Annotated in this window: 63 protein-coding genes and 71 pseudogenes (1 of these 134 only partly in view); 76 read left to right on the forward strand and 58 right to left on the reverse strand. The window is 73.0% G+C overall.

What is annotated here, in order from left to right; translation table 11 throughout:
- Together UK94_RS44925 and UK94_RS08720 are read left to right on the forward strand one after the other, a co-directional pair.
- A pseudogene (locus UK94_RS44925) lies at positions 1–115 on the forward strand (polyphosphate kinase 2) (its annotated part extends 406 nt beyond the left edge of the window); the annotation flags it as partial.
- A 380-nt stretch (positions 116–495) separates the two neighbouring features.
- Positions 496–1,152, forward strand: a complete 657-nt coding sequence (locus UK94_RS08720) for a nucleoside monophosphate kinase (RefSeq protein ID WP_011607242.1) — start codon at positions 496–498, stop codon at positions 1,150–1,152.
- Positions 1,153–1,176: 24 nt separating this feature from the next.
- Here the strand turns inward: UK94_RS08720 and UK94_RS08725 are convergent, their stop codons facing one another.
- The gene (locus tag UK94_RS08725) at positions 1,177–1,773 is read right to left on the reverse strand and encodes a hypothetical protein (RefSeq protein WP_011607241.1); all 597 of its coding nucleotides are present in this window, start codon (positions 1,771–1,773) and stop codon (positions 1,177–1,179) included.
- Positions 1,774–2,773: 1,000 nt separating this feature from the next.
- On the opposite strand from UK94_RS08725, the gene UK94_RS44930 reads away from it, so the two are divergent.
- Positions 2,774–3,136 (forward strand): NUDIX domain-containing protein, encoded by a 363-nt coding sequence (locus tag UK94_RS44930; RefSeq protein WP_235487149.1) that lies wholly within the window; start codon positions 2,774–2,776, stop codon positions 3,134–3,136.
- On the opposite strand, the gene UK94_RS73170 is transcribed toward UK94_RS44930, so the two are convergent.
- The 17 genes and pseudogenes from UK94_RS73170 to UK94_RS08780 all read right to left on the reverse strand — a co-directional run bounded on the left by UK94_RS73170 (position 3,099) and on the right by UK94_RS08780 (position 15,004).
- Entirely contained in the window at positions 3,099–4,760 is a 1,662-nt protein-coding gene (locus UK94_RS73170; RefSeq protein ID WP_268761252.1) for a serine/threonine-protein kinase, read from the reverse strand. The two genes, UK94_RS44930 and UK94_RS73170, sit on opposite strands and share 38 nt — an antisense overlap.
- 1,154 nt (positions 4,761–5,914) lie before the next feature.
- Positions 5,915–6,421, reverse strand: coding sequence for a flavin reductase family protein (locus UK94_RS08745; RefSeq protein ID WP_231861367.1), 507 nt, complete (start codon positions 6,419–6,421; stop codon positions 5,915–5,917).
- A gap of 24 nt (positions 6,422–6,445) precedes the next feature.
- Positions 6,446–7,651, reverse strand: a 1,206-nt coding sequence (locus UK94_RS08750; protein WP_235487094.1) for an NtaA/DmoA family FMN-dependent monooxygenase, incomplete at its 5' end; no start/stop codon positions are given.
- Positions 7,652–7,666: 15 nt separating this feature from the next.
- Positions 7,667–7,735, reverse strand: a pseudogene (locus UK94_RS73175) (hypothetical protein); the annotation flags it as partial.
- Between the two features lie 96 nt (positions 7,736–7,831).
- A pseudogene (locus UK94_RS08755) lies at positions 7,832–8,751 on the reverse strand (NtaA/DmoA family FMN-dependent monooxygenase); the annotation flags it as partial.
- Between the two features lies 1 nt (position 8,752).
- A pseudogene (locus UK94_RS44940) lies at positions 8,753–9,132 on the reverse strand (LLM class flavin-dependent oxidoreductase); the annotation flags it as partial.
- A gap of 236 nt (positions 9,133–9,368) precedes the next feature.
- Positions 9,369–9,551, reverse strand: a pseudogene (locus UK94_RS44945) (ABC transporter substrate-binding protein); the annotation flags it as partial.
- A gap of 5 nt (positions 9,552–9,556) precedes the next feature.
- Positions 9,557–9,730, reverse strand: a pseudogene (locus UK94_RS44950) (ABC transporter substrate-binding protein); the annotation flags it as partial.
- 1 nt (position 9,731) lies between these two features.
- Positions 9,732–10,289: pseudogene (locus UK94_RS44955) on the reverse strand (ABC transporter substrate-binding protein); the annotation flags it as partial.
- Position 10,290: 1 nt separating this feature from the next.
- Positions 10,291–10,379, reverse strand: a pseudogene (locus UK94_RS44960) (hypothetical protein); the annotation flags it as partial.
- Between the two features lie 18 nt (positions 10,380–10,397).
- Positions 10,398–10,505 (reverse strand): annotated as a pseudogene (locus UK94_RS44970) (hypothetical protein); the annotation flags it as partial.
- 1 nt (position 10,506) lies between these two features.
- Positions 10,507–10,709 (reverse strand): annotated as a pseudogene (locus UK94_RS44975) (ABC transporter substrate-binding protein); the annotation flags it as partial.
- A 494-nt stretch (positions 10,710–11,203) separates the two neighbouring features.
- Positions 11,204–11,362, reverse strand: a pseudogene (locus UK94_RS44980) (ABC transporter permease); the annotation flags it as partial.
- A 1-nt stretch (position 11,363) separates the two neighbouring features.
- Positions 11,364–12,151: pseudogene (locus tag UK94_RS75905) on the reverse strand (ABC transporter permease); the annotation flags it as partial.
- Complete coding sequence (locus tag UK94_RS08770) at positions 12,148–13,191, reverse strand: ABC transporter permease (RefSeq protein WP_055749404.1); 1,044 nt, start codon at positions 13,189–13,191, stop codon at positions 12,148–12,150. The gene UK94_RS08770 and the pseudogene UK94_RS75905, both read right to left, overlap by 4 nt.
- The gene (locus tag UK94_RS08775) at positions 13,191–13,988 is read right to left on the reverse strand and encodes an ABC transporter ATP-binding protein (RefSeq protein WP_011607230.1); all 798 of its coding nucleotides are present in this window, start codon (positions 13,986–13,988) and stop codon (positions 13,191–13,193) included. The genes UK94_RS08770 and UK94_RS08775 overlap by 1 nt, the downstream gene beginning before the upstream one ends.
- Positions 13,988–15,004 carry an ABC transporter ATP-binding protein gene (locus UK94_RS08780; protein WP_235487096.1) on the reverse strand — a complete coding sequence of 339 codons (1,017 nt, stop codon included), beginning with the start codon at positions 15,002–15,004 and terminating at the stop codon, positions 13,988–13,990. Before UK94_RS08780 ends, UK94_RS08775 begins: the two co-directional genes overlap by 1 nt.
- Positions 15,005–15,470: 466 nt before the next feature.
- On the opposite strand from UK94_RS08780, the gene UK94_RS08785 reads away from it, so the two are divergent.
- Entirely contained in the window at positions 15,471–16,076 is a 606-nt protein-coding gene (locus tag UK94_RS08785) for a TetR/AcrR family transcriptional regulator (RefSeq protein ID WP_041939841.1), read from the forward strand.
- Between the two features lie 489 nt (positions 16,077–16,565).
- On the opposite strand, the gene UK94_RS08790 is transcribed toward UK94_RS08785, so the two are convergent.
- The 4 genes and pseudogenes from UK94_RS08790 to UK94_RS45000 all read right to left on the reverse strand — a co-directional run.
- The coding region (locus tag UK94_RS08790; protein WP_235487097.1) for a Bcr/CflA family efflux MFS transporter at positions 16,566–17,646 on the reverse strand (1,081 nt) is incomplete at its 5' end.
- A gap of 1 nt (position 17,647) precedes the next feature.
- Positions 17,648–17,735 (reverse strand): annotated as a pseudogene (locus UK94_RS73180) (hypothetical protein); the annotation flags it as partial.
- Positions 17,736–17,872: 137 nt separating this feature from the next.
- The coding region (locus tag UK94_RS44995) for a UTRA domain-containing protein (RefSeq protein WP_235487100.1) at positions 17,873–18,335 on the reverse strand (463 nt) is incomplete at its 5' end.
- A gap of 1 nt (position 18,336) precedes the next feature.
- Positions 18,337–18,646, reverse strand: a pseudogene (locus UK94_RS45000) (GntR family transcriptional regulator); the annotation flags it as partial.
- 583 nt (positions 18,647–19,229) lie between these two features.
- Here UK94_RS45000 and UK94_RS08800 point away from each other — a divergent pair.
- Both UK94_RS08800 and UK94_RS08805 read left to right on the forward strand, forming a co-directional pair.
- Positions 19,230–19,607, forward strand: coding sequence for a VOC family protein (locus tag UK94_RS08800; protein ID WP_268761260.1), 378 nt, complete (start codon positions 19,230–19,232; stop codon positions 19,605–19,607).
- Positions 19,601–20,971 carry an amidase gene (locus UK94_RS08805; protein ID WP_055749408.1) on the forward strand — a complete coding sequence of 457 codons (1,371 nt, stop codon included), beginning with the start codon at positions 19,601–19,603 and terminating at the stop codon, positions 20,969–20,971. The genes UK94_RS08800 and UK94_RS08805 overlap by 7 nt, the downstream gene beginning before the upstream one ends.
- 47 nt (positions 20,972–21,018) lie before the next feature.
- Here UK94_RS08805 and UK94_RS08810 read toward each other — a convergent pair.
- A partial coding sequence (locus UK94_RS08810) for a GntR family transcriptional regulator (RefSeq protein ID WP_268761253.1) occupies positions 21,019–21,653 on the reverse strand: 635 nt, incomplete at its 5' end.
- Between the two features lie 156 nt (positions 21,654–21,809).
- On the opposite strand from UK94_RS08810, the gene UK94_RS45005 reads away from it, so the two are divergent.
- The 24 genes and pseudogenes from UK94_RS45005 to UK94_RS45080 all read left to right on the forward strand — a co-directional run.
- Positions 21,810–22,210 (forward strand): LLM class flavin-dependent oxidoreductase (locus tag UK94_RS45005; RefSeq protein ID WP_235487101.1); only part of this gene is annotated, 401 nt, incomplete at its 3' end.
- 1 nt (position 22,211) lies between these two features.
- Positions 22,212–22,269: pseudogene (locus UK94_RS45010) on the forward strand (hypothetical protein); the annotation flags it as partial.
- A 1-nt stretch (position 22,270) separates the two neighbouring features.
- A pseudogene (locus UK94_RS45015) lies at positions 22,271–22,529 on the forward strand (LLM class flavin-dependent oxidoreductase); the annotation flags it as partial.
- A 1-nt stretch (position 22,530) separates the two neighbouring features.
- Positions 22,531–22,955 (forward strand): annotated as a pseudogene (locus UK94_RS45020) (flavin-dependent oxidoreductase); the annotation flags it as partial.
- A gap of 151 nt (positions 22,956–23,106) precedes the next feature.
- Positions 23,107–23,937 carry a fumarylacetoacetate hydrolase family protein gene (locus UK94_RS08820; RefSeq protein ID WP_011607220.1) on the forward strand — a complete coding sequence of 277 codons (831 nt, stop codon included), beginning with the start codon at positions 23,107–23,109 and terminating at the stop codon, positions 23,935–23,937.
- Between the two features lie 235 nt (positions 23,938–24,172).
- The gene (locus tag UK94_RS08825) at positions 24,173–25,291 is read left to right on the forward strand and encodes a hypothetical protein (RefSeq protein WP_011607219.1); all 1,119 of its coding nucleotides are present in this window, start codon (positions 24,173–24,175) and stop codon (positions 25,289–25,291) included.
- Positions 25,292–26,055: 764 nt separating this feature from the next.
- Positions 26,056–26,156, forward strand: a pseudogene (locus UK94_RS73185) (hypothetical protein); the annotation flags it as partial.
- A 1-nt stretch (position 26,157) separates the two neighbouring features.
- Positions 26,158–26,698: pseudogene (locus UK94_RS45030) on the forward strand (Rieske 2Fe-2S domain-containing protein); the annotation flags it as partial.
- A 77-nt stretch (positions 26,699–26,775) separates the two neighbouring features.
- Positions 26,776–27,201, forward strand: a complete 426-nt coding sequence (locus UK94_RS45040; protein ID WP_235487157.1) for a hypothetical protein — start codon at positions 26,776–26,778, stop codon at positions 27,199–27,201.
- Positions 27,198–28,085: an SDR family oxidoreductase gene (locus tag UK94_RS08840; RefSeq protein ID WP_055749411.1), complete on the forward strand. Its 888-nt coding sequence runs from the start codon at positions 27,198–27,200 to the stop codon at positions 28,083–28,085. Before UK94_RS45040 ends, UK94_RS08840 begins: the two co-directional genes overlap by 4 nt.
- A 126-nt stretch (positions 28,086–28,211) precedes the next feature.
- A partial coding sequence (locus UK94_RS45045) for a VOC family protein (protein ID WP_268761261.1) occupies positions 28,212–28,520 on the forward strand: 309 nt, incomplete at its 3' end.
- Positions 28,521–28,674: 154 nt separating this feature from the next.
- Positions 28,675–28,770 (forward strand): annotated as a pseudogene (locus UK94_RS73190) (carbamoylsarcosine amidase); the annotation flags it as partial.
- 1 nt (position 28,771) lies between these two features.
- A pseudogene (locus UK94_RS45050) lies at positions 28,772–29,087 on the forward strand (isochorismatase family protein); the annotation flags it as partial.
- A gap of 1 nt (position 29,088) precedes the next feature.
- Positions 29,089–29,268, forward strand: a complete 180-nt coding sequence (locus UK94_RS45055; protein ID WP_235487103.1) for a hypothetical protein — start codon at positions 29,089–29,091, stop codon at positions 29,266–29,268.
- Positions 29,265–30,065, forward strand: a complete 801-nt coding sequence (locus UK94_RS08855; protein WP_011607213.1) for a class II aldolase/adducin family protein — start codon at positions 29,265–29,267, stop codon at positions 30,063–30,065. The genes UK94_RS45055 and UK94_RS08855 overlap by 4 nt, the downstream gene beginning before the upstream one ends.
- 131 nt (positions 30,066–30,196) lie before the next feature.
- Positions 30,197–30,800, forward strand: a 604-nt coding sequence (locus UK94_RS08860; RefSeq protein ID WP_313949468.1) for an FAD binding domain-containing protein, incomplete at its 3' end; no start/stop codon positions are given.
- Position 30,801: 1 nt separating this feature from the next.
- A pseudogene (locus UK94_RS45060) lies at positions 30,802–31,060 on the forward strand (carbon monoxide dehydrogenase); the annotation flags it as partial.
- A partial coding sequence (locus tag UK94_RS45065; RefSeq protein ID WP_235487107.1) for a xanthine dehydrogenase family protein occupies positions 31,060–32,166 on the forward strand: 1,107 nt, incomplete at its 3' end. The pseudogene UK94_RS45060 and the gene UK94_RS45065, both read left to right, overlap by 1 nt.
- Position 32,167: 1 nt before the next feature.
- Positions 32,168–33,456: pseudogene (locus UK94_RS45070) on the forward strand (molybdopterin cofactor-binding domain-containing protein); the annotation flags it as partial.
- A complete protein-coding gene (locus tag UK94_RS08870) occupies positions 33,453–34,067 on the forward strand; it encodes a (2Fe-2S)-binding protein (protein WP_011607210.1) in 615 nt (204 codons plus the stop codon). The pseudogene UK94_RS45070 and the gene UK94_RS08870, both read left to right, overlap by 4 nt.
- A complete protein-coding gene (locus tag UK94_RS08875; RefSeq protein WP_235487110.1) occupies positions 34,064–36,559 on the forward strand; it encodes a xanthine dehydrogenase family protein molybdopterin-binding subunit in 2,496 nt (831 codons plus the stop codon). The genes UK94_RS08870 and UK94_RS08875 overlap by 4 nt, the downstream gene beginning before the upstream one ends.
- 7 nt (positions 36,560–36,566) lie before the next feature.
- Positions 36,567–36,806, forward strand: a complete 240-nt coding sequence (locus tag UK94_RS08880; RefSeq protein WP_308203089.1) for an SDR family oxidoreductase — start codon at positions 36,567–36,569, stop codon at positions 36,804–36,806.
- 125 nt (positions 36,807–36,931) lie between these two features.
- Positions 36,932–37,229, forward strand: a pseudogene (locus tag UK94_RS45075) (nucleoside/nucleotide kinase family protein); the annotation flags it as partial.
- Between the two features lies 1 nt (position 37,230).
- A pseudogene (locus tag UK94_RS45080) lies at positions 37,231–37,597 on the forward strand (nucleoside/nucleotide kinase family protein); the annotation flags it as partial.
- Positions 37,598–37,672: 75 nt separating this feature from the next.
- Here UK94_RS45080 and UK94_RS73195 read toward each other — a convergent pair.
- From UK94_RS73195 to UK94_RS45090, 3 genes and pseudogenes are all read right to left on the reverse strand, one after another.
- A partial coding sequence (locus UK94_RS73195) for a hypothetical protein (protein ID WP_268761262.1) occupies positions 37,673–37,751 on the reverse strand: 79 nt, incomplete at its 5' end.
- A gap of 1 nt (position 37,752) precedes the next feature.
- A pseudogene (locus tag UK94_RS73200) lies at positions 37,753–38,098 on the reverse strand (PfkB family carbohydrate kinase); the annotation flags it as partial.
- A 50-nt stretch (positions 38,099–38,148) separates the two neighbouring features.
- A pseudogene (locus tag UK94_RS45090) lies at positions 38,149–38,710 on the reverse strand (PfkB family carbohydrate kinase); the annotation flags it as partial.
- Positions 38,711–39,083: 373 nt separating this feature from the next.
- Here UK94_RS45090 and UK94_RS08895 point away from each other — a divergent pair.
- Positions 39,084–40,163 carry a serine hydrolase gene (locus UK94_RS08895; protein WP_235487112.1) on the forward strand — a complete coding sequence of 360 codons (1,080 nt, stop codon included), beginning with the start codon at positions 39,084–39,086 and terminating at the stop codon, positions 40,161–40,163.
- 139 nt (positions 40,164–40,302) lie between these two features.
- Here the strand turns inward: UK94_RS08895 and sthA are convergent.
- From sthA to UK94_RS45125, 10 genes and pseudogenes are all read right to left on the reverse strand, one after another.
- On the reverse strand, positions 40,303–41,311 hold a 1,009-nt coding region (sthA, locus tag UK94_RS08900), incomplete at its 5' end, for a Si-specific NAD(P)(+) transhydrogenase (RefSeq protein ID WP_235487114.1).
- Between the two features lies 1 nt (position 41,312).
- Positions 41,313–41,712: pseudogene (locus UK94_RS45095) on the reverse strand (FAD-dependent oxidoreductase); the annotation flags it as partial.
- 605 nt (positions 41,713–42,317) lie between these two features.
- Positions 42,318–42,562: pseudogene (gene aspA / locus UK94_RS45100) on the reverse strand (aspartate ammonia-lyase); the annotation flags it as partial.
- 1 nt (position 42,563) lies between these two features.
- A pseudogene (gene aspA, locus UK94_RS45105) lies at positions 42,564–42,707 on the reverse strand (aspartate ammonia-lyase); the annotation flags it as partial.
- Between the two features lies 1 nt (position 42,708).
- Positions 42,709–43,636, reverse strand: a pseudogene (locus UK94_RS08905) (lyase family protein); the annotation flags it as partial.
- Position 43,637: 1 nt separating this feature from the next.
- Positions 43,638–43,760: pseudogene (locus tag UK94_RS75910) on the reverse strand (hypothetical protein); the annotation flags it as partial.
- 462 nt (positions 43,761–44,222) lie between these two features.
- A pseudogene (locus tag UK94_RS45110) lies at positions 44,223–44,336 on the reverse strand (4-hydroxy-3-methylbut-2-enyl diphosphate reductase); the annotation flags it as partial.
- 1 nt (position 44,337) lies between these two features.
- Positions 44,338–44,554 (reverse strand): annotated as a pseudogene (locus tag UK94_RS45115) (4-hydroxy-3-methylbut-2-enyl diphosphate reductase); the annotation flags it as partial.
- 1 nt (position 44,555) lies between these two features.
- Positions 44,556–44,922, reverse strand: a pseudogene (locus UK94_RS45120) (4-hydroxy-3-methylbut-2-enyl diphosphate reductase); the annotation flags it as partial.
- A gap of 1 nt (position 44,923) precedes the next feature.
- Positions 44,924–45,156: pseudogene (locus UK94_RS45125) on the reverse strand (4-hydroxy-3-methylbut-2-enyl diphosphate reductase); the annotation flags it as partial.
- A gap of 142 nt (positions 45,157–45,298) precedes the next feature.
- Between UK94_RS45125 and UK94_RS45130 the strand changes: the two are divergent.
- From UK94_RS45130 to xseA, 3 genes and pseudogenes are all read left to right on the forward strand, one after another.
- A partial coding sequence (locus UK94_RS45130) for an exodeoxyribonuclease VII large subunit (protein ID WP_235487116.1) occupies positions 45,299–45,585 on the forward strand: 287 nt, incomplete at its 3' end.
- Position 45,586: 1 nt separating this feature from the next.
- Positions 45,587–45,751, forward strand: a pseudogene (locus tag UK94_RS45135) (exodeoxyribonuclease VII large subunit); the annotation flags it as partial.
- A 1-nt stretch (position 45,752) separates the two neighbouring features.
- A pseudogene (gene xseA / locus UK94_RS45140) lies at positions 45,753–46,513 on the forward strand (exodeoxyribonuclease VII large subunit); the annotation flags it as partial.
- Between the two features lie 88 nt (positions 46,514–46,601).
- Here xseA and UK94_RS08920 read toward each other — a convergent pair.
- The 3 genes and pseudogenes from UK94_RS08920 to UK94_RS45150 form a co-directional block, all read right to left on the reverse strand.
- Entirely contained in the window at positions 46,602–46,886 is a 285-nt protein-coding gene (locus UK94_RS08920; RefSeq protein ID WP_095212619.1) for an exodeoxyribonuclease VII small subunit, read from the reverse strand.
- 1,325 nt (positions 46,887–48,211) lie between these two features.
- A partial coding sequence (locus tag UK94_RS45145; RefSeq protein ID WP_235487118.1) for a DUF4245 family protein occupies positions 48,212–48,560 on the reverse strand: 349 nt, incomplete at its 5' end.
- A 1-nt stretch (position 48,561) separates the two neighbouring features.
- Positions 48,562–48,802, reverse strand: a pseudogene (locus UK94_RS45150) (DUF4245 family protein); the annotation flags it as partial.
- Positions 48,803–49,183: 381 nt separating this feature from the next.
- Here UK94_RS45150 and UK94_RS45155 point away from each other — a divergent pair.
- The 4 genes and pseudogenes from UK94_RS45155 to UK94_RS45170 all read left to right on the forward strand — a co-directional run.
- A partial coding sequence (locus UK94_RS45155) for a fructose-bisphosphatase class II family protein (protein ID WP_268761254.1) occupies positions 49,184–49,863 on the forward strand: 680 nt, incomplete at its 3' end.
- Between the two features lies 1 nt (position 49,864).
- Positions 49,865–50,239: pseudogene (locus UK94_RS45160) on the forward strand (fructose-bisphosphatase class II); the annotation flags it as partial.
- Between the two features lie 23 nt (positions 50,240–50,262).
- Positions 50,263–50,525, forward strand: a pseudogene (locus UK94_RS45165) (fatty acid hydroxylase family protein); the annotation flags it as partial.
- Position 50,526: 1 nt separating this feature from the next.
- Positions 50,527–50,961 (forward strand): annotated as a pseudogene (locus tag UK94_RS45170) (sterol desaturase family protein); the annotation flags it as partial.
- A 93-nt stretch (positions 50,962–51,054) separates the two neighbouring features.
- On the opposite strand, the pseudogene UK94_RS34610 reads toward UK94_RS45170, so the two are convergent.
- The 3 genes and pseudogenes from UK94_RS34610 to UK94_RS08955 all read right to left on the reverse strand — a co-directional run.
- Positions 51,055–52,327, reverse strand: a pseudogene (locus tag UK94_RS34610) (polysaccharide deacetylase family protein); the annotation flags it as partial.
- 1,161 nt (positions 52,328–53,488) lie between these two features.
- Positions 53,489–54,118 (reverse strand): hypothetical protein, encoded by a 630-nt coding sequence (locus tag UK94_RS08950; protein ID WP_173402709.1) that lies wholly within the window; start codon positions 54,116–54,118, stop codon positions 53,489–53,491.
- The gene (locus tag UK94_RS08955; RefSeq protein WP_011607191.1) at positions 54,118–55,653 is read right to left on the reverse strand and encodes a DNA recombination protein RmuC; all 1,536 of its coding nucleotides are present in this window, start codon (positions 55,651–55,653) and stop codon (positions 54,118–54,120) included. Before UK94_RS08955 ends, UK94_RS08950 begins: the two co-directional genes overlap by 1 nt.
- Before the next feature lie 230 nt (positions 55,654–55,883).
- Between UK94_RS08955 and UK94_RS45175 the strand changes: the two genes are divergently transcribed.
- From UK94_RS45175 to UK94_RS08965, 3 genes and pseudogenes are all read left to right on the forward strand, one after another.
- Positions 55,884–56,381, forward strand: a 498-nt coding sequence (locus tag UK94_RS45175) for a GTPase (RefSeq protein ID WP_235487120.1), incomplete at its 3' end; no start/stop codon positions are given.
- 1 nt (position 56,382) lies between these two features.
- Positions 56,383–56,960 (forward strand): annotated as a pseudogene (locus tag UK94_RS45180) (DUF933 domain-containing protein); the annotation flags it as partial.
- Positions 56,961–57,359: 399 nt separating this feature from the next.
- Complete coding sequence (locus tag UK94_RS08965; RefSeq protein ID WP_055749472.1) at positions 57,360–57,752, forward strand: DUF952 domain-containing protein; 393 nt, start codon at positions 57,360–57,362, stop codon at positions 57,750–57,752.
- Here UK94_RS08965 and UK94_RS08970 read toward each other — a convergent pair.
- Positions 57,727–58,788: a hypothetical protein gene (locus UK94_RS08970; RefSeq protein WP_055749427.1), complete on the reverse strand. Its 1,062-nt coding sequence runs from the start codon at positions 58,786–58,788 to the stop codon at positions 57,727–57,729. The genes UK94_RS08965 and UK94_RS08970 overlap by 26 nt on opposite strands.
- A gap of 56 nt (positions 58,789–58,844) precedes the next feature.
- Complete coding sequence (locus UK94_RS08975) at positions 58,845–59,144, reverse strand: 4a-hydroxytetrahydrobiopterin dehydratase (RefSeq protein ID WP_011607186.1); 300 nt, start codon at positions 59,142–59,144, stop codon at positions 58,845–58,847.
- Positions 59,145–59,515: 371 nt separating this feature from the next.
- On the opposite strand from UK94_RS08975, the gene UK94_RS08980 reads away from it, so the two are divergent.
- From UK94_RS08980 to UK94_RS45230, 13 genes and pseudogenes are all read left to right on the forward strand, one after another.
- Entirely contained in the window at positions 59,516–59,941 is a 426-nt protein-coding gene (locus UK94_RS08980) for a (deoxy)nucleoside triphosphate pyrophosphohydrolase (protein ID WP_308203088.1), read from the forward strand.
- 480 nt (positions 59,942–60,421) lie between these two features.
- On the forward strand, positions 60,422–61,139 hold a 718-nt coding region (locus UK94_RS45185), incomplete at its 3' end, for a GTP-binding protein (protein WP_235487122.1).
- Between the two features lie 4 nt (positions 61,140–61,143).
- Positions 61,144–61,231 (forward strand): annotated as a pseudogene (locus UK94_RS45190) (hypothetical protein); the annotation flags it as partial.
- Positions 61,232–61,249: 18 nt separating this feature from the next.
- Positions 61,250–62,098: pseudogene (locus UK94_RS45200) on the forward strand (translational GTPase TypA); the annotation flags it as partial.
- Between the two features lies 1 nt (position 62,099).
- A pseudogene (locus UK94_RS45205) lies at positions 62,100–62,257 on the forward strand (hypothetical protein); the annotation flags it as partial.
- Positions 62,258–62,469: 212 nt separating this feature from the next.
- Positions 62,470–63,201 (forward strand): N-acetyl-1-D-myo-inositol-2-amino-2-deoxy-alpha-D-glucopyranoside deacetylase (gene mshB / locus UK94_RS08990; protein WP_235487161.1); only part of this gene is annotated, 732 nt, incomplete at its 3' end.
- A 1-nt stretch (position 63,202) separates the two neighbouring features.
- A pseudogene (locus UK94_RS45210) lies at positions 63,203–63,273 on the forward strand (hypothetical protein); the annotation flags it as partial.
- A 1-nt stretch (position 63,274) separates the two neighbouring features.
- A pseudogene (locus UK94_RS73210) lies at positions 63,275–63,351 on the forward strand (hypothetical protein); the annotation flags it as partial.
- Positions 63,352–63,537: 186 nt separating this feature from the next.
- Positions 63,538–64,515 (forward strand): trypsin-like peptidase domain-containing protein, encoded by a 978-nt coding sequence (locus UK94_RS08995; protein ID WP_083866936.1) that lies wholly within the window; start codon positions 63,538–63,540, stop codon positions 64,513–64,515.
- Between the two features lie 437 nt (positions 64,516–64,952).
- A pseudogene (locus UK94_RS45215) lies at positions 64,953–65,181 on the forward strand (hypothetical protein); the annotation flags it as partial.
- A 14-nt stretch (positions 65,182–65,195) separates the two neighbouring features.
- Positions 65,196–65,417 carry a DUF6113 family protein gene (locus tag UK94_RS45220; RefSeq protein WP_313949469.1) on the forward strand — a complete coding sequence of 74 codons (222 nt, stop codon included), beginning with the start codon at positions 65,196–65,198 and terminating at the stop codon, positions 65,415–65,417.
- A 227-nt stretch (positions 65,418–65,644) separates the two neighbouring features.
- A pseudogene (locus tag UK94_RS45225) lies at positions 65,645–66,008 on the forward strand (flavin reductase family protein); the annotation flags it as partial.
- 1 nt (position 66,009) lies between these two features.
- Positions 66,010–66,154 (forward strand): annotated as a pseudogene (locus UK94_RS45230) (flavin reductase); the annotation flags it as partial.
- 48 nt (positions 66,155–66,202) lie between these two features.
- Here the strand turns inward: UK94_RS45230 and UK94_RS09010 are convergent.
- Entirely contained in the window at positions 66,203–67,159 is a 957-nt protein-coding gene (locus UK94_RS09010) for a transglutaminase-like domain-containing protein (RefSeq protein ID WP_011607178.1), read from the reverse strand.
- A gap of 551 nt (positions 67,160–67,710) precedes the next feature.
- On the opposite strand from UK94_RS09010, the pseudogene UK94_RS45235 reads away from it, so the two are divergent.
- The 6 genes and pseudogenes from UK94_RS45235 to dapE form a co-directional block, all read left to right on the forward strand.
- Positions 67,711–67,772, forward strand: a pseudogene (locus UK94_RS45235) (ferredoxin); the annotation flags it as partial.
- Between the two features lies 1 nt (position 67,773).
- A pseudogene (locus UK94_RS45240) lies at positions 67,774–67,921 on the forward strand (ferredoxin family protein); the annotation flags it as partial.
- A 32-nt stretch (positions 67,922–67,953) separates the two neighbouring features.
- Positions 67,954–68,034: pseudogene (locus UK94_RS45245) on the forward strand (ferredoxin); the annotation flags it as partial.
- A 59-nt stretch (positions 68,035–68,093) separates the two neighbouring features.
- The gene (dapC, locus tag UK94_RS09025) at positions 68,094–69,872 is read left to right on the forward strand and encodes a succinyldiaminopimelate transaminase (RefSeq protein ID WP_055749434.1); all 1,779 of its coding nucleotides are present in this window, start codon (positions 68,094–68,096) and stop codon (positions 69,870–69,872) included.
- Between the two features lie 167 nt (positions 69,873–70,039).
- Positions 70,040–70,882, forward strand: coding sequence for a 2,3,4,5-tetrahydropyridine-2,6-dicarboxylate N-succinyltransferase (locus UK94_RS09030; RefSeq protein ID WP_011607175.1), 843 nt, complete (start codon positions 70,040–70,042; stop codon positions 70,880–70,882).
- An 86-nt stretch (positions 70,883–70,968) separates the two neighbouring features.
- Complete coding sequence (gene dapE, locus UK94_RS09035) at positions 70,969–72,060, forward strand: succinyl-diaminopimelate desuccinylase (RefSeq protein ID WP_011607174.1); 1,092 nt, start codon at positions 70,969–70,971, stop codon at positions 72,058–72,060.
- A 1,659-nt stretch (positions 72,061–73,719) separates the two neighbouring features.
- Here the strand turns inward: dapE and UK94_RS45250 are convergent.
- The 6 pseudogenes from UK94_RS45250 to UK94_RS73215 all read right to left on the reverse strand — a co-directional run.
- Positions 73,720–74,043, reverse strand: a pseudogene (locus UK94_RS45250) (glycosyltransferase family 2 protein); the annotation flags it as partial.
- A gap of 1 nt (position 74,044) precedes the next feature.
- A pseudogene (locus UK94_RS45255) lies at positions 74,045–74,561 on the reverse strand (glycosyltransferase family 2 protein); the annotation flags it as partial.
- Positions 74,558–74,944, reverse strand: a pseudogene (locus UK94_RS45260) (glycosyltransferase family 2 protein); the annotation flags it as partial. The pseudogenes UK94_RS45255 and UK94_RS45260, both read right to left, overlap by 4 nt.
- A gap of 1 nt (position 74,945) precedes the next feature.
- A pseudogene (locus UK94_RS45265) lies at positions 74,946–75,041 on the reverse strand (glycosyltransferase family 2 protein); the annotation flags it as partial.
- 1 nt (position 75,042) lies between these two features.
- Positions 75,043–75,344 (reverse strand): annotated as a pseudogene (locus UK94_RS45270) (glycosyltransferase family 2 protein); the annotation flags it as partial.
- 1 nt (position 75,345) lies between these two features.
- Positions 75,346–75,406 (reverse strand): annotated as a pseudogene (locus tag UK94_RS73215) (hypothetical protein); the annotation flags it as partial.
- A gap of 4,412 nt (positions 75,407–79,818) precedes the next feature.
- Here UK94_RS73215 and UK94_RS09065 point away from each other — a divergent pair.
- The 8 genes and pseudogenes from UK94_RS09065 to UK94_RS09130 all read left to right on the forward strand — a co-directional run bounded on the left by UK94_RS09065 (position 79,819) and on the right by UK94_RS09130 (position 101,299).
- Positions 79,819–80,874, forward strand: a complete 1,056-nt coding sequence (locus UK94_RS09065; protein WP_055749438.1) for a polysaccharide pyruvyl transferase family protein — start codon at positions 79,819–79,821, stop codon at positions 80,872–80,874.
- Positions 80,875–81,955: 1,081 nt separating this feature from the next.
- Positions 81,956–82,996 (forward strand): hypothetical protein (locus UK94_RS45275; RefSeq protein WP_235487124.1); only part of this gene is annotated, 1,041 nt, incomplete at its 3' end.
- Between the two features lie 3,058 nt (positions 82,997–86,054).
- Entirely contained in the window at positions 86,055–86,249 is a 195-nt protein-coding gene (locus tag UK94_RS09085) for a hypothetical protein (protein ID WP_041939826.1), read from the forward strand.
- 4,555 nt (positions 86,250–90,804) lie between these two features.
- Positions 90,805–91,249: pseudogene (locus UK94_RS45280) on the forward strand (sugar transferase); the annotation flags it as partial.
- A 1-nt stretch (position 91,250) separates the two neighbouring features.
- Positions 91,251–92,277 (forward strand): annotated as a pseudogene (locus tag UK94_RS45285) (sugar transferase); the annotation flags it as partial.
- A gap of 836 nt (positions 92,278–93,113) precedes the next feature.
- Positions 93,114–94,748: pseudogene (locus UK94_RS45290) on the forward strand (hypothetical protein); the annotation flags it as partial.
- Between the two features lie 4,947 nt (positions 94,749–99,695).
- Positions 99,696–100,655: a TIGR00730 family Rossman fold protein gene (locus tag UK94_RS09125; RefSeq protein ID WP_011607151.1), complete on the forward strand. Its 960-nt coding sequence runs from the start codon at positions 99,696–99,698 to the stop codon at positions 100,653–100,655.
- Positions 100,652–101,299 (forward strand): TIGR00730 family Rossman fold protein, encoded by a 648-nt coding sequence (locus UK94_RS09130; protein WP_055749448.1) that lies wholly within the window; start codon positions 100,652–100,654, stop codon positions 101,297–101,299. The genes UK94_RS09125 and UK94_RS09130 overlap by 4 nt, the downstream gene beginning before the upstream one ends.
- A gap of 162 nt (positions 101,300–101,461) precedes the next feature.
- Here UK94_RS09130 and UK94_RS45295 read toward each other — a convergent pair.
- The 3 pseudogenes from UK94_RS45295 to UK94_RS45305 all read right to left on the reverse strand — a co-directional run.
- Positions 101,462–101,591, reverse strand: a pseudogene (locus UK94_RS45295) (dihydropteroate synthase); the annotation flags it as partial.
- Position 101,592: 1 nt separating this feature from the next.
- Positions 101,593–101,875: pseudogene (locus tag UK94_RS45300) on the reverse strand (dihydropteroate synthase); the annotation flags it as partial.
- Between the two features lies 1 nt (position 101,876).
- Positions 101,877–102,427 (reverse strand): annotated as a pseudogene (locus UK94_RS45305) (dihydropteroate synthase); the annotation flags it as partial.
- 26 nt (positions 102,428–102,453) lie between these two features.
- Between UK94_RS45305 and UK94_RS09140 the strand changes: the two are divergent.
- The 3 genes from UK94_RS09140 (at position 102,454) to UK94_RS09145 (ending at position 105,184) form a co-directional block, all read left to right on the forward strand.
- Positions 102,454–102,852 carry a DivIVA domain-containing protein gene (locus UK94_RS09140; protein WP_235487126.1) on the forward strand — a complete coding sequence of 133 codons (399 nt, stop codon included), beginning with the start codon at positions 102,454–102,456 and terminating at the stop codon, positions 102,850–102,852.
- 221 nt (positions 102,853–103,073) lie between these two features.
- Positions 103,074–103,241 (forward strand): DUF3117 domain-containing protein, encoded by a 168-nt coding sequence (locus tag UK94_RS32310; protein WP_011438211.1) that lies wholly within the window; start codon positions 103,074–103,076, stop codon positions 103,239–103,241.
- A 155-nt stretch (positions 103,242–103,396) separates the two neighbouring features.
- Positions 103,397–105,184, forward strand: a complete 1,788-nt coding sequence (locus UK94_RS09145) for a M17 family metallopeptidase (RefSeq protein WP_235487163.1) — start codon at positions 103,397–103,399, stop codon at positions 105,182–105,184.
- 102 nt (positions 105,185–105,286) lie between these two features.
- Here UK94_RS09145 and UK94_RS09150 read toward each other — a convergent pair whose 3' ends face one another.
- The 4 genes and pseudogenes from UK94_RS09150 to UK94_RS09160 all read right to left on the reverse strand — a co-directional run.
- Positions 105,287–105,655 (reverse strand): hypothetical protein, encoded by a 369-nt coding sequence (locus UK94_RS09150; protein ID WP_055749450.1) that lies wholly within the window; start codon positions 105,653–105,655, stop codon positions 105,287–105,289.
- A 189-nt stretch (positions 105,656–105,844) separates the two neighbouring features.
- Complete coding sequence (locus UK94_RS45310) at positions 105,845–107,449, reverse strand: hypothetical protein (RefSeq protein WP_235487128.1); 1,605 nt, start codon at positions 107,447–107,449, stop codon at positions 105,845–105,847.
- 164 nt (positions 107,450–107,613) lie between these two features.
- Positions 107,614–107,783 (reverse strand): annotated as a pseudogene (locus UK94_RS45315) (methyltransferase); the annotation flags it as partial.
- Positions 107,784–107,786: 3 nt separating this feature from the next.
- Positions 107,787–108,276, reverse strand: a pseudogene (locus UK94_RS09160) (class I SAM-dependent methyltransferase); the annotation flags it as partial.
- A 90-nt stretch (positions 108,277–108,366) separates the two neighbouring features.
- Between UK94_RS09160 and sigE the strand changes: the two are divergent.
- From sigE to tatB, 5 genes and pseudogenes are all read left to right on the forward strand, one after another.
- A complete protein-coding gene (gene sigE / locus UK94_RS09165; protein ID WP_083866933.1) occupies positions 108,367–109,251 on the forward strand; it encodes an RNA polymerase sigma factor SigE in 885 nt (294 codons plus the stop codon).
- Positions 109,252–112,742: 3,491 nt separating this feature from the next.
- The coding region (locus tag UK94_RS45320) for a trypsin-like peptidase domain-containing protein (RefSeq protein ID WP_235487165.1) at positions 112,743–113,476 on the forward strand (734 nt) is incomplete at its 3' end.
- A gap of 1 nt (position 113,477) precedes the next feature.
- Positions 113,478–113,600, forward strand: a pseudogene (locus tag UK94_RS45325) (hypothetical protein); the annotation flags it as partial.
- A 66-nt stretch (positions 113,601–113,666) separates the two neighbouring features.
- On the forward strand, positions 113,667–113,778 hold a 112-nt coding region (locus UK94_RS45330; protein WP_235487167.1), incomplete at its 3' end, for a twin-arginine translocase TatA/TatE family subunit.
- A 1-nt stretch (position 113,779) separates the two neighbouring features.
- A pseudogene (gene tatB, locus UK94_RS09185) lies at positions 113,780–114,185 on the forward strand (Sec-independent protein translocase protein TatB); the annotation flags it as partial.
- Between the last annotated feature and the right edge of the window lie 215 nt (positions 114,186–114,400).

A 114,400-nucleotide genomic window follows, 5' to 3' on the forward strand; every position in this document is an offset into this window, starting at 1 on the left:
GTACGGCGACGTGCCGCATGACCGTGTCGTCCTGCCCCCGCGGCAGGAGAAGGCCTACCAGCGGCCCCCGATCGACAGCCAGACCTGGGTGCCGCGCCGCTACGTGCGGGGCTGAGCGAGCCGCCCGCCGGGCCAGGCGACCCGCCGCGGGTGGCGCGCAGGTGCCACCTGACGAGGGTGAGTCGGCCCTCGCGCAACCGCCCTTTCGGTGCCGGTCGCGGCGCCGCGCCGGCCGTCCGCGGGGCGGCGCGGCCGGGTCGACGGACCCGCCGGCGGTGGCCGTAACCTCCCGCTGCCCGCGGTTCTTCGGCACTCACCAGCGGGCCCTCCCGCCGTAGACCGGGATATGTGTCGTTGCCCACNCCGCATTCACCGGGCTGGCCTCCGGGTCGATCCATTCGTTCAGCGGATACGGTACCCGGCAGGGAATGAACCGGACGACGGTCCGCGGCCGACCACCTGTGCGACCTGCGATTCGGGCGGGAGAGGGATTTCGTGCGCAAGTTCGTCATCATGGGAGTGCAGGGCAGCGGCAAGGGAACCCAGGCGACGATGCTGGCACGGGATTTCGACCTCGTCCACATAAGCGTCGGCGACGTCTTCCGCTGGAACGTACAGAATCACACGAAGCTGGGCGCGCAGGTGAAGCGGACGGTCGCCGCCGGCCACCTCGTCGGCGACGACCTCGTCGAATCGGTGGTGCGCACCCGGCTGGCCGACCACGACTGGAACTACGGCTTCATCATCGACGGATTTCCCCGCAACGCGCGGCAGGCGGAGTTCTTTCTGGAGAGCTACGACATCGACGGGGTCATCTACCTGGACCTCCCGGACGACGAGGTCTACCGGCGGGTGCTGGCCCGCCGGCTGTGCTCCCGCTGCGGCCTGGACTACAACCTGATAGCGAGCCGGCCGGTCATGCCGGACACCTGCGACGTCTGCGGAGCACGGCTGCGCAGACGTGCCGACGACAATCCCCAGGCGCTGGCCGTGCGACTGCGTGACTATCACGAGAAGACCCAGCCGGTGATGGAGATCTTCCAGCGTAAGGAGTTCGTGGCCGTCGTCGACGCCCGCCGCGAGCCGCGGGCCGTCCAGACGGAGATCCGCGGGTACTTCAACCTGCCGGACCTGGCCCCCGCGGCGGTGTGATCCCCGTCGGCGCCGGCCGCCTCGTCAGCTCTTGGTGAAGACGATGGCGATCGCGTTGGACTGGCCGAGGCCCGCGGCGCCGAGGCTCCCGGTGACGCCGTGCCCGGTGAAGGCCAGCGCGCGGGCGACGCCGGGAATGCCGACGTCCGAGGTGATCCGGTAGCCGGCCGGTGGCAGCGCCGTGCGGTAGAACGCCGCCACCTTGTCGCTGGACACCCCAGACAGCGTCACCGTCGAGCTCTTCCCGGTGGTGGTGCCGACCTTCACCGTCGCGCCGGGCGGCACGGGGAAGCCCGCGGGGACGTTGGTGCCGCGCAGCGCGGCCGGTCCGGTCACCGCGTCGATCTTCCCCACCCCGGGGATGGAGGTCGACAGCGAGCTGGGCAGGGCGGTCGGCAGGGCCGTGGGCAGGCCGCTCGGCAGCGCGGTCGGCAGGGCTGTGGGCAGCGCCGTCGGCAGGCTCGCGCTGGCGCTCGGATCCGGCAGGTCGATGCCGTCCGAGCCGCAGCCGGCCGTCAGGCCGACGAGCCCGGTCAGGGCGAGCCCCGCCACGAGCACCGTGGCCCGACGGGCCCGACGGCCCTGCGGGCGCGGCGCGTCGAGAGCCTGACTGTCGGCCACGGTGGGGTCCTCCCGTTCGTCCCGCGGTTCCCGGGTCCCACTGCCGCGTCGCTTCAGGTAGCCGGTGAGGGCGTACGTGGTGGCGACGCGCCAGGGTGCCGATGGTTGGCGGCCCGGAGTCGGCATTGTGCCGTTGCGTCCTCGCCGACCCTAGTCGTGGCCGGACGGCGNCTGCCCGAGGTGTCGGCTGACCGTCACGACTCCCGGTGCCGGGGGTACCGCCACCGGGTGCGGGGCCACCCGAACGTGGTGCCTACAGGTGCCGATTGCCCCCGCGTTCGACGTCCGCGCGTCCCGCCGCCTCGGNCCGCCCGCATCCGGGCTGACCTGGGGGTGAGCGGGACCCTCGACTGAAGATGGAGCAAAATTTCTGATTTGCGGCACGAAGGAGGTTTGGCGATGGTAGGGGCTGGGTACCCGGCAGGCGGGTACTTGCCCTGTTTGTCCGCTTCACCCGATCTCGGGAAGGATGGATCGACGTGCGGGATGCCGTAGGAGCTGCGGCCGGCGTGCCGCAAAGCTCGACCAACTGTCACTCTCCGTCGCGATGTCGGGGCGGTCTGGTGGGTTGCCCGCGGGGAAGGGTGCGTCGTNCCGAGCGTGGCCGAGCGTCGCGCGCATCGTCTCGCGGGCCAGCGCGACTGGACGAGGAAGTCNAGGAACATGCCGAACTGGCATTCCGATTTCTTCCGATATAGCCAGGTTCTCCGACACGGTAAGTGAGGATATGTGTGCAGTACGAACTTCGGAGTGTCCCGCCCCGGTGTTCCGTGTTGAGCACCNGACACCTGTACGTTCTCTGAGCGTGGCGGTCACCAACAACGCGGTGATCGGTGTGGCCCTCGGCTACATCGAGGCGAACCCGGACGAGATGGACCTCATACGGTCCTTGGTCGTGCTGGCCCTGCACGGGCCTGCCATCACGGCACGTAGCACGACGCCGGCTCACGTCACCTGCCGCGCCGCGATCGTTTCCCCCGACTGGCGGGTTCTCGAGATCATGGATTCGGCCACGTCCGCCTGGCATCTGCCGGGCGGCCACGTGGACGCGGGTGACTCCTCCCTGCTCGGCGCGGCGCTCGGGCTCGCCGCCCGCCGTGCCGGAGTGGAGACGAACATGGTCATCCCCGGCGGAATCATCCCCTTCGACGTCGAGGCGAGGATCGTCGAGGCCGCGCCGACGCGCGGGGAACCCGAACACGTCCACTACGACATGACCTACCTGTTCCACGTCGAGGACCGCAGCCTCGCCGTGCCCGACTCCGTCAGCACCCGCGTCCGCTGGGTCGAGCCCGGTCAGGTCGCGGGCCGGCTCGGCACGAAGCTCACGAAGGCGTCCCGCCACTCCCGCCTGGTGACCTGATCCCGGATCGCGGGGTCGGGTGCCCCGCCGACCGGGTTGGATCCAAACCTCGCAGGTACAGCGCGAACGCCGCCGCGAAGCAGCAGGCCAGGGCGAGCTCCGACGCCGCGGCCGCCCGCGGGCTGCCGGCCCACAGCCCGCGGGCGAGGAGCAGTCCGAACACACCGCCGGCGACGCCGCCGACGGCGACGGTTACGGGCACGAACCAGGCGGGTACGCCGACCGGCGGGCGCGGGGCCCCCGCACCCGCCGCACCCGCCGCACCCGCCGGGGCGACCGGGGCGACCGGGCCGGCACGGCGACCGGCCCGGACGAGGGCCAGCACTCCCGCCGCGGCGGCCACCAGTCCGGCGCAGACCGGGCCGGTGACGTCGCCCGCGGCGTACCCCCCTGCCGTGAGCGCGAGGCCCAACAGGCAGAACGCCGCTGCGACCACCGCTGCCACCACCGCGCCGGCGCCGCGGGGACCGATCGGCGCCGGCTCGCGGTGGTTCGGGTGCTCTGGGCGGCTCGGCTGGCTCGGCGTCGTGATCAGGCCCGAGTCCCCGATCCTCGAGTCCCCGAGTTCCGAGTCCCCGAGTTCCGAGTCGCCGAGTTCCGAGTCGCCGATCCGTGAGTTATGCACTCCCGAGCCGCCGGGGCCCCGGTAAACCACTCCCGAGTCGCCGCTTCCCGAGCGGGCGGTCCCGGCGTGCGGGCCGTCGATCCAGCCGTCCGTACCGGCGATGGCCGGACCGGGGACGGCCTGGCTGATCAGCGGGAGCGCCTGCGCGGGCCAGGGGCGGGCGGCCGGGCGAGTCACCGGGACACCCAGGCCCTGGAGCTCGGCGGCCACCCGGGATGCGGTCGGCCGGTCTTCCGGCTTCTTCGCGAGCGCCCAGCCGACCAGGTCGGCGAGGTCGCCGGGCAGGTTCGTCAGGACCGGCGGGGAGCCCGCGACGGCGGCGTAGGCGTCGCGCGGCGCCACGTTGGGAAACGGCGGCGTCCCGGCGGCGGCGTAGGCCACGCAGCATCCCCAGGCGAAGACGTCGCAGGCCCGGGTGACGACGCCCGCGAAGCGTTCCGGCGCCATGAAGGCCGGGACGCCGATCGGCGGGCCCTTGGTGATGAGGCTTTCGTCGTCGGCCTGGATGCGGGCCAGGCCGAAGTCGATGACCTTGATGCCGTTCGGCAGGCAGATGACGTTCGCCGGGTGCAGGTCCCGGTGGACGATGCCGTGCGCGTGGATGTCGGCCACCGCCTCGGCGAGCTCGGCGGCGAGGGCCAGCAGGAAGCGGTGGGAAAAGACGCCGGTCTCGGACACGACCTGGCTCAGGTTGGCGCCCTGGACGTACTCGAGGGCGACCCAGGGCGGGCGGCCGTGCACGTCGGCGTCGAGGAAGCGGACCACCCGCTCGCTCGTCAGCGTCCGGTGGGTCGCCACCTCAGCGACGAAGCGCTCGTGCGAGTGCGGGATCTGGTTGGCACGGCCGGGGCTGCCCGGGATCTTCAGCGCGACCCGCCGACCGACGGAGTCGCGCGCCAGGTAGACGACGCCCATGCCGCCGGCACCGACGCGCTCCAGCAGCGTGTAGGGCCCGACCCGGCGGGGGTCGTCGTCGCGGAGAGGGTCGTGCTGCGCCATCGGAGACCTCCGGGAGCCACGCCGGTCCAGCCATCGGCCCAGAAGTCTCGCAGGCCGCGTCCGACCGGCCCACCCCATAGTTATCCAGAGGCTTGGGTGTCCGATTTATCCCTCTGGATAAGCGGGCGGGCAGCGGGCGGGCAGCGGGCGGGCAGCGGGCGGGCAGGCGGGCGGGCGGGCGGCGGGCAGGAGGGCGGGTGCGGAGAGTGGCGGCTACGGGGTGTCGGCGACGAAGCGGAGGTAGCGGTCGGCGGAGCGGCGCACGGCGGCCCGGCCGTCGGCGCGGACCACGGTCTGCCAGAACGCGCCGTAGACGGCGTCGAAGTCGAACGGTTCGAGCAGGTCCAGCGCCCGGCGGACGACGCTGGGCCGCTCCGGGATGTAGTTCGGGTAGCTGTACATGAAGCTCACCCACCGGCGGTCGAGGACCACCTGCAGGATGTCGCCGGAGAACAGCGCCCCCCGCCCGCCCTCGCCCTGCGCCCAGTGCAGGACCGTGCCGCCGGCGAAGTGCACCCCGCCGTTGATCAGGGTCAGCCCGGCGCCGATCGTCAGCGCGTCGCCGGACCACAGCTCGACGGCGCCGTCCGGTCGGCCGAGCCACTCGGCGTCCGCGGCGTGGACGTAGATCGGGGCCCCGCCGAACGCCCGGCTCCAGTCGACCATCGCTCCGTAGAAGTGCGGGTGGCTGACCGCGATGGCGGTGACCCCGCCGAGTTCGGCGACCCGGCCGCCGAGGTCGTCGTCGAGGAAGGGCACGCAGTCCCAGAGGATGTTGCCCGCGTCCGTCTGCACGAGCAGCGCCCGCTGCCCGATGGAGATCTTCGNCTCGGCGCCGACGCCGGTCACCCGCTCGCCCTCCGGGCGCAGCACGCCGTGGTAGCCCTCGGCGCGCAGCCGGGCCAGCGACGTCCAGCGCTGCCCCTCCCACCCGACGTACTGCCGCTCGTCCTCGCAGACCGGGCAGTCGACCCGCTCGGCGCCGTACTGCACCCCGCAGGTCAGGCAGATCGGCAGGTCGAGATCGAGGTCGGGAAGGCGGAACGGCGGCACGGGCACCCCCGGGACGGGTCGGCGGCTGGGGTTCGTGGCTGGGGTTCGTGGGCTGGGGTTCGTGGTGGGGTGGTGGGGTGGTGGGCGGGGTGGCGGCCTGGTCAGTGGGCCACGAGCTGGCGGAACCGGCTGTGGTGGAACACCAACGGTGTCACGTTCGTGTCCGAACTGAGCGCATGGACGCGCAGCAGCGCGATGAGATGGTCGCCGGCCGCGACCTCCCGGACGAGCTCGCACTCCAGCGCCGCCGCCGAGTCCGCGACGAACAGCGCGCCGACGTCGCTGGCCCGCCAGGAGATGCCGGCGAACCGGTCGCCGTCGCGGGCGGAGAGCTGGCGGCAGGCGACGTCGTGGCTCTCGCCGAGGACGCTGACTCCCAACCGGGCCGGGTCCCGCAGCCGCGGCCAGGTCGTCGACGTGTTCGCCACGCACACCGACACCAGCGGCGGGTCGAGCGACACCGAGGTGAACGAGCTCACCGCCATGCCGACCGGCTCACCGTCGACGAGCGCGCAGACCGCCGTCACACCGCTGGGGAAACAGCCGAACGTCGAGCGCAGCAGCTTCGGGTCGGTCGCCGCGTCGACGACGGTCATCGGGGATCCCATCACACCCACGTTCTCCCTTGGAGATCAGAAGTCGAGCAGGTTGTCCCGGAACTGGCGGTGCGCGTAGCCGTCGCGGATCAGTCCCCGGCGCCGCAGGGCGGGCGCCAGCCCATCGGTGATCATGCTGATGCCCTCGCGGTACATCGGTTGCTGGATGAGGAAGCCGTCACCGCCGACCTCGTCCATCACCTCGCCCATCTGCGCGGCGACCGCGTCCGGCGTGCCGACGAGCTCGACGGCGCCCGACGCCGGGTAGGAGGCGAACTCCCGCAGCGTCATCCCGCCGCTCTTCTCGCGCAGGTTCTCGGTGGTGCTGCGGCTGGCGTTGGTCTGCAGCGCCGGCATCGGGGCGTCCAGGTCGAACTTCCCGAAGTCGATGCCGCTGTAGTAGGACATCCAGCCCAGATTGATCTCGACGTTCGCGGCCGCGGCGGCCAGCGCCCGTTGCCGCTTCTCCTCGGCCTCCCGCCGGGTCTCCCCGAGGACGGGGGCGATGTTGAACATCACCTTGCAGGAGTCGGGCTTGCGGCCGTGGGCGCGCGCCTTCGCGACGACGTCGTCGCGGAAGGCCTTCATCGTGTCGATGCCGGTGACGTTCGTCATCACCAGATCGACGTTCTTCGCGGCGAAGTCCCGGCCCCGGCCGGAGCCGCCGGCCTGGGAGAACACCGGGCGACCCTGCGGCGGCGGCAGCGAGTTCAACGGCCCGCGGGAGCGGTAGAACCGTCCGGAGAAGTCGATCGGGCGCACCTTGGCCGTGTCGACGTAGACGCCGCGTTCCCGGTCGATGACGAGGGCGTCGGGGTCCCAGGAGTTCCACAGCGCCTCGACCAGGGCGACCCATTCGTCGCCGGCGTCGTAGCGGGCGTCGTGGTCGGCCTGGGCGTCGGCGCCGTAGTTCTGCGCGGTGCGGTCGTTGTGCGACATGACGAGGTTCGCTCCGCCGCGGCCGTGCGAGATGTGGTCGAGGGTGGCCAGCGTCCGGGCCGCCAGGTACGGCGGGTGGAAGGTGGTCGTCAGGGTCGGCAGAATGCCCACGTGCTCGGTCGCGGTGAGCATGAACGGCGCCATCACGAACAGGTCCTGCTTGGGCGCGTGGAATCCGTTGTGCAGGGCGAAGTCCATGTTTCCGCGGAAGACGTCCGGGATGAAGTGGGCGTCCTCCAGGATGATGCAGTCGAAGCCGGCTCGTTCCACCGCCTTCGCGGTGTCGATGTAGAGCTGGGGATGNAGCCACTCGGTGGNGCCCTCGCCGGACCACATCCCGTTCCAGGACTGGACGCCGCAGCCGGTGAACAGGCCCAGGTGAAACATCGTCGCTCCCCGTTNTCGATCGGGCGTTCTGGAGTGGGCGTTCTGGATCGGGCGTTCTGGGTCGGGCGTTCTGGGTCGGGCGGTCAGAACTCGAGNAGGTTGTCCCGGAAGTGCTCGTGCGTGTACGACTCGCGGATCAGGCCGCGGCGCTTGAGCGCGGGCGCGAGGCCGTCGGCGATCTGGGCGATGGAGTGCCGGTCGACGTCGTTGGAGATGAGGAAGCCGTCGCCGCCGACCTCCTCCATGGCCTCGCCCATCAGCGCGGCGACGGTGTCCGGGGTGCCGACGAGCTCCAGCGACGTGGTCGTCTCGTGGGTGGAGACGAGCTCGCGCAGCGTCTTGCCGTCCTCGCTGTCCTTGGCGTAACGCGTCATCGAGCTCTGGTGGCCGTTGACCTGCCCGCTGAGGTCGGGCAGCGGCTTGTCGAGGTCGAACGTCGAGAAGTCCAGGCCGCTGAAGTAGGACATCACCGCGAGCTGCGTCTCGATCGCCGCCTGCTCGCGCTGGGCGGCGCGCAGGCGCCTGCGCTTCTCCTGCGCCTCGGCGTCGGTCTCGGCGAGCACCGGGCGGATGAGGTAGAGCACCTTGCAGTCCGCGGGCTTGCGGCCGGCCGCGATGAGCCGGGCGGACATGTCCTCCCGGTAGGCCTTCATCGCCGCGACGCCGAGCGGGACGCAGATGACCGTGTCGGCGTTGCGGGCGGCGAACTCGCGCCCGGCCGGGGAGCCGCCGGCCTGGCAGATCACCGGGCGGCCCTGCGGGCCGGGGACGGCGTTCAGCGGGCCGCGGCAGCGGAAGAACTCGCCCTCGAAATCGATGGTGTGCACCTTGCTGCCGTCCGCGAACGTGCCCGTCTCCTCGTCGAAGACGACCGCGCCCGGCTCCCAGGACCCCCACAGCTTCCCGACGAGGTCCATCCACTCGTCGGCCATCCGGTAGCGCAGGTCGTGCTCGAAGTGCTCGGCGTGGCCGAAGTTCTGGGCCGCCCGGTGGCTGGAGGAGGTGACGAGGTTCCCNCCGACCCGGCCGCGGGTGAGGTGGTCGAGGGTGACCAGCATGCGGGCGGCCATGAACGGCGGGTAGAACGACGTCGACATCGTCGGGATGAGGCCGATCCGCGAGGTCGCCTGGCCGAGGATGCCGATGAGCGCGGTCGGGTCGTGCCGCGGGCATTCCATGTTGTACTTCAGGTAGGTGTCCATGCTCCCGCCGAAGGCGTCGGGAATCATCAGACCGTCCTCGAAGATCATGTAGTCGAAGCAGGCCCGTTCGAGGGACCGGGCCATGTCCACATAGAGGTCCGGCATCATCCACTCGCGGGCACCGGCGCCGGACCAGGTGCCTTTCCAGGACTGCACGCTGAAGCCGTGTCCGACGAACCATCCCATGTGGAACATGTCTTCTCCCTTGGAACTTCGAACCTGGAACCCTGTGCCTGGAACTCCCGTGCTGTCCGAAAGCACATCTCAGCCGTGTTTCGGAACGACGGCCGGCCGGTACGGCGGATATTGCGCCGGTGGCAGGCCGGCGCGCCGCTCGTCTTTCGCCTGCGGCGTCGCGAACGCGGGCCGGTCAGCGACGAAATCGCCCGCGCGGCCGGTGGGGGCCGCGCGGGCGATCCGGCTGGTCGTGGCTACTGGCTCTTCGACAGGTGGGCGAAGTCGATCGCTCCCTCGGAGCGGTAGACGTAGCCGTCGACGTTGCTGCGGAAGACGACGTTCGGCTGGTCGAAGGCGATGGGGATCTCAGGCTGGCCGTTCTGCCAGATCTGCTGCGCCTGGTTCCAGTACTTGCCGGCCTCGGGGAGCAGCGGGTCNCCGNCCTGGTTACCCTTCTCGACGGCCGCGTAGTACGCGTCGTCCGACCAGTTGGAGGTGTTGAGCGGCGAGCCCTTCGTCAGCGACAGCAGCAGCTCGTACGGCGGCGACTGGCTGATCGCCTTGTTCAGCGTGAGCTGGATGTCGAACGACTTGTTCTCCTTCTGGTCCGACACGGNGGTCGCCGTCTGCTTGTCGACGGTGAAGGTGAATCCCGCGTCGGCCGCCGCGGACTGGATCTGGACCGCGGCCTGCTCCAGGGCCGGGATGCTGTTCTCGACCAGGATCTTCGCGTTGACGCTCTTCACCCCCGCCTGGGCGAGCAGCGCCTTGGCCTTGGCCGGGTCGTACGCACCCTGCCGCAGCCCGTCCGTGGTGTAGTTCGGGTAGTGCGGGTTGATGAAGCCCTTCATCGGGTCGCCGCGGCCCATGAAGACGTCATCGATGATCTTCTGGTAGGGGATCGCGTAGCTCAGCGCCTGGCGGACGAGCGGATTCGTGAACGGCGCCCTGGTGGTGTTGATGAACGTGTCGAGGTACTCGATGGAGTCGACGTTGAAGGTCTTGAGCTTCGAGTCCTTGGCCATCGACACCACGTCGGACGGGCGGAGCTGGACGGCGATGTCGGCATCGCCGTTCTGGAGCAGGTTGGTGCGGGTGCCGGGGTTCGTCACGACCTTCTGGGTGATGGTCTTGATCGCCGGCTCGCCCTCCCAGTAGTTCGGGTTGGCTTTCAGNACCAGGCTCTGACCGGGGGTGAACTTGTCCAGCGTGTAGGCGCCGAAGCCGTAGTTCCCGTTCTTCGCCGACCACTTGACCGCGTACGGNTCGTCCTTCGTCGCGTNCTCCTTCAGCAGCGTGCTGTCGAAGATGTCGCCGCTGACGTTCGCGAGCAGGGACAGCAGGGTGAAGCCGTCGCCGGGCCGGTCGATGGTGATGCTGACCGTGTGCGCNTCGACCTTCTTGAACTGCTTCGCCGGGTCGTAGATGGCCGGCTTGGAGATGAACGGCGCGACCGACGTCGAGTTCCACTTGCGCTCGTAGGAGTACAGGACGTCGTCGGCGGTCAGCTCGTGGCCGGCGACGCTCTTGACGCCCTCGCGCAGGTGGAAGGTGTAGGTCAGCTTGTCGGGGCTGACGTCGTAGCTCTTCGCCAGCTCGCCCTCNAACTTGAAGAAGTTCTGCATCGGCGAACCGTTCGGCCGGTCGGCCGTGACCGTCGGATTGCGCACGAGCTGCGCCTGGGTGTTGATCTGGAACTCGAAGCCCTCGTAGGTGAACGCCCCCGCGTCGTAGGCGAACGCCGTCGGCAGCGCGGCCACCGCCTCGGTGAGGGAGTCCGTGTTACCGGAGGAACCCGAGGACGAGGAGGACGACGAGCTGGAACTGCCGGCACAGGCGGCCAGCGTGAGGGCCAGCCCGCCGGCGACGGTCGCGCTGGCCGCGCGGGCGAGCCGGCGGTGCCCGCCGGAGTCGGCGACCGCGGCTCCCGGACGGTCACCTCGTGGCGAGGCGAGACGGACACGCATCAGTGCACTCCTGTCAGAGAACGAAGCGAGACGCCGTGCTGGGGGGTCGCCGGCAGAGGGATTCCGGGCGCAGGGAATGCCGGCGGCGGGTTGAGGTGGGACGGGTGGGCGGGCGGCGGCGATTACCGGCCGCGCCGGCCGCCGAGCAGGGTCGACGAGGTGGTGGCGATGATCGCCACGGTGAGGATCAGGGCGAGGGTCGGGAAGGTGGCCGGCCACCAGTTGCCCACCGCCGCGTCGGTCGCCCCGCGGGAGATCATCGAGCCCCACTCGGGCTTCGGNGTGGGCAGGCCGGCGCCGAGGAAGCCCAGCGAGGCGGTCAGGATGATGCTCACCGCGAAGATGACCGACATGTTCTCCAGCGCCGGTCGGCAGGAGTTCGGCAGGACGTGGCGCAGGGTCAGCCGCAGCTCGCTGAGCCCGGCCATCCGGGCGGCGTCGACGTAGGCGTCCGAGCGGACCCGCAGCACCTCGGTGCGCACGAGGCGGGCCTGCAGCGGGGCGAGCACGACGGCCAGGGTCAGGACCAGCGTGGTGACGGAGGCGCCGTAGAAGGCGACGGCGACGAGGCCGAGCAGCATGCCGGGTACCGCCTGGACGAAGTCGACGACCCGCCCGACGATCCGGGCGATCACGCCGCGCGGGCCGCGGGAGGACTCGTTCATGCCGGTCAGCAGGCCGAGCAGCGCGCCGGCCGCGGTCGCCAGCAGCACGACGACGGTGGCCACCCAGACGTTGGTCCGGGTTGCGGCCAGCGTCTGGGAGAACACGTCGAGACCGGAGGTGTCCGTGCCGAACAGGTGGTCCCCGCTCGGCGGCGCCGACGTCGGGCCGCTGACCCGCTCGGGGTTGTGCGGCGCCACCCACGGGCCGATGATCGCAATGATGACCAGCACGGCCAGCGGCAGCAGCCGCAGTACGACAGGCAGCCAGCGCCGCAGGCCGCCGCCGACGGAGCTCGGGGCGGCCGGGGTGCTCTCGGTCGCCGGCGCGCCGGGGGCGCCGGGGGCGCCGGCGGGTAGGGGGCCGAGCGCTGCCGGGGCGACGCCCACGGTCGGTGTGGTGGTCACGATCCCTCCGTCCGGACCCCGGGCCGCCGCCGCGGGTCGAGGCTCATGTTCACGAGGTCGACGATGAGGAAGACCACCAGCGACACGGCGGCGACGATCACCAGGAAGCCCTGCATGGCCGGGATGTCACCGCTGCTCACGGCGTCGCCGAGGTAGCCGCCGATCCCGGTGAACCCGAAGATCGACTCGACGATGACGGCGCCGCCCAGCGCGTAGCCGAACAGCGTCCCCGAGGTCGTGACCGCCGGCGGCAGCGCGCGGCGGAACAGGCTCGCCCGCACCATCGCCCGGGAGGCGCCCGAGGCGATGCGGAACCGCGTCGGCGGGGCGTCGACGGCCTCCTCCAACCCGGCGATCAGCATCTTCACCAGAACCCCGGCCTGGCTGATCACCAGCGTGCCGACCGGGAGCACCAGGTGGCCCGCCATCGACCACGTCGCGTCGAGGTGGCCGGTCAGGAGAGTGTCGAGGAACGGCAGCCCGGTGACCTTCGGGACGTCGTCGACGCCGGAGCCCAGCCGGCCCAGCGGCGCGGGTGCCCAGTGCAGGGTCGCGTAGAACACGAACACCGCGGCGACGCCGATGGCGAAGTCGGGCAGGCCGCCGGCGACCCGGGCGTAGCCCCGCACCACGTAGGACAGCGGGTTGCGGGGCCGCACGACCGCCAGGTAGGACAGGCCGACCGCCAGCAGGATCGAGAAGAACAGGCTCATCAGCGCGAGCTCGATCGTCGCCGGCAGCCGGTCGCTGAACTCGTGGGCCACCGGCCGACCCGTCATGATCGAGTTGCCGAGGTCGAGCTGGACGGTGTGCCCCAGGTAGCGCAGGAGCTGGTGAAGCAGGCTGCCGTCGAGGCCGAGCTGTTTCTGGATCGCGGCGTAGTTTGCCCTGTCGGCCTGGCCGCCGGTCAGCACCGCCACCGGATCGCCGGGGATGCTCTGCACGAGCAGGAACGACACGGCCGCGAAGACGAGCAGCTGGAACGGCAGCGCGATGATCCTGCCCAGCCACCACCGGTGCCGGCGCAGTATCTCCCTCATCAGGCTGGCCCTTCCTGTGCGGCCGGGCCGCGGAAGGCGGCCAGCAGGCTGCGGGTGTAGTCGTGGCGGGGGGAGTTCAGGACCGTGCTCGTCGGCCCGTCCTCGACGATCTGCCCGCCGCGCATCACGACCAGGCGCTCGCAGACGAACGCCGTCGCCGGCAGGCCGTGCGAGACGAACACCAGGGCGGCGTCGCGTTCGACGCAGTAGCGCTTGAGGAAGTTCAGGATCGACCCCTGCACGGAGACGTCGAGGGCGGAGACGACCTCGTCGCAGACGAGCAGGTTCGGCTCGACGACCAGGGCGCGGGCGATCGCGAAGCGCTGGCGCTGCCCGCCGGAGACCTCGCCGGGATGGCGGTCCGCCAGCGCCGGGGACAGCCCGAGCATCGACACCGTGGCGTCGACCCGCGCGTCGGCGGCCCGCCGGTCGAGCCCGGCCAGGCGCTGCGCGGGAGTGCGGATCGAGTCCCGCAGGGTGCGCAGCGGGTCGAACGACGACGTGGTGTCCTGGGCGACGAACTGCACCTCGCGGCGCAGCTCCAGCCGGGAGGCGCGCAGCTTGAGCAGGCTGCGCAGCGGCGCGCCGTTGAAGCTGATCGAGCCCGCCGACGGCGCGTCCAGGCCGACCATCATCCGGGCCAGCGTGGACTTGCCGGAACCGGACTCGCCGACGACGCCGATCCGCGAGCCCGGCGTCACCTCCAGGGTCACCGCGTCGACGGCCACGTGCCGGCGGTGCTGCGGGCCGAACGACTTCGACACCCCGTCCACGGTCATCTGGGCGAACCGGTCCATCAGTCCTGGCCCTCCGTCCGTGCGCTGGGCACCTCGGCGGGCGCCGCGGGTCGGGTCTCGGCGGCGACGGAGGCGAGCGTCGGCAGCTCGTCGAGCTCGGCGGACTCCAGCGTGGGCACGCAGCGCAGCAGCGCGACCGTGTACGGGTGGGTGGCCGTGTCGACGAGGCGCGCCGACGAGCGCTGTTCGACGATCCGCCCGCCGTACATGACGAACGTGCGGTCGGTGTACTCCTGCGCGAGCAGGATGTCGTGGCTGATCACGAGCACGCTGGTCCCGCTCTCCCGGGTCAGCGCGAGCATGGTCTCCATCGCCTCCCGGGCCAGGGAGGCGTCCAGGGCGCTGGTCGGCTCGTCGGCGATGAGCAGCTTCGGGCCGCCGCACAGCGCGATCGCGATCATCGCGCGCTGCCGCATGCCGCCGGAGAGCTCGTACGGCCGGGCCCGCAGGACCCGCTCGGTGTCGCGCAGGCCCACCTTGTCCAGCCAGTAGCGGGCCCGGTCGCGCACCTCGGCCCGCTTCGGTCGCCCGCCACCGCCACCGCCACCGCCACCGCCACCGCCACCGCCGCCACCGCCACCGCCACCGGTCCGGGCCGCGGCTCGGATCACCGCCCGCAGCTGGCCGCCGATCGGCCACACCGGGTCCAGCGTCGTCATCGCGTCCTGGAAGATCATCGACAGGCCGGGAGTCCGTTCGGGCAGCCGCGAGCGGGCCACCCGGGACAGCGCGGCGCCGTCGAAGTCCAGCCGGGAGTGCTCGATGCGCACGTTGTCCTGGGTGAGGAAGCCCGCGAGCGCGAGGCCCAACGTGGTCTTCCCGGACCCGGACTCGCCGACGAGCGCCACCCGTTCGCCGTGGCCGAGGGTGAAGCTGACGTCGTCCACGGCGGTGACGTCGCCGTGCGACGTACCGTAACGGACCGTCATGCCCTCGACGGTGAGGATGGGTCTGCCGGTCAGGCCGGAGACCGCGCTGCGAGGCTCCGCCTCGTCGATCACAATGCCAGTGGTCAATGCCCACCGCCCCAGGTCGTCCGCGTGACGGCGGGTTTGCGCCACCGGTCACCGTGGGGACAACAGTCGCGGCTGTGTGTTTCTCGACGTCGCGAGGCGGGTAACCCGCGCATTGCGCCGATGATCGTGATGGGGAAGTCGCTGCGGCGTAGGCAGAAACGTCTGGTTACGCCGTTGCGACGATTTCCGCCGGCGACGCGCTGATCGGTTCGCTGGTCGGTCCGCTGATCAACCTGCTGGTTGGTCCGCCGATCGGTTTGCTGATCGATCGGCGCAGGCCCGGCGGTCGAGCTGCGGGCCTGGGGGGCGGCCCGGTCGGCTGGTCCGGTCGCGGCCCGGCGCCGGCCGGTTTCTTTCGCGTTCCTTACATCTTCACCCGGTACGTCGTTTCGATGGCGCTTTCTGGGGGTGGCTGAAGCGACCGCGCGCCGACAATGAGATGTCGGCGCCGAGTCACGAGGAACCCATGAACCCACCCAGCAGGAACGTCGAACGGGGTGCCGCGACCCGGGAGCACCTGCTCGGCGTCGCCACCCGGCTGTTCGCCGAGCGGGGCTACGAGGGCACCTCGATCGACGCCGTACTCACCGAGACCGGCGTGAGCCGCGGTTCGCTTTACCACCACTTCAAGGGCAAGGACGCGCTGTTCGACGCGGTGCTGGAGGCGGTCGAGCTGGACGTGGGCCGGCGGCTGGTGGCCGCGGTCGGCACCGACAGCTCCCGTGACCCCGCCACGGCACTGCGCCTGGGCTGCATGGCCTGGATCGGCATCGCGGGCGACCCCGTCGTCCAGCGGATCCTGCTCATCGACGCGCCGGGGGTCCTCGGCTGGGCGCGGTGGCGGGAACTCGACGAACGGCACGCCTTCGGCAAGATCAAGCAGACGGTCGCCGAACTCGCCCGGGACGGCGTGTTCGACGCCTCGATGGCCGACCTGTTCGCCCACGTGCTGCTCGCCTCGATGAACGAGATCGCCCTGCTCGTCGCCCGCGCCGACAACCAGCGCGCCGCGATCCGCCACGCCCGCGCCGCCGTCGACGAACTCCTCCGCCGCCTCCTGCGCCCCACCTGACCACCCCGGCCCCGCGCCGCGCCCCCTCCAGGGATGATCAGTGACCCCATGGTAGAGGTGCAGGTCGTGAGGGGGGAAATGGGGTGATTGAGGGCGATCTTGCAGCGGTCCGGCGGTGATGCAAGTGTGCAGGTCAGGGTGTTGATCCGGAAGGCGCCGGGCAGGGCTTCGGCAGTCGATCCGGATGATCGTGGTGTTCCGCGGAACCGCGTCACGTGCCCGGTGCCTGGTTCCCGGCCGTGGCGCCACAGCTGGGGATCATGGTGTTCCGCGGAACCGCGTGCTGCCGCCGGATCATGACCATGGTCCCAGATCTCGACTGGATGACGCGGTCCGAACCGGGGCGGGCCGGGTCGCGGTGCGTTGTGCACGGTCTGAGCCTGCGGATCGTACGCATCGCACCGCAATGCGCTTCCCGCGCACCGCAATCGGCTGATGCCAGCGGCCGCTCGTGGTCCGAGGTGCGGCGGCGGGGCGGCCAGGTTCAGGTCAAGCGGCGGGGGAGGGGGTCGGGCGGGGGGCGGCGGGGCGTAGGCACAGGGCGAAGGCGGCGAGCAGGCACAGGCACATGCCGATGCCCAGGGGCAGCGCGCTGGTGGAGCCGAAGGCGCCGACGATCGGTCCGATCAGTCCGCCGAGGGCGAACTGGGTCAGGCCGAGCAGGCCCGAGGCCGTGCCCGAGCTGTCGGGTCGGGTGCGCATCGCCTCCGCCGAGGCGATCGGCATGCAGGCGCCGATCGAGGCCACGGTGAGGAACAGCGTGCCGACGACGGCGGGCCCGCTGCCGGCGAGCGCGGCCAGCGTGATCCCCGCCGCCGCCGCCGCCGCGGCCGGCAGGGTGATCCGCAGGGCCCGGATCGTTCCGCGCCGGCCGGCGAGCGCCGCGCCGAGCTGACCGCCGGCCATGAACCCGACCGCGTTCGCGGCGAACAGGACGCCGAACACCGTCTGCGAGACCCCGTAGGCGTCGGAGAGCACGAACGACGACGACGACACGTACGAGAACATCGCCCCGTAGGCGAGCCCGACGACGAGCGACGGGGCGAGGAAGGCGCCGTCGGTGGCGAGCGCGGCGTAGGTCCGGGCCGTCGAGGCCGGGCGCAGGCGCGTTCGGCGCGCCGGGGGCAGCGTCTCCCGGAGCGAGCCCACGCTCAGTGCGGCGAACAACGCGCCGAGTGCGGCGAGCACCACGAAGATGCCGCGCCAGTCGGTGACCACGAGCAGGGCGCTGCCGAGGTTCGGGGCGATGATCGGAGTCAGGCCACTGACCAGCGCCATCCTCGCGAAGAGGCGGACCAGGCGCTGACCGTCGGCGACATCCCGGATCACCGCCCGGGCGATCGTCATGCCGAAGGCGGCGAACATCCCCTGGGCGAAGCGCAGGCCGGCGAGCATCGGCACCGTCCAGGCCGCCGCGCACACCGCCGAGGTCGCGCAGTACAGCGCCATCGCCACGAGCAGGGGGCGGCGCCGCCCGTAGGCGTCGGACAGCGGGCCGGCCACCACCTGGCCGACGGCGATTCCGACGACGCACGCCGTCATCGTCAACTGCACCGAGGACTGGGACGTGNCCAGGTCGTCGGCCATCCGCGGCAGGCCGGGCAGGTGCACGCTCATCGAGAACGGGCCGAGACCGGTCATCGCCCCGAGCAGCACCATCGTCGTGATCGTGATCCGGCCCCGGTCGGCGTCCGACTGACCGGCGTCCGACTGACCGGCGTCCGGTTGATCGACCGCCGGTTGATCGACCTCTGACTGATCGACGATGCCGGCCGAGGTAACGGGCACCGTCTGGGTCACGCCACGTCTGCCTGAGGTGAGGCCGACCGTCGCTGCGCCGGCTGGGCCGGTCCGTGGGGTGCGTTCGTCGGTCCCGGCGCGGCGGGACCGGGTCCGGTCACCGAGGACAGGGCGACCCGGTCGCCGCGGAAGTGGGTGTAGCTGACCTCGCGGGGACGGCCGGTGCCGTCGCGGACGAGCACCTCCCGCAGCAGGACGGGGCTGCCTGCGTCGACGCCGAGCAGGCGGGCCGTGCGCTCCTCGCACGGCACCGCCTCGACCACCGCCTCGGCGGTGCCCAGCGGCGCGCCGAACAGCCGCTCGAACAGGGCCTCGTAGCGGGGCGGGCGCCGGTCGATCGCCACCACTTCGGCGAAGTACCGCTCCGGCTCGACGATCATGGGGACGTAGCCGGTGCGCACGCACAGCGGCTGGCCGTCGAGGCGGAAGAGCTGCTCGGTCATGAGGATGTCGGCATCGNTGATCTCCAGCCGGTCCCGCAGGCCGTCGGTGGCGGGCACCGCGCAGTGCGCCAGCTCCTCGATCTGGAGCCGTTGCCACTCCTGGGACTCGCTGATCTCGCGGGGAAGCACCTCGCCGGCGGGGATCTGCCAGATGCCGTGGCTGACGCTGGTGCCGCGGCGGGGGGCCCGGCTGAGCAGCCCCTCGTCGGCAAGCATCGACAGCGCGCGGCGCACCGAGTTGCGGGTGATGCCCAGCGCGTCGATGAGGCGGCCCTCCGCCAGCGCGTCCGGCTCCAGCTCGCCCGAGCGCAGGCTGGCACGGATCAGCTCGTAGGCCCGGNGCGGGGAGGCGTGCAGCGGGCGGGTCTCGGCACGCTCGCGACGGGCCCGGNCGAACTCGACCCGGCACTTCTCGATCTCGGCGAACCTGTCGGGCGCAACCATGCTTGGCACCGTCCCTCTCTGCGGTGGAGATCCCCGGGTGGTCCTGTGCTCCCGGCGATGGGGCGGGGCGCACCGGCCGTCCGGTGCGCGGCGTCCACCCTTTCCCCGGGGGNGATGCCGCGCGCCTCGCGCTCCGCGCGGGCAGGCACACTCCGTATCCATCTCCCGGGAGCTCGCCGCCCGATCCGCCGGACGTGCGACCTTCCCTCCGATACGCACTGTCCACTGTATACGAAGCTCCGGACTGTGCCGAGAGCGGGCGGCGCGTCTGGTGAGCTGGGNCACTCGAAACGTGCCTGTCACATGCACTTTTCACGCCGGGTAGTTGCACCCAACCTTGGGTTGCCNAGTATTTGGTATACAGTAGCCGAGCGACGGNGAGGGAGCGTCTGTGAGCCTCGTCGATGAACCCAACCTCCTGCCCACGGTCNGACCACCCATCGTCACGGTCGCCTTTGATCACATCGTGCTCGCGGTGGCGGATCCGGAGCGGTCCGTGCGGTGGTGGGTGGAGAAGTTCGGCATGAGGACCCACCGGTTGGAGCAGTGGCGCGAGGGCCGGGCGCCGTTCCCGTCGGTGGAGGTCGCGCCGGGCGTGATCATCGATCTCGACGCCCGCACCCCGCGGTCCGGGCCGGGTCGCAACGTCAACCACTTCTGCCTGGTGATCGAGCCGTGCGATCTCGCCGAGCTCGCCGCCTCCGGCACCTTCGACGTCGTCGGCGGCCCGTTCCACCGCTACGGCGCGTACGGCAACAGCGATCTGCTCTACATCCGCGACCCCGACGGCAACGTCGTCGAGCTGCGCCACTACGGACCCTCCCAGCTGGACGGCCCGTGCTGACAGCCGACCCCTGGCCCGGCGACGTCGTCGGCCTGGTCGAGGAGTTCCGGGCCGGCCGGCGCAGCCCGGCGCAGGAGCTCGCCGCCGTGCTCGGCGCGGTCGAGCGGTCCGGGCTGGGCGCCGTCTGCCACGTCGACGCCGAGGCGGCGGGCGCCGCCGCCCGCGACGTCGACCTCGACCTTCCGCTCGCCGGGGTGCCGTTCGCCGTCAAGGAGCTGGAGCAGGTCGCGGGCTGGCCCCGGGCCGACGCGTCGGTACCGCTGCGGCACCGCCGGTCGGCGCGTACCTCCACCCAGGTCCAGCGGCTGGTCGCGGCCGGCGCGATCCCGGTGTTCCAGACTCCGTCGAGCGAGCTGGCCCGCGGCGACGACACGGTGAGCCGCCTGCACGGCGTCACCCGCAACCCGTGGCGCCCGGACGCCTCGGCCGGCGGCTCCTCCGGCGGCAGCGCGGCGGCGGTCGCGGGCGGCCTGGTCACCCTGGCGACGGCCACCGACGGCGGCGGCTCGACCCGCCAGCCCGCGGCCTTCTGCGGCCTTCCCGGGCTCAAGACCACCTGGCGGATCACGCCCGGCGGTCCGGAACCGGTGATCGAGCCGCTGACCGTCGTGACCACGGTGCTGACCCGCTCGGTGCGCGACCTCGCCCGCGTCCTCGACCTCACGGTCGGCTTCGACCCGCGCGACCCCTACAGCGCGCCCGGCCCCGTCGGGGGGCGGCGGTTCGTCGCGGGGCTCGGTGCGGTGCCCACCCGGGGGCTGCGCATCGCGTGGATGCCGGGGCTCGGCGGCGCGCGGCCCGAACCGGGCGTGCTCGCCGCGGTCGGGGACACGTTCGCGGAGCTGGTCGCCGCGGCCGGACTGTGCCAGGTCGCGCCGCCCGAGGTGAGCTTCCCGGCCGGCGCGGCGAGCTTCGCGGGCATCGCGGCGTTGCGGCTCTACCGCTGGCTGGCCCCGCACTGGCCGGCGAGCGCCGACGAGCTGACCGACGACATCGCCTCGGCCATGCGGGCCGTCACGCTGCTCGACCCCACGGTGCTGGCCGGCCTCGACGACTACCGGATCGCCGTGATCGAGGCGGTCGCCGCGCTGTTCGAGGCCGTCGACCTGGTCGCCTGCCCGACGGTGGCCACCGAGGCGTTCCCCGCCGGCGACTCCGCGCCGCGGCCGCCGGGCCCGCTGGCCATCGCGAACGTCAGCGGCTGCCCGGCGATCTCGATCCCGGCCGGGTCCGGCCCGACCGGGCTGCCCGTCGGCCTGCAGGTGTTCGCGCCGCACCACCGGGACGCGCTGCTCATCGAGCTCGCCGCCGCCGTGGAGCGGGTCCGCCCCTGGCCGTTGGTGGCCCCGGGAGCCCCGCGATGAGCGACGCCGGGATGACGGGTGCCGCCGGCCGCCGGGATCAGACGGTGCTAGGCCGCGCCGCCGGTGGCCGCCGCGACGCCGGCGCGGGTGTCCTCGTACCGGCTGGCGGCGCCGCGGATGTGCGAGCGCATCTCCGCCTCGGCCCAGTCGGCGTCGCCGGCGCGGATCGCGTCGAGGATGCGCCGGTGCTCGTCCCACGCGCCGCCGGAGCGGCGCTGCACGCCGGTGGAGAACAGCAGCTGAAGGCGGTTCTGCAGGTCGCGCAGGACCTCGACCAGCGCGCCGTTGCCACTGCCCCGGGCGAGCAGGTCGTGGAAGCGGGTGTTGAGCATCGGCAGGCGCTCGAACTCGCCCGCCGCGGCCGCCTCGGAACCGGTGGCGACGATCTCCGCCAGCTCGGCGAGGACCGCCGGGTCCACCCCGCGGGCGGCGGCCCGGCGCACCGCCGTGACCTCCAGCGCCGCGCGGACCTCGATGAGGTCGTGCGCCTCCTCGGCGCTGATGACGGTGACGACCACGCCGCGGCGCGGGGTCACCTCGACCAGGCCCTCCGACTCCAGCGCCCGGATGGCCTCCCGGACCGGGTTGCGCGACACGCCGAGCTCCTCGGCGAGCCGGTCCTCGATGACCCGGCTGCCCTGGGTGATGCGGCCGTCGAGGATGCGCTGCCGGAGCTCGTCGGNGACGAGCTCGCGCAGGGGCCGGTGGGCGGCTCCGAGCGTCTTCATGCTGTTGACCACCGCCGCAGTTCTCAGTTTGTGGACAGTATACGGGGCGGGGTGCCGCTCGCATCCCGGCCCAGCCCCGGCGTTGCCGGGGCTGGGAGGCCGCGCCCTGGATGCCCGGACGCCGCGCCCGTGTCTCTCGACTTGTATACATCATACGATGCATCCACGGATGCCTGGAGGTACCGGTGCTCGCCGGAATCAACTTCTTTCCCACCGTCTCTCCGGCGGAGAAGCCGGCCGTCCAGTTCTTCGACGAGTGTCTGGAACTGAGCGTCCTGGCGGATCGACTCGGATACCACTCCGTGAAGATCGTGGAACACTATTTCTACCCGTACGGGGGATACAGCCCGGACCCGGTGACCTTCCTGGCCGCGGTGGCGACCCGGACGGAGCGGGTCCGCCTCGTCACCGGCGCGAACGTGCCCGCCTTCAACCATCCGATCAAACTGGCCGGGCAGCTCGCCATGCTCGACAACATCTGCCACGGCCGGCTCGACGTCGGATTCGCCCGNGCGTTCCTGCCCGGCGAGTTCGAGGCGTTCGAGATCAGCATGGACTCCAGCCGAGCGCNCCATCAGGAGGGCATCGCCGCGATTCTGCGGCTGTGGCAGGAGGAGGAGGTCGTCTGGGACGGCACCTTCCACCGTTTCGGCCCGGTGACCATGCTCCCGCGGGTTTACCAGCAGCCCACGCCGCCGGTCTTCATCGCCGCGACCTCGACGCCGGAGAGTTTCGTCTGGGCCGGCAGCCAGGGTTTCAACCTGATGTTCATCCCGTTCACGTCGACGAACGAGAAGGTCGCCGAACTGCTGGCGCTGTATCGCGGCGCGNGGCTGGCGGCGGGATACGCCCCGGGCTCGGAGCGGATCCAGATGGGCATCCACTGTTTCGTCGACGACGACGGGGACCGGGCGCGCCGGGAGGCCGCGGAGTACTACTCCGACTACGTCGAGAAGATGGTCCACACCTGGGAGGCGTACATGACCGCCCGGCCGGAGCAGTATGCCGGCTACGCGGACATGATCGCCGGCATGCGCAAGAAGTCCCTGGCGACCCTGGAGGAGAACGCCCAGGTGTACGTGGGCACGCCGGGACAGGTGCGCGAGCAGGTCGCCGCGACGTTCGAGGTCTTCGGCGCCGTCGAACCGTCCATGCAGATCAACTTTGCCGCGATGCCCTTCGCCGACGCGCGCCGGACGATGGAACTGTTCGCCGCCGAGGTCATGCCGGCCTTCCCCGAGCCCTCCGCCGCGTAGCCCGCGCCGCCCGCGCCGCCCCCGGCGCCCGCGCCGCCCCCGGCGCCCGCGCCGCCCCCGGCGCCCGCGCCGCCCCCGGCGCCCGCGCCGCCCGGGGGTGTCCCGGGCGCCCACCAGCCCCAGCACTTCCACCCCGAGCAAGGGAGACGTCATGCGTCTGTCGACCGTCCGCCGCCCGGACGGCACCACCGCCGCCGGCCGGATCGAAGGCGACACGATCGTGCTGCTGGACCATCCGTGCGTGGGCACGCTCATCGCGTCCGGTCTCGACTGGCGCACGGCCGCGGCCGGCGGCGGCGGCGAGGTGCTTCCGCTCGACGGCGCCGATCTGGCGCCGCTCGTCCCCGCCCCGCCGAAAATCATCTGCATGGGTCTGAACTACGCGACCCATCTGAAGGAGATGGGGCGGACGCCGCCGACGCATCCGACGCTGTTCGCGAAGTACACCCGCGCGCTGATCGGGCCGACCGACGACATTCTGGTGCCGCCGGTGACCGAAGCCGTCGACTGGGAGGGGGAGCTCGCCTTCGTCATCGGGACGACGGTGCGTTTCGCCGACGAGGCGGCGGCCCGCGAGGCGATCGCCGGATACACCATCATGAACGACGTCACCATGCGCGACTGGCAGTTCCGGACGCTGCAGTTCCTGCAGGGGAAGTCGTTCGAGGGGTCGACCCCGCTCGGGCCCGCGCTGGTCACCCCGGACGAGCTGGACAATCCTGCCGACCTGGCGCTGCGTACCCTCGTCAACGGCGAGGTGATGCAGAAGTCGCGGACCTCCGACCTGCTGTTCCCGCCGGTGGAGATCGTGCGTTACGTCAGCCAGTTCATCACCCTGGAGCCCGGCGACGTGCTCACCACCGGAACGCCGGGTGGCGTCGGCCACGGCCGGAATCCGAAGGTTTATCTCGCCGACGGCGACGTGGTGACCGTGGATGTCGAGGGACTCGGCGTCGTGCGCAACACCGTGCGATTCGCCTGATTCCCGGGTTGGCCGCACCCAGGCGCCGTCCGGCTGATCGGCGATAGGTGTGCGATGACGCAGGATGCGCGATCCGATGCGCATGGTGACACCATTCGGTGGCCATCTCGCAGGTCGGTCAGGAAACGCAGACTTTGNTGAACCGAAATCGGGTCGAACGGTAACCGAAACACCTGCTCCGCACACTGATATAGATCAATCCGGCCGGCGCGCCAAAACCACTTGAAGGTGCATCGTGCTCATTCCGAACCAGGCCGCCGACGGCGGCACCCTCACCACCCTGTTCCGGCGGGCGCTCGCCGGGTGCCAGGTGCAGCCCGGCGAGACCGTCGCGGTGCTGTCCAACGCCCAGTCGCCACCCGCGTACATCGAGGCCACCGCCGCCGCGGCGGCGACCCTCGGCGCGAAGGTCTTCACCGTCGGCCTGCCGTCCATCCAGCGCGCCGCCGGCACCGTGCCCGGCGTCGGCGAGGTCTACGGGCTGACCGGTCTGACCGACCTCGGGCCGCTCGTCGAGGCGCTCAAGGGGGTCGACATGGTCGTCGATCTGTCCGTCCTGCTGCACTCCGCCGAGCAGGAGGCCATCCTGGCCGCCGGCACGCGGATGTTGATGATCACCGAGCCGCCGGAGATCCTGGAACGGATGTTCCCGACCGACGAGCTGCGCCGGCGGGTCCAGGCCAGCGCGAAACTGCTCGGCGCGGCGAGCGAGATCCTCATCCGCTCCGACGCCGGCACCGACATCACGATGAAGCTCGGCCAGTTCGGCGCGGGCGGCGGCTGGGGCTTCACCTCGGGCCCCGGGACCCACGCCCACCTGGGTTCCGGCCTCGCCGCGATCTACCCGAACGACGGTGGCGCGAACGGCCGCTGGGTCATCGACGCCGGGGACATCATCTTCCCGTTCAAGACGTACGTGCAGTCGCCGATCACCGTGGACGTGGTCGACGGGTTCATCGTCGCCATCACCGGGCCCGGTGCGGACGCCGAGCTGTACCGCGACTACCTGGAGTCCTGGGGCGACCCGGAGGGCTTCGCGATGTCGCACATCGGCTGGGGCTGCAACGACCGGGCCCGCTGGAACGCGCTCGCCCTGCTCGACCGTTCCGCCACCCAGGGTATGGACGGCCGCTGCTACGCCGGCAACGTGCTGTTCTCCACCGGCCCGAACAACGAGGCGGGCGGCAGCCGGTTCACCCTCGCCCACTCCGACGTGCCGGTGCGCCGGTGCAGCGTGTGGCTCGACGGTCGGCAGATCCTCGACCACGGCCGGTTCGTCGTCGACGAGCTCGCCTTCGACGACGGCTTCGCCCGGCTCGACCCGGCCGGCGCCTCGCTGGTGGGTGCGTCATGAAGCCGCTGCTCGGGCCGCTGTCCTGGAACCTCGTCTACGTCGACGACCTGGCCGCCATGCGGGAGTTCTANGAGAACGTCCTCGGCCTGCCGCTGCGNCACGCCACGAAGTACTTCGCGGCGTACAACACCGGCGGCTGCACGCTGGAGCTCATGGCGCNCAAGGACAACGGCCCCGACGCGGAGAACCTGCGCCGCGGCTGGGACCGCAACCGCGTCCTGATGTCGTTCAAGGTCGAGAAGATGGACGAGGTCATCGCCGAGCTGGGCCGCCGCGGCGCGAAGCTGCTGCACGGCCCGGCGCCGANGGTGAACGAGGACGGCCAGGAGCCCGACGGCCGGGTCGCCCAGTTCGCCGACCCCGAGGGCAACATCTTCGAGCTCTGCGACGAGCCCGTCTTCTACTGAGACCGACCCGGCCCCGCCCCGACTCCCCGCCGCCAACCGCGCCGCGCCGCGCCCGCCTTCTGCTTGTCCGGAGCCCCCCGCGTCCGATTTATCCCTCTGGATATGCAGGGGGCCGGCCGGCAGGGCGAGCGGCGGGGCGGGGCGGGGAGGGGTGGGCTGATCCGTGAACGAGGTGATGATGACGTGAGCATCAGCGTGCCCGAGCACACCAGCTCGGGGATGGAGGTCGCGAACCGGCTCGTGGCCGAGACGCGCGACCAGGTCGACCAGGCCGAGGCTCCGCCGCGCCGGGCCCGACCGTGGCAGCGCTACCTGGAGGCCGACCTCGGCCTGCGGGAGTACTGGTACCCGGCGGCNCACTCCGGCGAGCTCGCCGAGGGCGGCACGCACAAGGTGAAGATGCTCGGCGAGGAGGTGCTGCTCGTCCGCAAGAACGGCAAACTGTATGCCGTCGAGGANCGCTGCGCCCACCGCGGCACCCGCTTCTCCGAGCGGCCGCTGGTGCTCTCCGAGGACACGATCACGTGCTGGTACCACACGTGGACGTTCGATCTGGAGGACGGCGACCTGCGCTGCATCCTCAACGAGCCGGGCACGGCGCTGGCCGGCAGGACCGGGGTCCGCGCCTACCCGATCACCGAGGCCAAGGGCCTGATCTTCGTCTACGTCGGCGACGCCGAGCCGCCGCCGCTGGAGGCCGACGTCCCGGCGAGCTTCCTCGCCGACGACATCGTCATGCACTACGCCGAGCCGAACGTCATCCGGGCGAACTGGCGACTGGCGCTGGAGAACTCGTTCGATCCCGGCCACCACTTCATCCACAACTGGTCGCAGTACGTGATCGAATCCGGTTTTCCGATGACGTTCGGCTACGTCGCCAAGCCGGGCGAGGAGGCGGGCGAGGTCAAGTACGTCGTCGACACCACCGGGCCCAAGGGCTTCTCCCGCTGCACGCGGACGACCGAGCTGATCTTCTCCGCCGTCATCCCGGGCAAGGACGNCCGGCCGGACACCACCTACACCGCCCCGGCGGNGGTCGGCCGCTCGCACCAGGAACTGGTCGACGCGTTCATGGCGATGCCGCCGATCGACGTGGGCATCTGGCTGCCGTCCTGCAACGAGACGGTCAACTTCCCGAGCGACATGGTCACCTACGACTGGCTCGTACCGATCGACGAGAACACCACCCGCAGCTTCATGATCGGCGGGCGGGTGTGCGCGACGGAGCAGGAGGCCGCCGACTGGCGCGGCGAGGTCGGCCGGGTCGAGTGGCGGGAGCCGGCCGTCGAGAAGTTCCTCGTCGACGACAACGCCGCGCGCGAGAGCATGCAGACCTTCTACGAGACCGAGAACGGCTGGGACCGGGAGCGCCTCTACCGCCCCGACCTCGAGATCACCATGTTCCGGAAGTTCTTCAGCGAGCACGCGCGGGCGATCCAGACGCCCGACAAGCTCGTCGCGCCGCGCAGCCGGCGCAACCCCACCCGGGGACGGACCCGATGAGCGAGGAGCCCGCGGCCGGGGTGGCGCTGCCGCTGGACGCGGTGAGCGCCGAACCGCCCGGCGCCGACGGCGGCGCCGAGGTGACCGGGGTGTCCGCGCCGGTCCCGGCGTCGAGCCCGGCGCCGCTGCCGGGTTCGCCGCTGGCCGGACGGATCGCGCTGATCACCGGCGGCACGCAGGGTATCGGGCTCGGCGTGGCCGAGGCGTTCCTCGCCGCCGGGGCGAGGGTCGCCGTCGTCGGGCGGGACAAGGCGAAGATGGACGCGGTCGTCGAGTCGCTGGCGCCGCTTGGCGAGATCATCGGCATCCAGGCCGACGTGACCGTCGTCGCCGAGGCGGCCCGGATCGTCTCCGCGACCGTCGACCACTTCGGTGGGCTCGACATCCTCGCCACCGTCGCGGGCGTCTTCGAGGGCGCCCCGCTGCTGGACGCGACCGAGGCCGACTACGACCTCCAGTTCGACCTCAACGTCAAGGGCACGTACTTCTGCGCCCAGGCGGCAGCGCGCCACCTCGTCGACCAGGGCCGACGCGGGAAGATCATCACCGTCGGCTCGGTGGCCGGGCTGCGGGCGTTCCCCGGGGTGTCGGTGTACGGGGCGACGAAGGCGGCCGTCGGCTTCCTCACCCAGGTGCTCGCGGGCGAGCTCGCGCCGCACGGCATCAACGTCAACTGCGTGGTGCCCGGCAGCATCGACATGCCGACGAACAAGCTGCTCTCCCCGCCGGGCGCCGCCGAGGCCTCGGCCGCGGGCACCCCGGCGCGGCGCAACGGCCTGCCCGTCGACGTCGCGGCCGCCGCCGTGTACCTCGCCTCCGACAGCGCCGACTTCGTCCACGGCACCTCGCTGGTCGTGGACGGCGGCGTGGCCGCCGTGGGGTGACCGGCCGGGCGGGGGCGCGCCGCCGGCCTCGGGCTCGTGCGCTCCCGCCACCAACGTTGCACCGTCAGCGGGGCACCGACCGGGCAGGAGAGTCCGATGGCGTTGGGATCGATCAGNTGGAACCTGGTGTGGGCGCACGACATCGGCCCGATGACCGCCTGGTACCGCGACGGGCTGGGGCTGCGGCTGATGACGTCGACGGTGCAGTCCGCGGTGTTCGACACCGGGCCGTGCATCCTCGTGCTCATCGGCCGTCACGACAACGGACCGGCGAGCAACCCGCCGGTCAGCGGGTGGGAGCGTAACCAGGTCCTGTTCACCTTCAGCGTCACCGACATGGACGCCACCCTCGCCGAGCTCGCCGGGCGCGGGGTCACCCCGGTGCACGTCGCCCCGGTCGTCATCGACGGCGACGACGCCCCGAGGTGGCGCGTCNCCCAGCTCATGGACCCCGAGGGGAACATCGTCGAACTGTGCGACGAGCCGGTGCGCTGGTTCGCGGGCGTCGATGCCTGAGACCCTCGAGATGCCCGAAGGGGGTTTCCTCGGCGAGCTGACGGAGCTGCGGGCGCGCTTCGCCCGGTCCGGGATGGTGCGCCGCATCGGCTGGGGGGAGCGCCCGGCGGTCGTCGTCGTCGACCTGATCCGGGGATTCACCGATCCGGCCTGCCCGCTCGGGGGAGAGNTCGGCGAGGTGGTCGAGGCCACGGGTGCGCTGCTGGTGGCCGCCCGCGCGGCGGGGGTGCCGGTCTTCTGGGCGATGGTGCGCTACCGCCCGGACATGGGCGACGCGGGGGTCTGGCCGGCCAAGATCCCCGCGCAGCGCCTGCTCGTCGAGGGCGGTCCCTGGGTGGAACTCGACGAGCGGCTCGACGCCCGGCCGCAGGACGACCGGGTTGTGAAGAAGCACGCGTCGGCCTTTCTCGGCACCGACCTCGACGTCCGGCTGCGCCGGCTCGGCGTGGACACGGTGCTGGTCGCCGGCGCGACGACCAGCGGCTGNGTGCGGGCGAGCGTGGTGGACGCCTGCGGGCTGGGGTTCCGGCCGATCGTCGTGCGGGAGGCGGTCGGCGACCGGGCGCCGCTCGTGCACGAGGTGAGCCTGTTCGACCTGGACGCCAAGTACGCCGACGTCGAGGACCTCGCCACCGTCGTCGCCCGGCTGGCGGGGGAGCCGCGGTGAGCGTCCACCCGAGCTGCCTCGACGTGGCGACCGCCTGCCGGGTGCTCGCGGCGGATGGTCAGGACCACTTCTGCTTCGGGCATGTCAGCGTCCGGATGCCGCACGGCGGGCTCCTGGTCAAGACGGCGGGGCCGTCCCTGGCCCGGGTGGGGCCGGGGCACGTCGCCGAGGTCGGCCCCGACGGCACGGCGCGCACCCCCGGGCTGCGCCTGCACGAGGAGACCGCGCTGCACCGGGCGGTCTACGCGCACCGCGACGACGTGGGCGCCGTCGTGCACACCCACCCGCTGGCCGCGCAGACGGCGACGCTCTTCCCGCCGATGAGCGGCGGCATCCTCAGCCAGGACGAGGTCCCGTTCGCCGCCGGGGTCGCCTGGTACGACGACGCCGACCTCGTCGCCGACGCCGGACGCGGGCGGGCCTTCGCCCGCTGCCTGGGGCCCGATCGGGCGGCGTTGCTGCGCGCGCACGGGCTGGTCACGGTGGGCCGCGACGTCGTGGAGGCCACCGCGCTCGCCCTGTTGCTGCACCGGGCGCTGGCCGTCCGGCTGGCGGCGATGGCGGTGGGCCGGCCCCGCCCGATCGACCCGGTCACGGTGGCGCGACTGTCGGCGGCCTTCGAGGCCGGTCATGCCGGGCGGATGGCGGCGATCTGGGCGGATGCCGTCGCCGCGCTGGATCTGCCCTGGTCGGCCGCCCTCGGCCCGGGCGGGTTGCGTCCGGTCCAGCCGGGGGACGACGCCGCCGGCCGTGGTCGGTACGGGCGGGTCGACGGCGTGGCGGAGACACGATCGTGACGACCTGGACGCACCCGACCAGCCTCCCCGAGGCGCTGGCCGCCCTCGCCGAGCCCGGTGCGGCGGCCGCGGCCGGGTGCACCCGGCTGGCCTTCGACCTCGCCGACCCCCGGCGCCGGCCGACCCGCCTGGTGTCGCTGCGCGGCCTGCCCGACCTCGCCGGGATCACCGCCGGCACCGCCGCCGAGTGGTCCGAGCGCACCGCCGGCACCGCCGCCGAGTGGTCCGAGTGCACCACCGGGAGACCGGTCGGGGGGACCGCCGGCACCACCGCCGAGTGGTCCGGCGGGGGGACTGCCGGCGGGGGTCTGGTGCTCGGGGCGATGGCCACCCACGGGCAGGTCGCCGCGCACCCCGCCGTCCGGGCCACGCTGCCGGTCCTCGCCGAGGCGTTCGCCCGGGTGGGCAACGTGCGGGTGCGGGGGGTGGCCACCGTGGGCGGTGTGCTGGCGGGTGCGGGCTACGCCTGGGATCCTCCGACCGTGCTACTCGCGCTCGGCGCCAGAGTCCGCATCGCCCGACCGGGCGGGGCGGTCCGGGTCGTCCCGCTCGACGAGTTCTACCCGGCCCCCGGCACGACCGTCCTGCGGCCCGGTGAGCTGATCACCGCGGTCGAGGTGGACGCGCCCCCGACCGGCACGGTCGGGCGATACCAGCCGTTCAGGACCCGGTCGGTGGAGGACACCACCTGCCTGGGGGTCGCGGTGACGATGCGGGTCGTCGACGGGGTCTGCGNGGGCGCCCGGATCGCGATCGGCAGCGGGACCCCGGTGCCCGTGGGGTTCGGCGACATCGATGCCGAACTCGTCGGCCGGGCCCCGGACGCCGCGCGCATCCGCGCCGTCGCGGACGCCTACGCCGACGCCGTCGTCTGCGTCGACGATCTCAAGGCCAGCGCCGCCTACCGCGCCGAGATGGTCCGCGTCTGGGTTCGCCGGACCCTCGCCGCCGCCCTCGCCGAGGCGGCCGCGACCCCGGCCGGGACGGCGGGCTGATGCTCGACGCGAGGGTGAAGGTGACCGGCCGGCTGCAGATGGTCGGCGATCTCGCCGGCGCCGACGTCGGCCCGGGGCTGCTGCACGCCCGGCTGCTGACGTCGACCGAGCCGCACGCCCTGATCCGGGTCGACACCGCCCAGGCGCGCCAGACGCCCGGCGTCGCGGCGGTCTTCTCCGGGGTCGAGCTGGAGGCCGCCCTCGGCCGGCCCGCGCGGTTCGGCCCGATCCTGCGGGACCAGCCGCCGCTGGCCGTGGACCGGGTCCGCTACGCCGGCGAGCCGATCGCGGTGGCGCTCGCCGCCGACCCTGATGCCGCCGACGCGGCGCTCACCCGGGTCCGGACGACCTACCGGCCGCTGCCGGTGGTCACCGAGGCGCGCACGGCGATGGCGGCCACCGCCGACGCGGTGCTGCACCCGCGGGACGCGGCGGCGTCCGAGGCCTTCCCCGACCTGCGCCTGCGCCGGCGTCCCGGCAGCAACCTGGTCAACCACTTCGTCATCCGCTCCGGCGACGCCGACGCGGCGATGGCCCGCGCGGAGCATGTGTTCGTCGACCGGTTCACCACCCCCGCGATGCACCATGCGGCGCTGGAGACGCATGTCGCCGTCGCCGTGCCCAGTGCCGAGCGGATGGTGGTGTGGGCCACCAGCCAGACGCCCTACAAGCTGCGGGTCCAGCTGGCGGAGATGCTCGGTGTCGCCCTCGACCGGGTCCAGGTGCGGGTGCTGCATCTGGGCGGGGCGTTCGGTTCGAAGTGCTACGCCAAGATCGAGCCGCTGGCGGCCTGCCTCGCCCGGATCACCGACCGTCCGGTGCGGGTCTGCCTGGACCGGGCGCAGGCGTTCACCACGGTGACCCGGCACGCGACCGAGAGCCTGCTGGTGACGGGGGTGCGCGGCGACGGCCGGATCACCGCCCGCCGGGTGACCGCCTGGTTCGATGCGGGGGCGTACGCCGACATCAGCCCTCGGGTGATCAAGAACGGGGCCTACGGCTACGGCGGCCCCTACGACGTCGCCGACATGTCCGTCGACGTCTACGCGGTCTACACGAACCGCCCGCCCGCCGGGGCGTTCCGCGGCTACGCCTCGCCGCAGGCCNCGTTCGCCTACGAGGCCCAGATGGAGCTGATCGCCCGCCGGCTCGGGCTGGACCCGGTGGCCCTGCGCCGGCGCAACCTGCTGCGTGACGGGTCCCGCAACGTCACCGGCGAACTGATGACGGACTGCCACTACGACGAGCTGCTCGACGCCGCGATCCGCGGGCCCGGCCCGGACGGGGGAGGGGCCGAGCGGAACGGGCCAGACGGGGGCGGGCCAGACGGGGGCGGGGCGCGAAGGGCCCGCGGGCGGGGGGTCGCGGTCACGGTGAAGGGAACGAACACGCCGTCGGTGTCGCAGGCGGCGGTGGCGCTCAACCGGGACGGCAGCGTCCACGTGCTGACGAGCACCGTCGAGATGGGCCAGGGTGCGCATCTCGCCCTCGCGCGACTCGCCGCCGAGGCGCTGGGGATCGACGCCGCCCTCGTGTCGGTCAGCCTGCCCGACACCGACGTCACCCCCTATGACCAGCAGACCAGCTCCAGCCGTTCGACGATCGCGATGGGCGCCGCGGTGCAGGACGCCTGCCGGGCCCTGCTCGACCGGCTCGCCGACCTCGCCGCCGAGCACTGCGGGGTGCCCCGGCAGGCGGCCCGGGCGGGGGATGGCGAGGTGCGGGCCGGCGCCGCCCGGTTCGGCTACGGCGAGCTGGTCACCGCCGTGCGGGCCGGGCAGCTTCGGTGCGAGGGGTCCTACGCCTCGTTGGGCAGCCTCGACCACGACACCGGGCAGGGCGTCGCGTCGTCCCGCTGGCACCAGGCGACGGGGACCGCCGAGGTCGAAGTCGACCTGGACACCGGCCAGGTCCGGGTGCTGAGCTACCACGCCGCGGTCTGGGCGGGCCGGGTCGTCAACCCGGTGGAGGCCCAGATGCAGGTCGAGGGCGCGGTCCTGCTCGGCCTCGGCTCCGTGCTCGGTGAGGAACTGCGTCTCGCCGACGGCCGTCAGGTGACCCGGGACCTGCTCGACTACCGCCTGCCCGCGCTCACCGACACGCCGCGGATCACCGTGGAGCTGCTCGGCCGGCCCACCGACCCGATCTACGGGCTGGGGGAGACCGCGGTTCCCCCGGTGGCGCCGGCCGTCGCCGCCGCGGTCGCCGACGCCACCGGCGTCGTCGTCACCGACCTGCCGTTGCGCCCCGAGCGCGTGCTCGCCGCGCTGCGCACCCCCGCCGCGGACCAGGCCCCCGCCGCCCACCCGATCCGGGCCGGGGATCAGGTCCGGACCGCTGTCGCGGCCGCGGGGCGCGCCGTCCGCAGGATCCCCGGCACTGAGGAGGCCCCATGACCCCGGACGACCGGCACACGCTCCCCCTGGAGGTCAACGGGGACGTGGTGGAGGTGTCCGTGCGGGGCCATCACACCCTGCTTGACGTGCTGCGCCGGGAGCTGGATCTGTACGGCGCCCGGCCGGGCTGCACGGCCGGGGTCTGCGGGTCGTGCACGGTCCTGCTCGACGGCGCGCCGGTCAGCTCCTGCCTGCTGCCCGTGGAGCAGGTCGGCACGCGGGCCGTGCGCACGATCGAGGATCTGGCCCGCGACGGACAGCTGCACCCGGTGCAGCAGGCGTTCATCGACCACACCGCGTTCCAGTGCTCCTACTGCACGCCCGGGTTCATCCTGACGGCGGTGGCGCTGCTGGCCGCCGAGCCGGACGCCGACCGCGAACGCATCCGCACCGTGCTCGCCGGCAATCTGTGCCGGTGCGGCAGCTACGTCAAGATCCTCGAGGCGGTCCTGGACGCCCGCGACCGGCTGAACGGCCACCCGCCCGCCGTCTCGCCGCCGCAGGCCGGGTCTGAGACCAAGTCCCGGAACAAGGCCCAGGCCCAGGCCAGGGCCCAGGCGGAGGCCGAGGCCGTGGTGCAGGGGCGGCCCGAGGTCGAGGGTTGGCGGTGAGGGCAGCCGGTCGGCGGGTGCCGGCCAGCGACGGCCCGGACCGGGTCACCGGCCGCTTCCCGTACGCGATCGACCTGACCCCGTCGGGCTGCCTGCACGCGGCGCTGGTGCGCAGCCCGCATGCGCACGCCACCCTGCGCGCCGTCGACGTCGCCGCGGCCCGTCGCCAGCGCGGCGTCGTCGCCGTCGTCACCGGCGCCGACCTGGAGAAGTGGGCGATGTCCGCGGACGCGCCGTACCCGTTCTTCGGGCCGGTGCTGCCGGACCGGCCGGTGCTCGCGATCGGCCGGGTCCGCTTCGCCGGCGAGCCGGTGGCGGCCGTGATCGCCCGCGACCTGGACACGGCCCGCCAGGCCGCCGCCGCCATCCGGGTCGACTACGACCCGCTGCCCGCGGTGTTCACCCCGGACGCCGCGATGGCCCCCGGCGCGCCCCGGCTGCACGACCACGTGCCGACCCGCGACGTCATGACCTTCCCCGACCTCGTCCTGCACACCGAGGACGGCGGCAACGTCTGCAACCACTTCCGGCTGCGCCGCGGCGACGCCGACGCCGCCCTCGCCGCCGCCGACCACGTGCTCGCGCACGAGTTCCGCACCCCGCAGCAGCAGCACGTGCCGCTCGAACCGCACGTGACGGTCGCGACGGTGCGCGGCGGGGCGGCCGACATCTGGACGTCGGCGGCGTCGCCGTTCACGGTGCGCTCGCAGGTCGCCGAGACGCTGCGGCTGCCGGAGAGCCGGGTGCGGGTGCGCATCCTCAACGTCGGCGGAGCGTACGGGGCGAAGACCTACCCGCGGCTGGAACCGCTGGTCGCGGTGCTCGCCTGGGTCGCCGACGGCCGCCCGGTGCGCGTCGAGCTGACCCGGGCGGAGGAGTTCGCCACCGTCGCCCGGCACAGCTCGCTGGTCCGCATCCGCACGGGGTTCACCGGCGACGGCACCCTGCTCGCCCGCCGGGTGGAGATCCTCTGGGGCGCCGGCGCCTATGCCGACATCTCCCCGCGCACGATCAAGAACGGTGGCTACAGCGCCGCCGGGCCCTACCGCATCCCGAACGTGTCGATCGACTCCTACGCCGTCTACACGAACACCACTCCGGCCGGCGGGTTCCGCGGCTACGCCATCCCTCAGGTGGCCTGGGCGTACGAGAACCACACCGACCTGATCGCCGAGCATCTCGGCCTCGACCCGGTCGAGCTGCGCCGGCGCACCCTGCTGACTCCCGGCGACGCGTTCGCCACCGGCCAGCCGATCGAGGACTTCCACCTCATCGACCTGCTGGGCACCGTCACCCGGCGGATCGGCTGGGACGCCGGCCCCGCCGGCACCCGCCGTCGCGAGATCTCTCCCGGGATCGTCCGCGGGCGCGGGGTCGCGACCATTCTCAAGACGACGGTGACCCCGTCGACGTCCACCGTGGCCCTGAAGCTGGACGAACAGGCGAACCTCACGGTGATCTGCTCGACGGTGGAGATCGGCCAGGGTGCCCGCACCGTGCTGGCCCAGATCGCCGCGGACGCCACCGGCGTCGCGCTGGACCGGGTGCACGTCACCTACCCGGACTCGGCGACGACCGCCTGGGACCAGACGACCAGTTCGTCGAGGTCGACGCTGATGATGGGCGTCGCGGTCGAGCGGGCCGGAGCCGCCCTGCGCGCCCGGCTCGCCGCACTGGCCGCGCCGCTGCTGGGCGTCACCGAGGACGCCGTCGAGGTGCGCGCCGGCCGGGTACGGGCGGTGACGAACCCGGCAGCCGTGCCCGCCGAGGACGCCGAGGACGCCGTGCCCGCCGTGCCCGCCGAGGACGCCGAGGACGCCGTGCCCGCCGGTGTCGCCGTGCCCGCCGGTGTCGCTGCGGCGGCCGGCGGCGTCGTCCCGGCCGGCGGGCTCGACTACCGCGAGGTGCTCGACCGGGCGAAGGTCGGCGGCCTGACCGTCTCCGAGGTGCATGCCAGCGACGGCGGGCTCGACCCGGACACCGGCCAGGGCGTCGTCACCCCGCACTTCTTCCACGCGGCGGCCGGTGCCGAGGTCGAGGTCGACCTGGAGACCGGCGCCGTGCGCGTCGTGGACCTGCACGTGGAGAGCTACGCCGGGCGGGTCATCCACCCGACGTTCGCCGAGCTGCAGTGCGAGGGCAATGTGGCGTTCGGGGTCGGTCAGGCCCTGTCCGAGGCGATGCGCTGGGGCGGCGAGACCGGTGCCCTGCTCACCGACAGCCTGCTCGACTACCGCATCCCGTCGGTCCGGGACCTGCCGGACACCTTCAGCGTCGGGATGACCGAGGATCCGGCCGGCCCCGAGGGGGCGCGCATCCACGGCCTCGGCGAGACCGGCTCCCCGGCGGTGCCCGCCGCGATCGGCAACGCGGTCGCCGAGGCGCTCGGCCGCCACGTCCACGAGCTGCCCCTGCATCCCGAACGGGTGTGGATGACCGTCAGGGACGCCGCGCCGCCGCACGCCGGCGGCGAGACGGGACCGGCGCGGTGAAATGGCGGTGGCCAAGGAGCTCGGCCACCGCGGGATCACGGTGAACGCCGTACTCCCCGGGCTCGTCGAGACCGACGGCGTCACCGCCCACGACCGGCAGCGTTTCGACCAGGTGGCCGCGATGACCCCCGCGGGCCGCAACGGCCGGCCCGACGACATCGCCGACGTGGTCGCATTCCTGGCCAGCGACGCCGCCCGCTGGGTCACCGGCCAGGCCATCGCAGCCACCGGCGGCCTGTCCTTCTGACCCGCACCCCTTCTGACCTGCGCACCCCTTCGGGCCTGCCTCCTGGCGCCTCGCCGTCGCGCTCACCCGCCGCGGGCCGGTGACACCATCGGCGGATGGATCCTCGTGCACCGGGCCGGCCCGGCATGCTGATCGGCCGGGCGGGCGCGCTGGCGAGGGCGCAGGCGCTTCTGGCGGCGGGCGGGCGCGTCCTGCTCGGGATCGCCGGGCCGCCGGGCGCGGGGAAGAGTTCCCTCGCCGACTGGCTCGTCACGCAGCTCGACGCCCGCCACGGCACGAGCCCGAGGCTCGTCGCGCAGGCGCCGATGGACGGCTTCCACCTGCCGAACGCCACGCTCGCCCGGCTCGGTCTCGCCGATCGCAAGGGCGCCCCGGAGACGTTCGACGCCGCGGGCTACGCGTCCCTGCTGGCCCGACTGCGTGNCGGCGGGCCGCGGGAGGTGGACGCGCCGTCGTTCAGCCGTGTTCACGACGCGCCGGTCCCGGGAGCGCACCGGATTCCGCCCACCGTGCGGTTGGTGATCTGCGAGGGGAACTATCTGCTGCTGGGCGCCGGAGCATGGGCGCAGGTGCGAGCATGCTGCGACGAGACCTGGTTTCTCCAGGTCGACGAGGAGATCGCCCGGACCCGTCTGATCGCCCGGCACACTGCCGGCGGGCGCAGCGGACCGGCCGCCCGACAATGGGTCGAGCAGAACGATCTCGCCAATCTGCACCTGGTGGACGCGACGGCGCCGCGCGCCGACTACCTGGTCCGGCTGCCCCCGGACACGCCGCCGCTCGCCCGCTGAGCCGACAGGCAGGGCGCCCGCCGCCGGGCCGCCAGTCCGCCCTCCGGCCAGATCACGGCCATGGGACCAGAGGACTCATTCGGCCCGTGCCGCGCCTCGGGTCAGCCAGGAGCGCGTGCCGAAGCTCGTCACCGACCGGGCGGCGACCCGCGACNCCGCGGCCAGTGCCTCCACCAGCGCATCGGTGGTGAGCCGGGGCAGGCCCGCGATCGACCAGGCGAACGCCCCGTGGAACACGTCGCCGGCGCCGAGCGTGTCCACCGCCTGGACCGCCGGGGGCCGGACCTCCCCGCGGACCTGTCCGTGCGCCCACCGGATCGGGCCGGGACCGCGCGTCACCGCGGCGAAGGAGCATCCGTGCGCCAGCAGGTAACCCAGCACGCCGTCCGGGTCGTCGGCGCCGACGCCCGGCGGCCGGAAGGCCGACCCGCACAGCGCGACGTCGACGTGGGGGAGCAGCCGCTCGGTCCCCGGCTTCCAGGAACCGCCGTCGAACACCACGGGAGGCCATCCGGCCGAGGTCGCCGTCCCGGCCGGGGTTGCTGTCTCGNCCGTGGTTGCTGTCTCGGTCGGGGGCGCCGTCCCGGGCGGCCGCGTCGAGGCCCTGGGGGCCGCCGGTTCGGGCGTGGCCGTCGACATCGTCGGCAGCAGTCGGCGGGCTGCCAGGATGCTGACGGCGGCGTCGGGTTGGTGGCCGTCGACGAGGACGACATCCGCTCCGGCGAGCAGAGTCCGCGCGGCGTCCGCGGTGACCGGCGCGGCGACCGGCAGCGCGCCGTGCGCCGACACCACCGCCCGTTCCCCGGCCGCGTTGACCAGGATCGCCGAGATCGGCAGGACCGGCTCGCCCGGCCGCAGGTCGTGATGCCGGATGCCGAGCGAGGCGAGATCCGCCCGCGCCGCCGCGGCCAGCGGACCGGAACCGACCGCGCTGACGAGCGTCGCCCGGCCGCCGAGGTGGGCGAAGGCCACGGCCGCGCCCGTCGCCGGACCGCCCGCGGCGACCACGAGATCGTCGGCGACGATCTTCTCGTCGGGCCCGGGTGGGTGTCGGACCCGGTAGATCGTGTCCAGGGTGGTGAGTCCGACGAACAGCCCCGCCGGCCGCTCCATCGCCCCGAGCGGTGGGGCCTGAGCCCCGAGCGCTGCGGCCTGCGCCCCGCCAGCCTGCTTCGCCACGCGCCCCTCCCGTCATCGGCCCGGAACCGTTCTGAATGACGCCGGGCCGGAATCGGTGCCTCCGTCCNAGTATTCGCTCAACTGCGTTTCGGCNCAAAGAGGTCACCCTGCCGAGTCGCCGCTAATATACGTCTATAGCGGCTTAACGTTCATCGGGAGGGAAACATCGTTGTCGCTTTTCGGGTTCTCCTTGTCGTAGCGGTAAAAGATTGATGTCGTTTTTCTCCGTACTCTTCTTAAATTGGTCCGCCTTAGTTAGACAGGCGGCGTGTCTGGACGAGTGGCGCGCCGCTGGGGCGCATGTGTGGTGTTGCTGACTGTCACCGGTGTGGCCGGGGGCGTGACGTACTGGCCGGCCGGCGAGGCGCCCGGGTCGGCGGGGCTCGGCGGTCCGACGGCCGCTCGCGCGCCCGCCGCGGTTTCGGCCCCGGCGTCGGCCGGGCCGGCACCGGCCCTCGAGATCATCCGCCCGGCGAAGGCGCGACGCGGCGGGCAGGTCGCGGGGACGGTGCCTGCTGCCTCGGCGGTGCCCCTCGCCTCGGCGGTGCCCCTCGCCTCGGCGGTGCCCTCGGCGTCGGCGGCGGCGGCGGACGGTGCGGTCGTGACGGGGCGGGCCGGCGGTCTCGCCGGGGTCGAACCGATCGCGGCGGTGAGCGGTGCCGCGTCCAGCGGCCTGGCGGCGCGGTTCCGGAGCTACCTTGCGGGCCGGCCGGGGCACGTCAGCGTCGCCATGTACGACGCGGTCGCCGGCACCACGGCCGTTTACACCGACCCCGCGGTCGCCGGTTACGAGACGGCGAGTTCGGTCAAGCTCGACATCCTCACGGCGCTCGTGCGACGGGCGGGCGCGTCGGGTCGGCTCACGGCCCGCGAGCAGGCCCTCGCCCGGCGGATGATCTCGGTCAGCGACAACGCGGCGGCGAGTGCCCTGTGGGCCGACGTCGGCGGCGCGCCCGCAATGAACGCCTTCTTCGCCCGTCTCGGCATGCACGCGACGACGGCGGGCCCGGGCGGCAGGTGGGGGCTGACCCGGACCACCGGGGCCGACCAGCTCGCGGTGCTGCGCGCGATCGCCTACCCGGGCACCCTGTCGGCCGCCGGGCGGGCCACGGTGAGCGGCCTGCTGAGGACCGTGATCCCGGCGCAGCGGTGGGGCCTGACCGGCGGCGTGCCGACGGGGGTCATGGTGGAGCTGAAGAACGGCTGGCTGCCCCGTACCAGCGGTTGGGTGATCACGAGCCTGGCGCATGTCCACGGCGCCGGACGCGACTACATCATGGCCGTCTACACGAAGAACGGGCCGAGTATGCAGTCCGGCGTCACCACGGTGCAGGGTCTGTCCGCGCTGGCCTGGAAGGCGGCGAGAAGCTCGACGGCCGCCGGGTAGCNGCGTCCGGTCCGCGCCGCGGCGCGTCCCCCGTCGCGGCCGTCGTCCCCCGTCGCGTGCTCTGGACCGGGAGCTGTACCTCGGCCCGCGACGGGGGTGCGTGGGTGCTGCTGATGTCGGGGTCGCCGCAGCGGCGGGATCAGCCGCTGAAGCGGGCGACGGCGCGCATCTTGTTCATCGCGTCGAGTGCCGCGACCTTGTAGGACTCGGCCAGCGTCGGGTAGTTGAAGACGCTGTCGACCAGGTAGTCGATGGTGCCGTTGCACCCCATCACCGTCTGCCCGATGTGGATCAGCTCGGTGGCGCCGGTGCCGAACACGTGCACCCCCAGCAGGCTCCGGTCCTCGGGGCTGACCAGCAGCTTCAGCATCCCGTAGGAGTCGCCCAGGATCGCGCCGCGGGCCAGCTCCCGGTACCGGGCGATGCCCACCTCGAACGGGATCGCGAGCTCGGTGAGCTCGTCCTCGGTCCGTCCGACGTAGGAGATCTCCGGGATCGTGTAGATCCCGATCGGCATGAGCTCCGCCCGCATCGCGTTGACGTTCTCGCCGCACGCGGCGTAGGCGGCCAACCGGCCCTGCTCCATCGAGGTCGCGGCGAGCGCCGGGAAGCCGATGACGTCGCCGACGGCGTAGATGTGCTCGACCTCGGTGCGGAAGTCGGAGCCGACCTTGATCCGGCCGCGGTTGTCCGCGGACAGGCCCGCCGCCGGCAGGTTGAGGATGTCGGTGAGTCCCTGCCGTCCCGCCGAGTACATCACCGTGTCCGCGGGCAGCTTCTTGCCGCTCTCCAGCAGGGTGAGCGTCCCGCCGTTGTGCCGCTCGACGGACACCACCGACTCGCGGAAGCGGAACGTCACCGCCAGGTCCCGCAACTGGTACTTCAGGGCCTCGACGATCTCGACGTCACAGAAGTCCAGCATGCGGTCCCGCCGCTCGACGACCGTCACCTTGGTGCCGAGGGCGGCGAACATCGAGGCGTACTCGATGCCGATCACCCCGGCGCCGACGACGACCATCGACCGCGGCAGCCGTTCGAGGGCCAGGATCTGGTCGCTGTCCACCACCGTCCGGCCGTCGAAGTCGACCGTGTCCGGCCGCGCGGGCCGGGTGCCGGTGGCGATGATGATCCGTTCGGCCTGGACCCGCNGGTCCTCGATGTCCCCGGCCGCCCGCACGCTCACCGTGTGCGGGTCGATGAAGCTCGCCAGGCCCGTCAGCAGCGTGACGTGGTTGCGGCTGAGCTGGTTGCGGATGACATCGATTTCGCGGCTGATCACATGCCTGGTCCGGGCGGACAGGTCACCCACGGTGATGTCGTCCTTGACCCGGTAGCTCGACCCGTACAGTTCGCGCTGCGACATGCCGGTCAGATAGAGAACGGCCTCCCGAAGCGTCTTGGACGGGATCGTGCCAGTGTTGATGCTGACACCGCCGATCATCTCCCGCTTGTCCACGATCGCGACCCGCCGGCCGAGCTTGGCTGCCGCGATCGCAGCCTTCTGCCCGCCGGGTCCGGACCCGATGACGAGGACGTCATAGTCGAACACCGTCACCTCCCCGCNTTCTTTCCGGCTCCCGGTGAAGCAGAGGCTATCTGGCCGGAGCGGGCGGGTCGGCATGTTGCACGGTCTTGTTACGTTTATTTCTTCTCCGCGCTTTCCCCTGGGGGTTTCAGCCACGCGATATCACGGGCTGTGGGCGGCTGTAATCCGTCCGTGATGACCGAGACGTGCCGGCGGCGGGTGGCCCACCCGAGCCGAGCCGGTCCGCCGGCCGTACGTAGCCGGGGCGGGTCGACCGCCCGACGGCATCNGATGATCACTGCGGGACCGCTCGAAATTCGTGCCGCCGCCACCCGTAACGAACGGGCCGCCGTCTCGTTAGACCGGGGGCGGGGGTCGTGGAGGCTGTCTGGGGGGTCTTCCACGACTCCCGCCGCGCCGCCGCCGCGTCGCCGCTGTCGGGACGGACGCCCACCCGCTGCCGGGAGGTGCGCTGGGAGCGGTGACGGGCGGGGGGAACGGCGCCGGACGCCGGCTCCGGAGTTACCCTCCGGAGCCGGCCGGCCGGGCCGTAGGTCGACGGTCGGACCGCTACGGTCGGACCGCTACGGGTGGGCTGCCCACGGGCCGGCCGTCCACAGGTCGAACGCCTACGGGTGGGTCATCGAGAGAACGTCGAGAGCGGCGTCGAGCTGCGCCTCGGTGAGCTTGCCGGCCTCGATGTAGCCGCGCTCGATCACCACCTCGCGGATCGTCTTCTCCTCGGCGAGGGACAGCTTCGCGACCTTGGCCGCCTCCTCGTAGCCGATGTACTTGTTCAGGGGCGTCACGATGGACGGCGACGACTCGGCGTAGCGGCGGCAGCGCTCGACATTGGCGACGATCCCGTCGACGCNGCGGTCCGCGAGCAGCCGGCTGATCGTGGACAGGATGTGGATCGACTCCAGCAGGTTGCGAGCGATCACCGGCAGCATCACGTTGAGCTCGAAGTTCCCGGCCGAGCCGCCGAAGGCGACCGCCGCGTCGTTCCCGACGACCTGNGCGACGACCTGGCAGACCGCCTCCGGGATGACCGGGTTCACCTTGCCGGGCATGATCGACGAGCCGGGCTGCAGGTCCGGCAGGTGGATCTCCCCGAGGCCGGCGCGCGGCCCCGACGAGGCCCAGCGCAGGTCATTGGCAATCTTGTACAGCGAGATCGCGACGACCCGCAGCACCCCGGACGCCTCGACCAGGCCGTCCCGCGACGCCTGCGCCTCGAAGTGGTTGCGCGCCTCGGTCAGCGGCAGGCTCGTGCTGGCGGCCAGTTCCTCGATCACCGCGGCGGAGAAGCCGGGCGGGGTGTTGATGCCGGTGCCGACGGCCGTGCCACCCAGCGGCAGCTCGCCGACCCGCGGCAGGGCCACGTTCAGCCGCTCGACGCCGAGGCGGACCGCCGCGGCGTAACCGCCGAACTCCTGACCCAGCGTCACCGGCGTGGCGTCCATGAGGTGCGTCCGCCCGGACTTCACCACGTCCGCGAACTCGGTCTCCTTGCGGCCGAGCGAGGCGGCGAGGTGCTCCAGCGCCGGGATCAGCTCCTGCACGATCCCCTGGGTCGCGGCCACGTGGATCGACGACGGGAAGACGTCGTTCGACGACTGCGACGCGTTCACGTGGTCGTTCGGATGGACCGCCCGGCCGAGCCGCTCGGACGCCAGCGACGCCAGCACCTCGTTGGTGTTCATGTTCGACGACGTGCCGCTGCCGGTCTGGAACACGTCCAGCGGGAACTGGTCGTCCCAGTCGCCGCGCGCGACCTCGGCCGCCGCGTCCGCGATCGCCTCGGCGATGTCGGCGTCGAGCACCCCGAGCTTGGCGTTCACCGTCGCCGCCGCCGCCTTGATCCGCGCGAGTGCCTGGATGTGCGCGCGGGAGATCCGCTGGCCGGAGACGGGAAAGTTCTCCACCGCCCGCTGCGTCTGGGCTCNCCACCGGGCCGATGCCGGCACCCGGACGTCGCCCATGCTGTCGTGCTCGATGCGGTATTCCTGCTCGCTCATGCGCCCGTTCTCCCGATGTTCCGTCGCCGTTGACCTTGTATCTGACAGCACCGCACGCCGGTGCCCACCGCCCGGCGGAGAAGTCGGCTGGATACCGGCCCCATCGCCCGACCCTAGGACATGTCAGGCGGGTGGTGCCCGCGCCGCTCGGGGCCATGGGAGCTCTCACACCTCGGCCTCGCAGGTGCCGCCGCCGGCCCACGTACGAGGCCTCCGGAGACCGGGCCCAGCCCGCGCGAAACGCGCCGCAATGCGCCTCGCGTGCCGCAGCTCGGCGGGCTCGGCGCAACGCAGCCGGCCGAGGTGCGTGGTCAGCGTGGTGTGGAAGGCACTTTGTGGGGACCCCGGGGTGTGGCAGGCCGGGTGGGTGAGGTGGCAGAAAGGGAAAGGGGGCACCAACGTTGGACGCCCACTACCCTGCCGCGTGGCGTCGGTGCCACGGGGCGGGGCAGTGGGCGTCGTGAGTGTGTGGGGCCGCGGGTCAGGAGGCGGCGGTCTCCCGCTCGCGGGCGNGGATGTCGCGGCGCAGCTCGGGCGGAAGGGCGAACAGGAGGTGCTCGTCGGCGGAGGTGACCTCCTCGACGTCGTTGAACCCACGCTCGGCCAGCCAGGCCATGACGCCGGTGANGAGCTCCTCGGGAACCGAGGCGCCACTGGTCACCCCGACGGTCTCGACGCCGTCGAGCCAGCTCGCGTCGACCTCGGTGGAGTCGTCGACGAGGTAGGCGGCGGGGGCGCCGGCGTCGAGCGCGACCTCGACCAGGCGCACCGAGTTGGAGGAGTTCGGCGAGCCGACGACGATGACCAGGTCGACCGCGCTGGAGATCTCCTTGACGGCGACCTGGNGGTTCTGCGTCGCGTAGCAGATGTCGTCGCTCGGCGGGCCCTGCAGGTGCGGGAAGCGCTCGCGCAGGGCCTTGACCGTCGTCTGCGTCTCGTCGACGGAGAGGGTGGTCTGGGAAAGGAAGGCGACGTGCTCGGGGTCGCGCACCTTCACCTTGGCGGCATCTTCGGGACCGTCCACCAGGTGGATGCGGTCAGGCGCCTGACCAGTGGTACCGACGACCTCCTCATGGCCTTCATGGCCGATGAGCAGGATGTCATAATCCTCGCGGGCAAACCGACGTGCCTCGGAATGCACCTTGCTGACGAGCGGACAGGTTGCGTCAATGGTGCGCAGTTGACGCGCGGACGCCTCCTCGTGCACGGTCGGNGCTACGCCGTGCGCTGAGAAGACCACAGTGGCGCCCGGTGGTACCTCGTCGGTCTCGTCCACGAAGATCGCGCCCTTGGCCTCCAGCGTCCTGACGACGTGGAGGTTGTGCACGATCTGCTTGCGTACGTAGACCGGCGAACCGTAGAGCTCCAGCGCCTTCTCCACGGTCACGACAGCTCGATCGACACCGGCGCAGTAGCCGCGCGGCTTGGCAAGAAGGACCCGGCCCATGCTGGGCAGTCTACGCGGTGGGGGGCGGGCGGGAAGAGCCGCGGGCGATGCATGCCCGGATGGCGACATCGTCCGGTCCGCCTCGGACCACGGTCACGCGCACCGTTCTCGACCTGTCGGACGCACCGGCTACGGTGCCCGAATGGCCCTGACCTCGACTCCCGAACAGCCCTTGCCGGTCCGCACGGTCTCGCGGGCCGTCGGCGACTGGGTCCACCGGCTCGGCCGGGTGTGGGTTGAGGGACAGGTCACGCAGCTCGTTCGTCGGCCCGGAATGGGCACTGTTTTCCTCACCCTCAGGGACCCCGTCGCGGACGTGTCACTGCGGGTCACGTGTCCGCGGGCGGTCTGTGACGCCGTCGGACCCGCGCTCGTGGACGGCGCGCGGGTCGTGGTGTGGGGCAAGCCGTCCTTCCACCCCGGGCGCGGNACCCTCGCCCTCGCGGTGGTGGAGATCCGCCCCCTCGGCGCCGGCGCCCTGCTGGCCCGGCTGGAGCAGCTCAAGGCCACGCTGGCCGCCGAGGGCCTGTTCGCGGCGTCCCGCAAGCGGCGTCCGCCGTTCCTGCCGGCGGCCGTCGGGCTGATCACCGGGCGGNCCAGCGCCGCGGAGCGTGACGTCGTCGAGAACGCGCGGCGACGCTGGCCGGCGGTGCGCATCGTGCTGCGGGAGGTCGCCGTCCAGGGCCCACTGGCGGTGTCCCAGGTCATCGACGCGCTGCGCGAGCTCGACGGCCGGCCCGAGGTCGAGGTGATCGTGATCGCCCGCGGCGGCGGGTCACTGGAGGATCTGCTGCCCTTCTCCGACGAGGCGCTGCTGCGTGCCGTGGTGGCTGCGCGCACGCCGGTCGTGTCGGCGATCGGACACGAGCAGGACGCGCCGCTGCTCGACTTCGTCGCCGACGTGCGCGCCTCGACCCCGACGGACGCCGCCAAGCGGGTCGTGCCCGACGTCGGCGAGCAGACCGCCGCGGTCGCCCAGCTGCGGGGCCGCGCGCGGCGGGTCGTCGAGCACCGCCTCGACCGGGAGGAACGCCGGCTCGCGGACATGCGCGGCCGCCCGGTCCTCGCGGCGCCCGCCCGCGATCTCGCTCGGCGCTCGGACGACGTCGCCGCCCTGCTGGCCCGTTCCCGCCGCTGCGTGCACCACGCCCTGGACGTCACGGCACGCGATCTGGTTGCCACCCGTGCCCGGGTGCGGGCGCTGTCCCCGGCGGCGACCCTCGATCGCGGGTACGCCGTCGCGCAGCGCGCGGCCGACGGCGCGGTCGTGCGCGACCCGGCGGAGGTCGGGCCGGGCGAGCGGCTGACCATCCGGGTGGCGGGCGGCGCGTTCCCGGCTGCGGTCACCGACGAGTGAACCGGCCGCGTCGAAGCCGATCGGCGTCAGGCGGGGCGGATCGGGGCGTCCGGCGGGGCGGATCGGGCTCAGGCGGGGTGGGCGGGTGTCAGGCGGGGCGGGTGGGGTCGGCGGCGGCGAGCCGGGCGCGGGCGCCGTCGAGCAGGGCCTGGCAGGTCCTGGCCAGCTCCTCGCCGCGCTCCCACAGCGCCAGCGACTGCTCCAGCGTCACCCCGCCGGCCTCCAGCTGGCGGACGACGTCCTCCAACTCGGCACGGGCGGTCTCGTAACTGATCGTCGGCGCCGCTTGGGCGCCGCGCTCCGCTTGGGCGCCGCGCTCCGCTTGGGCGCCGCGCTCCGCCTGCGTGCCGCCGGCGGTCGCCGGGCTGCCCACGGCCGGCGCGGCGAGGAGACCGGGCGCCTGCGGCGCGTGTGATCTCGGTGGGTTCGAGCTCGGTGGGTTCGAGCTCGGTTCGGCGGCTCGCCCGCCGTGGGGAGAGTCGCCGAACGTCGTGGATCCAGGACTATCGGACATCGCCACCTCCGCGCCCTCGCATACCCAATTCCCGGCCAATGGCCTGTCATGGCCCGATCGTGACGCCTTGAGCCTCCGTGCGGCTCGGGCGCAATTCGACGTGGCGTGTCACAAGTATTGCCGACCCGCTCCGGCGCCACGCCGGGTGCCACCCGGACCCGGAAATCCCGCACTCCGTGGGAGCAACGTGGTATCAATCAGGCNACAATCATGGTCGTAGCGGGTTGGCTCGGCGGAGATCCATAGTACAAGGTCACTGCAGGACGTTTCAGATTGGTGGCGGCCCGCGCAACTGCGGGTCCCACTCGGCANACCGCCCGTCNGCTTCGGGCGGTCCGGAGGTACACGACATGCCCGGCGCACGTCCGTCGCTCCGACGTCAGGCTGTCGGTGGTCGCTCCCGGGGGCAGGTTCCCTCTGCTACTCCGGGAGGTCCGGTCCTGCTGCGGCACGACCTCGCCGGCACGGCGTCTCGCGACGCCAGTTCCATCGATCAGGGCGGCCGGGGTGGCCGGTCCAACCGGCGCACCCCGGCCGGCGGGCCGCTGCTGCGGCGCGCGGCCGGTCTCATCCTCGGGCTGGCGGTCCTCATCCCGGCGGCCACCGCCTGGGACGGCTCACACTCCCACGGGAGTCCCGCGCCGTCCGGGCGGCCTCCCGTCGCCGCCGGGGTCAGCCGCCGCTGAGGTAGTAGCGGGCCGTCCTCGACCCGCAGCGATCATCCGGTGATGCTGGATACCCGGGCCCGCAGGTCCGGGTATCCAGCCCGCGGAGCCCTCGCGCCGGCGCCGTCTCCACCCAGTTCGACAAAGAAAAGCCCGGAGTCGGCCTTTCATCACCTTTACTAATTCGGTCCAAATGCCCACGAACTAGTGATCGTCACCTTTACCGTAGGACGGCGTGCCGAATTCCGGCCAGACAGCGGCCAGATCGTGCCGAGGTCCAGGTTCGGTTTCGCCGCGAAAAACCGTATCCACCCCTCGGCACGACTCCGTGCGCAACTGGCTACAGNGGGATAGGAAGGTGCGGCCGCGGCGGTTCGGCGGCCTCGCGGGCCTGCGCGGGACGCTTCCGCGGGGGCNCAGACCGCGTCGCCGGGATCGCGCAGTCCGGGCCGCGCAGGTCAGGGCCGCGCAGGTCAGGGCCGCGCAGGTCAGGGCCGCGTGGTCCGGGACCGCGGCGGGTCAGGTTCCGCTGGGCTGGATCGCCTGGACCGGCTGGAGCGACTCGGCGAGGGCGACCAGGTCCCCCTGGGACGCGCCGCCCTTCCCGTCGCCGTCGTCGACGACCACCGTGAGGCCCCCGTCGGTCCGGCTGAGGGCGAGATGACCGTCGTCGTCCGGGCGCTGTTCCCAGGGGGAGCCGTCGACGTCCACGGTCCCGCGTGCCGGGCGGTTGCCGAGCAGCTTCTGCACCGCGTTCGGCGCGTTGCTCTCCCGCAGCCGGGCGTACGTCCGGTGGCCGGACCGGTCGACGACGTATCCGACCGTCGCCTCGGCGACGTTGCCGCCGTCGGAGCTGCCGGTGGGGCCGNTCAGCCGCAACGAGGTCGCCTTCCAGTACCCGGGCAGCCCGGCGGGAGCAAGCGGGGTGTAGGGCGTCTGCCGGGCGAAGGCCGCCATCGGCTCGGACGTCTCGACGACCTTGACCGCCGACTCGTCGCTGCCGCGCGGCATCACGAAGATGACGAAGACCAGAACGCCCGCCATGACCGCGGCGAGGGAGAGGACCATGTCCCTGATCGTTTCCTGGCCGCGTCGCTGTCGTTGTGCCACGCCCCCATCTTCCAGGTCTCGGCGGGCCGGTGGTGGCCCGGGACCGGTCTGGGCGGCCCCTTGCGGCGCCGGTGTGGTCGGAATCTCGTCGGAGTGTCGTCCGCGGACGGCCGCGGACAGCCGCGGACGGGGCGGAACGCCGACGGGCGGCCGTCACGCCCCCTCCGCGTGACGGCCGCCCGATCGAAGCGTTTGACGCCTGTATGCACCGGAAGGTTGCGCGCAAGTTTTCGACTTCTGGCCTGTCCCACGCCGGACAGTCCGGGTGCCCCGGTTCGCCTGACGGGCCACGACGCTCCGGGATACGGTGATCGGGGTGTAGATCGTCCTGCGGCTGCGTATCTCGGGCGCCTGCGGGGTCGCCGAACTAGGCTCACGGCCGTGCCTTCCGCTCCCGATGCCTTCGCCGCCAGGTCCTCCGACTCCTCGGCTGTGCCCGACACGCTGGCCGTGCAGGGGCAGGCCCCCGACCGCAACCTCGCCCTCGAGCTTGTCCGTGTGACCGAGGCCGCGGCGCTCGCCGCGGCGCGCTGGGTCGGCCGTGGCGACAAGAACGGCGCCGACGGGGCCGCCGTCGACGCGATGCGCCGGCTCGTCGGCACCGTGTCGATGCGCGGCGTCGTCGTCATCGGCGAGGGGGAGAAGGACGAGGCCCCGATGCTGTTCAACGGGGAGCAGGTCGGCTCGGGCGAGGGTCCGGAGTGCGACGTGGCCGTCGACCCCGTGGACGGCACCACGCTCACGTCCAAGGGCATGAACAACGCGGTGTCCGTCATGGCGGTCAGCGAGCGCGGCTCGATGTACGACGCTAGTGCCTGCTTCTACATGGAGAAGCTGGTCACCGGGCCGGAGGCGGCGGACGTCGTCGACATCACCGCTCCCGTCGAGGACAACATCCGGGCCGTGGCCAAGGCGAAGGCGATCCACCCCCGCGACGTCACCGTGGTCGTCCTGGACCGCCCGCGGCACGCCGAGCTCGTCGAGCAGATCCGCGCCGCCGGCGCCCGGGTGAAGCTCATCTCCGACGGCGACGTCGCCGGCGCCGTGATGGCCGCCTCCGCNGACACCGGCGTCGACCTGCTTCTCGGCATCGGCGGCACGCCGGAGGGGATCATCACGGCCTGCGCCGTGACGTGTCTCGGCGGGGTGATCCAGGGTCGGTTGTGGCCCAAGGACGAGGCCGAGCGCAGCAAGGTCGTCGCCCTCGGGCACGACCCGGAGCGGGTGTTGTCCACGCGGGACCTGGTGGCCAGCGACAACGTCTTCTTCGTCGCGACGGGGATCACAGATGGTGAGCTGCTGGCCGGGGTACGGTACCGCCCGGGTGGGGCGAACACGTCGTCGCTGGTGATGCGCTCCCGCTCGGGCACGATTCGCCGGGTCGACAGCCAGCATCAGCTCACCAAGCTGCAGGCCTACTCCACCGTTCCGTTCTGATCTCACCCCGGGGAGGCGATCGCGTGGCGCGGCTGTCTCCCGCGGAGCTGTTCGTCCGGCTCGACCGGCCGGGGCCGCACGGCAGCGCGGCGGAGGTCCGCACGCTGGCCGGCGCCGCCCGCCGGTTCCTCGCCCACCCCAGGCCACCTGTCCTGCTCGGCTGCGTGGGGACGCTCGCCGCCGTGCGCGCGGGCCGTGGACCGTGGCGGGCGCGTGACACCCGCGTCGCCATGGCCGCCGCCCTCGCACAGCCGTTCGTGGAGTGGGGCGTGCACCGGCTGTTGTTNCATGCCCGCCCGGCCAGCCGGCTGGGTGCCGTCGGCTACCAGCTTGCCGGCTACGGCCACGAGCAGCACCACCGCGACCCGGCCGATCTCGACACCATGTTCCTGCGCCCCCGCGAGGTCATCACCGGCACGGCCGCGGCGGCCCTGCCGGCGCTGTTCGGACCGCCCTCTGCCGCGACGGGGGCGCTGTGCGCGGGCGTCGGCGTCCTCGCCTACGACTGGACGCACTTCCTCATCCACACCCGGGTCCCGCCGCGCACGGCGTACTACCGGCGGCTCTGGCGCGGCCACCGGCTGCACCACTACCGCAACGAGCGTTACTGGCTCGGCGTGACCAGCCCCCTCGGGGATCTGGCCCTGCGCACGAACCCGCCGCGTGACGCCGTGGAGCTCTCCCCGACCGCCCGCGGCCTCGATTCCGCGGCGCATTCCTGATCGGTTCCACGGCGAACCCCTGACGGCCGGCGCGGTGGCTGGTGGACGCGCAACCCGGTCGCCGGTCGTCGGCGGCCGACCCGCTCGTTCAGNGGGACCGCCGTACCCGTTGTCCGGGCTGCTGCAGGACCGACCCGGCCGCGAGCGCCCTGGTGGACGGTGGGCTCGGCGTCGCGCGCGCGGCGCCGGGCGAGGTCGGTCGGCACAGCTCGCACTCCCGCACCGGGGCGCTTGCGGCGGCCTGCGGCTCGGTGCCGGTCGCGTCAGCGGTACTCCTTCCGCCCGGCCCGCCGGGGCTCGTCCCCGTGGCGAGACCGGCTACCTCGGTGTGGCTGGCCGCCTCGGTGGTGCCAGGCGCCTCGGCGGGATCGGCTGCTTCGGTGGTGCCCGGTGTCCCGGTGGTGCCCGGTGTCCCGGTGGTGCCAGGCGCCTCGGGGATGCCGGTCGACTCGGCGGGGTTGGCTGCTTCGGGGGTGCCTGCTGCTTCCGGCCGGCTGGGCGCGGAGCCGGGGGCTGGAGCGGCGGTGGCACCGGCGGCGCGGATGGGCGTGGGGAGACCGGGCGACGGGGGCTCGGAGCGCCCGAGGCGGGGGCGGAACGGGCCGGACGATCGGGCCACGCGTGGAAACCGGAAGGCCCGGTCCGGCGGTAGCACCGGATGCGGCCCCGTCCGGCCGACTCCCTCCAGCCACGCCGACAGCCGGCTGTCCGTCGTCGTCGCGTCGACCGTCAGACGGGCCAGCGCGAAGCGGTCGTCGGCGGGATGGGACAGCACGTCGCGCACCGCGCAGGCCGAGCTGTACCCGGCGGAGATCACCAACTGGCGGACGGACAGATCGTAGCCGCCGCCGGGATAGGCGAACGTGCGTGGCTCGTCCCCCGTCGCCACGGCGAGACGGCGCCGGGAAAGGGTCAGCTCCGCGATCACATCCGTGCGGGCCAGCTCGTTGAGCGGTCGACCGGTGTGTCCGGACCCGCCTATCTCGATTCCCAGCCCGCGGATGCGGTGCAGGTCGGCCCGATGGAAATAGCCCGGATCACCGACCCGCGAACTGGTCACGAAGACGGTCGCCGTCAGTCCTCTCTCGGCCAGGCGGCGCAGCGCGTTCATTGTTTCCGCGCCCCCGTCGTCAAAGGTGATGACGACCGGATTCTTCGGGGCGGCGGCGGCGCCGAGGGAGGCGACGTACCCGGACACCGTCATCGGCTGACGGCCGGACGCGGCGATCAGGTTGCAGTGCCGGGCGAAGGTCGACAACAGCATGGGCCGGCGCGGTGCGCCCCGGCTGGTGTGTGGGTCGAGCGAGCGGTAGCGCAGGACCGGGATCATCTGTCCGCGCCGAGCCGTCCGTAGACCGAGCGTCATCGCGGTNCGAGCACGGCGCCGCGCGCGTCCCGCCCGGCGAGCGGTTCAGACGGAGCGAACGTCAAGCGGGCCTCCCTGCGAACGCCGCGGGCATGGACGCGGCATCGGGGAATTGCGCCGAAGTGTGCGTCCGAGGAGTGAGTCCGTGATGCGGCATGGAATGTAGCACGAGTGGCCCCAATAGCCGGTGAACCGGGAAGGCGAGTGCCTTGCCGGCCGTCCGTCGGCGCCCGTCATCATTGTGCTGATTAAGAAAACAGAACTTTTCCGCCAGGTGTCGTCGCGCAATCAGTGGGTCGCCGGGGGCGCGGATGTGGTGCGGGAGTTGCGACTGGGGCGTCCGGTGACCGCCCGGCGCGGCCCGCGCCAGGCCTGGTGCGGGCCGTCAACGGCTGTCGGCGAGTTGTCAGCGACCGTCCGCGGATCGTCATCGGCCGTCCGCGGGTCGTCGNCTGGCCGGCGCGGCCGGCCCCAGGTCGGGCTCCGACCGCCGCGTCCGGTCGTGCGCTCCGGCGAGGTGGGCCGCGCCGGCCATGGAGCGGGGAGGATCAGGGTGTGGGGTCGCCGCCGGAGCGGCGAGGCCGAATCCGGGTGAAGGCCCGGCAGTCGCAGCGCGCGCAGTCGTTGCCCTTGCGGTAGTGCCGGTGCAGATCGCGGCTGTGGCCGCAGCGGCACCGATCCCACCACGAAGAGATCGCTCCCATGGCGCCTCCCTTTGTCGGCGCTACCGCTCAGTGACACTACTCGAGCGCGATCAGGTGCTGTCGCCGTGGTGGTCGCGCCGCCACGGCGGGCGGCCCACGGCGGGCGGCCCACGGCGTTGTCGCGGCTCCTCCGCCGGCCGTCACACGCCGCTGCTGCGGCTGGCGGGTGTTGGCGCAGGCGGGAACTCCTCCGGGGAGAACGCGAACTCCTCCGGAGAGGAAAGGTGTGGCTGCTGGAGCTCCCCGACTCGAGCCCGACGGGGCGGGGGCCCGGTGGCGCGCCGACTGGCTCGGTGCGGCCAGGCGGGAGCCTGGACGCACAGGTCCCGTGCCGCGAACCTCCACCGATGGCGCCACGGGAGGTCAGGTGCGGTGCGTTGTGCGCGGTCTGCGGGTTCGGACCGTGCAGAACGTGCCGCAGTCCGCCCGACCCAGGCTCGGATCTGCTTGTGGCCGGCTAGTGGCCGGGTCGTCGGCGGCGCTCGGCGCCTGACTGGGCGGCGAGGGCGCGTTGCCGCTCGCGGCGGGCGATCTGCGCGCGCCGGCCGCGAAAGACCGCGATGAGAGCGACCAGGAGGAAGGCCGCCAGCAGGATCGGCGCGTGCAGGATCATCTCGGAGCCGATGTCGATCGCCTTGTTCCGCAGTCCGGAACTGCCGTCACCGGTGGAGGGATCAAGATAGCCGACGCCGATCGTGATGAGCGCGTACACCAGCGGCGGCATGATCACGACACCGATCAGATCGTCGGTGTGGACCCGCACCGCGACGAGCACGCAGGCGCCGATGAACAGCGTGCCGAACGCGTACTTCAACGAGCCGAAGGCGACCGAGTCGATGAGGGCGCCGACGCCGCCGACAACGAGCACGATGATCCCGGTGCCGAGTGCGGTGAGCCCTCGCCTGCTGCCGGTGAACAGCGTGGGCGGCGGCGCGCTCGCGCGGCCACGCGAGCCGCGGACATACGGATCGTCGAACCTGTCGGCGCGCACGGATCTCCCCGGCGGCCCGGCTGACTGCCGATGCGGCGGCACACTCACGAACGCAAGGTACCGCCCGGGGATTTCGAATGCGTCAGGACGATGCATCAGACCGCGGCATCGGCCCCCGTGTCGGAACCTTCGGTGGTCGAACCACTGCTTTGCGTCGTCCAGTCATTGTCTTTCTGGTTGTTTGACCGCGATGTCCTCCCCGCCTCTTCGGCCCAGGTCCGATATGCGACATCCCCGGTTCCGCCGGCGCTCGGCGCCGCCTGCTCGGCCGGGCCGGGGTCGGGCAGCAGTTCGGCCGCGGACAACGCCCGCACGCCGGACTCCACGGGCCCGGGGCTCGGCAGCGCCGCCTCGACCACGTCCATGGCGGCGAGCCGGCGCGCGGGGGTGAGCACCCGGCTCTCCAGCGAACCGACGGTCGCGTTGAAGTCCCCGACCGCCCGGCCCAGCGAGCGGCCGAGCCGGTCGACGTGTTCGCCGAGCGTGCCCAGGCGGGTGTAGAGATCACGGCCGAGCTCGAAGATCTCCCGGGTCCGTGTCGTCAACGCCTCCTGGGTCCAGGCGTGCGCGATGGTCCGCAGCATCGCGATCAGCGTGGTCGGGGTGGCGATGATGACCTTCCTGGCGGCGGCGTGTTCCAGCAGGCCCGGATCGTGGTCGAGGGCCGGGGCGAGGAACGCCTCGGCGGGCACGAACAGCACCACGAACTCGGGCGAGGACGGCAGCCGCCGCCAGTACGACTTGGCGGCCAGCCCGTCGACGTGGGCGCGCAGATGCCGGGCATGGGCGGCCATCCGCCCGGCGCGGTAGGCCTCGTCGGTGCTCTCGGCGGCGTCGAGGAAGGCGGCCAGCGGGACCTTCGCGTCGACGACGACGTTGCGCCCGCCGGCGAGGTGAACGACCATGTCGGGCCGCAACGGGCCGTCGTCACCCTGGACGGTCATCTGCTCGGTGAAGTCACAGCGGTTGACCATGCCGGCCACCTCGGCGACCCGGCGCAGCTGCATCTCCCCCCACGCGCCGCGGGCCTGCGGGCGGCGCAGGACGGTGACCAGCGCCGCCGTCTCGGAGCGCAGGCTCTCCGACGCCTCGCGGGCGAAGCGCACCTGCTCCACGAGCGCCGCGTACGCCTCCGTGCGGGCCGTCTCCAGCTCGTGCAGCCGGCTCTCCATCCGCCCCAGGGCGTCGCGCAGCGGGGTGACCATGCCCTCCACCGCCGCGCGGCGGGCGTCGAGATCGCCGCGGGCGCGGGCGCCGGCCTCGTCCAGCCGGGCGGTGGCCAGCTCCACGAGCTGGCGACTCGCTCCCTCCAGCGCCTGCGCGGACAGGGCCTGGAAGCTCTCGGCGAGCCGCTCCTGGCTCTGCTCGACCAGGGCGACCCGCTCGGCGGCGGCACGCCGCTCGTACTCCAGCGCCGTGCGCAGGCCGGCGACGTCCGACTCGGCGAGCTGGGCGCGCTCCGCGCTCGCCGCGGCGGCCTTACGGGCGGAGTCAAGCTCCCGCTGGGCCGTCGCATGCGCGGCGGCGAGCGCCGCGTAGCGCGGGTCGGCCAGCCGGCGGGCGGCGACCAGGCCGCCCACGGCCCCGACAGCCAGCCCGATGAGGGTCAGCAACGCGCTGGTGGTGTTCACGAGGGGAAGGCAATCACGCCCCTCCGACAGTTTCGCGGCAGGCCGGTCGGCGGCGTGGCGCCGGCGCCGGCGCCGGGTCGACCGTGTTCCCGGCTGGCGCGTTGTTCCCGGCTGGCGCGTTGTTCCCGGCCGGGGCGCTCCCGGCGGCGCGGGCCGGCGTGAGGCCGCCCGCCTCCCGCCCTCCCGGACCCCGCCGGCGCGCTGCCCGCCGGCCCGTAGACTGATCCGCCATGGGCTTGTCGATCGGTATCGTCGGGCTGCCCAACGTCGGCAAGTCCACGTTGTTCAACGCCCTGACGCGCAATGATGTGCTCGCCGCGAACTACCCGTTCGCGACGATCGAGCCGAACGTCGGGGTCGTGGGCGTCCCCGACCCCCGGCTCGACGAGCTGGCGAAGCTGTACGACAGCGCCCGCGTGGTGCCGGCGACGGTCAGCTTCGTCGACATCGCCGGGCTCGTCCGCGGCGCGTCCGAGGGCCAGGGCCTGGGCAACCGCTTCCTCGCGAACATCCGCGAGTCCGACGCGGTCTGCCAGGTCGTCCGGGTGTTCTCCGACCCCGACGTCGTGCACGTCGAGGGCAAGGTCGACCCGGCCGACGACATCGAGACGATCAACACCGAGCTCATCCTCGCGGACCTGCAGACCATCGACGCCCGGCTGCCCAAGCTGGAGAAGGAGGCCCGCGCGGACAAGGCGAAGCAGCCGCTGCTCGCCGCCGTGAAGGCCNCCCGCGAGGTCCTGGACGCCGGCCGCACGATCTCCTCCGAGCCGAAGATCGACCGAGACGCGCTGCGCGAGCTGTTCCTGCTCACCGCGAAGCCGTTCCTGTACGTGTTCAACGTCGACGAGGACGTCCTCGCCGACCCCGGCCAGCACAAGGAGCTCGTCGAGTCGGTCGCGCCGGCCGACGCGATCGTGCTGTGCGCCAAGGTCGAGGCCGAGCTCGCCGAGCTGGACGACGCCGACGCCGCCGAGCTGCTCGCCTCCCTCGGCCAGGAGGTCAGCGGCCTGACCCAGCTCGCCCGGATCGGCTTCCACACCCTCGGCCTGCAGACCTTCCTCACCGCCGGCCCGAAGGAGTCGCGCGCCTGGACGATCAGGGCCGGCGCGACCGCCCCCGAGGCCGCCGGCGCCATCCACACCGACTTCCAGCGCGGCTTCATCAAGGCCGAGATCGTCTCGTTCGGCGAGCTCATCGCCGCCGGCACCATGGTCGCCGCCCGCGCCGCCGGCAAGGTCCGCATGGAGGGCAAGGACTACGTCATGGCCGACGGCGACGTCGTCGAGTTCCGCTTCAACGTCTGACCGGGCGGACAAGTCGTCGGTGCGCGGCGACGCGGGTGGCAACGGAGAGATCCCTCCTGGCGGAAGCCGAAGGGCGTGCAGCGTGACGGCCAGGGGTCAGTCGTTACGGACATACCGGCCGAGGAATCGCCGTCCTGCGGCATGGCGTCGCTGGATGGCCCGGTAGCCCGCCGGTTGGATGATCTGTCCCGGTAGATGCTGGCGGTCCGAGGTCGAAGTCGGGCGAGGCCGTCGGGTGCGCGGGGTACACCCTGTGGAGGGACTGGTAATCGGGTTCCAAGCCGGGTGCGGCGGCGGAGAGGGCAGGTCGACGTGGCGGACGACGTGCAGACGCGGGACGGCGTGCAGACGCGGGAGGGCGTGCAGGGGCACGACGACGGGCAGGCGCGGGACGACCGGGTGATCTGCCATCTGGTCGGGCGGACCGCGTGGTCGGTCGGGGCGGCCGGGTATCGGCCGGCGAGCCTCGGCGCCGAGGGGTTCATCCATTTCTCCACCCCGGCGCAGGTCGTCGCCACCGCCAACCGGTTCTACGCCGGCCGCGACGACCTGCTCCTGGTCGTGGTCGATCCGGAGCGGCTCAGCGCGCCCCTGCGCTGGGAGCCTCCCGCACCTCCCGCACCTCCCGCCGTACCGGCCGCGCCGACTGCGAGTACCGGCGCGGGCGAACCGGCGGGCGGGGAGCTGTTCCCGCATCTGTACGGGCCGATCGACGCCGGGGCGGTCGCGGCGGTGGTTCCGTTCCCACCGGGGTCGGACGGCACGTTCAGCGTTCCGTCCACCCTCTGGTGATCTCCAGTCGGCACACCGTCCCGGCCCAGCGGCCGAAGCGGGCGTAGCGGGCGCGGACCTCCCGCTCGCCGGCCGGGCCGGGCAGGCCGGCGAGCTCGCCGACGCGGGCCCTGGCCCAGGCGTCGAGGGCGAGCCCGCAGGGGCGGCCGAGCAGGCCCAGCAGCCCGTCGGCGCTGACCGGACCGAAGCCGGGCAGAGCGCGGATCTCGGCGCCCACCTCGTCGTCACTCGGCCCGCGTGGGCTGCGGTCCCACCAGCGTTCGACGTCGAGGGTGCCGGCGTCGATCCGCTGGGCGAGCAGGGCCAGCGATCCGGCACGGTAGCCCCAGCCCGCCTCATCGCGCAGGATCTCGGGGCCGTCCACGGCGACGCCGCGCGCGATCGCCGCCGCGTCCGGGAACGCCCGTTCCCCGGCCGGGCCGCGGGCGCCGAACAGCTCGACCAGGGCGTCGAGCATCGACCGGGTGCGGCTCAGCGCGGCGTTGGTCGCGGCGAGCGCGCGGACCAGGTCCTCCCAGACGCTCGGGCTCCGCAGCAGCCGGCCGTGGCCGCCGGCCGCCACCCAGGCGAGGCCCGGCTCCCCGGCCAGGGAGGCGTACAGGTCGGAAAGATCGTCGTCGAGGGCGAGCGCGTGCCACACCTGGCGGCGGATCGCCTCCCGGTCGGCGTCCCCGCCGGCCGTCCGGCCCCACCTGACGACGAGATGCGGGCCGAAGTCGGGGGCGGTCAGGTCCGGGGCGGCCGGGTCCGGGACGGTCAGGTCCGGGACGACGGCGGCGGCGGGAGCCTCGTGGACGGTCACGGTCAGCGGGCCGGCCTGGGGGGTGGTCAGGACGCGGTGCCAGGCGCCGCGGTCGACGTCGTAGCAGGACGGTCCGAGCCCGCTCGCCGCATGACCGAGTGCCACCGCGGACAGCCGGAAACCGGGCGGCAGCGGGCCGAGGCGCAGCGTCCCGGTGCGGGGGAGGTCCGTGCCGGCCGGGAGCCGGCCGAACCGGCCGCCGGCGCGGATCTCTGCCGCCGCCTGCGCGCCCACAGCCCGCGATCACCTCCGTCGTCCGCCTGAGGTGATCATGCCGCAGAACGGATCGGTCAGTACGACACGCCCGCGGAGTAGAGGATCTGGGAGATCCTGCGGGCCAGGGCGACGTCGAGCTCGGTGACGCCGCCGACGGAGTGCGTCCAGACCGTGAACGTCGTGGTTCCCGGGCCGCGGTCGATCACCGGGTGATGATCCATCTCGTCGGCGGCGTGGGCCACCTCGGCGGCGATCGCGTCGGCCTCGTCGCCGTCGACCATGATCTGCAGTTGGATGCGGTCGGCGTCGCCGAGCCAGCCGGGAAGCGACGCCAGTGCGTCCGCGACCTCGGCGCTGTCCAGTTTGGTTGGCATGTTGCTGCCCTCCGTCTTCGGGCCCGGCGGTCCGGCGACCGCAGGCCGGGGTTCACTGGCTGTGTGCCTAGCTGTTCCCGGGCTGGTCGGCGCGGCGGCGCGCCGGACCGGAATCCGATCCTTCGCCATCGCAGCTCCCGCCCCAGGTCGCCTGCCCTCCGGTGGCCCGGTCGGGCCATCCGACCCGAACCGCTGCCATCCGATCCTTCAACGGTCGGAGTCTGGGAGAGTCCGGCACCATGAATGCGGATGCGGGCGGCCCGCGTGCCGGCGCTCCTACCCCGCCAGGACGGGACGCAGTCTCCCGGGAGCACGTCGACGCCGATGTGCCGGCGGCCGGGACTGCGGGGCCGCCTGCGGTGCGGGGCCGGTTGGTTGTCGCGGTCGCGCTCCTGGACGACGAGCGCCGGGTGCTGGCCGCCCGGCGCCGGGAGCCGCCGGCCTACGCCGGGATGTGGGAGTTCCCCGGTGGCAAGGTCGAGCCGGGCGAGGACGAGCTTGCCGCGCTCGTGCGGGAGTGTCGGGAGGAGCTCGACGTCGAGATCGAGATCGGGCCGCCGCTGGGCGAGGTGGGCCTGGCGAGCCCGGGGTGGATCCTGCGGGTCTGGTTTGGGCGGGTGACCGGGCGCAGCCCCCGCCTGCTCGATCACGACGAGCTGCGCTGGCTGGCCGCCGGTGAGCTCGACGACGTCCGCTGGATGCCGGCGGACGGCCCGCTCGTCGAGAAGCTTCGTGACGCGCTGACCGGCCCGGACCCGATCCGCTGGCCCCATCGGCCCGGACGCTCCGGAGCCTGATCGTTCCGGCGGTGTTCCTTGCTTGTCCAGAGGGTCCCGTGTCCGATTCGTCCCTCTGGATAAGCAAGGCGATGGGGCAAGGCCGGGCCCTGGCGGGCCCCGGCGAGACTTCGCCGGCGGGAAGGTGACCACAGACGGACGGGGAAGTGAGGCGGGCAGGCGAGGAGGGTGACGGCGGACGGTCGGGGAGGTGACGGCGGGCCGGCGGGGAGGCCGCGGGGAGGCGGCGTGGAGGGTGCGGGGGAGGGTGGCCGCGGCGGGGCGGACACGCCGGGGCGAGGTGTCCGTACCATGGGTGGTGGCACGAACGACGCCGGTGCCCGTCTGGCGGGCGCGTCGGCGTGCCTCGGCGCGGATCGGCGTGGCGGATTTCCGCCACGGCGTTCGCGTCACCGGTTCCAGCCGGCACCGTCGTTCGCACGGTGCCGTTGTCGTTGTTGCGGGGTCGAGAGCCCCACGTCCGCCCCGGAGCGCCTCACCGTGTCCCTTCGTGCCGATCTTCGTAACGTGGCCATCATCGCCCACGTCGACCACGGCAAGACCACGCTCGTCGATGCCATGCTGCGCCAGTCCGGCGCCTTCGGCGAGCACGCTGAGCTGACCGACCGCGTGATGGACTCGATGGATCTCGAGCGCGAGAAGGGCATCACGATCCTCGCGAAGAACACCGCGGTCCGCCACGGCGACATGACGATCAACATCATCGACACCCCGGGCCACGCCGACTTCGGCGGCGAGGTCGAGCGCGGCCTGTCCATGGTCGACGGCGTGCTGCTGCTGGTCGACGCGAGCGAGGGCCCGCTGCCGCAGACCCGCTTCGTGCTGCGCAAGGCGCTCGCGGCCCGGCTGCCCGTGGTGCTCGTCATCAACAAGGTGGACCGGTCCGACGCCCGGATCGCCGAGGTCGTCGACGAGACCTACGAGCTCTTCCTCGACCTCGACGCGGACGAGGAGCAGATCGACTTCCCGATCATCTACTGCAACGCCAAGGCCGGCCGCGCCTCCACGACCCGCCCGGCCGACGGCGCGAGCCCGGACTCGCCCGACCTCAAGCCGCTGTTCGACCTGCTGCTGGAGACCGTCCCGGCGCCGTCGTTCGATCCGGACGCGCCGCTGCAGGCGCTGGTCACCAACCTCGACGCCTCCCCTTACCTCGGCCGTCTCGCGCTGTGCCGCGTGCACAACGGCACGATCAAGCNCGNCCAGCAGGCCACCCTGTGCCGCGCGGACGGCACCCAGACGCGCGTCAAGATCAGCGAGATGCTGATGACCCAGGCGCTGGAGCGGGTGNCGGCGGAGGAGGCCGGNCCGGGCGACATCATCGCCATCGCCGGCATCCCCGACATCACCATCGGCGAGACCCTCGCCGACCTCGACGATCCCCGTCCGCTGCCGGTGATCACCGTCGACGAGCCGTCGATCAGCATGACGATCGGCATCAACACCTCGCCGCTGGCGGGCAGGTCCGGCAAGAAGCTCACCGCCCGGCTGGTGAAGAACCGGCTCGACGCCGAGCTCGTCGGCAACGTGTCCATCCGCGTGCTGCCGACCGAGCGGCCCGACACGTGGGAGGTGCAGGGCCGCGGCGAGCTGCAGCTCGCCGTCCTCGTCGAGCTGATGCGCCGCGAGGAGTTCGAGCTCACCGTCGGCAAGCCGCAGGTGGTCACCAGGATCGTCGACGGCAAGGTGCACGAGCCGGTGGAGCGCCTCACCATCGACGCGCCCGAGGAGTTCCTCGGCACGCTCACCCAGCTCCTCGCGCTGCGCAAGGGCCGGGTCGAGCAGATGGTCAACCACGGCACCGGCTGGATCCGGCTGGAGTACCTGGTTCCCGCCCGCGGGCTGATCGGGTTCCGGACCGAGTTCCTCACCGAGACCCGCGGCACCGGCCTGCTGCACCACGTGTTCGACCGGTACGAGCCCTGGTTCGGCGAGCTGCGGACCCGGGCCACCGGTTCGATGGTCGCCGACCGCAGCGGCCCGGCCACCGCCTACGCGCTGTTCAACCTCCAGGAGCGCGGCACGATGTTCATCGGGCCGACGACGGAGGTCTACGAGGGCATGATCGTCGGTGAGAACTCCCGGGCGGACGACATGGACGTCAACCCGACCAAGGAGAAGAAGCTCACGAACATGCGCTCGTCCACCGGCGACGAGNTGGTCCGGCTGACCCCGCACCGGGTGCTCACCCTGGAGCAGGCGCTGGAGTTCTGCCGCGAGGACGAGTGCGTCGAGGTGACGCCGGGCTTCGTCCGGCTCCGCAAGGTGGCGCTCACCGCCGGGGAGCGGGAGAAGCTGCGCGCCCGTCGCCGCTGACCTGACCCCCGCGAGCGGCTCNCGCGGCCCGCGGGGCTCGCGTGGCCGGGCGAGGCCGCCGCGCGGGCGCCGAGGTGACCGCGTCCACGGCGAGTGGGCGCGGTCGCCTCGCACGGCCCGGACCTGCGGCCGTAACGGGCCGTAGGGTCGGGATGGTGACGTCTGCTACCACGCCGTCGGTCTCGTCCACCCCACCGGCCGCTCGCCGGCTGATGTTCGTCCACGCCCATCCCGACGACGAGGTGATCTCCACGGGGATCGCGCTCGCCTCCTACGCCGCCGCCCCGGACACCTCTGTGACCCTCGTGACCTGCACGTTGGGGGAGGAGGGCGAGGTGCTGGTGCCCGAGCTGATCAATCTGCGGGCGGACCGCGGCGATCAGCTCGGCGGCTACCGGATCGGCGAGCTCGCCGGGTCCTGCGCCGCGCTCGGCATCACCGACCAGCGCTTCCTCGGCGGTCCGGGCCGCTGGCGGGACAGCGGCATGATCGGCACCCCGGCGAACGACCATCCCCGCAGCCTGTGGCGGGCCGACCTGGCCGAGGCGACGGCCGAGCTGGTCCGGATCGTCCGCGACGTCCGACCGCACGTGCTGGTCAGCTACGACTCCAACGGCGGCTACGGGCATCCCGACCACATCCGGGCCCACCAGGTCACCGCGCGGGCCTTCACCGACGCCGCCGACCCGGCGTTCGCCCCGGGCACCGGCGAGCCCTGGCAGGTCGCCAAGCGGTACGAGACGGCGATGCCCCGCTCGCGTGCCGTGGCGGGCTTCGAGCTCTTCCACGACTCCGCCGACAGGAACAACCCCTTCGCCGGCCTGAAGTCCGTCGACGACCTGGCGATGACGCTCGTCGACGACGCCGACATCACCGCCGAGATCTCCGCGCCGGAGTTCTTCGACGCCAAGATCGCCGCGATGCGGGCGCACCGGACCCAGATGNCCGTCGACGGCTTCTTCTTCGCGCTCGCCGACGGCATCGGCCAGCGGGCGTGGGGCGTGGAGCACTTCGTGNTCGCCGCGGGCACGCGTGGCCCCGGCGACGGGCCCGACGGCCGTGAGCGGGACCTGCTCGCCGGGGTCGCCTTCTGACCCTNGTCTTCTGGCCCTCGCCTTCTGAACCCTCACCATCCGACCGTCACCTTCCGACCGTCACCTTCCGACCCTCACCTTCTGGCCAGCGCGGGAATCCGGCCGGACTGCCCGCCGTTGGTGCACATGTGCAGCGGTGTAACGCTGTAATCAGTGCACGCACGGATGCGGTCCGGGAGGGTTCGGATGCACGCCAGCGACGAGGAATATCCCCACCGTCCGGATGAACCGTTGGACGCCTACTCGACGATCGTCACCCAGGTCGCCGCCGCACTGACCCCGTCGGTGGCCAGCCTGCGGGTGCGGACCCGGCGCGGGGCCGGGGCGGGATCGGCCGTGGTGTTCACCGACGACGGCTTCCTGCTCACCTCGGCCCACGTGGTCGAGGGGCTGCTCGGCGGGGGCGGCGCCGCGGTCGGGCTCGCCCAGTTCGCGGACGGTACCGAACGCGAGTTCGACGTGGTCGGCGCCGACCCGCTGTCCGATCTCGCCGTGCTGCGGGCCCGCGGAGCCACGCCGCGGGCCGCCGTCCTCGGCGACGCCGCCGGGCTCCGGGTCGGCCAGCTCGTCGTCGCCGTCGGCAACCCGCTCGGGCTGACCGGCAGCGTGACGGCCGGCGTCGTCAGCGCGCTCGGCCGGTCGCTGCCGACCCGCGCCGGCTCCGCGGTGCGGGTGGTGGACGAGGTCATCCAGACCGACGCGGCGCTGAACCCGGGCAACTCCGGCGGCGCACTCGGCACGGCCGACGCCCGGGTGGTCGGGATCAACACCGCCGTCGCCGGAGTGGGGCTGGGGCTCGCCATCCCCGTCAACGCGGCGACCCGGAAGATCCTCGCCGCGCTCATGCGCTACGGGCGGGTGCGCCGGGCCTACCTCGGCGTGGCCGGGGTCCGGGTCCCGCTGCCGCCGGCGGTGGCGGAGCGTACCGGCCAGAGCCACGGAGTCCGCCTCGCCGAGGTGGTCGTCGACAGCCCGGCGGGCGGTGCGGGCCTGTTCACCGGGGATCTCGTGCTGTCGATGGACCGGGCTCCCATCGTCACCCCCAGCGACCTTCAGCGGCTGCTGACGGAGGCCACGATCGGCCGCGCCGTGGAGCTGACGGTCTGGCGGCGCGGCGCCATGGTGGACGTCATCGTCGTCCCCCGGGAGCTCGTGACCACCTAGGCCGATGCCCTGGTGCCGCCCCTGGAGCGGGCCCCGGGCGGGCGGTGTGGCCGGGGCTCGGCCCGAGCTCCGGCGAACAGCCGCGCGGGCTCGGGGACTGCGGCGCGGCCAGGGAACACCATGATCGTCGCGCTGGGCACTCCGGGGCGCCCGGCGGGGGGATGCGGGGCGGACTGGCCGGGCGGTTCCCGCGCATCATGTCCTACTGTCGGACCATGCCCCGCCCCGGTACCGGTCCCCGTCGGACGCCGCCTTCGTCCCGGCCGTCCGCGTCGTCGGCCTCGCGCGGAAAGTCGGCCTCGGGCGAGAAGTCGGCTCCGGGCGGAAGGTCGGCCTCGGGTGGGAAGGCGGCCTCGGNTGGGAAGTCGGCTGCGTCCGCGTCGTCGGCTCCGGCTCCGGACGGGAAGTCGTCTCCGGGTGGAAGGCCGACTGCGCCTGTGTCGTCGGCTCCGGGCGGGAGATCGGGACCATCCGGGCCGGCCGGGGTTGCCGCGTCCACGGCCGAACGGGAGCCGGGTCGGGTCTTCCTCGGTTTCTCGTATGCGCTGGGCGTCGTCCTCGGCGCCGGGCTGGGCCTCTACGGCGTCTTCCTCGTTCCCGACGGCCCCCGCCCGGGCGGGACGCTGCTGTCGGTCGGACTGCTGCTGGCCCTGGTGGGCAACGCGGNGGCGGCGCTGCTGGTGCGCTGGCTGACCGGCACCCGGCTGGGCCCGGCGACGGTGCTGATCGGCTGGATGCCGGTGGTGCTGCTGCTCGCCGCCTCCCGCCCCGAGGGTGACCTGCTGCTGCAGGCCAGCGCCACCGCGTACGCCTTCCTGCTGCTCGGCGGCCTGAGCCCGATCGTCGTGGCGGTCCTCGGCGGGGCGCGCCGCGGGTTCACCGTGCTGCCGCCCCTGCGCTGACCGTCGCCGGCCGCTCCCGAGCGCGACGGTGCGCTCCCGCGACGAGGGATGATGCCTCGCCGGCAGCGGGAAGGGCACTGTGCAAGTTGTCACCGGCTCCGGCATCCGGGACCACAGCAGGGGACCGCGACGGTAGCGTGAGCCGGGTGGGCAGCCCGCCGCAGGAGATCCGCAGCGATCCACCCGCCGTCCGGGTACCCCCGGATGTGGGTGACTTCCGCCGGGCNGTCGGCAGGTTCGCCACAGGTGTGACGGTTCTCACCACCGTCGTCGAGGGGCGCCATCTCGGCATGACGGCGAACTCGTTCGTCTCGGTGTCGCTCGACCCGTTGCTGGTGCTGACCAGCATTCGCCGCGACGCCCGGTTCCACGGCCCGTTGCTGGCCGCCGGGGTCTGGGGCGTCTCGGTGCTTGCCGCCGACATGACCGAGGCCTCTCGCTTCTTCGCGCGGCGGGCGTATGAGCAGCCCGGCGACATGTTCGCCCAGTGGCCGCACACGATCGGAGCGCAGACCGGCGTCGTCCTGCTCGACGGCGCCCTGTCGGTCTTCGAGTGCCGGACGGTGTCGACGCACGCCGGTGGGGATCACANCCTGGTCGTCGGCGAGGTGGTGTCGCTCGCACAGCCTCGCGACGACGCCGACCCACTCGTCTTCTTCGAGGGGCAGTACCTCGACCTGGCGCCGTCCGGCGAGCCGGTCCCCGCCCAGGACGGTGGCGCAAAGCCCGTCGGTTGAGGCGGGCGGGCCAGCCGTGGTGGGGCGGGTCAGTTGAGGCGGGGCGGGTCAGTTGAGCCGGGCGCGGGCCGCGGCGGCGGCCTGGCGGGCGGCGGCGGCCGCGGCAGGCTCCACCTCGGCGACCGTGTCGGCGAAGGTCGTCAGGTCGGTCGCGCCGCCGAGGAAGTCGCCCAGCCGCACGCGCAGCTCCCCGCGCTCGCGACGCAGGTTCGCCGGGTGGTGGGGGAGCAGCAGCGAGAGCTCGACGGCCCACAGCCGGGTCCGCGGCGTGTCCGAACGGGCGGCGAGAATGCGGATGTTGCCGAGGATGCGGCTCAGCACGTCCCCGGGACTCATCGGGGCCAGGTGTGCCCGGCTGAACGCGACCCCGGCCGCGCGGACCTTCGCCGCCGCGTCGTGGATGGTCAGCAGCCGGCCGGCCGCGAACGGGTCGACGAGCACGTAGTCCTCGGGCGAGCCGACGGCGACGACGACATGGCCCGGCAGGCCGACCGGGTAGGCGGCGACCCCGAGCCGCTGGGCCACCTCCAGCCAGACGACGGAGAGCAGGATCGGCAGTCCCCGGCGCCGCCGCAGGACGTCGGGCAGGAGCGAGGAGCGCACATCGTCGTAGTCGTCCGCGGAACCGGCGAAACCGGCGTCGAGACCGAGCGCCTCGTGCAGGGCCTCCGCGGCGGCCCGCGGATCGAGGGCGCCGAAGCGGCGCAGCTCCCCTAGGCGACCGACCGGGTCGGCGCCGGCCCCCGGCTGGCCCCCGCCGGCGCCACCGGCCGGCGGCGGCGTTCCGCGCTCCACCCTCGGGAAGCCCCGGGCGGCGGTGGCTCGGGCGGCGAGCAGCGGGCGGGCGCGCACGGCGAGCGCATCCAGGGCGCCGAGGGTGGCCGCGGGGTCGGTGGCGTCAACGGTCGCGTCCGCCTCGGCGGCGAGCAGGTGGCAGGCGACGGCCAGGTCGACGGGCTCGCGCCGGACGACCTCGGCGAACCGGCTACGGCTGCGGGCGCTCATCCGCGCTCCGTCATGGCTGGGGATCCGTCATGTGCTGGGGACCCATCATGTGCTGGGGATCCGTCATGTGCTGGGGATCCGTCATGTGCTGGGGATCCGTCATGTGCTGGGGATCCGTCATGTCTGGGATTGTCGCTTGCGCGACCGGCCGGGTTCGGACGATGGTGCCCGGAGCCGGTATGTCCGTATCGGTGCCGAGACGACCTGCCGCCAGCGTGACCTGCGCGGCGGGATCGGTGGGTGATCGCCGCGCGGGGGGTCGAGGGGGTATGACGCGTGCCGCGACCACGTCTTCCTCGGTAATCTGGATGCGCGTGCCCTCCGCCGTTTCGACCGTCAGCACGCGCGATGACCATGACTGCAGTGTCCCGAGGACGTCACTGAGAGGTATCGGACCCGGGATGCGCCTGCGGATCATGACTCGCGCGCCGATGTCGGCCTGAGTGATGNGGACGACATACACCACCAGCGCACGCCCTTGTTGTCGACACGGAACTGTCCATGTCGATACTAAGGACTCAGTCGCCCGCGAGCCCGAGGAGGAACAACCGGTGACCTACGTCATCGCGGAGCCCTGCGTCGATGTCAAGGACAGGGCCTGTATCGAGGAGTGNCCGGTCGACTGCATCTACGAGGGCGGACGGATGCTCTACATCCAGCCCGACGAGTGCGTCGACTGCGGAGCATGTGAGCCGGTCTGCCCCGTGGAGGCCATCTACTACGAGGACGACGTCCCCGATCAGTGGAAGGGGTACACAGACANCAACGCCAACTTCTTCGAGGAGCTCGGTTCNCCGGGCGGTGCCTCGAAGGTGGGCGCGCTGGACTTCGACCCGCCGGCGGTCGCCGCCCTGGCCCCCCAGGGCGAGTCCTGAGCGGCTCTGGGAGGTCGGGCAACACCTCCGGAGTCCTGCGGTCACCAGCCCGTTCCCGCGTGCGGCTGCCCGACTTCCCCTGGGACCAGCTCGTCTCCTACAAGGAGAAGGCCCGCACGCACCCCTACGGGCTCGTCGACCTCTCGGTCGGGACTCCGGTCGACTCCACACCGGCCGTCGTGCAGCAGGCGCTGGCCGGTGCCGCGGATGCTCCGGGCTATCCGCTGACGGTCGGCACCCCGGATCTTCGGGAGGCGGCGGCGGGCTGGCTGGCCCGCCGGCTCGGCGTCCTCGTGGATCCGGGTGCCGTCCTGCCGGTGCTCGGTACCAAGGAGCTGGTCGCCCAGCTCCCGGGGCAGCTCGGTCTCGAACCAGGGGACCGGGTCTGGGTGCCGACGCCGGCGTACCCGACCTACGAGGTCGGCGCCCTGCTCGCGCGCTGCGAGCCGGTCGTCGGTCCCGCGGACGGGGTGACGCTCGTCTGGCTGAACTCGCCCGCCAACCCGACGGGGCGGGTGCTGACCGTGGACGAGATGCGCGCGGTCGTCACCTGGGCCCGCGAGCGGGGCGTCATCGTCGCCAGCGACGAGTGCTACATCGAGCTGGGCTGGGAGGCCCGGCCCGTCTCCGTGCTGCACCCGGACGTCTGCGGCGGTTCCCACGAGGGCCTGCTTGCGGTGCACTCCCTGTCGAAGCGGTCCAACCTCGCGGGCTACCGGGCCGGCTTCGTCACCGGTGACCCGCAGCTCGTCGAGGGGCTGACCGGGGTCCGCAAGCACGCCGGGTTCATGATGCCGACCCCGGTGGCGGCGGCGATGGCCGCCGCCTACGCCGACGACATCCACGTCGCCGACCAGCGGGCCCGCTACGCCAACCGGCGGGCGGTGCTCGCCGCGGCGCTCGCGGTCGCCGGGTTCACCATCGACCACAGCGAGGCCGGTCTGTATCTGTGGGCCACCCGCGGCGAGGACGCGTGGGCCACGGTCGACGCCCTCGCCGGGGTCGGCGTGCTCGTCGCACCGGGGACGTTCTACGGCGAGGGCGGTCGCCACCATGTCCGGGTCGCCCTCACCGCGCCGGACTCCCAGGTGGCGACCGTCCCCGAGCGGATGACCATGCTGGCGCCGGCCGTGGTGGCGGGCGGCGCGGGATCGCACCCGACGGGACCGGCCGGCGGCGGCTACCCGCAGCCCGGGCCGCCGGGGGGGTACGCCGCCCAGCAGGGCGGCTACGCCGCGGCGGCCCCGGGCTACCCGGCCGGGCCCGCGCGGGTGCCCTACGAGTCCGCGGCGGGGTACGAGACCCGGCCCGGGTACGAGCCGCGACCGGGCGAGGGTCAGCCCGGCTATGACGGCCAGCCCGGCTACGAGGGTGCGCGAGGCTACGAGGGCCAGCCCCGCTACGAGGGCCAGCCCACCTACCAGGGTCAGCCTGACTACCTGGGTCAGCCTGACTACCAGGGTCAGCCCACCTACCAGGGTCAGCCTGACTATCAGGGACAGCCCAACTACCAGGGCCGGGCCGGCTACGAGGGTCAGCCCGGCTACGAGGGCCGGCGCGGCTTCGAGGGCCAGCGCGGTTATGAGGGCCAGCCCGGCTACGAGCGCGCCCCGCGCCACGCGCGGCAGTCCGGCTACGGCGCCCGGCCGGGCGATCACGACCCTCCGGCCCGGCGCGACGGCCAGGCCGGATACGACCACGCGGGCGACTACGACAGTCCCGCGGGCTACGACCGGCCGCCCGGGCCTGACGACCCGCCGACCGGCCACGGTCAGCCCTCGGGAGCCGGCCGCCACGCCGCCGGCGGCCCGTGGAACAGCGAGCCGGACATCCGCTGACCCTGCGGCCGGCCCCAGGGTCGGCCGCAGCCGGCGCCGCGAGGAACTCGCGCGCCCACGACCCGCGCAGCGCGGCCTCGGGTCGGACGGCTCCGCGACGGGCAGCCCCGTGGCGGTGGGAACCACGGCGTGGCCGGTAACGCCGCCGACCTCGTAAGGTCGGGCCTGTGAGCGCACCCAAGACGAGCATCGACTCCCCGATCGATCCCATCATCGACGAGCTGTGGGATCGCCGGGCCGACCTGACCCCCGACGACGCCGACGCGCGCAAGACGATCGTCGCGGCCGTCGACGCCATCGACGCCGGGATCGCCCGCGTCGCAACCGTCGCCGCAGACGGCTCGGTCGTCGTCGACGAGCGGGCCAAGCGGGCAATCCTGCTGTCCTTCAAGGTCCTACCGATGGCCGAGTCGGCCGCCGGGGACTTCCAATACCACGACCGGATGCCGCTGAAGACCCGGTTCGACGGCGTCCGGGTGGTACCGGGGGCCATCGTCCGCTGGGGTGCGCACGTCCAGCCCGGCGCGATCCTCATGCCCAGCTACACCAACATCGGCGGCTATGTCGGCGCAGGCACCCTCGTCGACACCTGGGCGACGGTCGGGTCCTGCGCCCAGGTCGGCAGCAACGTGCACCTCTCGGGCGGGGTCGGGCTCGGCGGCGTGCTCGAGCCGCCGAACGCGGTCCCCGTCGTCATCGAGGACGACGCCTTCGTCGGTAGCCGGTGCATGGTCGTCGACGGGGCGAGGGTCCGCCGCGGCGCCAAGCTCGGCGCTGGGGCGATCCTGACCGCGTCCACCCACGTCTTCGACGCGAACACCGGCGAGGAGTACCCGCGCGGCGAGATTCCGGAGCGGGCGGTCGCCGTCGGCTCCAGCCGGCTGAAGTCGTTTCCCGGCGGGGAGTTCGCGATGCCGTGCATCCTGGTGCTGCGCACCCTCGCCGAGGGCGAGATCCATGACAAGCTGGCGCTGAACGACGTCCTGCGCGAGCACGGCGTCGCCGGCTGAGACCTCCGTCTCCGCGGGGTCGAGCCACGCCGCCGGGCGGCTCGGCGCCGCGGCTCGGCATCCGCGGGAGCCATAGGGTCGTCCGCATGGATCTGGATCTCACCGCCCCGGTGGGCGAGCTCACTCGGCGGCTGGTCGACGTGCCGTCCGTCAGCGGCGAGGAGGCCGCGCTGGCGGACGCGGTGGAGAAGGCGCTGGCGGCGGTCGACGGGCTGCGGGTCGCCCGCGACGGTGACGCCGTGGTGGCCCGGACCTTCCTCGGCCGGCCGTCGCGGATCCTGCTCGCGGGGCATCTGGACACGGTCCCGCTGGCGGACAACCTCCCCGCGCGGGTGGTGGGCGGGCGCCTCTACGGCTGCGGCACCTCCGACATGAAGGCGGGCGTGGCGATCGCGCTGCGGCTCGCGGCCACCCTGCCGCTCACCGATGCCTCCGCCCCCGCCGGTGTCGGCGCGCTGCGGCATGACGTCACCTGGATCTGCTACGACAACGAGGAGGTCACGGCGGACCGCAACGGGCTGCGCCGCCTCGCCGCCCGGCACCGGGACTGGCTGGACGCGGACCTCGCCATCCTCATGGAGCCCACCTCCGGCGAGGTGGAGGCCGGCTGCCAGGGCACGCTGCGCGCCGTCGTCACGTTGCCCGGCACCCGGGCGCACTCCGCCCGTTCCTGGCTCGGTGACAACGCCGTCCACAAGGCCGCCGAGGTCCTGCGTCGGCTCGGCGAGTACCGGGCCCGGACGGTGACGCTCGACGGATGCACCTACCGTGAGGGGTTGTCCGCGGTCCGCATCGACGGCGGCGTGGCCGGCAACGTGATCCCCGACCTGTGCCGGGTGACGGTGAACTTCCGTTTCGCGCCGGATCGCACGGTCGAGAACGCCTTCGCCCATGTCCGGGAGGTCTTCGACGGCTACGACCTGGAGCTGACCGACCGGGCGGGCGGCGCGCCCCCCGGGCTTGCCGCACCGGCCGCGGCCGCCTTCGTGGCCGCCACCGGTCGCGTCCCGGTGGCGAAGTACGGCTGGACGGACGTCGCGCGCTTCGCCGAGCTCGGCATCCCGGCGCTGAACTACGGCCCGGGTGACCCGAACCTCGCCCACACCCGCGACGAGTACGTCGAACTCGCCGCGATCGACGAGGGCGAACGGCTGCTGCGCCGCTACCTGACCTCCTGACCTCCTGACCGCCTGACCTCCTGACCGCCTGAGTGCCTGACCGCCTGAGTGCCTGAGTGCCGGAGCGACTGACCCGCAACGGTGATATTCGGGCGGTCACCGAAGAGTCCGCAATCACCCCGGACCACTGGCTGCCGGCGTCGATCTGGCGCACGGTAAAATGAGCGATCTCGGCTTATCTCGGTGGGCTGGGTCGGATTTTCAGGCTCGCATTCTGTGATGGCNGGACATCGCCAGGCGACGAGCAGTTCATGATCCACTGGGCCGTCGTGGCGTCGGCGAAAGCTGAGAGGCACCGTGCAAAGTCCACAACGGGGGGTTGTCATCAGAAGGTCAGTTCGCCCGCCCGGCCGCCGCCTCTCCCTGGTTCTGTTGCTGCTGGTGGCCGCGTGTGGCCCGGTGTCCATCGACAGCGGCGGTCCCGGGGGGACCGGCGGCGGCTCGGCCAGCCCCGGTGCACCGGCGTCGTCCGCACCGTCCGCACCAGCAATGGTCGCACCGGAATCGCACAACCAAAAACCAACGTCGTCGGGTTCCGCGTCACCGTCGTCGGCGTCCACGCCCGCGGTCACCGGCGGTACGGCGGACACGGCGGCGACGGATCCGCCGAATCCGATCTGGGGAACCCCGGTTCTGGTCGATTCCTTCAACGGAACCGCGCTCGATACCAAGCGCTGGGCGATCTATGACTCNCCCCAGGTCAAGTTGATGCCCCGGTCGCCGGAGAATGTCGCGGTCTCGGATGGCGCGCTGCGCCTCACCGGCTGGATCGACTCCNCCGGGCGGGACGTCTCGGGCGGCGTGGCCAGCCGCATCAACCTCCAGTACGGCCGCTGGGAGGCGAGGGTCCGGGCCGAACGCGGTTCGGGATACTCGGCGGTGGTCCTGCTGTGGCCGCAGTCGGAGCACTGGCCGACGGACGGTGAGATCGACATCCTCGAGGTGCCGGACCCCGAGCGGCAGGTCGGCGGCAACTTCCTGCATCTCGGCAGCGACAACCGGCAGATCGAGAACAAGCTTTACGCGGATTTCACTCAGTGGCACACGGTCGGGGTGGAGTGGCTTCCGAACCGGATCACCTACTACCTCGACGGCAAGGCCGTCTGGACCGTCACCCGACCGACGAATTCACACGAGCGCAACATGATTCCGACCAAGCCGATGCACATGACGCTGCAACACGACCGCGGCTGTTTCCAGCTCATTCCCTGTCGTAACGCGCAGACGCCGCCAACCGTGTCGATGTACGTCGACTGGATCAAGATTTACCGCGCCCCGTCAACCCTGCTCTGAGGTAGCCTCCCCCGCCGGGGACAGCCCGCGAAGGCGGGGTGGCTGCCGGCCGGGCGACGGGCGAAGGGGTGCCGGGAGCCGCATCGGACGGCTCCCGGCACCCCTTCCCGGTGCTTGTTCTGAGGCGCTTGTTCTCCGCTCGCGAGTGCGTGTTCTCAGCTCGCGACGCGGCGCTGGCCCACCCTGCCCCGCACATAGCCGAAGGAGGTCGCGGCCACCCCGAAGACGACGGCCGCCGCGCGGGCGCGATGACCACCCCCGGTCAGGTCGCGCCAGACGGCTCGCGGGAGGGTCCGGCTCACGTAGGTGCGCTCGGCCTCCAGGGCCGATTCCTGCCCGACGAGGCCGGNGACCCGGGCCTTCGANAGCCCCTCCGCGTAGCAGCGTCGCCGGAAGTAGGTGAACGTCGCCCGGTCGCTGGTCACGCGGTGAGCGACCACCGATCCGGGTTCGTACAGGACGACGGCGTCCGGGTTGGACTGGCGCAGGCGGATCCCGAACTCGGTCTCCTCGCAGCCCATCGGGTCGGTCCCCGTGCGGCCGATGCCCTCGGTGAAGTCGCCGACGGCTTCGAAGGCCGAGCGCCGGAACGACATCGAGGCGCCGATCGGATTGCGGACGGGGGCACGGGAGGTGGGCAACCCCGTGTAGCTGCACCCGACCACCCAGTCGAACTCGGGCGGGAACCAGNCGGGCCGGTCGGTCGGCCAGGCCGCCAGAGCCGCTCCACCGACTCCCATGACCTGGGGATCCGCGTAGGGCGCGAGCATACGGTCGAGCCAGCCGGGCTCCGCCCGGGCGTCGTCGTCGAGGAACACGACGACCTCGCCCGTCGTGACGGCGACCCCGGTGTTGCGGGCGCCGGACAGGCCGCGCGGGCCGGTGCTCGCCACGACCGTCACCTCCGGCATGGCCGCGCTGGCGCGCCGCAGGAGCGTGTCGTTGTTGTCGACGACGAGGACGAGTTCGTCCCCGGCCGCGAGCTGCGCACGCGCGCTGTCGACGGCTCCGCGCAGATCGTCCCAGCGTGCCTCGGTGTAGCAGCAGACGACCACCGAGGCGCTCGGCCGCTCGCCGGCGGAACGGCGTTCGGCCGCGGGCGCGGGCGCGTCGACGGTTCCGACGCCTCCGCTGCCCCTGACGCCCTCGATGCCTCCGACGTCCTTGACGCCAAGGCCCGGGAGGCCGTCGGTCAGATCCTGGGTCACGCGCTCTCCAACTGCGTCGCGGGGTTGGCGACCGGCGCGGCGGGACCGCCGGCAGCGCCTCGCGGCTGCGGCTGCTCGGGGATTTCGAGCAGCGGGTGCGGAAGGACGGTGGCGTGCGGCCGCAGACGGCCCTTGCCACGCCGCTCGACGATGATCGTGCGCAGCACCCGGATACCGTCGGAGACGGCGTTGAGGTTGCTGGCGCCGTGGATCCGGTGGTGCTCGTAGCTCGGCACCTCGACCACCCGCAGGCCGGCGAGGGCGACCCGCATGTTGATGAGGGTCTCGATCTCGAATCCGTCGCCCCAGCGCTTCACCGAGTCCGCCGGGCCCGGGTCCATTTCGAGGACGGGCAGGCACCGGCGCCAGAACGCGTTGTACCCNTAGCACAGGTCGGTGTAGCGGCTGCCGATGAGCAGGTTCACCAGGCCGTTGAGAACCCGGTTGCCCAGCGCGCGCAGCCTGGTGATGTCGCTGCTTNCGCCGCCGGCGCAGAAGCGCGACCCCTTGGCGAAGTCCGCGCCGAGGACGAGCGCGGACACGTACGCGTCGATCTCGCCCGGGTCGGCCGAGCCGTCGGCGTCCAGCATCACGATGATCGAACCGGTGGCGGCCGCGAACCCGGAGGCCAGCGCGTTACCCTTCCCGCGCCTGGTCTGGTTCACGATGACCACGTCCGGGCGCAGGCGGCGGGCGACCTCCACCGTTCCGTCCGTCGATCGTCCGTCGACGACCACGATCTCCACGTCGGCGGGCAGCCGCGCGAAGACATGCGCCAGATTGNGGGCCTCATTCAGCGTCGGAATGATGACGCTCACGGTAGGTCGATGCTGCGTTGACGACATGAGTATTTCCCCCCCATGAAACTTGGTGCCCCCCGTGCGAAGGGCCCTGGGCGCTATGCCCTGCGGGACCCTCGACAGGCGGAGTCGCCGCGGAGGAATGCCCGTGGATGGAGGCTGAATTTCTCCCCGTGCCCCCGTGCCCCCGTTGGTCGTCGCCGATTCTTGGCGCGCACCACATACCCCCGCTGAAGGATAGCAGGACCCGGCGCTCGGCGGCTACCAGCCCGCCGATCCTCTCGAAGGTTCCATGGCCGCAATGGCTCGATCACGCCTTGTGATGCGGCCCGGATCGTGTTTCTTTCGCCGGGGCAAAGGGCGGGTGGACGGCGGCTTTGCGCCGCTCGCCAACCATCAGATCGAACGGTCGGCAAGGTGAACGATCGATGTGTAACTAGAATCTCTCGAGGGTGGTCGCCGGGTCTGGCCCGGTGCTGGGGTGCCGGTTCGAGTGCGGACGAGGCTGATGCTGGGGCCTGGACGAGAACGGCTCGGGTCTGCTGCGTAACAAGCGCGTGAAGCCCGCTCACCAGCGGTTACGGTGTCCTCGGGTGTGTCCGGCCCGCAGCGTCCGGCCCCGGGAGGGGGCCCACCGACGTGCTAGCATGACCGGAACGGGTGGCGTATACGCAAAAAGGCATGCAAGCCTGGCGCGCCACCTTCCGAAGGCTGGGGGGCTGGTTCGGGAGTCGGACACTTCGCGCGTAGCTTGTTATTACCGCCATTGGGCAAGATTGTCCGAATCGTCCATGGCGGATCTCTGTCGTTGGTCAGTTGGGGGGCTGGCTTCAGCATGCTCGAATTTGATCGGCAAGGCGGCGCGGAGCGTTCCGGTCTGACATCTCGCACGGCGTCGGAAAGTCCGGCCGCTCTGGTTGCACCTTGCTGTTCTCCCAGGCAGGCCATAAGCGCCTGCGCGGCGCCGAATCCAACGGACGAACCTCAGATGTGTGGTCAAGAGCACATTCCCGCGGCCATCAAGGCCGATAGTCTCGCGACTCCCGCGCGCGTCGACGACGCCTCCATCCCGTCCCCTGCGGTCATCCCGTCCCCGTCGGCGGATGCCCTTGTCATCAATGCGTCCAGTTCAGNAGCGGGGACGCCCGCGATCCTGTCCGGAACCGCTGCGCAACCCGGACCTCGACCGGCACCGGCGCGACGGCTGCTCACCACCCTCGCGGCCTGGTATCGGCTCGCGGTCCTGTGCTCACGGGTGCAGGGGCGTCATCGCGTCGTCGGTCAGGAGCCGGACGCCGGCCAGCCCGTCCGGATCGCGGAGTACGAGCTGACCACCGCGCTGCTGACGGCCCGGGCGGCTCTCGGTCGCCCGCAGGCCACCTTCGGCGAGGTCCGGGTGCTGGTCCGCTGCCACGGCATCCCGGTCGGGCAGCTCGAGATTCCCGACAGCGGCGACGCCAACGCCGTCGAGATCCCGCTGATGGTCAAGAAGCAGGGCCTGGACCAGCACGAGTGCTCCCACACCTGGCCCGTCTCCGTGCAGGAACGGCGCAGCCCGGCCAGCGTGGTCATCCCGACCCGCGACCGGCCGGCGAGCCTCGACCGACTGATCACCTCCCTGCGTGCGGTGGCCGCCACCGACATCGAGTTCCTGATCGTCGACAACGCCCCCGCCACCGCCGCGACCCGTGACCTCGTCGAGGCGGTCGGCCGGGCGGACGGGCGGTTCCGTTACCTGTGCGAGCCACGCCGGGGCGCCGCCCGCGCGCGCAACACCGGGCTCGCGGCGGCGGGGGGGCGGGCCATCGCCTTCCTCGACGACGACACCCAGGTCGACCAGCACTGGCTGCCGGCGATCCTCAGCGGGTTCGACGCCGCGGACAACGTCGGCTGCGTGACCGGTCTGGTGCTGCCCGACGAGCTGACGACCTCGGCGCAGATCTGGTTCGAGCAGTACGGCGGCTTCGGCAAGGGGTTCGAGCGGCGGGTCTACGACCGCTGGACCCGGGGCAGCGCCCTCTACCCGTACGCCGCCGGCGCGTTCGGCTCCGGCAACAACGTCGCCTTCGACGCGGACACCGTCCGCGCGCTCGGTGGCTTCAACGAGATCCTCGGGCCCGGCACGCCGACGCACGCCGGGGAAGACCTCGAACTGTTCACCCGGACCATCCGCTCCGGTCACCGCATCGTCTACGAGCCGTCGGCGATCGTTTACCACACGCACCGGCAGCAGTACGGCGAGCTGCTCGACCAGCTCCGCAACTACGGCACCGGNCTGTCCGCGATGCTNCTGGCCCAGGCGACGGCCAGCCCCCGGGAGCTGCTGGAGATCATGCGCCGGGTACCCGCCGGACTGTTGTTCCTCCTGCTCCCGCGGTCGTCGAAGAACGTCAGCCGCGGGCCGCGTTTCCCCGCGGAGCTGGTGCTGACCGAGGTGCTCGGCATCGCCTCGGGACCGTTCGCGTTCGCGCGGGCGCGACGCGCCCAGCTCGGTGGCGGGGATCGGAGCAGGTCAGGTGAAGCGGAGGACCACGCGAGGTGAAGCAGAGTAGCCCTGGGCGCCCCGGCGCGCGCGGGCGGGAGCAGTCCCGTCCGCGCCATGCCCGGACCAGACCCCGTCCGCGGTTCGCCCCCCTGCGGGCGGTCTCGTCGGCCACGGGGATCCTGCGTTCGCCGTTGCTGCGCAACGCGATCCTGCTGATGGCGTCCACGGCTATCACCGGAGTTCTCGGCATCGCCTTCTGGGCGATCGCCGCCTGGAAGTACTCGCCCGAGAACGTCGGGCGTGCCTCCACCGCCGTCTCCACGATGCTGCTGCTGTCNGGGCTGGCTCAGCTCAACCAGCAGAACATCCTGCCGGCGACCATCCCCGCGGCGATGAAGCCCCGCCGAAAGATCATTCGGGACGCCTACGTCCTGTCCGGCCTGCTGGCGACGGTGCTCGCCCTGGGCTTCGTGGCGCTGTTCGGCCACAGCACGTTTCTCGGCGACTTCAGCCCGTGGTTCTCGGTGTTCTTCGTGGCCGCGGTCGCCTTCTGGTGCGTGTTCACGCTGCAGGACTCGGTGCTCGCCGGGCTGCGCAAGGCGCCCTGGGTGCCGATCGAGAACGCGTTCTTCGCGCTGTCGAAGCTCGTCCTGCTGTTCGTGTTCGCCACCCTCGGGATCTCCGCCGGGCTGTTCTTCGCCTGGACGGCGCNGGTCTTCCTGCTCGTCCTCGTCATCAACACACTCGTCTGGCGCCGGGTGCTGCCCAAGAAGGGCGTTCCCGACGCGCGGACCGGGCCGCTGCCCGTGGCGGTCGCGGCGGCGGCCGCACCGCGGCGGCGGGCCGACTGGTACATCATCAGCGACATGGCCGGCGGGCTGGTCCAGCTCGCGGCCACCACCCTGCTGCCCGTCATCGTCTCCGCCCGGCTGGGCTACGAGGCCACGGCGTACTTCTACACGTCGTGGAACCTGGTCTCGGTCTTCGACCAGCTCATGGGCGGAGCCACCGCGTCCCTGACCGTCGAGGGCACCCGGGAGTCCTCCCGGGTCAGCGCGCACATCCTCAGCATGGTCAAGTTCCTGCTGGCGTTCATCGTCCCGGTCGCGCTGCTCACGGCGATCTTCTCGGGCACCCTGCTCGGCGTCTTCGGCAGCGAGTACTCCCACGAGGGGACGAACCTGCTGGNCTGCCTCGCCCTGGGCGCCATCTTCCGGGCCACGATCCTGCTGGCGGTGACGATCAGCCGGGTGCAGCGCAAGGCACGGCTGCTGCTGGCCATCCAGGGGTCCGTCAGCGTCTGCCTGCTGACGACCGCCCTGATCGTCGGATCCCACGGGCTGACCGCCATCGGGCTGGCCTACCTCGCCTGCCACGTGGTGATCGCACTGGCCGTGGTGCCGATCTACGTCAAGGCGCTGCGCCGGCCGTCGCCGGCACCCGACGCCGCCCGCGCCGGGCTGCGCGAGCCCGCACCGACCCGCGGCCGGCCGGTGCTGCCCCTGCCCTACGCGGACGTCCGGGAACTGAGTCTGGCGGCACCCGAACAGTCCGATCCCTACCTGCCGGACCCCGACCCGTACCTGCCGGACCCCGACTCGTACCTGCCCGACTCCGAGACGACCTGGCTCATCGAGCGCCGGCCGTCGTTGCCCGACCCCCGCCAGGCCGACCATTCCGGCCCACACCAGACCGACCCCCGCCAGCCCGGTGCGCGCCCACCAGGATCGCCCGCGCGCGGTGCCGGCCCGGCGATGCCGTCCGCGCGCGACTACCCGGCGCGCGACTACCCGGCGCGCGACTACCCGGCGCGCGACTACCCGGCGCGGGAGTACGTCGCTGATCCGGCGGGCGCCGGCGGCGAGCTCGACCCCCCGCGGTCGTCGCCGGAACCGAGCGGTCAGACCGGCCGCCGGGATCGCCGGCTGGCGTCACCGCATTCGGATCACCACATGAGGACGGTCTTGTAGAGATGCAGAAAGTCGCACTCGCCTATCTCGGTTACGCCGGTCGCGGGAACCTCGGCGACGACGCGATCGAGCTCGTCTACAGGCGGGCGTTCCCGCAGGCGCGGATCGCCGCCCTGCCGCTGTATCCCGGCGACCTCCCCGGCCACCTGCGGGAGCGTCGGCACCTGAGCTTCAGGGATGCCTCCCTGGTGCTCGGCGGCGGGACGGTGATCGGTCGCAAGAACTGGCGGGTCCACCTGCTGACCGGCGGCCGGCTCGCGGGGCGCCGCCCGTTCCACATGCTCGGCGCCGGCGTCGAGGACCCGGTGTTCCAGGGCCGTAACTCGTTCTCCGCGAACGGGGAGCTACGCCGGTGGCGACCGCTGCTGGAGCAGTTCGACCGGGTGACCGTGCGCGGACCGCGCTCCGCGCAGCTGCTGGGGACCATCGGCGTGGTCAGCGAGGTCGTGGGGGATCCGGCCCTGCTGCTCGAACCCGGCCCGCTGCCGCGGTCGGTGGACGCGGGCGTACTCGGCCTCAACGTCGGCTGGGGCGACGACATGTGGGGGCACGATCCCGAACGGGTCGGCCGGGAGCTCGCCGGCGCGCTGCGCCAGCTCGCCCGGCGCGGCTGGCGGTTCCGGGCCTTCCTCGCCAACGACAGCGACCGCGCCTACACCGAGCGGCTGCTGGCCGACGCCGGGGTGACCGACCGGACCGAGGTGTACGTCACCGTGGATCCGGACACCTACCTGCACTCGGTACGCGGCTGCTCGGTGCTCGTGGCCCAGCGGCTGCACGCGGCGATCCTGGCCTGCTGCGCCGCCGTGCCGACCATCGCGATCGGCTATCAGCCCAAGTGCGACGACTTCATGGCCTCCCTCGGTCAGGAGCGGTTCCTCCTGCGCACGGACGAGGTCGACGCCGAGTCGCTCGTCGATCTGGTGGAGAAGGTCGACGCGGACCGCACGGACCACGTGATGCGGCTGCAGATCGCCGTCGACGCGCGCCGCGCGGCCCTGCGCGCGGCGCTGACGCGCATCGGCGATCAGCTCGGCCTCGACCACGCCGCCGGGTAGGCGCCGGGCGCGCCCCGACCCTCACCGGCGTCGGCGTGTCCATCCCGCCAGTGACGTCCACCCGGCATCCCCCCGGCTTCCCCCGGCATCCACCCAGCGGAGACAGGTTCACGTGCAGATGAGCGGAGTTCGCGCCCGCCTGGCGGTCGGCCTGGGACTGATCTGTCTCGTGGTGCTGCCGCTGGATGCTCCCGGCGGCCTGCGGGCCGTCGTGATCCTCCCGGCGGTCCTGCTCCTGCCGGGTGCGGCCGTTCTCAGCTTCGTGGCGATCAGGGATAAGGCGCTCTGGNCCGGCCTGGCGGTGTGCGTCAGCCTCGCCGTCGAGGCCGTCGTGCTGTGCGTGCTGCTGTGGCTGCGGATCTGGCATCCGGACGCGGTGGCCGCCGTGCTGGTCGTGCTGTCGGTGGCGATCATCGTGGTCAACGCGCGACGATCCCGGTCNNCACCCGCGAGCGGCGAGGCGCGCCAGCCCGTCGCGGGTGCTCTCACCGATGCCGTCCCGACCGATGCCGCCCCAACCGCGTACATCCCGCGCGGCGGCGTCGGTGCCCCCACCGCACCCCTCGCACGGGGCGACGCCGGGGTGCACACCGCACCCATCGCGCGCCGCACCGGTGGCGTCGAGGCCGAGGGGCGCGCGGGATCGCCGCGGCCGCGGGTCGCCGCCGTGGGGCTGCTCGTGGCTCCCGGCGTCCTCGCCGCGGTCCTGTTCGCGGTCAGCGTCGGGCGGGTGGATCCGGGGCGGATGGGGCAGTACGGCATGCTGACCGTGCTCCCGGCGACCTGGTATCTGGCGCTCGCGCTGCTGCTGGCGGGCGCGGTCGCCGTGCTGACCCGGCCCGTGGTCAACCGGGCGGCGGCGGCCGGATACCTCTTCGGGATCGTGTTCGTGCTCTTCGGCACGGCTCCGCTGGTGTATTCCGTGCCGCATTACTCCTGGGTGTACAACTACGTCGGCGTGACGCGCTACATCCTGGCGCACCACTCCCTCGACGGAAACGTCGACATCTACCAGCGGTGGCCCGGTTTCTTCGCCGTGGCCGCCTTCCTCTCGGGNCTGACCCGGACGACGGATCCGCTGGTGTTCGCGCAGTGGGCGGAGGTCTTCTTCGTCTCCGTCTCCGCGCTGCTGGTGTCGTGCCTGGGCCGGTCGTACCTGCGTTCGGTGAGTCTCGGCTGGGTGGCCGCGCTCGTGTTCGTCGCGGGCAACTGGGTCGGGCAGAGCTACTTCGCACCCCAGGGCCTCGCGCTCACCCTCGCCCTGGCGATCTACTGTCTACTCGTCGAGTTCTGCCGGCCCCCGGGGCGAGGGGCGACGGCCGTCGCCGACGCGACCACGCTGCGCCGCTGGGCGATCGTCGTCGCGGTGCTGCTGCAGGCCGCCGTGGTGGTCTCCCACCAGCTCACCCCGTACCTGATCGTGGTCAGCGTGGTGGTGCTCGTCGCCTCCGGCCTGGTGCGGCCGTGGCTGCTCGTCGTCCTGATGGCGGCGCTAGCCGTCGCCTTCCTGATCCCGAACCTGCACTACATCACCAGCCACTTCGGGGTCGCCTCCTCGCCCGATCCCCTGCAGAACCTGCGGCGGGTCGACCCGTACGGCGCGACGCCGCTACCGGGGAAGGCACTGCACGCACGGGCCGGTACCGCGCTGTCGATGCTTGTCTGGCTGCTGGCCGCCGCGGCGGTCGTGCGCGGCCGGCTGCGCCGGCGGCCGGGGGCCGGCGTGCTCGGCCTGCTGTTCGTCTCGCCCGCGATCCTGGTCCTCGGGCAGGACTACGGGGGCGAGGCGATCTTCCGGGTCTACCTGTTCTCGCTGCCCTGGGCGGCGGTGGCCATCGCCAGCGGCATGGTCCGGAGCGAGCCGCGGCCGGTGCCGGCGAGACCGGCGGCGAGGCGGGCGAGGCGGGCGGATTCGGCGGTGTCGGTGATGCCGGTCACGCCGGTCCAGCCGGTCCTGCCGGTGGTGCGGGCACGGCGGGTCGGGGTGGTGGCCCTGGCCTGCACGGGAGCCTTTCTGCCCGCCTTCTTCGGCCAGGAGGAACTCAACTACATGCCGGCCGGCACCGTGGCGGCGAGCGACTACTTCTACGGGCATGCGCTGTCGGGCTCCGTGCTCATGTGCNCCGCCCCCAACTTTCCCCGTAGCTACGGGCCCAACTATGACGAGTTCATCCACATGAAGAACGGTGACGAACCGAATATGCTGCTTAATCCGGACCTGCGGGGGCNTGATCTGGGTCCGGCGGACGTGAGCACCGTGGTGTCGGAGATCAGGAAGTACTCCAGTCGCGGATACCTCGCCTTTGCCGACAGCGGGGACNCCTACGTCCGGACGTTCCAGCTCGCACCGGCCGGCGCGCTCGGGCGGCTGGAGGCGGCCGTGGCCCGGTCGCCCTCGTTCCGGCTCTGGTACCACAACGCCGACACGCGCATCTACGCCCTGGCCGACGCCGGCGCCGTCGGTGCGGTCGGTGTTCCGGACGCGGTCGGGTCGGACGCGGTCGGTGTGGCGAAGTACGTCCGGTTGACGCCGGCTCCCTCTCGTGCGACGGACGCCGTCGTCACGAGCGGGCCGGCCGCGGCCACCGCGTCGCTGGGGCGGCCCTGATGACCCCCTGGCGTGCGGTGACGCTCCGGGTGAGCGCCCTGGGGCTGCTCAGCGTGATCGNCCCCCTGCTGGAGGCGGCGGACACCGGGGGAGCGATGCGGGTCGTGCTGGCGCTCGCCTTCCACGTGACGATTCCCGGCGTCCCGCTGCTCCTGCTCGCCCGGCTGGACAGCCCGGTCCTGATCGGCTGCGCGGGCGGCGCGCTGTCCATCGCGCTGACCATCGCCGGCGCCCAGCTCATGCTGTGGTCCGACGCGTGGCATCCCCTCGCGTTGGTCGTCGTCCTCGCGCTCGTCTCGCTGGCGGCGCTGGCCGTCGACCTCTGGCGGGGACGTCGGTCGGCGGCGCGGCCGGGCTCGCAGCGGTCGGGCCGGGATCGGTCGGACTCGGAGCGGGCGAGCGCGCGGCGGTCGGGCTCGCGGCGGGCCGGCTCGGTGCGGGACGGCGCGGTGCGGGACGGCCTGCGGGGGAGCGGAGCGTGATCGCGGCATGTCCCGATGCCCGCGGTGGCGGGGTGGGTCCCTCGTGACGACGGATGCGTACACGCGGCCGGGGAAGGAAGCGGGGGAGCGGGCGGAAGCCGTCGGCACCGACCGCGACGCCGCGGCGGGCCGGACCGCGTCGGCGGCCCCCGGGCAGACGCGCGGTCCCGCGCCGGTGGCGCTGCTCGCCGTGGCCGCCGTGCTCATCGGCTGGGCGATGGCCGCCGCGGATCCGCACCGGATCGGCGCGCTCGGCATCGTCGACGCCCTCGACTGGCGGTACGCGGCCGGCATCGTGGCGCTCGCCGCCGCCTTCGTCTGGGAGCTCGGCGCCGCGCGCCCGCGGACCTGGCTGCTGGCGTCCGCGACCTGCGCGCTGGTGGTGGCGATCTACGGGGTGTCCCCCGTCGTCGAGCAGACCTCCCGGCTGCCCACCTCGTGGCGGCACGCGGGCTTCATCAACTACATCCACGACAACGGCACCGTGCTCCACCACTACGACGCACGGTTCTCCTGGCCGGGGTTCTTCGCCGGCGTCGCCGTGCTGATGAACACCGCCGGCGTCGGCGACGCCAGCCACCTGCTGCTCTACGCCTCCGTGGTGTTCATGCTCGCCTACCTGCCCTGCCTCGCGATGATCTTCCGCGAGCTCGGNCTGAGCCGCCGGGCGACCTGGCTCGCGCTGTGGCTGTTCCTCTGCGCCGACTGGGCGGACCAGGAATACCTCTCCCCGCAGGGGGCGGCGTACCTGCTGTCCCTGGTGGTACTCGTGATCGCGTTGCGCACGAGCGGACGGCGCGCGCCCGTGGTCGGCGGGTCCACGGGCGGCGGCGTGCGCGGGCGGCGCGATCGGCTGCGCGCGCTGCTCGACCCGCCCCCGCCAGCCCTCGGGCCGCGCCAGCAGATGGCGTTGCTGGGGTGCGCGGCCGTCCTCGCCTTCGCCGTCGTGGCCAGCCATCAGCTCTCCCCGCCGCTGCTGACGCTGCTGCTCGTGAGCCTGCTGCTCACCGGCCGGCTGCGCGGGCGGGGGCTCGTCCTGCTGGTGCCGATCCTGTTCGTCGGCTACTTCACGTTCGGTGCGGTCGACTTCTGGAGCGGCCACCTGTCGGTCGTCACCGGCGACGTGGGCGGGGTCGGTGGGACGGTCAACCAGACCCTGTCGAACCGGGTGCAGGGCTCGCCGACCCACCTGCGGATCGCGTTCCTGCGCATCGTGGTGGTCGGGGTGCTCTTCGCCGGCGCCGCGATCGGCTCGCTGCGACGGCGGCGCTGGCGGCTCGGCGCGGTGGCGCAGGCCGCGGCCATTGCGCCGTTCGGACTGCTGGCGTTGCAGTCCTACGGCGGCGAGGCGCTGCTGCGGGCCTACCTGTTCGCGCTGCCGTTCCTGTGCGCCCTGTGCGCCGCGGCCTTCCTGCCCGCTCCCGACCCCGACTTCGGCGCGCTCGTCCGCCGCGGGCGGCGCCGCGGCGGTCTGGCCCGCCGGCGCCCGCGCGCCCGGACGGCCGGTTCCGGCGAGGAGACCGTTCAGCTGCGCATCCGGCGGGCTCGCCCGCCGCGGCCGGAGCTCTCCCGGCGCCTGTCGGCGCTCCTGCTGGTCGTGTGCACCGGGGCGGTCGCGGTCCAGCTCGTCTGCCGGGGCGGCAACGAGGAGTTCGTCTGGTTCTCCCACGAGGAGGTCGCGGCCACCCAGGAGCTCTACGACCTGGCTCCCACGGGCAGTACCATCGGCGTTCTCAACGGCTTCTTCCCGGGACAGAACGACGATCTCGGCCGGNTGTCGTTGATAAATCTGGAGAGCAAGTGCAAACCGGTCGTCGATCCGTATCAGTGCGCTCTGCAGTTGAAGCCCGACTACATTCTGATCACGCGGGCGCAGGACGCGTACGGCCGGGAGTCGGAATCNCGCCCCGAGAAGTGGGCGGCGGCCGACGCGGCCTCTCTGGAACGGTCCNCCGGATACCACCGCATCCGGAACAGTCCGGACGCGATCATTCTTGCGCGCGAGGTGGACGGCGAACTTCGGACATCGCGTGTGGACGCGTCGACCCGCCCGGTGCTCTCGGTGGACCAGGAAGGATGAGGGAGGGTCGATGGACCAGCACAACGTGATTCGGATCGGGCTGGTGCTCGTCTGCCTGGCGGCGGGTCTCGCGATCGGTGTGGATCTGCTGCGCGAGGCGCGGTCCTCCCGTGCCCGGGGGGTCGGCCGGCTGATGAACGTCGGTCTCCCGGTGGTCGCCGTGGCGGCCTTCGCCGCCTGCTGGGTGCGGGTGTCACATGGGTGAGACCCGGCGGCCGGGGGGGTCGACGACGAGTGGGCGTGGCCGCAGCCGGCGGGAGATCCTCCTGCTGGGACTGGGCGCGGCCGGGGCCCTGGCGCTGGCGGGATGCGGCGATGACCACGCGGACTCCCCGGCGCACTACCTCGGCCCGGTCGACAACGGTCAGGCGCCCCGCACGGACGCCGACCTGTGCGTCTACGGTGCGACGCCGGCGGGGATCGCCGCGGCCGTGCAGGCCCGGAGGATGGGCCTGCGCACCACGCTGCTGGCCTTCGACGACGAGATCGGCGGGATGATGTCGGGCGGCCTGTCCGCCACGGACACCGGCTACACGTCGACCATCGGCGGATTCGCCCGGGAGATCTTCGCCGCGATCGGCGAGCACTACCGTTCGACCGGGCCGGTGTACAACTTCGAGCCGCACGTCGCCCGCGACGTCTTCGTCGCGGTCCTGAAGAAGGCGGGCGTGCGGGTCCTGACCCGTCAGCGGCTCGCCGAGGTCGTGCTCAGCGGAAACAGGATCCGCTGGATCAACACCGANGGCGGCGGCACCCACCGGGCGAACGCCTTCGTGGACGCCAGCTACGAGGGTGACCTGCTGGCCGCGGCGCGCGTCGCCTTCGTGACCGGGCGGGAGTCCAACGGCGAGTACGGCGAGACCCTCAACGGCGTGCAGAACCGCCCGGCCGGCTCGACCTTCCTGTCCTGCGTCAGCCCCTACCGCCGCGACGGCGATCCGACCAGCGGCCTNCTGCCCGACGTCTCGGCGAACGGGCTGGGGACGACGGGGCAGCAGAGTCCNCTCGGGATGGACTTCTGTTTCCGGCTCTGCCTGGNCCACGCCGGGTCGAACGCGCGGCCGTTCCCGAAGCCGGCGGCCTACGACCCCGAGCGGTACGAGCTGCACCGGCGCTACCTGGCTGCCNGGAACCGCAACGTGATGTCCTTCCTGGTCGAGCTGCCCGGGCGGAAGTACGACCTCAACAACAGCGGCCCGGTCTCCACCAACCTGGTGGGCGGCTCGGCGAACTGGGCGACCGCGGACTACGCGCGCCGCGAGCAGATCTACCAGGATCACCTCGCCTACCAGCAGGGCCTGCTCTGGTTCCTCGCGAACGATCCCGCCGTGCCGGCCTGGCAGCGCACCCAGGCCCGTTCCCTCGGCCTCGCCGCCGACGAGTTCGTGGACAGCGACAACTGGCCGCGCCAGCTCTACGTGCGCGAGGCCAGGCGGATGGTCAGCGACTACGTCGCGACGGAGGCCGACGCGTCGGGCACCCGCCGCTGCCCCGACCCGATCGCCTACGCGTCGTTCAAGGTCGACTCGCACGCCGTGCAGCGGGTCGTGGCGAACAACTGCCTCGTCAACGAGGGCGGCGTGGACGTCCCCGTGCCCGGCCCGTGGACGGTGTCGCTGCGCTCGATCCTGCCGCGGCGCCAGGAGTGCGTGAACCTGGTCGTGCCGGTCTGCGTCTCCTCCTCCCACGTGGCCTGGTCCTCGCTGCGGATGGAGCCGGTGCTCATGATGCTCGGCCAGGTGGCGGCCATCGCCGCGGGTACGGGAATCCGCCGCGGGGTGGCCGTCCAGGACGTCGCCTACCCCGAGATCCGGGNGGCCCTGCAGCGGCTGCGCCTGCCNCTGCCGGCGGCCGCGGCATGACAGCCGTTTCCCGGAATGTACCGACGATTCCCCACGTCCCATGTCCCATGTCCCATGTTTGTTCCATGTCCCCATGACTCGATGACGACCAGGGAACGACGTAGAAGGAGGATGGTGTGAATACGGGGCAGGCTGCGGACTACCGCGCCCGACTGCGGACCGCGGGCATTTTCTCGGTCCCCGATCTCTACCCGCCGCAGACCGTGGCGCGGTGGAACGAGATCCTTGACCGCGAGTTCGCCGAGAAGGCGGATCAGGCGCGGGCCTACGTCGGCGCGGACCGGCTCGTGGCGCTCGGGATCGCCGAGGAGGTGTTCTCCACGCCGCTGCGCCGGGCGATCCGTGCGTTGATCCCCGACGCGGTGCTCTACCACTGCCACGTCTACGAGACCGCGGCGAACCAGGAGCGCTCGCACATCCACGCGGGGCGCCTGGGCGGCTGGCACCGGGACACCGAGACCATCCGGCTGTACGATCCGGCGGCGGCGCCCCAGTACATCAGCATCTTCGTCTACCTGAGCGACGTCGCGAGCGGCTCCGGTGGCTTCGAACTCAGGACGCTGCCGCCGGCGCAGGCCATCGCGGCCGGCAACCGCTCGGTCGTGGTGCAGGGCCAGGCCGGCACCGCCTTCGTGTGGAACCGCTCCTTCTACCACCGCGCGACGCCGAACCTCAGCCCCGTCCGCCGGCGCGTGCTCAAGCTGTCGATCCAGGCCACGTCGCTGCCGAACGACCGGATCGAGCTGCCCGAGTTCGCCCGGGCCCGCACGGCCGTCAACCCGGCGGACGAGTACCTCGGCTTCCTGCTCGGCGTCGGGCGGGGCGGGCCNGCGGCGCCGCGCCAGCTTCCGCAGCCGGCGGATCCGGCGACCCCGCCCCCGCCCGCGGCTGATCTGGTGCCGAACTCGGTGGTCGAGGTCGGCCGCGCGGACGCCCTGTGGCACCGCGTCAGCGCGGTCAAGTACCGGCTGCCGGTCGGCTGATGGCAGCCGCGGGGGTGGGCCGGCGCCGGGTCCTGATCATCGGGTCCGGGCGACGGATCCGGAAGAACTTCCTGCCGGCGTTCGCGCAGCGCCGCGACCAGTTCGAGCTCGTCGGGCTGTGGTCGCGCACCCGGGAGCACGCCGAACGCGCGGCGGCGCCGTGGGGGGTGCCGGTGGTGGGCTCCCCGGCCGAGGTCCTCGACGCGGTCGACACGGTCGTCGTCTCGGTCTCCACCACCGCGGTGCGCGCGGTGCTGCGCGACCTCGCCGAGCGGGCGCCGCAGCTCTCGGTCGTCCTGGACACCCCGGTGTTCGGGCAGGCCGCCCACCTGCCGGCGATGGCGACCCTGCGGTCGTTCGCCCGGGTGGTCGTGGCCGAGGACTACATGAACTACCCGCAGTGGACCCTCGCCCGCCGCGCGGTCGCCGACGGTCTGATCGGCGAGGTGCGCTCGGTGGAGCTCGCGCACTCCGGCTACCGCTACCANGGGCTCGCCCTCATCCGGTCGCTGGCCGACTTCGACCACGTCACCGTGGCCACCCGACGGCGGGCCGGCGCCGACGTGCGCTTCGACTTCCGGCTGCGGCGCGGGCTGCGCGGTCGCATCACCGAGCCGTACGACCAGGCCCGGGGGACCACGACGATCACGGGCGAGAAGGGCGTGATCACGGACTCCGCGCGCGTGGGGGCCGTGGGGGCGGGCGCCGGGCACGGCCCGGTGCACGTGCTGCGGCCCCGCGGGGACGCCCGGCCCGANGGCTACCTTCTCGACGGCCCGNATCTTCTCGGCGGCCTGGAGCTCGACCTGCCGGCGCTGCCCGCGCTGCTCGACGCCGAGGTGCCCGACCGCAGCCTGTTCAACGCCCTGAAGACCTGCGGCCTGCTGGAGGTGCTCGCGGCGGTGACGGGCGAAGCCTTCCACTCCCGGTACACCTACCGGGAGGCGCTCTACGACCACCTGACGACGGCGGTCCTGCGCACGAGCCCGCTGGTCGTCGACCCCGTGGCGGGGGCGGGCGGCAACATCGTCGGCGGCCTCGACGGCGTGTTCACCGGGCTGGCCCGGGCGCGGGGCGCCCTCACCAGGGCGGGGGCACGTGGGAAGGGGACGCCGACGGGAGGGCCGGCGTGAGAGTGCGCCAGGCAACCCAGGCCGGATTATTATGATATGTCATTATCTTTCCGGCTTATCCCCCGCCGGGAATGGTCGTAGTCGGGCCGGACCGGGGCCCGGGGTGGGCGGGGTGTACCGGCTCAAGCGATTCGGGCCTACCGCAATTTTTGTCACGCGCATGACGCATTCCACCGAGGTCCGATGGTTCGCTCCCTCGCCGGACGTTAGAGTTGGTTTGCACGCACGGGNCCGGCTGGATGGGGGTCCGACAAGCCGGTGGTGCGACGTGCACCAGTGGGGGGTTCGTCGATCGGCACAGCGGGTGTCGTTGTCATGCGCTGACATGGCACACAGCCCGGTTGGTCGTCCTCCCGTCGGGCTGTGGNCCGTCCGAAGAAGTCGTGACCGCGGGGGGTTTTCCGAGTGACCGACACCGTCTTCAGCGATGATCAGGATCGGCGAGGGGCCGTTCAGTGACCCGACGTGACGGTGGCTACCGGCCCGACGACCGGGCGGGGGTCCCGGCCGGGGCGGCGACGCTCGGCGCGTCGTCCGTCGCGCCGAGCCGGCCCGGGCGGCGGATTCCGAACCAGCGTGCCCAGTTGGCGGTGGTGATCGGGGATGTTCCCCCGCCGCCGGCGGCCGATCGTGCCGGCCGCCGGGGCCCCGGCGCGGCCCAGCCGGACGCGGCGGGGATCGCCACCGCACCCAGGCCGGCGGACGGACCCGGCTCCACCGCCGGCGACCTGTCCCATCCTCCCGGCCTATCCGGTTTACCCGATCCGTCCGATCNGCCCGACCTGGACGCGCGGGCCGACGGCGGCTACCGGGCCACGGTTCCGTGGGAGCGTCCCTACACCCGGCTGCTCATCGTCACCGACGCCCTCGCCTGCGTGGTGGCGGTGGGGGTTGCCTATCTGGTCCGGTTCGGCGGCCTGGTCGAGTTCGACCTCAAGCCGGTGTCGGCGCGGCCCTACATCCTGATGTCGGTGCTGCTGCCGCTCGCGTGGGTTCTGTCGATGTTCTTCGGGCGGGCCTACGAGAGCCGCTTCCTCGGCGGGGGATCCGAGGAGTTCCGCCGCGTGCTCAACGCCGCCGCGCAGCTCACCGCGGTGGTGGCCGTCCTGTCCTACGCGACGAAGGCCGAGCTCGCCCGCGCCTACGTACTGATCGCGTTCCCCGCCGCACTGGTACTGACGGTGGCGCTGCGGGTCGGCGCGCGAGCCGGGCTGCACCGGCTGCGCCNGGCGGGGCGCTGCCTGCACCGCGTGCTGGTCGTCGGCGCGGGGGAGTCCGCGGCATCCATGATCCGGATAGCGCAGCGTGAGCCCACCGCCGGCTGGTCGGTGGTCGGGGTCGTCCTCGACCGGTCGCCGGGGCGGCACAGCCACGACTCGCCGGAGCGCGTCGGGTTCGACCTGCTGGGGGTGCCGATCGTCGGGACCTCGGAGAGCCTGCACACCGCCATCGCGCAGACGGCGGCGACGACCGTCGCGATCAGCCCGCAGATGGACGGCGAGCGGCTGCGGCGGTTGCTGTGGATGTTGGAGGGTAGCGAGGTCGATGTCCTGGTCTCCTCGGCGCTGACCGACGTGACCGGGCCGCGCATCTCGATCCGCCCGGTCGCCGGACTGCCGCTGCTGCACGTCGAGGAGCCGGAACTCAGCGGTACCCGGCGCGCCATGAAGGGCCTGTTCGACCGGAGCGTGGCCGCGGGGATCCTGCTGCTGTGCCTGCCGCTGCTGGCCGCCCTCGCGTTGGCCGTCCGGCTCACCAGCCGCGGCCCGGCGATCTTCCGGCAGGTGCGGGTGGGCCGGGGCGGTGAGCACTTCACGATGTACAAGTTCCGCTCGATGTACGTCGACGCCGAGCAGCGCAAGGCGGCGTTGGAGTCGCGCAACGAGCGGGCCGAGGGCCTGCTGTTCAAGATGCGCGAGGACCCCCGGATCACCCGGGTCGGGAAGTTCCTGCGCAAGTGGTCCCTGGACGAGCTGCCGCAGCTCTTCAACGTCGTGGGGGGCAGCATGTCGCTGGTCGGCCCGCGGCCGCCGCTGCCGGCGGAGGTCGCCCGCTACGAGGACGACGTGCACCGCCGGCTGATGGTGAAGCCCGGTCTGACCGGCCTGTGGCAGATCAGCGGTCGGTCCGATCTGGAATGGGACGAGTCGGTGCGACTGGACCTGCGCTACGTGCAGAACTGGTCGCTGGCGATGGACTTCTACATCCTCTGGCGGACGATGTTCGCGGTGCTGCGCCGCGAGGGAGCGTACTGATCCGCTGGGCCGCTGGGCCNCTACCGCTGGCCGCTACCNCTGGCCGCTGCGGCGGAGCCGGTAGCCGGCTTCTGGCACCAGCTGGTTCAGCCGCTCACACGTTCTCCTTTCCGCTGTTCGGCGACGGTGTGCGTTGGCGGACGGCGCTCGCCTCGCCGCCCGGCGCTGCGCCGGCACCGCCGCGCGGGAGCTGTGCGTGGGAACGAAGCCACGTCGTTGTTTGGTATCGATGAATCGGACGCCAAACCGTCTAGAAGAGTTACGGTGGCGGCGGCTCTCCCACGCACCCGCTCCGACCTGCGGGCCGTCGCCCCCACAGCGTCGTGACAGGTCCGGTTCACGTGACGCTGCACGCCCTCGGATTGCAATCGGATACACGACCTATCTCTGTCTCCTGAAATAAATCCGCTGTGCGACGGGTGTTGAATGTCGGCGCGTGGCCGTATTCGAACGTTGATCCGCGGATATTGTCAATGCCCCGATTGAGGTATCGTCGGCGCGGTCGCGAATCTCATTTACAGGAATCTACGCCATGGCGTGATATGGGTCACAGATGGGCGTCGGAAGCATTGATGGTCGTATGCGGCGGTGTCTCGGCCGTAAGGTGGGCGCCGGCGCCACGGTATTGATCCCGCTGCTGACCGAGTTCTGTTTCGGTGCGGCCGGGCTGCCGTGGAGGCCGGAATGTCAGCGGCCTGATCCCAGGTTCCGGGGGAACCGTGCAGAGGCCATATCGGGGGAAGATATGCCTATCTTTTTCTTTTGTTCGAGGACGGCGATGTCGGTGACATCGGCGAGCCGGCGTCGGCCGTCGGCGCTGCGAGTGAGGATTCGTCGTGGGCGCTGAGCGCGGCGCCGCGGGCCGGCACCGCGTGCGTGCGGCCCCTCGGCCGGCCGCCGTCGGCGCTGCACCGGCCGGCCTGCGGATTCGCGTCTCCTTACGGGACCGCAACGAGTCGGAGTACCTCGCCGACCTGCTCCAGGATCACGGGCTGGCGGTGCGCGTCGCGCTGCCGGACGAGGACGAGCGAGGCGGCGATGAGCAGCCCGCGGCCAACGAGATCGTCGTCAGTCAGGAACTGGTCGCCGGGCTCATCCCGGCGGCGCGCCGGGGCGACACGCCTCTGATCGTGCCGACCGATCGGCCGGCGGCGCCCCCTGTCGGCGGGCCCGGCGAGGAGCAGGTGCCGCAGCCGGGGCGGTTGACCATGCACGACCTCGACGCCGTCGCCCGGCGCCTCGTCGCCACCATCCAGCGCAGGGTCGAACGCAACCGGCGGGGGCTGGCGCAACTCGCCCTCGAGGACGAGGACATCTTCGACGACGTCGCCGTCCAGCAGAGCGCCGGACGGCGGCTGCGCCTGGTCGGGCGGGAGGGTGTGCTGGTCTGCCTGCGGGTCAGCGAGCTGGGGCGGGTCCGGGAGCGCCTCGGGGCGCAGGCGACCTGGGAGCTGGTCGGCCGGATCCGCGACGTCACCGTCACGGAACTGGGCCTGGCCAGGCCGCCGGCGCCGCGCAGCAACGGGGAGCTGCTGTGGGTCCTGCCGGCGGCACCGGCGGCCCGCGCCCGCAAGCAGCTGGAGCAGCTGGGCGCCGCGCTGGCGAGCCGGTCGGTCACGGTGACCGCCGGCGACGCCGAGGAGCATCTGCGCATCACGCCCGCCATCGGCCTGGTCGGCGTGGGCAGGACGGATCCGGCCGTGCTGATCAGCCGGGCCAGGGCCGCCGCCGCGACCGCCGCCAGCCGCCTCGATCTGGAGCCCTGCACCTGGGAGCCGTCCGGAGAACCGGCCGAGATGCCGGCCGAGATGCCGGCCGGGGCCGGGGCGCTGCTCGGCGCGCCGTTCGTGGCCGGCGCGCCGTTCGTGGCCGGGTCACCGTCCGGAGCCCCGTCCGGGTTCGACGGGCCGTTCGGAGCGCCTTCCGGGGAGGTGGCCGCCGGCCTCGGCGGGTTCTCCACCGGTGCCGGTGCCGGTGCCGGTGCGGCGGTGGCGGCCTGGCGGACGGCCAGGCGGTGGATCGGGTCCACCGCCGCGCAGGCCCTGCTCAGCGTCGTCCTCGCCGTCGGCCTGCCCTACCTCTACTACACGCTCACGGCCCAGTTCGGCGTCGACGTGCTCGGCCCCGCCTACGCGTTCATCGTGCTCGCGCTGGTGGCGACCGCCGGGTCGATCTACGTCGAGGGTCTGCTCGCGCTCGACCCGGTCCGGCCGCCGGCGCTCCCGCCGGGAGACCCGCCGCCGGCGACGGTCATCATCGCCGCGTACCTGCCGAACGAGTCGGCGACGATCATCGACACGCTCGAGGCGTTCCTGCGCCTGCGCTACGCCGGACCCCTGCAGGTGATCCTCGCCTACAACACCCCGCATGCACTGCCGGTCGAGTCCGTGCTCCAGGCGATGGCACACGAACATCCTCGGCTGGTGGTGCTCAGGGTGCCGGGCAGCACCTCGAAGGCGCAGAACGTCAATNCCGCCCTCGAAATCGCCACCGGTCATTTCACCGGCGTCTTCGATGCCGACCACCATCCGGCGCCGGACTCGGTGACGCGGGCATGGCGATGGCTGGCCGATTCCTACGACATCGTGCAGGGGCACTGCGTCATCCGTAACGGCGGTGCGAGCTGGTTGTCGCGGATGGTCGCGGTGGAGTTCGAGTCGATGTACGCGGTGGGCCATCCGGGGCGGGCGAAGCTGCACGGCTTCGGCATCTTCGGCGGATCCAACGGGTACTGGCGGACCGACATTCTGCGCCGCGTCCGGATGCGCCCCCGCATGCTGACCGAGGACATCGACTCCTCGGTCCGATCCCTGCTCGCCGGTGTTCGCATCGCCTCCGATCCGGCGCTGTTGTCCTTCGAACTGGCGCCGACCACGCTGCGGGCACTGACCCGCCAGCGGCTGCGCTGGGCCCAGGGCTGGTTCCAGGTCTCGCGGAAGTACTTCGGGATGGCCCTGGCCTCCCCCGTGCTCAACCGCCGGCAGAAGGCCGGCGCCGCGTTCCTGTTCGGTTGGCGCGAGCTCTACCCGTGGATCTCCATCCAGATCTTCCCGTTGCTGGGGTATCTGCTGCTGCATCCGGAGCCCGGCCAGGGCGTGNACTGGGCCATGCCGTTCTTCCTGTTCCTCACGCTCGTCACGATGGGAGTCGGCGTGGCNCAAAGCCTCTTCGCCTATCTGCTCGCCCACCCGGACGTGCGCCGGCGTCGGCGGTGGTTCCTCGTCTACGCCCTGTTCGCCGGCTTCTTCTACACCGAGTACAAGAACGGCCTGGCCCGGGTGGCCCAGATCAAGGAGATCGGGGGAGAGCGCCAGTGGCGGGTCACCCCGCGCCAGGTGCCCGTGCCCAGCCCGGCCTACCGGCGGGAGTCGGCCTGACCATGACCGGCCTGCTCACACCGTCCACGTCCACGTCGCCGTCCACGTCCACGTCGCCGTCGCCGTCCACGTCGCCGTCGCCGTCCACGTCGCCGCCATCGGCACCGTCCACGCCTGCGCCGGGGCGGCTGGCGCGCATGGACGACCTCGAGGGATACCGGGGAGTCGCCGNCCTGGGGGTCGTGGTCTTCCACGCCTACCAGTTCTGCCGGGAGGGCGCCGGTGGGGACTCGGCCGGCTCGTCACCCGACGGCTACGCCTACGCCGGGACGCCGCTGGGCCGGCTGCTGCTCAACCTCGACGGCCTCGTCAGTCTGTTCCTGCTGCTGTCGGGCTTCCTGCTTTACGCCCCGGCAGCCCGCCAGGTCCTCGCCGGGCGGCGGGTGGGCAGCCCCCGGGTCTTCCTGCTGCGCCGCGCCGTGCGCATCCTGCCGCTGTACTGGTTCGCGACCCTGCTCGTCTGGACCTACCGCAACCCCGACCTGCCGGGAGACTGGCGCGACCTGGTGGAACACCTCACCTTCACCCAGGTCTTCGACAGCCGTCGCATCTTCTACACGATCGGCCCGGCCTGGTCGCTCTCGGTGGAGATCTTCTTCTACGTCGCCGTCGCGCTCATCCTGCTGGCCCTGCGGGGTTGGCTGNCCGCCCGGTCACGTCCGGCCGTGCGGGCGCTGGCGATCGCGACGCCGCCCACCGTGATGCTGGTCGGCTCGCTTGCCTACCACTGGTGGGCGCTCGAGCTCGCCCACCAGCCGTCCGACCGCTGGGCGATCTGGTTCAACCCGCTGGCCAAGGCGGAGATGTTCGCCATGGGGATGTTCCTCGCCGTCGCCCACGCCCGGTGGGGCGACCGGGCCGTGCGCGCGCGGTGGCTCGTTCCCGTCCGGCTCGTGGCGCTGGCCATCCTCGCCTGGGGCTGCGCCATCCGGGCCGAGGACGCCCGGACGTCGACCGAGTTCAACCTGCTGGCGATGGTCGCGTTCACCCTGCTGCTCGGCAGCTCGCTGTTCGCGCCTCCGCGGGCCTGGTGGCGACGGGCCCTCGCGGCCCGCCCCCTGATGTTCGTCGGCACCGTCAGCTACAGCGTGTACCTGTGGCACGAGCCGATCCTGCTCTACCTCGACACGCATCACCTGCTGAGCCACCAGGCGACGGCGTTCCCCTGGGTGGCGCTGCTGCTGGTGGTCGTCTCCGTGCCGTTCGGCTGGGTCAGCTACGTCATCCTCGAACGGCCCGCGGGCGAACTGAAGGCCCTGTTCCAACCGGACGGTCGGCTGCGCTCGTACTACGGTCCCCGGCACGAGGGCTGACGGATCAGCACCATGCCCGAGCCGACCATGCAACGAGCCCCGCGGCCCGACGTGATCGTAGCCGCGTCCCGGCCGCGGTCACGCCCCTTCGCGTACGCCGTGATCGGGCTGCTGTCCGTCGTCGTCGCCGTGTCGATCGTGCTCGGCGTGGTGGGACCCGACCCNGACCCGTCCGCCTCGGTATGGCTGACCAGCGCGGACGGTGCGCACCNCCTGGACCGCCAGCCGGACGTGCGACTGCTTCCGTCGACCGGGCCGGCCACCGGGCAGGGTGTCCTACGGGTCGAGCCGGACCGGCGTTTCCAGGTCATGGAGGGAGTCGGGGCCGCCCTGACCGACTCCTCCACGTATCTGATCGACACGAGGCTGTCGCCGCCCGAGCGCCGCCGGCTGATGCGCTCGCTGTTCGACCGGGACGCCGGCGCCGGGCTGAGTTTCCTGCGCCAGCCGATCGGGGCCAGCGACTTCTCCCGGACCGCGGTGACCTACGACGACGTTCCCGCGGGCCAGCGCGACCCGCGGCTGCGGCGGTTCAGCGTCGCCCGCGACGAGGAGCACGTGCTGCCGCTGCTGCGCCAGGCCCGCGCACTCAACCCGGAACTGCGGGTGATGGCGACGCCCTGGACCGCCCCGGCCTGGATGCGCACCGGCGACACGCTGTCCGGCTCCTCCGGCGGTCCCCTGCGGCCCGAGGACACCGCCGCCTTCGCCGCCTACCTGGCCGCCTACGCCCGTGCCTACGCGGACGGCGGCGTGCCGGTCGACCTGATCTCGCCGCTGAACGAACCGCTGGCGCCGCCCGGGAACCATCCCGCCATGCCGATGACGGCCCAGCAGGAGGCGGCGGTGATCGCCGCGCTCGGTCCGGCGCTGCGCGCGGCCGGGCTGAGCACCCGCATAGCCGTCTCCGATCAGAACTGGGACTTCGGCTCCTACGCCCTGCAGGTGCTCAGCGACCCCGCGGCGGCGCCGTGGATCGCTGGGATCGCCTCGCACTGCTACGGCGGGGACCCGTCCGCCCAGGCGGTGCTGCGCGGCCAGGCGCCGACGCTCGCCCAGTACGTCACCGAGTGCTCCAGCGGGTCCTGGTCGAAGGGCTTCGGCGACAGCCTGCGCTGGAGCGCGCAGAACATGGTGATCGGCGCGACCCGCAACGGCGCCGCCACGGTCGCCTACTGGAACGTGGCGCTCGACGAGACCGGCGGGCCCAAGCTCGGCGGCTGCCCGAGCTGCCGCGGCCTGGTCACGATCGACCGGCGCAGCGGAAAGGTGACGTACAGCCCCGAGTACTACGCGCTCGGCCAACTCGCCAAGGTCACCGAGCCGGGTGCCGTCCGGGTGGACACGGCCTCGCCCGGACCCGGCGGGCTGCAGAACGTCGCCTTCGTGAACCCGGACGGATCGCGCGCGCTGGTCGCCTACAACCCGGGGACGGTGCCGGCGGCGGTCACCGTCGACGACGGCAGGGTGTCGTTCGCCGCNCGGGTCCCGCCCGGTGCCATGGCCTCGTTCTCCTGGCCGGGCCGCCGGCTCGCCGCCGCCTCCGCCGCCTCCGGCGTCCCCACCGCCCCGCGTCCCGTCCCCGGGCATCCCGGTCCCGGCGGTGCGCTCGCCGGGGCGCAGAACCGCGTCCGGGTGATGCCGCTGGGGGACTCGCTCGTCGACGGGTTCGTGACCAGCGGCGGCTGGCGCACCCAGCTGTGGCACCGGCTGGTGCAGAACGACGGTGAGCCGGTCGTGTTCGTGGGCTCCCAGCGCGGCGGCCCACCCGACCTGGGCGACCAGCGGGAGGAGGGCCATCCCGGCTGGCGACTGGACGCGCTGCAACGTCAGGCGGCTGCCTGGGTCGGCTCGGCGCGGCCCGACGTCGTCCTGCTCATGGCCGGCACGAACGACATCAACGAGGGAGCCAGCGCCCAGCAGGCCGCCGCCCGGCTCGACGCGCTGCTGGGCACGATCCTCGCCGCCCGCCCCGGCGTCGCCGTGCTGGTGTCCACCCTCGTCCCGATGCACAACGGCCACGACGCCACCTGGGCGGCCTTCAACGCGGCGATCCCCGGCGTCGTCGCCGCACGCCGGGCCGCCGGCGCGGACGTCTCGGTCGTGGACCTGTCCTCGATGGTCGGCCCCGAGCACTACGTCGACGGGCTGCACCCCGACCAGGCCGGCTACAACGCGCTCGGCGACGCCTGGTACGCCGCCGTCCGGCCGGTCGTGCACCGCCTGCGCGACGCCGCCGCCGCCGCGTCCGGACCGCGCATGTCGGCCTCGACGGTCGCGGTGAGCGCCTGCTGCACCGACACCGCGCCCGCCCTCGCCGCCGACGGCCTGCCCGGCACCCGCTGGACCAGCGGCTACCCTCAGGAACCGGGGATGTGGCTGCAGGCCGACCTGCGCGCCCCGACGCCGGTCAGCGGCGTCGACCTCGACGCCGGCCCCAGCGTCGGTNACCAACCGCGGGGGTACGTGGTGCGCGTCTCCGTCGACGGGACCACCTGGCGGACGGTCGCGACCCGCGGCGACGACGGTCCCCGGGCCGCCGTCTCCTTCCCGCCGGTCACCGCCCGCTACGTCCGGGTGCAGCTCACCGTCGCCGTGAGCGACCACTGGTGGTCGGTGGCCGATCTCACCGTCCACACCGCGCCCTGACCCCCGCGCACCCGCCCGGGGCTGGCGTGCCGGCGGGGATCCGCGGACGTGGGCCACGTCATCTGGCGATGTTCCAGCCGTGTCCTATGGTTCCGTGGTGATGCCGCCCTCAGATCCGGATCAGCCGGCCGCGCCCCCGCCCTCGCCGGAGGAGGATGCGACCGGCACCACACCGCGGACCGACGCCCCGCCCGCGGCCCCGCGGACCGACGCCCCGCCCGCGGGCCCGCGGGTCGGCGCCAGTCCGGCCGTCCCGTCGGGTCGGGAGCGCCGCTACCCGCCGCCGGAGCAGGTCCGCGGCGCGGTCGTCGCCCGCCGCGGGCAGATCGAGCGCTCCACCACCGACCAGCGGCTGCTCGACACCCGCAGCCCGTCGGGTTTCGTCCATGGCGACCCGTGGCGGGTGATGCGCATCCAGAGCGAGTTCGTCGAGGGCTTCGGGCTGCTCGCGGAACTGCCGCGGGCCGTGACGGTCTTCGGCTCGGCGCGCATCACCGCGGACGACCCGATCTACGCCCAGGGGCGCCGCCTCGGCGCCGCGCTTGCCGAGGCCGGCTTCGCCGTCATCACCGGCGGGGGGCCGGGGGCGATGGAGGCGGTCAACCGCGGCGCCCAGGAGGCGGGCGGGCTGTCGGTCGGCCTCGGCATCGAGCTGCCGTTCGAGCAGCGGCTCAACGACTGGGTCGACCTCGGGGTCAGCTTCCGGTACTTCTTCGTGCGCAAGACGATGTTCGTGAAGTACGCCGAGGCGTTCGTGATCCTGCCCGGCGGGGTCGGCACGCTCGACGAGCTGTTCGAGGCGCTCACCCTCGTCCAGACCGGCAAGGTCACCCGGTTCCCGGTGGTCCTCATCGGGTCGGAGTACTGGTCGGGCCTGGTGGGGTGGCTGCGTTCCACCGTCCTGCCGGCCGGCCTGATCAAGGAGTCGGACCTGCACATCCTGGCGATAACCGACGATGTCGACGAGGCGGTGCGCATCATCGTGCGGGGGACGGCCGGGCACGCCGAGCCGCCCCGCCCGGAGGTGCCCGAACCGTGAACATCTGCGTCTACTGCGCGTCCTCGTCCGCGATCGACGCCGCCCATGTGGAGCTGGCCGCCCGAACCGGGGCGGAGCTCGCCCGGCGCGGCCACACCCTGGTGTCCGGCGGTGGCTCGGTGTCGTGCATGGGGGCGGTGGCCCGGGCGGCGCGGGCCGGCGGCGCCCACACCATCGGGGTGATCCCGCGCGCGCTGCTGGCGCTGGAGGTCAGCGACACCGACGCGGACGAACTGATCGTCACGGACACGATGCGGGAGCGTAAGGCACTGATGGACGCCCGCGCCGACGGCTTCCTCGCCCTGCCCGGCGGGCTGGGCACGCTGGAGGAGCTGCTGGAGATCTGGGTGGCCCGGGTGCTGAGCCTGCACACGAAGCCCGTGGTCGTCCTCGACCCCGGCGGGGTCTTCGGCCACCTGCGGCTGCTCGTCGACGGGCTCGTCGAGAGCGGGTTCGTCCGGCCGGTCGCACGCGACACGCTGATCTGGGCCGACAGCGTGGACGAGGCCCTCGACCACCTGGAGGCCGCCGCCGCGCCGCCGAGCACCGTGCCCGCCGGTGCCGGTGCCGGTGCCGGTGCCGGTGCCGCTGCCGGCACCGCCCCGCCCCAGCCGACCGACCGAGAGATCATCGAGGGCGACTGACGGTCGCGGCGGCCGGCATCCTGCCCGGCCGGGCGGGGGCGCCGCGCCGCGCTCCCTGCTTGTCCGGAGGGTTCCGCGCCCGATTTATCCCTCTGGACAAGCAGTCGGGCGGTCGGGACGCGCCCACTGCGCCGGTCGGGTCGGCCGGCGGGCGGGGGCGGGTCAGACGACGCCGCGGCGGGCGACGGCAAGGTCGGCGTCGCCGCGGATCGCCGCGACCATCCGCAGCGTCCGCAGCGTCGCGGCCACCTGGTGGGCGCGGAAGACCCGGGCGCCGAGCCAGGCGCTGATCNCCGTCGCGGCGAGGGTTCCCTCCAGGCGTTCGTCGACCCCGGTGTCCAGCGTCTCCCCGACGAAGTCCTTGTTCGACATGGCGACGAGCACCGGCCACCCGGTGGCCGCCAGTTCCGGCAACCGCCGGGTGGCCTCCAGCGAGTGCCGGCTGTTCTTGCCGAAGTCGTGGCCCGGGTCGATGAGCACCGCGTCGGCGCGCACCCCCAGCGACGCGGCGCGCTCGGCGAGGCCGGTCGTCGTGGTGACGATGTCGGCGACGACGTCGTCGTAGGTCATCCGGTGNGGCCGGGTCCGGGGTGGCAGATGCCCGGCGTGGGTGCAGACCAGGCCCGTGCCGAACTCGGCGGCGACCTCGGCGAGCTGCGGGTCCACCCCGCCCCAGGCGTCGTTGAGCAGGTCGGCGCCCTCCCCGGCGACCACGCGGCCGACCGCCGCCCGCCAGGTGTCGACGCTGATCACCAGGTCGGGATGGCGTGCGCGGACCGCGGCGACGAAGCCGCCCACCCGGCGAAGCTCCTCGGCCGGGCTCACCTCGCCGCCGGGGGCCGCCTTGACCCCGCCGATGTCGATGATCTCCGCCCCGTCCTCGACGGCACGGTCGACGGCGTCGAGCGCCGCGGCCTCCCCGTACGTCGCGCCCCGGTCGAAGAACGAGTCCGGGGTGCGATTGACGATGGCCATGACCACCAGTTCCGACGGTCCGAACACCCGTCGCCCCAGCCGCAGCGGCCCCTGTCGCGGGGCGAGGGGCGGCAGGTCGGTCGGCGACGGGGCGGTCGGGGCGGTCGGGGTGCGGGGCGTCAGGGCGGTCGTCTCGGGAGGGTCGGCGTCCACCCGGTCAGCCTGCCAGATCGGGCGGGGTGACCAGGGTCCTCGAGGCATGGCACGATCGACCCGTGGTGCTCGTCGTCGAGATCGTGATCGTGGCCGCAGTCGTGTTCGCCGTGGCCGCGCTGGCCGTCGGCCGCTTCGACCGGCTTGCCCCCGCGCCGCCCGACGGCGCCTCCGTCGGCCTGCCCGCCGCCACGGTGACGGCCGGCGACATCTCCCGGCTGCGCTTCGCGATGGCGCCGCGCGGCTACCGCATGGCCGAGGTCGACGCCGTCCTGCTCCGCCTGGCCGAGGAGGTGGCCTGGCGCGACGAGGAGTTGGCCCGGCGCGACGACGAACTCGTCCGGCTGGCGACCTTCGCACGCATCGGCCCCGCGCCGTCGGTGCCGGAGCATCCCGTCGTGCCGCTGGACAAGCCGCAGGACTGACCGGCCCCGCGTCCCGCGGGTCTCGGCATCCCGTTGACGGACGGTCGATCTGGATCACGCGAGACCGACCGCGGGCGCGCCCGTCGACACCGGACGCCCACCGTCCGATGCCGTCGCCGCCGACCGTTGTGATGCCGCGGGGNGACGTGTTTCGGTTTGCGGTCCGGTCTACGGGATAATCGTCGCCAGACGCAGGTCCGACGGCAGGAAGAGGTGCACCGATGGCGGCCATGAAGCCGCGGACGGGTGACGGTCCGCTCGAGGTGACCAAGGAGGGGCGCGGCATCGTCATGCGTGTCCCGCTGGAGGGGGGCGGTCGGCTCGTTGTGGAACTCACCGCCGACGAGGCGAGTGCGCTGGGGGACGCCCTCAAGACCGCGGTCAGCTAGCTGTCGATGCGTACCGGCGCCGGCTGCCGACCCGTGACGGGTGGGGCCGGCCGGCCCGGCGGCCTGGGGCGGCGGCGATGAGGGAGGGTCAGATGACCATGGACGGAACCGCGTCGAGTCCGGTGCTCGATGCTCTCATCGGGTCGCCNCCGGAGATCACGCTCCGGTCCGGGAGCGCCACCGACGCGGCGGCCTCCGTCGTCGCCGTCGTGCTGGCGGCGGGGGAGGACGGGCCGGTCCTCGCGGCGGCCGCCCGGCGGGCCGGCGCCGATCTCGGGGTGGATCTCGACCGACTCGTCGAGACCGAGTCCCTGCGCGGTGACGCCGGTTCCGTGCTGGTCGTCCCGGTCACCGGCGCGCAACGCTCGATCACCCGGCTGCTCGTGGTGGGAGTCGGCGCCGGCCAGCCGGGGGACTGGCGGGCCGCCGGCGCCGCCGTGGCGCGCCGGGCCGGTGCGGCGGCGCGGGTCGCGGTGATCGCGCAGCCCGCGCCGGTCGGCCTGCGGGCGTTCGCCGAGGGGGCCGCCCTCGGTGCCTACCGCGTCTCCGGGCTGTTGGAGCGGGCCGGGCAGCCCGGCCGTCCCGCGGGCGACGGAGCGGACGCCCGGACCCGGCCCGTGGTCGCGCCCGGCGCCGCAGCCGAGGCGCCCGGTCGCGACGCGCTGAACGTCAACGAGATCACGGTGGACGATGCCGGCCTCGACGGCGTCGACGCCGCCGGCCCCGCCATCGACGCCGCCGGCCCGGCCGTGGACGCGGGCGGCGGGGCGTCGGCGTCCGTCGCCGAGGCCGTCGGCGGGCCGCTGCGCGAGGTGGTCGTCGTCGGCGACCTCGCGGCGGATCCCGCGGCGCTCGCGGCGCTGCGGGCGGCCCGCGCGGTGGCACTCGGGGTCTACATCGCCCGTGATCTGGTGAACACGCCGAGCCTGGTGAAGTCGCCGGAATGGCTCGCCGACCGGGCCGTGCGCATCGCGACCGAGGCCGGCCTCACCGCGACGGTGCTCGGTCCGCGGGAGCTGGCCGAGCAGGGCTTCGGCGGGCTGCGGGCCGTGGGCCAGGGTTCACCCCGCCCGCCGCGGCTGGTCCGGATCGAGTACGACGGTGCTGGTGCTGGTGCTGGTGCTGGTGCTGGTGCTGGTGCTGGGGCTGGGGCTGGTGGCGGTGGGGCCCGCCATCGGGTCCTCGTCGGCAAGGGCATCACGTTCGACTCGGGCGGCCTCTCGCTCAAGCCGGCCGTGTCGATGATCGGGATGAAGACCGACATGTCCGGCGCCGCGGCGGTGCTGGGCACGATGACCGCGCTGCCGGCGCTCGGCGTGCCCGGCCGGGTGACCGGCCTGCTCTGCCTCGCGGAGAACATGATCGGCGGCAGCGCCATGCGCCCCGGCGACGTCATCACCTGCTGGGGCGGCACGACCGTCGAAGTGCTCAACACCGACGCCGAGGGGCGCCTGGTCCTCGCCGACGGCCTCGCCTACGCGGCGGGCGAGCTTGGTGCCGACGTCGTCGTCGACCTGGCCACCCTCACCGGGGCGATCGCCGTCGCGCTCGGCCGGCGCACCGCGGGCCTGTTCAGCTCCGACGACGATCTCGCCGCGGAGCTGGCCACCGCGGCCGAGTCCGCCGGCGAGCGGGTGTGGCGCCTGCCGCTCACCGAGGACTACCGGCCGGCGATCGACTCGCCGGTAGCCGACCTGGCCAACATCGGCCGGGCGCTGGACGTCGGCGGCGGGTCCATCACCGCCGCGCTGTTCCTGCGCGAGTTCGCCGGGAAACTGCCATGGGCCCATCTCGACATCGCCGGCACGGCCCGGTCCGACTCCGACGACGGCGAGATCAGCCGCGGCGGCACGGGCTGGGGAGTCCGCACCCTGCTGCGCTGGCTGGCCGCGGACCCCGCCGCCGCTACCGCCGTGGCGGACGCGTCCGCTCGGGTCGGGTAGCGACCGGCGGCAGCACGGGGATCTCGTGGCGGCCGAAGCCACCGGGTTGCAGGGGGACGGTTCCCGCGGTGCCTTCCGGCCTGCCCTGGTCGCCAGCGCCGGTCAGGAGGCGGCCCCGGCCGCGCTGAGGCTGGTGAGCTGGCGGCGGGCCCAGCGCAGGCTGTCGTGCTCGTCCATCACCGCGGGCCAGCCCGCCAGCGCCGCCTCGACCGCCTCGCGGTCCGCCACCGCGAGGACCTCGACCCGTAGCTCGTCGATGTCCGCCTGGTCGACGCGGAGCTGGTCGAGGTAACGGGCGAGGATCCCGCCGGGGTGCGGCTCGCGGACGGAGTAGATCTCCCGGGTGTCCTCGACCCAGCTCAGCCGGTAGGTGCTGTGCATGTCATGGTGGTCGGTCCACCCGTCCCCGAAGGGGACCTCGGTGGAGGCCTGCCGCCGCGGCTGCTCGCCGTAGAACTCCCGGATGTTCATGGGGCATCCATCCCCGCGGGACGGACCCGCGTAAACGGCCGGACGCCGGTCGGTGGCCGCTCCCACGCCGCCCTGGNCGGCCCCGCCCCGTCAGCCCTGCCGACCCTGCGCGCAGTGGCCGGGCGCCCCACTGCTTTCGCGCGCTGTCGTTCCATGATCCGGCCGTCGAGGCGAGGGCATGATCGCATCCTAGGAGGCGAGTCGCTGGAGCGCCGCCTCGTAACCCTTGGCCTGCGCCTCGGTCAGCACCAGGGAGACGCGGAGAACCACGCCGCCCCGCACGAAGACGTACTCGGTGACCAGAGGATTGTCCTCGGTGACGGTGAGGAGCCGGGCGGCCCGCCGGGCAGCGGCCGCCGCATCGTGGAACGACTCGACGGCGCCGCCGCGCTCGATCGCCCCCCGGGGCGCCCCCGCCACCTCGTTCGAGCCCACCCGGGAGTCGCTGAACGCGATCCGGCTGGAGTAGCCGCCCGCCGTGCCCAGGAGCCGGTCGGGGTCGGTGGCGGCGGTGTAGACGACGGTCGTGTGCAACGGCAGGCCGGCCTCGGCCAGCCTGATCGCGACCTGCTCGGCGGTGAGGTTCGTCGGCAGACCGCCGGCACCGCCCTGGACTGGGCCGGTCGCGCCGGTCGTGCCCGTGGGCAGTCCGGGAGCACCGGCCGCCCCCGGGCTCGCCGCGGGTGGGCTCGCCGGGCCCGGACTCGCGATCGGCGCGCTGCGGGCCCGGTGCGCCGGGCCCACCATCCGGTTCAGCGCGTAGCCGCCGGCGCCGGCCAGGACGGCCACCAGCAACACGAACGCGACGTAGGGCAGCAGACCCTCCCGCGCGGGGGCGCCAGGCGGCCCGGCGTCCCGCTCGTCGGCCCCGCCGCGAGGACCGGCCCCTGCCCGCGTGCGGTAGTCCGGGCCGCCGCCGAGATCCGCGCCGCCGCCATAACTCCCGCCGCCGAGACCCGCCCCGCCGCGGTAGCTCCCGTCGCCGCCGGAGCGGCCGCCGCCGTAGCTCCCGCGGCCGATGGTGCCCTCGCGGCCAGCACCGCCCTGGCCGACAGGGGCCCCGCGGTCGACGATCTCACGGCGGTTCGCCTGGAGACCGGGGGCGGTGTGGTCATCGTGGACAGGGCGGCCACCGCGACCACCGTGGGTGCCGAGATCGCCCCGGGTGCCGAGATCGCCCCGGGTGCCGAGATCGCCCCGGGCGCCAAAATCGTCCTGGGCGGCGCGACCGTTCTGGGTGCCCCGACCGAACTGGGTGTCTCGACCGTTCTGGGTGCCGCGATCGCCGTAGCCCCCGCGGCCGACGTCTTCATCGGGACGGTCGTACCGACCGGGGCCATCCTGGCCGTCGCGGCCGGCCTGGTCTCCGCGGCCGTGGCGGCCGTCGGGGCGACCGCGGCTGCCATAGGCGTCACGCCCGTCGTAGGGGTCGCGCGGGTAGGGGGCGTGACCGGCGCGGTTGCCGTGGTCCCCGCTGTCGTCGTAGCGGCGGTCGGCGAAGGAGGCCGGGGGATCGGCGTACCCCCCGCCGCGGTCGTAGCCGTCGTCGTCGTGGGTGCCGTGGTTCTGGTATCCGCCGTGATTCTGGTGCCCGCCGCGGCCGCCGTAGTCCCGGCGATCTCCGGGAGCATGGTCGGGATGGGCGGCCGGACGGGCCCGGTCGGCGCGGGTGGCGTGAGCATCGCGATCGGCGTGGCGACCGCGACCGTCGCCCTCGTACCCGCCGAAATCGTCGTAGCGCCGGTAGTCCCGGGCCGCCGGTGCCATCCACTCCCCAAGGCGTCGAAATGTCACGCTTGAGGGCACCTTACGCGCCGCGCGGGTCGGACCCTCGACGTGCCGGGGCGGCGGGCGGGTCCGGTCGAGTCCGCCACCGGGCCTGGGTGGCGCGTCCGGGCGAGCGGCTGCCGGGCGGCCGATCGGCCGGACGATGACCCGTACGGGCTACCCCGACTGCCCTAACCGACCGGCGAGGACTTGGCGACCACGGCAACCAGTAGACCGCCGCCGGTGGTGAGGAGCATCTGGGTGAGCCGCACATCGTCACGTACGGCCGTCGCGAGCTCGCGGACGGCGACCGCATCCGGGCCGCGGGCGCCCGGGTCGGCCGCCTGGCCCTCGGCCAGCANGNCCGCGAACACGACCACGCCGCCCGGGCGGAGCAGCCGCAGCGCCTGCGTGAGGTACTCGGTGCCCTCTCGGCGGTCGGCGTCGCAGAACACCAGGTCGTAGGCGCCGTCGGTGAGGCGGGGGAGGACGTCGAGGGCGCGGCCCGTGATGAGCCGGCTGCGACCCGGCGCCATTCCTGCGTCGGCGTAGGTGCGGCGCGCCAGCCGGAGGTGCTCGGCTTCGACGTCGATGGTGGTTAGGGTTCCGTCGGGCCGCATCCCGCGCAGCAGCCAGGTACCGGAGACCCCGGTCCCGGTGCCGATCTCGACGACCGCGCGGGCGCTCACGGCAGCGGCGAGGAAACGCAGGACCGCACCGGCGCCCGGGCTGACCGGGACGATCCCGACCTCCTCGGCGCGGGCGCGGGCAGCACGAAGAATCGGGTCTTCCAGGAGGAAGCCCTCGGCGTAGGCGGCGGCGGAGTCAAGCTCGCCGATGTCGGTGTCCGGCATGACACCCGCAGCCTACGGGAACGGGAGAGCACAGAGGCGCGTTCATCTGGTCAACGCGCATCGTGTCGAGGTTCGAGGGGAGAAACATCGGTGTCCGCAGCGGGATTCGCCGCTCCCTGGCCGGCTCGTCGGGTACGTTCGACGCGAACCGACCGAGAGGCGGCCGTGGCTGCACAGGACTCCGGGGCGGGTTCCGACGCCGCCGGCGCCGCCGCCACTTCAGATGCTTCCGGTTGGGTGCCCCCGTCCTGGGAGGACGTGGTCCGCGAGCACGGCAACCGGGTCTATCGGCTCGCCTACCGTCTCACCGGCAACGCCCACGACGCCGAGGACCTCACGCAGGACGTCTTCGTGCGCGTGTTCCGGTCCCTGGCGGACTACACACCCGGCACCTTCGAGGGCTGGCTCCACCGGATCACGACCAATCTTTTCCTCGACCGCATGCGCCGGCAACAGAAGATCCGGTTCGATGCGCTGCCCGAGGACACCGAGCGGCTGGCCGGGCGCGAGGCGAGTCCCGAGGCGGTCTACGCCGAGGCCCATCTCGACGCCGACGTCGAGGCGGCGCTCGCGGCTCTGCCACCCGACTTTCGGGCCGCCGTGGTGCTGTGCGATATCGAACAGCTCTCCTACGAGGAGATCGCCCAGACGCTCGGCGTGAAGCTCGGCACGGTCCGCAGCCGGATCTCGCGCGGGCGGGCGATGCTGCGGGCGGCGCTGGCGGACCGGGCGCCCCGCACGGCTGATGGCGCCGTGCTGGCCGCCGCCGAGGACGCGGAGGATCTCTACGCCGGTCCCGCGGTTTCCGCCGGCCGAGCCGATGCGCCCGGCATCGCCGGTGTCGAGCATGATCAGACGAACGCGTCGCCCGGGTCGCGCCGCAACCGCGACGACGGGCGTGGCAGGGGCGGGCGGCGGCGTGGAGCCGTCCCCGCCGGAGGCAAGGGTGGTGCTCCCGCGGAGCGGCCCGCGTGACCGAGCACCTCGGCGACCGGGTCTCGCCCCTCATCGATCACCAGCTTGATCACGATGCGCGGGACCGTGCCCTCGCGCATCTCGCCGTCTGTGTGGACTGCCAGCGTGAGGTGGTGGCGCTCCGCCAGGTGAAGGCCCGGTTGGTCGCACTCGACGATCCCGCGCTGCCGGACGACGTCGCCGCGCGGCTGCTGCGTATCGGCGCCGGGATGCCCGGCCCGGCCCGCCCCGATCCTGGCGTACCCGGCGTGGGGGAGCCGTGGCCGAGCCGCAGCACGGTGGGCGATCCCCGCCTCTCGCCCTCGCCGCCGCCCAGCCGGCCCGATGCCACCGGCCACGGCCGGCCCGCGGCGCAGCCGATCGATCGGGTGGCGTCCCGGCGCAGATCGCGCCGCGGATCCGCCGAGGCGTCCGGCCGGACGAGGCACGGGTCCCGGACCGCACCGCGGGGCGCCGGGCGCCGGCAGGGCGCTCGACCGGGTGGGTCGCATGATCGGCTTCGTCGGCCGTCGTCACCCCCGCGGCCCGGCCAGGGCCGCTCGAGCATGCGTCGGACCCTGCTCGGTTCCGCCGCTCTACTGATGATCGCCGTCACCGGCGCCGCCATCTCGGACGGTCGGGGCAACGCCCGGCCGGNCGGTCCCATCGCCGTACCGACCGTTTCCTCGGTGGTCGCTCCAGGCTCCCCGGCCGGTGGCTCACTGCGCCTGATCCCCATGTTCGCGCCGATGAAGGTTTCGTTGCGCCGTTGACGCGGTGTTCCCGGACGTCCGCCGTTGACGAGTACTGAACGTCGCGGAAACATTTGCTCACCCGCCGGGCCTGCGCCGGTCGCATCCGTGCTGCCCCCGTGTTCCCTTCCGGGGGTGCCCGCACGTGGCGGTCATCCCGCCCAGCAGCGGCGACCGCCGGCGCTTTCACCCCCGTCAGGGTGGCGGGCGGATGCTCCCGCGCGATACCTGAAAAGTCTTTTTTCGACTGTTCAGCGGGAGAGGTCTCCTCTGCTCTGATGTGAGGCTTTACCGTGTTACCCGCTCGGAGTCGTTGCGCGGGGCCTCCCAGGACGGAACCGGTTGCCGGTGTTCCGCCGTGTCGCGCGACGAGCGAGTCGGGAGGTCGTGGTGGACGGCAACGACGACAAGGCGGCGATCGCCAGCATGGAACCGGTCGACACGCCGGTCAGGCCGCGGCGCCTCGAACGGTCGTCCGTGGTCATCGACCCGTCCGCCATGCCCGGGTGCGGCGGGACCGAACCGGCCGGGGGACCTCAGCCCGCCGGGCGGTACACCGACGCCGGCGAGCCGTCCGGCCGTTCGGCCCGTACCGATCCCGCGCCCGCCGGCCCCGCGCCCGCCGGCCCCGCGCCCGACCGTGCGACCACCGCACCGTCGGGACTGGCCGGTCGGGCCGCCGGCCTGCCTGTCGCCGGTGATACCGATGCCCCCGTCCCCGCCGGCCCGGCAGCTTCTGCCACTCCGACCGGCCCCGCCGCTCCAGCCGCCCTCGGAGATCCAGCCACCTCGGGGGGTCCTGCCACGTCCGGCGGTCCTGCCACCTCGGGGGGTCCTGCCACCTCGGGCGGTCCCCGCGCCTCCGGCGATCCCCGCGCCTCCGGCGGTCCTGCCGGTCCTGCCGGTCCTGCCGGTCCTGCCGGTGCTGCTGGTGCTGCTGGGCCTGCCTTCCGGGCCGGTGGTTCGGCTCCGGCCGAGCGGGACACCGACCGGCGGTCGGCCGGCCCCGGCGTCCGTGACGAGACGACCATCCCGTCGACGTCGGCGGGGATGCCCGCGAGCCCGCCGCCCCGAAGCCTCAACGGAGCGGCTCCAGCCGCCCGGCCCGCCCCTCGGCCCAGTGCCTTCTCGGCCGAGGAAGCCCCGACCGTCCGGCCCTGCGCGCCTCCGTCCTCGGTACCTCCGCCGGCGGTGTCTCCGCCGATCTCGGGAGCCCGGAGGTCCGCACCGCCGGCGGCGGCCGGCCCGGCCCGGGGCACCCTTCCGGCCCAGGACAGGACGCCGACTCAGGACGCGCTTGCGGCCCAGGGCCCCACGCCCCAGGGCCCCACCCCGCCCCACGGCCCCACGCCGACCTCGAGCGTCCTGCCGACGCAGGGCTCCACGCCGACGTCGGGGGCCGCACGGGCGCACGGGACCGCACCGACGCCGGGGACCGCACCGGCGTCAGGAGCTGCGCCGACGCGTCGAGCGGGGCCGGCGGGAGATCGTGAGCCGGCACCACGAGCCGAGCGCGCACGTGCGGCCGGTACCTTCACCGGCGCTGCGTCGACCGAGGGCCCCGCGCTGCCGCCGGCCGACGGCGCGCTGCCCACCCGGGACGACGCCGGATCGAGGGCGAGCGCCGCCGGCGCGCCGGACGGGCTGGAGGTGCTCGACGGCGTGCACACCAGCGGCGCAGTGGGCTCTCGTGCGGAGCCGGCAGGGTCGGAAACGGCCCGCCAGGATCGGTCGGCTCCGGCTCCGGTAGCGCGTCCCGCGGCCCGCCGGCCTCCGGTGCCGCCGCCCGGCGAGGGCGGGCAGCGCCCGTCTACCGGAGCCCGGCACGGGCGGCACTCCGGCCGCGGTACCGGCGGCCCTGGTGCCACGGCGGCCACCCCGGACGGTGCGGACCGCGCCACCCGGGCCGGCGGCCGGACCTGGAGCCTGCGCACCGGAGCCGAACGGGCCGGAGTCGAACGGGCCGGTGCGGAACGCGGTGGAGCCGCCCGCGACGNGGCCGCCGACCTTCGCGGTGAGTCCGTCGGTGCCCCGACGGCCGCGAGCAGGGTGGAGCGGCCGGCGGTGGCGACGTCGGCGACGGCGGGTGGCCGACAGCCCACGGCTCAGGCCGCGGGGATCTTCACTGGGGTTGCCGGGTCGCGGCCGGTAGCGGGTGACCGCGGCGGGTCGGCGGTGACCGGCGCCCGCGGGCAGGGTGCTGGCCGGGTCACGGAATCCAGGCCGGCTTCGAACGGAGGCACCGGGGCGGGGGTGGGCGTCGCGCCGGCGCGGGAGTCCCGTGGGGGAACCGGATCGGTGACGGCACTGCGTGCCGCGCGGCCCGCGCGGCGCGTCGGGGTCGCCGGCCCCGGTGGGGAGGCGAAGCCGGATCCGCGAGCCGGTGGAGCTGGTGGGGCCGATGGAGCCCGTGATGACGATCGTGACGCCGGCGCCGCGCATCCCGCGTTCCCGGCGCGACGGTCGGCGCCGGGCGGCGGCGCGGGGCCGGGGAGTGCCCCGGTCGTCCTCAGCCGGCGGGTGCTGTTGGCGTGTGTGCTGGTCGCGGGGCTGGTGGGCGGTGCGATCAGCGGCCTTGCCGTCGCCATCACCACGGGCGACACCACCGTCCAGCCGGTGAAGACGCTTGCTGTCGGCAGCCCGGCTCCCGTCACCGACCGCCGCACGGTCGCCGCGATCGCCGCGGCCGCGCTGCCCACGGTGGTGACGGTCGACGTCGGCGGGGTGGGCGACGACGGCAGCGGTGGCACCGGCTCCGGAGTGATCATCAGTTCGGACGGTTTCATCCTCACGAACAACCACGTCATCGCGTCCGCGGTCGCCAGCGGCAGCCCGATCTCGGTGCGCCGCTACCAGGAGTTCGGCCAGATCCAGGCCCAGCTCGTCGGGCGTGACCCGCAGACCGACCTCGCCGTGCTGCGCATTCCCGCCCCGACGCCGTTGCCCGCCGCCACGCTGGGCCAGTCCGGTTCCCTCGTGGTCGGGGCGCCGGTCGTCGCCATCGGGGCGCCGCTGGGTCTGTCCGGGACGGTGACGACCGGCGTCGTCAGCGCCCTGGACCGTAATCCGACCGTGCCGGCCGAGAACGGCAGCGCTCCCACGGTCCTCATCGGCGCGATCCAGATCGACGCGGCGATCAACCCCGGGAACTCCGGTGGCCCCCTGCTCGACGCGCTCGGACAGGTCGTCGGGATCAACGCGGCGATCGCGGCGGTCCCCGGCCACGAGGAGCAGACCCAGAGCGGCAGCATCGGCGTGGGCTTCGCCATTCCGGTGGACTTCGCGCGTTCCGTCGCGCAGGAGCTCATCGCAACCGGTCGGGCCACCCATCCCTACGTCGGCGCCTCGGCCGCCACCGTCACCGCGGGGGAGGCGACGGCGACCGGCGGGGTGCCCGGTGCCCGGCTGGTGAGCCTCGTTCCCGACGGCCCGGTGGCCCGGGCGGGCCTGCGGGTCGGCGACGTCATCACCCGGATCGACACGAATACGATTCGNGGGACGAACGATCTGCTTGTGGCGGCCCGACTGCACCGGGTGGGCGACAAGGTCAGGGTCACCTACGTGCGCGGCGGTGCCACCGCAACCACCCAAATGACACTCCAGGAACAACAGAACTGAGCATTGGACATCTTTTCGTTGCCCAGGAGTTCCGCGCGNCAACATGGGGAGAGGTACGCTCAGCCGGTGTTCAACGGTGTCGGGTGGGGTGAAGTCGTCGTCCTGCTGCTGATCGGCCTGTTCGTCTTCGGCCCGGACAGGCTGCCCAAGGCGGCCCGGGATGCGGGGCGCATGCTCCNCCAGCTCCGGCAGATGGCCAACGGCATGCGCAACGATCTCCGGTCCGAGCTTGGCCCGGAATTCGCCGATCTCGACATCCGGGATCTGCATCCGAAGACCTTCGTCCGCAAGCACCTGTTCGAGGACGAGCCCCCGCTCCCGCCGTACCTGACGAAGCGGACCGCGCTGGACGCGCTGCTCCTTGGCGACGACACGCCCGCGACCCCGTCGCTGACGAAGTCTGCCCTGCCGAAGGACGTCTCCCGCGAGCCCGGCCGCCCCGTCGACCCCCCCGCGCCGTCGGCCCCGGCAACGCCCGCGCTGCTGTCGAAGTCGTCGCCCTCCAAGGCGACTGCCTCCCGCGCCGTCCCGCCCCAGCCCACCGTCCAGCCGGACGCCGCCCCCTTCGATCCCGACGCCACCTGAGCCCTCTCTCCCCGCGGCCGACCAGGCCCCTGGGCGTTGCCCCGGGCTGGCGGTCACCGCAGCCGGACGCGTGGTGCAAGAGACAGCTTCTGCCCTGTCGTCGGCGCGGCCGGCGAAACCTGCTGCGCCACGCGCCCTCCGATGGCGGGCGTCAGCCCATCGCCGCCCCGGATGGATCAAAGCCCTGACCTGCGAAGTTGCACCACCGCCGAACC

The organism is Frankia sp. AvcI1 (assembly GCF_001420875.1).
In the GTDB taxonomy this organism is placed as follows: Bacteria; Actinomycetota; Actinomycetes; order Frankiales; family Frankiaceae; genus Frankia; species Frankia alni.

Bases quoted from the DNA above. Each gene is read 5' to 3' on its own strand.
- UK94_RS08870 (WP_011607210.1), top strand. From the start codon at position 33,453: ATGACCCCGGACGACCGGCACACGCTCCCCCTGGAGGTCAACGGGGAC.
- UK94_RS44930 (WP_235487149.1), top strand. From the start codon at position 2,774: ATGGATTCGGCCACGTCCGCCTGGCATCTGCCGGGCGGCCACGTGGAC.
- UK94_RS09085 (WP_041939826.1), top strand. From the start codon at position 86,055: ATGGACCAGCACAACGTGATTCGGATCGGGCTGGTGCTCGTCTGCCTG.
- UK94_RS09150 (WP_055749450.1), bottom strand. From the start codon at position 105,655: ATGAACATCCGGGAGTTCTACGGCGAGCAGCCGCGGCGGCAGGCCTCC.
- UK94_RS08950 (WP_173402709.1), bottom strand. From the start codon at position 54,118: ATGCATCGTCCTGACGCATTCGAAATCCCCGGGCGGTACCTTGCGTTC.
- dapE (WP_011607174.1), top strand. From the start codon at position 70,969: ATGGATCTGGATCTCACCGCCCCGGTGGGCGAGCTCACTCGGCGGCTG.
- UK94_RS08770 (WP_055749404.1), bottom strand. From the start codon at position 13,191: ATGAGGGAGATACTGCGCCGGCACCGGTGGTGGCTGGGCAGGATCATC.
- UK94_RS09010 (WP_011607178.1), bottom strand. From the start codon at position 67,159: ATGAGCGCCCGCAGCCGTAGCCGGTTCGCCGAGGTCGTCCGGCGCGAG.
- UK94_RS73170 (WP_268761252.1), bottom strand. From the start codon at position 4,760: ATGGCGCAGCACGACCCTCTCCGCGACGACGACCCCCGCCGGGTCGGG.
- UK94_RS08775 (WP_011607230.1), bottom strand. From the start codon at position 13,988: ATGGACCGGTTCGCCCAGATGACCGTGGACGGGGTGTCGAAGTCGTTC.
- UK94_RS08745 (WP_231861367.1), bottom strand. From the start codon at position 6,421: ATGGGATCCCCGATGACCGTCGTCGACGCGGCGACCGACCCGAAGCTG.
- UK94_RS08785 (WP_041939841.1), top strand. From the start codon at position 15,471: ATGAACCCACCCAGCAGGAACGTCGAACGGGGTGCCGCGACCCGGGAG.
- UK94_RS09065 (WP_055749438.1), top strand. From the start codon at position 79,819: ATGCAGAAAGTCGCACTCGCCTATCTCGGTTACGCCGGTCGCGGGAAC.
- UK94_RS08820 (WP_011607220.1), top strand. From the start codon at position 23,107: ATGCGTCTGTCGACCGTCCGCCGCCCGGACGGCACCACCGCCGCCGGC.
- UK94_RS32310 (WP_011438211.1), top strand. From the start codon at position 103,074: ATGGCGGCCATGAAGCCGCGGACGGGTGACGGTCCGCTCGAGGTGACC.
- UK94_RS08840 (WP_055749411.1), top strand. From the start codon at position 27,198: ATGAGCGAGGAGCCCGCGGCCGGGGTGGCGCTGCCGCTGGACGCGGTG.
- UK94_RS45040 (WP_235487157.1), top strand. From the start codon at position 26,776: ATGCCGCCGATCGACGTGGGCATCTGGCTGCCGTCCTGCAACGAGACG.
- UK94_RS08995 (WP_083866936.1), top strand. From the start codon at position 63,538: ATGCACGCCAGCGACGAGGAATATCCCCACCGTCCGGATGAACCGTTG.
- UK94_RS08975 (WP_011607186.1), bottom strand. From the start codon at position 59,144: ATGCCAACCAAACTGGACAGCGCCGAGGTCGCGGACGCACTGGCGTCG.